We start from the raw sequence: 115,343 nt of genomic DNA, 5'->3' as shown, positions 1-115,343 counted from the left end.
ATGGTGGATAAAGGAATGACCCGCTGTTGTTGCTAACTCATATGTTTTTGCTATCTCATCTTTAGGGTAATATCCAACCGGTAAATCAGTTACAACAAGATCTACTTCTGGAAGAGCGATCGATTCCACACTATCTTGGTGAAAAAGCTGAAGCTCATGCTTTTGTAAGTTCGCACTTACAAAAGCCAATTTTAATAACGTCTCATCTACCTCAAAGCCACTAGCCTGAAGGGGAGATGTAGCGTGGTTTAATAGAGCCGAAATTAAATTGCCTGATCCAGCAGCTAAGTCTAGAAGGCTCATATGTTCTTTTTGCTGTCCAACTACTTTATTCACTAAGTAGCTAATAAATAAACAAACGGCATCAGGCGTCATAGAATGATGAGGTTGAACTGCACCTTTCATTCCTTTTAAAACGACTAATTGAAAGGATTTACGAATTTCTTCAGCTGTAAAACCTTCCTTTCTTATGAAATCTAGCTTTTCATTAAGCATATTGGCTTGTTCTAAAGTTAACGTTTGGCACAATTCTTCTCGAAATAAGTTTTCGCCAGCCTCAGCAACACCTTCTAAATAAGTAACCGACCAATGTTCCTCTAAGAAATGGGCCGTTTCATCTAAGTATGTAAATAAGGCTTCTGTCTTTGTTATTGTCATGCCTCTTCCCCTCTCCTAAGTAGTACATCCCAACATTGTAGCAAATCAAGAGCTGAATAGCTACTTGAACAACTAGTATTTTGTTTTATTATAAACTCTGCCAATGTATCCCTATTCTATAGCAGTATCGCCTGTAACGTCCTTAATCATGCCTACCAAACAGTTTAAATCTGAATATCTACACTGAAAGAGAAAAACTATACAGTCTCACACACTTAAAGACTAAAATGGCCTTTTGTCGACAACACTGTTATTAATCGGTTATACCGCAAATAACAAAACTAAAGAGGTGGTTGAATGCAACAAATATTTGAAATTGCTTATGCCAATTTATTGTCTCCGATGGTTTTGTTTTTTTTGATTGGAATCATCGCTGTTCTTGTTAACTCTGATTTAAAGGTCCCGACTGCTTTTTATACTGGTTATACAATGATTATCCTTTTCACAATCGGAATAAAGGGTGGAGTCGAGCTTAGAAATGTTTCTCTTCTAGAAATGCTTCCTGCTATATTTGCAGCTGTTTTCTTAAGTTTAGCCATGCTTTTTATTACTTATTTTCTCGTCTGTAAATTATGGAAGTTTTCCATTGAAGAGTCCTGGGCTATTTCTGCTCATTATGGATCGGTAAGTGCCGTTACATTCATTGCTGGACTAGCGTTTCTAGATAAAATCGAGATCACTTACGAATCTTATATGTCTGCCATCCTTGTCATCATGGAAGGTCCTGCAATAATTCTGGCGATTATTCTCTATAAATTTTATATTCAAAAACAAGGAGAAAAAACTAATAATCCAAATGCTAGTTTGAAGCATGTAGTGAAGGAAGCTTTTTTTGGAAAAAGTATTTTCTTATTACTCGGTGGGATTTTCATTGGTTTTGTTGCTCATGCTGATGGATTGTTATTAATCAAACCACTGTTCGGAGATTTATTTTATGGTATATTATGTATCTTCCTATTACATATGGGTATGATTGCCACTCAAAGTCTTAAGCAAATAGAAAAGTTAACACCGTTTTCTTTTCTATTTGCGTTTATTCTACCATTGATTGGAGGCAGCTTAGGAATCTTTATCGGGCAGTTTATTGGTTTATCTCTTGGGGGTGCTTTTATTCTAGCAGTGTTAACTGGTAGCGCATCTTACATTGCAGCTCCTGCCGCCATTGCTCAAGCCATACCAAAAGCAAATTCTGGTATTTATTTAGGTTCGGCACTTGGTTTAACTTTACCGTTTAATTTAATTTTGGGCATTCCCTATTATTACTGGATTGCTACTCTTTACTATTAACTAATTGAAACATTCCATAAAAAAAACCACGGAGCCAAACAAAATGGATTCCGTGGTTTTGTCTTGCACCTATAGAGTCAAATCATTTATTTTGCTGCTTTTGCCGCTTCAATCGCTGCTTCATAGTTCGGATGGTTGGTTGCTTCTGATACATATTCAGCATAGGTAACCACATCGTTAGAATCAATGACAAACACAGCACGAGCAAGGAGACGAAGTTCTTTAATCGCCACTCCGAATGCTTCTCCAAAAGAAAGGTCACGATGATCAGAAACCGTTTGAACGTTTTCGATCCCAGCAGCAGCGCACCAACGCTTTTGAGCAAATGGTAAATCGACACTTACCGTCAGCACTTCCACATTAGAAAGTGTAGCTGCTTCTTCATTAAAACGGCGAGTTTGTTGATCGCAAACTCCAGTATCAATCGAAGGAACAACACTAATTAAACGAACTTTCCCTTTTGTATCATCTAACGTTACGGCCGATAAATCATTTGCAAGAACGGTAAAATTAGGCGCTTTTTCCCCTACCTTTACTTCTGAACCAAGCAATGTTACTGGATTGTTTTTAAACGTAATCGTTGCCATTTATAATTCCTCCTATAATATAGTATGTACATACACCATCTTACATTAATTTGTGAATTTATGCCAAAAAAAAGAATGGGGAGGCCCCATTCTTTTATAGTGGTGGTTGATTATTAGGTGTTGGTGTTGTATTTGTTGGTGTAGTAGCTTGTGTTGAGGATCCACCGCTATTAGACAACATTTGCTGAATCTTTTCAACAACTTGTGGAGCAAAATCAAGTAATTTTTCATATAAGTGAGTATTGCTATCTAAGTGCACCATCTTAACACCTTCACTGTTTACAACTAAAAATGCGATTGGCGTAATAGAAACCCCGCCACCACTACCTCCACCAAATGGGTGAACGTGTGCTTCATCACCTTGACGTTGTTGTTCAACAACAAATTCACTACCACCAGCTGCGAAACCAAAGCCAACCTTAGATACTGGCATAATCACACTTCCGTCAGGTGTTTCTACTGGGTCACCAACGATTGTGTTTACATCGACCATTTCCTTTAAATTTTCCATTGCTGTCTTCATTAATCCCTGAATAGGATGGTCTGTCATAATCGTTTCCTCCTTGGACTACATATTTTTTTGAACCGAAGAACTTGGTCTTTCAAACTTCGGTCTTCTTTTCCAATGCCTGAGTAGCATTAGACCTGCAACGATAGCATGTCCTATTCTGAAAGAAAATATGCATGAAAAATATGTATGAGATACAACTGCTTGAAATTGAGGAGTGATCGATAGTTTCGGCATTAATTTTATTCTCATAGTATTACCAATCATGCCGATGATGCTTCCTTTTAATGTCCAAACTGCACCAGCTAATTGTGCCGTATAAGCTGCATCCCCAACTCCAATATCGGTATGCCATGTGAACTTGTTGACACTTACTTTTTTTAGAAAGCGTCTAACAATTTTATGCAAACCGATTACATGATCTATAAAGTCTCTCAACCATCTTAATTTTCCTAAAATAAGTTCAGGTGTAATTGGTAATTTTTTCTTTGATTGCACACCAGCTATTTCCTGTTCTTCTTCTACAAGTATTGTGGCTGAATCAGAGTCAATTTTGATAATTGGAGCAGAAAAAGTATAAACTTTTATTTTCCAAATCGTGACGATAACCTCTAGTAAGTCATCATCTTGATTATGTCGATATTGACAATTTATTTTTACTTTTGTAATTGCTATAACAATAAAAAGTAGAATTAATCCAACTATTACTATTGTCCAAACCATACATTTCTCCCTTTACAATATCGATTATAACTAGTTTCTCCGTTTTCATACGAAATAAACCTACCAATATTGGTAGGTTTATACTTGGTTATTCAAGTCGGTCGTAAATGACAAATGTATCAGCAATGACATCATGCAGTCCTTGCTTCTTTTCTGTGAAAGCAACCATGACATAAATCGCATATAAAAGAAAAAATGCCTGATGCAAAAAGCGTCCTATTCCTTCACGAAAAACAATCTGTGTCCATTTTAATTCATCATCGTTTGCAGAAATTACTCTAATACCCATTACCATCTTCCCAATTGTTTGCCCATTAAGTTTTGTCATAATAGCAAAATACAAGAAAAAAACAACCGCTCCTAAAAAGGTTTCAAAACTGTATCGACCTAATGATAGAAGCCCATTTATATTGGTTAAACGTACTAATGGTGAAACCAGCAGTAAATTCAAGGAGAAAACGGTAATCAAATCTAATAAAAATGCCCAAAGTCTCATCCAAAAGCCTGCATAATAAAAAGTCGGAGAAAACACTTCTTCTGATACAGGTAAAGCGTTAGATGCATCAGCAATCTGTGTTTTTTTTACACGATTTCTCAGTCGGCTATTGACGACTCTTTTTCTTTGCTCCAATACTTCACTCACAGTGCTTCCTCCTTCCTTAATCTGTAAACATATACTTTAAAGTCGGTGAACGGTGGGTTGATAATATACGTTCAAGGCTTGCTAACTGTTCATCCCCTTTTATTAACTGTTGCACAGACATCGAAAAAAACTGTGGAAAACCTATATGGGCCTCGTATTTGACGGCATCGTAATGACCCACAAGTTCTCTCATCATTGTAATGGTGTCGTCCAAGCCTCCCAATTCATCAATCAAGTCAAGTTCTAGAGCTTGTTTCCCTGTGTAAATTCGCCCATCTCCTATCGAGCGAACTTGCTCTTCTGTCATGTTACGCCCTTCTGCAATGATTCGCACAAATTCATCATATGATTCATCAATGATTGATTGAAGAATAGCTCGCTCTTCCTCTGTCATTTCTCTTGTTGTAGACATAATATCTTTATAGGGGCCACTTTTAATTGTATTGATTTTAACCCCGTAATTTTCTGCGAGTTCAGCGACATTTATCGATTCCATAATAACCCCAATTGACCCAGTAATGGTTTGAGGAGTAGCGACAATCTTATCAGCAGGGGCAGCTATATAATATCCACCAGAAGCAGCTGTATTCCCCATTGAAACGTAAATTGGCTTATCATATTCCATTTGTGCCTTTACGATCTTCTCATGAATTTCGGCACTCTCTACGACGCCACCACCAGGGGTATTAATCCTTAATATGATTCCTTCCACATTCGGATCCTTTGCAGCATGTTCAATTTGTGAAAGGAACATTTCATGCCTATAACCTGTTGTCTGGAATAATCCACCATCACCGGTGTCTTGAATAACTCCATTTAATTCTAAGACGACGATGGAGCTACCCATTTCCTCTCCAGGGTCTATTATTTCTTGCGTCCATTGGTTGCTAGTAGGATCTAATAAAGAATTGGCATTAGTAAATACATTAGATGTTGCTAAGTTCACAATGACAGAAACAACAAAAATCATCGCAACTGCAATTAAGGCTAACCATCGTTTACGACTCATACCTTACCCTCCAACTTCATTTCTGGTTCTTTTCCCAACCATTGGTTATGATACCATATAACAAGAGTTATGGACATTTTCTTGAAAGGATGGGCCGATACGAAATAATCTTTATTTGTTTTACAAACGTACAGAAGAAATCAAAAAACGAGTACAACCATTAAAGGAACTTGCAGAACAAAATGGATTCCAACTTGTTTTTAACATAGATGAAAAGAACATCATCGCTAGTATTGGTGGAGACAATACGTTCCTTCAAGCAACAAGAAAAACTGGTTTTTAAACAAGCTCTTATAGAGATTATTATAAAAGGGATGGTTTTCTCCTTTTGGAAAATCAGCAATGAGTGAAGCCGCTGCATCTTTTAAGCCTGTTTTCTATTTAATCCAATTAAATGCGGTAGTCTTACTGACCTTCACTTGCCATAATAAGATTATAAAAGGCTCAAAAGGAGACGTACTTCCCCCTTTTGGGCCTTTTATTTATTCACCACTTTTTCTATACATAATTGAATTATCGACTATTGTCATTTCTACATTTGTCTTTATAATCTCATCAGGATCAACTGCAAATAAGTTTTTATCGAGAACGGTAAAATCAGCTTTAAATCCCTCTTTAATTTTTCCTCGCTCATGCTCTTTTTCTATCGCATATGCACTTCCACTTGTGAAAAGCTGTACTGCTTCAAATGGAGTTAATTTTTGTTCTGGAACGTAACCTTGATGATCTTCACCGACTTTTTTTCTTGTAATAGCCGCATGAATTCCAAGCAAAGGATCAACCGGCTCAATTGGCGCATCTGAACCACCCGCACAATGTAAACCAGCTTGTAGTAAGGTTTTCCAAGCGAAAGAGAATTGAATCCTTTCTTCTCCTAATCTTTCCATTACCCAAGGGAAGTCGGATGCAACAAATCTAGGTTGTAAGTCTAGAGTCACTGGTAGCTTTTTCATTCTTTCAATCAATGACTGATCAGTTACTTGAACATGAATCAAACGATCTCTTCCCTCGCTTAGCGGATAACGTTCTAAAGCTGTTAAAGTCATTTCAAGAGCTCCATTACCAATTGTATGAATGGCAACAGGTCTATTTTTCTCTCGTGCATCTTTTACAAGCTGTTGCAAACTTGCTTCTGTATGTATGGCTACACCTGAAGTCGAAGGGTCATCTGTGTAAGGTTTGCTTAAATAAGCCGTTCTTCCACCTAGCGCGCCGTCTGCGAAAATTTTCACAGCACCAAGTTCAAGAAAAGGTGTGACCTCTCCTTTTTCATAACCCCCTTCTTCCATTTCAGCAACGGCTTCATGGTGAACGAGAAGATGAGCTCTAAACTTTCTCTCTTTTCCATCAATGACTTTACGAAACTGATCAAACGTTTGTTTAAATCCACCATAATAATGTAAATCCTCCGTATGACCGCCAACTAAACCGACTCGAAATAAATCATCAACTGCTACTTTTAGCGCTCGTTCTACATATTCATCTGAAACCTTAGGCATGATTCCCCTAACTAACTCTGCTGCTGTATCAAGTAAATAACCTGTTGGTTCACCAGAATTATCTCGAACGATCACCCCACCTTCTGGATCTTCAGTGTCCCTTGTAACTCCAGCAAGAGCAAGCGCTTTACTGTTAACAAGCGCTGCATGGCGACAGATTCTTGTTAAAAACATAGGCCGATCTTGAGAAATGTCATCTAACTCTTGTATATGAAAAATCTTTCTATCTGGAAAGTTATTCTCATTCCAACCTTCTCCAAAAATCCAATCCTTTCCATTAGTCTTAGCAGCTGCTTGAACTAGGTGCGTTTTCATTTCTTCAGCAGTTTGAACATTCGATAAGTCCAATTGGATTAATTTCTCCCCATGTTTAATCATATGTAAATGGCTATCTACAAAACCTGGGTAAATAAATAATTGGTTCATATCCTGTCGTTCCGTGATAGCTTGGGCAAATTTCTTTTCCAATGTTTCTTTTTTTCCAGTCCCTTTTATGATTCCGTTTTCTACGAATACTGCCTCAACTGTTTCGTTTACAGTCTGCATCGTAAAAAAGGATCCATTAAACCAAAGTGTTCCCATACCGCTTCCTCCTTGATTATAAATAACTTCTTGATATCGTCCCAGATTAATGAAAAACATGCAACTAATATTTAAAGAATGTATGTATCAAATAAAGGAAAACGAATCATAATAGTCTCAGCGCATCAAAAAGGAGGGTGACAAATCACCCTCCTTACAGCCATCATATACAATTATTGTTGGGTACCACCCATTTGTTGTTCAGCCATTTGTACTAAACGCTTAGTGATTTCTCCACCAACTGATCCGTTAGCACGAGAAGTTGCATCAGCACCAAGTTGAACACCAAATTCAGAAGCAATTTCATACTTCATTTGATCTAAAGCTTGTTGTACACCAGGTACAAGAAGTTGATTTGAATTGTTGTTGTTGTTATTTGCCATGTTAATCACCTCCTTCTGTACTCATAGAATGAGTTTTTAGAGAGAAAAACATGCACTAAGTTTACTGGTAATTGTTGAGAATCCTAGAGTAAGCTTCGGAAAAATCCTTCACATCAGTTCTGAAATGTATTTTACCATATAAAATATTGGTTAAAAAAGATTATCTACCTCTTTATTAACTGGTGCACTACTTGTAAGAACCATTTTTTCTGTTCGTGCTACGGCATCATCTATATATTTATCCATTTCAAGATATTGTTCGTACTTATTCGCATGTTCACGTTTCGGTCTTGTTTTTGAATCTGGCGGCAGAAAAATCGTACAGCAATCTTCAAAAGGAAGAATCGATGTTTCGTACGTATCAATCTTTTGGGCAATTTTAATGACTTCTAACTTGTCCATTGTAACTAATGGACGAATGATTGGCAAGTTCGTTACTTCATTAATGGTGTTCATACTATGGAGCGTTTGACTTGCTACTTGACCAAGACTTTCTCCAGTGCCTAAAGCTAAAATTCCCCGGTCTAGAGCAATTCTTTCACTAATTCGCAACATGATTCTTCTCATAATCGTCATTTGCATATTACTTGGTATTTCTGAATGTATATGCTTTTGAACGTCAGTAAATGGAACTAAATGTAGGACAACGCTATTACCAAATTTAGTTAACGTTTTGGCGAGATCGATAACCTTCTGTTTAGCTCGTTCATTTGTATATGGGGGGCTATGGAAGTGAACAGCTTCAATTTTAGCTCCACGTTTCATTGTCAAATACCCAGCAACCGGACTATCTATCCCGCCTGATAATAATAATAATACCTTCCCACTTGTTCCAACCGGTAATCCACCTGCTCCTTGATAAGAAGCGGAAGTTATATATGTGGCTGTTTCACGTACTTCAACGCGAATATCTACATCAGGATTATGAACGTCAACGGTAACCCCTGGTGTATTCTCTAAAACATAACCACCTACTTCGCGATTTAACTGCATCGTATCAAGAGGGAAAGGCTTATAGGCTCTTCTTGCTGTTATTTTAAATGTGTTGGCGTTCTCATAACTACGAAGGACTTTCAAGGCACCTTTTTGCATCGCTTCTAATTCATTTTCTACTTTAAACGCTAAACTAAATGAATGAATTCCAAAAATATCTTTTAATTTCCCCACTACAGGTTCATGATTTTCTCCATTTAATTCAATCATAATTCTTCCAAACGTTCGCTTTATCTGTAAATTAGGAACCGACTTTAAGCTCATTTTAATGTTTTCTAACAAACGTTTTTCAAAAACAGAGCGGTTCTTCCCTTTTAAAGCAAGCTCTCCAAACCTGATTAAAATATGATCATAGATCATGTGTGAACGACCTCCAATAATTCAGGAATAATAATTTCTAATTCAGTAATTAACTGATTAATTTCTTCTGCAGTCGTATCAAAAGACAAACTAACACGAATTCCAGAACTCGCCCGATCATTCGTGAACCCCATTGCTAATAACACCCGACTTGGGGCTGATAATTTAGATGAACAAGCAGATTTCGTAGATACATAGATCTCTTTCGCTGTTAATGATTGGACGATGACTTCTGGTTTCGTACCAGGAATTGAAAAATTCACAATGTGAGGAGCAGAAAACTCGGCTGGACTGTTTATCCAAACACCCTCAACATTTTGTAATTGACTGATAAACTGCTCTTTAAGCGTAACAAGATAGTTAATATTATTTTCTTGTTCCTTCGTCATTCGTAATGCCTTTGCCATCCCAACGATTCCAGCAACGTTTTCGGTTCCTGCTCGTAATCCATTTTCTTGATCACCGCCCTGAAATAAGGATTCAACTTGAATTCCTTCTCTCACAAACAAAATGCCATTTCCCTTCATTCCATGAAACTTATGAGCTGAACATGTACAAAGGTCAATTCGTGATTGCCTGAAATTTAACGGTACCTTTGAAATTCCTTGAACATGATCAACATGAAAGTAAATTTGCGGATAGCGGTTTAACATCTTGCCGATTTCTTCTATTGGTTGAATCGTTCCGGTCTCATTATTAACATGTATGATGGAGATGAGCGTAGTATCGGAGCGAATTTCTGCTTCAACTTGCTCGGTACTCACTCTACCGAACTGATCTACCGGTAGATAAGATACTTCATATCCCTCTTGTTCAAGCTGGCCAAATGCTTCTTCAACAGAGGCATGTTCAACCTGAGTGGTAATAAGGTGCTTACCTCGTTTTTGTTTTGCACGAGCTGCTCCTTTTATAGCTATATTATTACCTTCTGTCCCACCAGAAGTGAAAATAATCTCTATACCTTTAACATTAAGTAAATCCGCTATGCGATTTCTCGATTCTGTCATTAGCCCCTCTGCCTTCATCCCAAGAGAGTGTAGAGACGATGGGTTTCCAAAAAAATTGGATGCAACAGCTGCGTATACGTCAACCACTTCTTTATATGGTTTTGTGGTTGCACTATTGTCTAAATAAATCATTTTTATCCCCCCACTCGAACTCTTTGCATTCATATATGTTAGCATAAAATATTTGAATATCAAGATGATCTCTTGATATTTCCAGTTATTCACAAAGGCAACGGCTAAAAAGGTGCTAATTCAATCCGCTGATAAGTCATATTCGTCTGCGCAAGAAATAGATGCATAACTCGTTCCTCCCGCTCTCTTCATAAAAAAAAGAGTGACTCTGCTTCAAGAGCCACTTCTCTTTCTTGTTTAGGCAGTTACGTAGCCTTTAACAATATCCATTACATTTGGTTCATACTTTTCAATAACTTGAACAGCACATTCAACAGCCTCTACATACTCATATTGTCTAAATAGCAATTCTGCTTCAAGCAATCCCGCCGCAACTGACTGTGATCTGCTCCGATAACGATTCCCATACTGAATGACGTTCTCAGCTAAATGAGCCAGTTCTATTGTTTCTTCAATAACCTCTTTATTTTGGAGAACTGTTTCTTCAGCTTCTTTTACAAGAACATTAATTCTCCCGATTTCTATTGGCGTCTGATCTAGATGATTGGATGCAACAATTAATTTTTCTTCTACATCTTTCAACTGATCTAACGCTCTTTCAGGTAATCCAGGAATATTGCTTTTCTTGAGTGTACGATGCAATTCCATCATCGTTTCCCGGAGCGTTAGTAACGTTTCCTTTGCTTTTCTTTCATCTTCCCTTAAAGCAAATAACGTTTCTTTTTCATGTTCAATAAGAAGATCCATTTTCTCTAATTCCGCTTGCCATTCATCCACCATTTCTCGAATGGACGTATATGTTTGCTTTTGCTTTTCAGATAAATCGAATAAAACATATAAGTCATTTGTTAAATCAACTACATTTTCATTTATCTGTTTTTGAGAATCCAATTGCTGTTTGGAAATAAAATAACTCTGCTGAACGTCTATTGTCTCACTAATTAACGTATCAATTTTCCATTTTAGCTGTACTGCTTTTTCGTTTAACTCTTGAAGTTTGGTTTCAACATATAGTTTTGAATCTACCTCTAGTTCCAATGTGTCGTATAACTGTTCAATTTGATAAGAAAACTCAATAAGCTTATCACTAGCCTCTTCACAATTAAGCTCAGCTAAATCTATTTTTACTTTATTCAGTTCTGATTCAATCTGTTCAAGTCTCGAGTCCAAAGAAAACGCATCAAGTTGATAACCAGCTTCTTTCATTTCCAAGATGCCGATGCGAATTTCTTTTAGTTCTGTGGGTATTTTGGTTTCTGCTTGAACTAAAAGTTTAGGGTACCTTTCAACCAGATCTTTTAAGTCTTCGATTAATGTATTTGCTTCAATAAGGTGTTCTCTCGCTTGAAGATAACTTCCATCTTCTGTTGCTTGATCAAATAATTCAAGTAATTCATTAACCCGGTCTAACTTTTTATCAATGGAAGGAATACTTGCTCCTAGAGATCCTCTTTTTTTCATGACTATTGCATAAATATCTTGATATGCAACACGTACCTCGTCAATCTCCGTACGATTTTGTTCCTCACTTTGAACAAGCTGGTCTACTTCTTCTAATAATTGTTTGATCTGTTCCTCAATTCCAGTTAATCGCTTTTCGCTTACATCTATGAGTTGTTTCGCTTTTTTAAATCGGTTTTTTGCTGCATAATCCTCGATATCAAAAAGACGTTCTTCTATGTCCGGCAAAATTCCACCGACGATCTCATCCCACTCATTCCGCCATGACTCGAACTTCTCTTCTGTTTGCCCTGACATATGTAGTCTCTTTACTTTACCAATCTCTTCGGGGACATCCCTATTTAAAACTCCATTTTTCCATACCTCAAGCCGATCGACTTCTTTGTATATACGTTTGCGTATCATCGAGCTAATTAATATAAAAATAGCAATAATCACTATTAATGAATAAATCAAATACATCTAGAGGACTCCCTTCTTCTGCTCTTATAGTTGTGAGGTCCTGTGCCTTAACATTTTTGAGCTTCTTGTTGTTTCTGCAAAAGAAAACAAAAAACCTCTATTTTTGACAAATTAATTTAATTTTTTTTACGATTTTAATAAATATTATGATACCATGAAAATACTAGTTTGTATGCTTTTTTTCCAGGTTTTAAGCATAAAGATAAGCATTCAATTTGATAAATAGTTTCATTTAAAAATCCTCAATGTCATTTTAAAAAGGGGCGATCGTATAATGATACATGATGGACACATCCATACTCCCTTTTGTCCGCACGGGACAAAAGATTCTCTACATAAATATTGTGAAGCTGCTATTAAACATAAATTAACAGGGATCACCTTTACCGAGCATGCTCCCCTTCCTTATTCGTTTGTTGATCCAACTCCAGAACAGGATAGCGGAATGAGATGGGATGACTTAGAGATTTATTTAAAAGAAGTAAACAAATTGAAAAAGGAATACAAAGGCGATCTTGAAATTTTGGTTGGATTAGAAGTCGATTATATTGAAGGATTTGAAAAAGAGACAACCATTTTTCTAGATGAATTTGGTCCAGAGCTCGATGACAGTATACTATCGGTTCATTTCTTAAAAATCAATTCTGAGTATGTATGCATAGATTACAGTCCTGACGTTTTTGAACAGGCTTCAGACTTACTTGGTTCGATTGACTCTGTTTATAAGCTTTATTATCAGACTGTACTAAAATCTGTTCAAAAAGATCTAGGGAGAAACAAACCCCATCGCATTGGCCATATTACCTTAGCACGAAAATTCCATAAGAAATTTCCTGCTTCAAATCCTTTTACGGGGGAGCTATCAACTCTTTTAGTTGAAGTGAAGAAAAAAGGATATGAGCTCGATTACAATGGCGCAGGGACGGTAAAACCACTTTGTAAGGAACCCTATCCTTTCAATGATGTAATACAAGATGCCATTAATCTAAACATCCCACTTGTCTATGGTTCAGATGCGCACCAAGCTGCTAGTTTATTGTGCGGTTATAGTGAGCTATCACCACAGGCAACATTTGTAAAGCCTGCTAAGTTAAGAAATTGATCTGGGCATTAAAAAAGAAGGAGTTGAACTAAATTCTTCGACACACAACCAAAGATCAATCCAACTTCTAACATGTCTCATGTATTTTTCAATGAAGTATGGTTCTGTAGTCGTGATTTGATATAGTTCACTTAAGTAATGAGGAGATAAGTAAGGCATCGTAATCATCGTTCTCAAATGAATGACTACAAGATCGATTGGTTGCTTGCGAAACTCTCCTCTTCTCATTCCACTTCGAATGATTTCCTCAAGGTCATGTTTTTCTTTTCTTAAATAAGTAGACATTAGCTCACGTACTAGCATCGAATCGAATGTCATTTCTCTATGAGCCATTCTAGCGACATAATGTTGGGAAGACTGATATTCAATAAGCGATTTCACGATTTCAAGTAATTGCTCTTTAACGGTACTAAACGATCTCTCTAATTCCCCCTTTATCACTAGGAGATAACCTTCAAGAAATTGAGTCATTAATTCTTCATACAATCCTTTTTTACCACCAAAATGATAGGAGACAAGGGCAACATTAACTTTTGCTTTATTGGCGATATCTCTAACAGATGTCCCATCAAAGCCTTGAGTGTGAAACAATCGGACAGCAGCATCAAGTATTTTTTCTTTTTTCGTTTCCTTCATTATGGTACTCCCCCTTTTTTCCTCTTACATACCGTTTCGTGTCTATCGGTCAATTTCCTCTAATTATCGCTCGACAAATCCCTTCTTTATTTAGACAATTTTTTCATAAACTCTTTTTCCACCTTTATTACTCATTTATCCTTTCAGATTTGTCGTTTGCAACGTCAATCGTGTAAAATGACGTTAAAAGATTTATTCTGATAAGAGAGGGATAACAAAAATGTTTCAAACCGAGCTATATAAAGGATCACTTGAAGAAAAGTACAAAATGGTAACCAAACAATTAGATGCCTTGCTAAAAGATGAAAATGATTTAATAGCGAATTTAGCCAATGCTAGTGCTTTATTATCGCGATTCCTAGATAATGTGAATTGGGTTGGGTTCTATCTATTAAAAGAGGACGAGTTAGTTCTTGGTCCTTTTCAAGGTTTGCCTGCTTGCGTGCGTATTCCTATTGGTAAAGGGGTATGTGGAACTGCTGTTAAGAAAAACGAAACGATGCTCGTTCCGGATGTTCATCAATTTCCAGGACATATTGCTTGTGATGCCGCATCAAGATCTGAGATTGTGATTCCGGTTCGCACGGATGGTATTATTGTTGCGATCTTAGATATTGATAGCCCTATCCTTGCTCGCTTCACCCCTGAAGAACAATTTCATTTAGAAAAGTTTGTTCAAGTTCTCGAACAGCATATTTAAGAAAAATAGGCTGACTCAAAGGGTTCATTCCACCTGAGAGTCAGCCTATTTTCATTATGTTATAACCACTACTTGATTCTTACCGGATTCTTTAGCCTGATATAACCCTTGATCTGCTTTTTTAAACAAACTTTGTAAGGACGTCTCTTGATCAGTTCTTTTCCAAGATGAGACACCGATGGAAACCGTAACGCGAGGACTTGTTTCTAATTCAACCGCTTGTAAGATCCTTTCGGCAATTCGACTTCCTATATCAACTGACATCCTTGGTAAATAAATGGCTAATTCCTCACCACCCCATCTCCCAGCGATATCCAAGTCCCGAATGTTTCTCTTTAACACATTAGCTACTTGAATAATAATGTCATCCCCTACTTGATGACCAAATGTATCATTTACTTTTTTAAAATTATCTATGTCAAGAAGCAAAAAGGTCCCCAATAAATCATTCATTAACGATTCCTGTATGCATTCATCAAGATAATTCCGCGAAAATAAACGAGTTAAGTGATCCGTAATCACAATTTTCTCAAGTTCCTCATGCAACATAGAATTGGTCAAAGCAAGTGTTGAGTGATGAATGAGCGACTGTAGCAATTTAAAGTGATCAAACGTAAAATGATACGGTTGATGATGTACAGCAACTGCCATTCCCTTTAACTTCTTACTATGAATCATAGGGACTGCAAGAATCGAGTGATAGGTTTGCAAATTAATATCCTTCTGTAAATCGGCATCTCCGATAAAAACAGGTTCTTTTTCTTTTTTCATCTTACGTATAAACCCATCTAGTAGTTGGATTGTGCTTTCTTTACGAAAGAATTTAGAACTCCCATCTAACCCTACAGATTCACCGTTGGCTTGAAAAATGATAAATCCAACTTCCTCTGCACCAAAAGATTCTTTGATTTGGTGTGTCATATAATCAATCGTATCGGTTAAACGTAAATTCAAATTAAGCTGATGCGAAGTTTCATTAATTAATTGAAGATCATTAATTAATTTCCTCGATTGTTGATACATTTCAGCATTTTCCAAGGCAATTCCACCTGTATCAGCAAGCATTTCGATGAAGTCAATTTCCTGCTTTGACAAATAGGAATTAGCCTCCGTCTCGATTTCCATCACTCCATAGACTCCTTGTTTTCCTCTAAGTGGCGCAAAAAGAAACATGCTGTCTGCTTCGACAACTTTATCCATTAGAATCTGCCCAGTAACATAGGCATTTTCCGCCATTCTATTGCTACTATCGGAGCCGTATTTAAAAGGCTTAATTGGCAAGGTCTCTTCCACTTTCCATTCCTGCGAGAGCAACAAATGTACACGGAAGCAGGGATTAGCAAGACTTAACGCTTCAATAATCTCTCCTAGGACCTCACCTATATCCATTGTCGAATGAAATTTCTTTGTTACTTGCATCAGAATATTTCTTCGATTCTCATCTTTCATGGCAATTTCAAATGTATAGCCCTTTTTAAAAATCGGAATTAATGAGCATATCCATTCTTCTAGCTCTGCTTTTTTCTGATTCGCATCTTCTTTTGTTAGAAAAGAAAACATAAATAAAGAAATAACTTCATCTTCTACCTGAATAGGGAATATAAGATAGGTGTTCCCATCCTGTTCAAACAGAGTATTTCCAGCTAATATGAACCCTTCTTCCTCATTTCCCTTAACATGTGTTAATTCAATCGAACCGCCTTTATTTAATTCTTTCTGAGTTGAACAGAGAAGTACAAATCTTTCGCCCTTCTTTTCTAATACGAGAAGTGGATGGGGGAAATTTCTTTCTAATACTCCATTTACGAGGGCCTCTACTAATTTCTTGAATTCGATTTGGTAATTTGCTGTATATAGTAATTCGTCTAACTGAATAAATTGGTTTTCTTTCCTACTTGACTTAATAGATAAGCCAAGAGCTATCCCTTCAATCAACAGTTGAACATCCTTGATGTTTTCAGTTTGAGAAATAACAACCCCTAAAAACAATTGCTTATCGCCAAACTCTTCTTTTGTATATGATGTTATGAATTGAACACAATCTTTGTAATATTTAATCGCTGCTGAGGATGTAAATTCTCTCTTTAAGTGAGTCACTACATCTAATAATGTTTTTGGCAAATAACCTACTTTATAAAAGGAAAGAATTTTATCGTTTGATGCAATAAAAAATAGGGCTGGCTTAAATAAATTTGATCTTGTCAGTACATTCGCAACGACTTCATCTAACAACTTTTGATATTCGACATTGTTATACTCATCACTTAAGAACTTGTTCAATTCAATCACCACCAATCATATTCACGATAGGTACAAATATCTATTTAATTTTAATATTTTAGTAGACACTATCAAGTACAACCTTTATATTAAAGTCTTTTTTCTTACAATTCATTTAAAAAGCCCTACAAATTCAAATTTCTTTAGTCTATTATAGGACTATATACACCTTATTATAAATCAATTTTATTCATATTACTATGACAATAGGAAAAATTATGAAATCAGATAATTACTATTTTCGAGTTTGTTCAAAAAGGTAAAGATCGACCTTTTTGTCGTATTGTCATTTCTTCATTTCAAAATCTGCATGGCTTCTCTCGCTACGCGTCTACTATGAGAAACCCACTCATAGTAGACTTAAAAACCTGTAGCGGTTTCGCTCATGCTTCGAGTTTGTTCAAAAAGGTAAAGGTCGACCTTTTTGAACAAACTCTATCATTGACTTTTCCTTATAAAGTTTATATAATGTTCTTTGTGTGAAATAAGACAGCCAAGGTAAACATATATGAAATTATTTTGTTCCTCTGTGCGGCTGCATATTTGAGGTGCATCGTGTAACTTCTAGCTGTCGAAGCGAAGATGCATGAAAGCAAAATGAATCTTGTGTGAGATTACCAATCGGTTGTTATTTTGCAACATCAAAATAACAAGGAGGAGTCAATTATGGCTCGTTATACAGGTCCATCTTGGAAATTATCTCGTCGTTTAGGATTATCACTAAGCGGTACGGGTAAAGAATTAGCAAAACGTCCGTATGCTCCAGGGCAACACGGTCCAACGCAACGTAAGAAACTTTCTGAATACGGTTTACAACTTCAAGAAAAGCAAAAACTTCGTCACATGTACGGGGTAAATGAGCGTCAATTCCGTCGTATCTTTGATGATGCTGGTAAAATGCCTGGTATCCACGGTGAGAACTTCATGACACTTCTTGAGTCTCGTCTTGATAACCTAGTTTACCGCATGGGTCTTGCTCGCACGCGTCGTGCAGCTCGTCAATTAGTAAACCACGGTCACATCGTTGTAGACGGTGGACGCGTAGATATTCCTTCTTACCGCGTTAAGCCAGGTCAAACGATCAACGTTCGTGAAAAATCACGTAATTTTGACGTGATTAAAGAATCTTTAGAAGGAAATGACTTTGTTCCTGCATATGTAACTTTCGATGCTGATAGCTTACAAGGAACTTACACTCGTCTTCCTGAACGTTCTGAACTTCCTGCTGAAATTACAGAAGCACTTATCGTTGAGTTCTACTCTCGTTAAGTAGTTTACCTCCGCTATGAATTCATAGCGGAGGTTTTTCGTATTGCAATCATCTAAGAGTTGTAGGTGCTTTTACGGTCCCCATAAATTCCTGAGTGGTTTGGCATAGTAAGCTCTGATTGTTCGGACCATAATCAGAAGTTTTGTATTTCCGAAAAAAAGTATCTAACTGAATCTACACTTTAGATTTATCTCCTTTTACGTTTAGCTAATCTTTGTTAATGTAATCAACTTTCTTGTTCCGGAATTAATCTCGAGTAGTTTATCCACAACTTTTATTACGGCAATTATTATATCCGTAAAGTAAAGAGATGAGAGCATCACACCACACAAAGGTGAAGAACTCTCAAATGGTTCTTCACCTTAGATTAGGAGAAACTCCTATTATTTTCTATTCAGTTTCATGAATTTACGTTTTCCAACTTGAAGCACGAGACCATCCTCAACCTCAACTTGCAATTGGACATCTTCTACTTTCTCTTCATTGATTTTAACTCCGCCATTTTGAATCATTCTTCTTGCTTCTCCTTTTGAACTTAATATTTTCAATTCAACGAGTAAGTCAACAATCCAAATTGGTGAGTCTCCTGTCCAATCTGTTTGAGGTATGTCTGTAGGTAGAGATCTCTTTTGAAAAACAGTTTGAAAGTAGTTCTTCGCCTCATCGGCTGCTTCTTTACTATGGTACATCTCTACGAATTTAGCACCTAAGTCCATTTTTGCATCGCGAGGGTGAATGCCCCCATTTGTAATTCCCGCTTCCAACTTCTCAATTTCACCCATTGGTAAGTCAGTAGCTAACTTATAATACTTTATCATTAACTCATCTGGAATAGACATCGATTTACCAAATATCTCATTTGGCGATTCATCAATACCAATATAGTTATTTAAGGACTTAGACATCTTACGTTCGCCGTCAAGTCCTTCAATTAAAGGTAACGTCATGGCAACTTGCTTTTCTTTTCCGTATGCATCTTGTAACTGACGCCCCATTAATAGATTAAATTTCTGATCGGTTCCTCCTACCTCAATATCAGATTCTAATGCTACTGAATCATAACCTTGCATGAGGGGATAGAAAAATTCATGGATCGAGATCGGTTGACCTGACTTATAACGTTTCTCGAAATCATCGCGTTCAAGCATACGAGCAACGGTCATGTTCCCCGCAAGTAGAACGACATCTTCAAATGTTAATGGTTTAAGCCACTCGGAGTTATAGTAGATCTTCGCTTTATCCATATCTAAGATTTTTCCGTATTGCTCTACATAGGTTTCTGCATTTCGCTTCACTTCGTCATCCGTCAATTGCTTACGCGTTTCCGACTTACCTGTTGGATCACCAATTCTTCCAGTAAAGTCTCCAATTAGCATTTGAATTTCATGACCAAGTTCCTGGAACTGTCTTAATTTATGAAGAACAACCGTATGCCCGATATGAACATCTGGTGCAGAAGGATCCATACCTAATTTAATTTTAAGCGGTTTGCCCGTCACAACGGATTGTTCAACTTTTTTCCTGAATGCATCTTCTGGTACAATTTCTACAACACCACGTTGTAAGTGAGCTATTTGTCTTTCCACTTCTGCCTGCTGATCTGCGCTTAATATAAGTTCCTTTTCCATGATCCAACCTCCATAATAAAATAAAAAAAGACCTCTCCCCTAAAAAAGGGACGAGGTCTTCGCGTTACCACCCTTGTTGAAGAAAAAAGTTCTTTTCTTCCACTTCATTTTATAACGGTATACCCGTTCTTTGCTTATCACAAAGAAAAGCTCCTGATTGTAATTCATCCCTAACCTTTATACTAATTCGCACCACCATTAGCTCTCTGAAACAGGGAAGCAGGGACTACTTCGATCATTCTTCGCTTCATATTTAATTACAATGATTCTTTTTTACCATATCAATCACAAATTGTCAATTGCACTTAAATCATACCTACATTCGACACCTTATGATATAATATTTCTGATATATAGGAGGTTTGCTATGAATCAAAATGAATCAACATTTACAAAAAGATTTAAAGCTTTATCAAAAAAAGTACACGAATTAAAGATATTTAGACGAATCGGCATTACATACCAAGTATTTTGGAACTTATTTCTTATTTTCCTTATAGTAAGTTGTATGTCCCTTTTCTTTTTAGGCGGAACAGCTGCTGGTTATTTTGCTTCCTTAGTCAAAGATGAACCACTGCGAACAGCAGATGATATGAGGGAAAGAATCTATGATTATGAACAAACTAGTCAGGTCTTCTTTACTGATAATCAACCTTTAGGAGAATTACCGACAGACGTTGAAAGACATCAAATTGCGTTGAATGATATCTCTAAACATGTGAAAAATGCCATTATTGCAACAGAGGATGAATATTTTTACGAGCATGATGGGATCGTTCCAAAGGCAATTATGCGAGCAACATTTCAAGAATTTACAAACTCCTCTCTTCAAACAGGGGGAAGTACGCTAACACAACAATTAATTAAAAATCAGATTTTAACAAGTGAAGTTTCGTTTGACAGAAAAGCAACAGAAATCCTACTTGCAATGCGTCTTGAGCACTTTCTTGAAAAAGATGAAATTATAGAAGCTTACCTTAACATCGTTCCATTTGGTCGCAATGCATCTGGTAGACAAATCGCTGGAGTACAAGCGGCAGCAAGAGGAATTTTTGGAGTTGAAGCAAGTGATCTATCAATTCCACAAGCTGCTTATATTGCAGGTTTGCCACAAAGCCCATTTGGATACACGCCCTTTTCACCAAATGGTACAGTAAAGGAAAACATCGAACCTAGCATAAATCGAATGAAAACTGTTTTAACTAGAATGCATGAAAGTGGATTTATTACTACAGAAGAATTCAATAAAGCGCTGACATATGATGTGACTGAGCATTTCGCTAGCTCTACAGCTACTCCAATTGAGGAATTTCCTTATCTAACAAATGAGGTGTTACGTCGGGCTGCGGATGTTCTAGCCGAGCAAATAATCAAAGAAAATTATCCCAACTATGATGAACTAAACGAAGAAGAACGTTTGGAAATATCTACTCAAGCGTTGCAAGAAGCCAAGGCTGACCTTCGTAGTGAAGGCTATCGCATTCATACAACCATTGATAAAGATGTTTATCTCGCCATGCAAGAAGCTGTTCAGAATGATAATCTATTTGGACCAAATAAAAAGTGGGTTAACTCTGAAGGCGAAGAAATAGATGGTCAAGAAGAAGTAGGTTCTGTTTTAATCGAAAACCATACAGGTGCGATTAAAGGATTTATTGGCGGTCGCGATGAGGTTTATGGAAATTCATTCAATCGTGCTACTCAATCTTTCCGTCCGAACGGTTCGACGATGAAACCTCTTCTTGCTTATGCTCCAGCAATGGAAATTGGAGCGATTCAACCAGGGATTGTTGTACCTGATACGTATGCAACGTATCGTACTGGTAAAGAAATTCGCAACTTTGATCGAGGGCATCTTGGTCTTATTTCAGTACGAGAATCTTTAGCACGGTCAAGAAATGTACCTGCTGTTCGCTCATTTAATATGGTTCCATATGATCAAGCACGTAGTACGTTATTAAATTTTGGCTTTTCTATTCCGAGCGACGCTCCGTATGAATCTTCTCCATTAGGAGCAATTGATGTGACGGTTGAACAAAATACGAATGCCTTTTCAACATTTGCAAATGGAGGGAAATTTATTCAATCTTATATGATTGAAAAGATTGAAACAGCAAGTGGCGATCTTATTTACGAACACAAAAAGATTGAAAAGGAAGTATTCTCTCCACAAACAGCCTATCTCACACTAGATATGTTGAGAGACGTGCTAAAAAGTGGTGGTACAGCAAGTTCCCTTCCGAATAGGTTGGCGTTTTCTTCTGACTGGGCTGGAAAAACAGGAACAACTACCGACACTCAAGATTCTTGGTTTGTAGCGACCAATCCGAATGTCACTTTAGGAGTATGGATTGGTTACGATAAAAATCATCCAATTCAACAAAGAGTAGGTGGACTCAGGTATGGGGCTAGAACTCAACAAATTTGGGCGAATATAGCGAACGCTGCTTACCGTACTGAGCCAGATCTTATGGCTGTAGGCCAACGTTTTTCTAGACCTGATGGAATTGTTTCAAGAAGTATTTGCAGCTTAACAGGTTTACTACCATCCCCTATGTGTCAAGCAGCTGGTCTAGTAAAAACCGATTTATTTAACGCGAAATTTGTACCAACAAAAGCTGATGACAGTCTTGAAGGCGCTCGTTATGTCACAATTAACGGTTCAAATTATATGGCTTTATCATCAACTCCTGCTGAATTTACTGAGGAAGGGTTTATGATCTCAGATAGTTTTGGCGATTTAGATAACATTTCTCGTTATTTACCAGACAATATGCAAAATTTAATTCCAGACCGCGAAGCACCAAATAACGGACGAAATCCTGGAGTAGTGAACGGAGTCAACTTAAGTGGAAACACACTATCTTGGTTTAAACATCCTGATAAGGATATTGTTGGCTATCGTATTTATAGAGCGGCAAATGAAAGTACTAACTTTAGTTTATTTAATCAAGTTCGTGGGAATGAGACAACAAGCTTCAATGTAAATGGAGAGTCTTATTCTTATTATGTAACAGCCGTTGATTCCGCCGGTCGTGAATCATCCGCATCTTCTTTCGTAGAAGGTTCTAATTATAGGTCGGAACCTGAGTCGGAACCGGAACCTAAACCAGATCCTAAACCGGAACCTAAGCCTGAACCTAAACCTGAACCTAAGCCTGAACCTAAGCCTGAACCTAAGCCTGAACCTAAGCCTGAACCTAAGCCTGAACCTAAGCCTGAACCTAAGCCTGAACCTAAGCCTGAACCTAAGCCTGAACCTAAGCCTGATCCTAAACCGGAAAAGCCTGATGGAGAAGGAAATGGGGACGGAAATTAAAAAGCAAAGCGGTTAAAATTAGCCGCTTTGCTTTTTTCTATTCATCAAACCGAACAGTCAGTCTGTTAAAAAAGTTACATTATTGACGTACTTCCACTAAATAAATTCTTATTTAATCTTCCATCGTGGACAAATCGCCTGTTGGTAGATCAAGTTCCCAAGCTTTTAATACACGTCTCATAATTTTACCACTACGTGTCTTCGGAAGCTTATCTCTGAATTCAATCTCCCTCGGAGCAGCATGCGCAGCTAGGCCTTTCTTTACGAAGTTACGGATATCTTCTTGCAATTCTTCCGTTACTTCATAGCCCTCACGTAATGCAACAAATGCCTTGATAATTTCTCCTCTTACAGGATCTGGTTTACCGATTACACCAGCCTCCGCTACTGCTGGATGTTCAACAAGCTTGCTTTCCACTTCAAATGGTCCAACACGTTCACCAGACGTCATGATAACATCATCAATTCTTCCTTGGAACCAGAAGTACCCATCCTCATCCATGTAAGCTGAATCCCCTGATACATACCATCCATCAATTTCAAAATAACTATTGAATTTTTGCTCATTGTTCCAGACTGCGCGCATCATTGAAGGCCAACCTTTTTTAATAGCAAGATTACCCATTCTATTTGGAGGAAGCTCGTTTCCTTTATCATCAATGATTGCTGCTTTCACACCAGGAATTGGTTTCCCCATTGATCCTGGACGTACTTCCATAGAAGGATAGTTACAAATAACTTGTGCACCTGTTTCTGTCATCCACCACGTATCATGAATTCGTAGGTCAAATACTTTCATACCCCAACGAACTACTTCAGGATTCAATGGTTCACCAACACTTAATAAATGACGAAGATTCGATAGATCATATTTCTTAACTAACTCATCTCCAGCACTCATGAGCATCCGGAACGCAGTTGGAGCACTATACCAGACTGTTACTTGATAACGCTCTAAAGTCTCATACCAATCTTGTGGGCTAAATCGTCCTCCACGGATGACATTCGTAACACCAACTAACCATGGACCGAAGATTCCATAAGAAGTACCAGTTACCCAACCCGGATCAGCTGTGCACCAATAAACATCATCGTCTTTTAAGTCTAACACCCATTTTGCGGTTTGATAGTGTTGAAGCATCGCATTGTGTACATGAAGAACACCTTTGGGTTTACCTGTTGAACCAGACGTATAATGAAGAATTAATCCATCTTCACGATCCACCCATTCAATTTCAAGTTCGTCACTTGCAGCATGTAGGCGAGTAAGTAAATTTAAATATAAGTTATTTTCTTCAAAATTCTCATCTACAATAAAAACAGTTTCAAGACTAGGTAAGTCATCAACCGGAACACGTTCAAGAAGAGCAGGCGTTGTAATTAAAACTTTCGCTTCACTATCTTCGAGACGATCACGTACAGCACCTTCCATAAACGCTTCGAATAAAGGACCTACAATTGCTCCAATTTTTATCGCACCTAATACAGAGAAATAAAGTTCCGGAGAGCGAGGCATAAAGATAAATACGCGGTCCCCTTTTTCAACTCCAGCTTTTCTTAATACATTCCCTGCTTGGTTTGAGTATTTTTTCATATCATTAAAGGTATATTGTTCCACACGATTTATGTCACTATAATATAAAGCTACTTTATCTTTCTTTTCACCTTCAGCGTGACGATCAATTGCTTCATAGGCAAGATTGACTTTCCCTGTTTCCCCCCATGAAAAATCAGATTCTACGGATTTCCAATCAAATGTTTGAATTGCCTCTTCGTGGCTAGGTAAATTGTGATTTCCTGCTTTGGATGGAAGCGCTTGCATGTTCATAGTTGATCATCCTCCCTTTTATGTATTTACATCTTATATTATAATACATACAGAATATTATATCAATTTTAAATTCAAAAAAAGGCATCCCTTGGAATTTTTCCAATATATTTACTTATTGACAAAATCATGAAGATTTTATAATACTGCTTTACTTCATGTATAATGACGGAATAAGGCTGTTCAAAGGTGGGAACGTATAAATGAATTATAAAAAAACTTATTATTCTATTAACCTTCCATTTGAAGATCGAACTCTTATTTTAGAAGGGCCTATTTCCGCTCAGGCACTACAAGATTTTGATTTTCATTCGGGTTTAGTTGCTTTCAGACCTCCTGCACAACAAAAGAAAGCTTTGGTTGGAATTGCAGACTTACCTGAAGGTAGAATAAACATTGTCCGTGATGGCAATATGATTGTCGGCTATGTTACTTTTGTTTATCCCGATCCAATGGAACGTTGGTCTGAAGGAAATATGAAAGATCTACTAGAACTTGGGGCCATTGAAATAGCAAAAGAATACCGAGGGGTACAAATCGGTAAAAACCTACTTCGCTTATCGATGATGGATGATGCCATGGAAGATTACATTATTATCACAACTGAATATTATTGGCACTGGGACTTAAAAAGCAGTGGTTTAGACGTCTGGGAATATCGAAAGATCATGGAAAAGATGATGAGTGCAGGTGGGTTAGAATGGTACGCAACCGATGATCCTGAAATATGTTCTCATCCAGCAAACTGTCTAATGGTACGTATTGGAAAAAGGATAAAGACCGAATCAATCCAGCAATTTGATCAATTACGTTTTCAAAATAGATTTATGTACTAATGAATAAGGTGGTGCTTTTCTAGTGATTATTGAACATATCATGAAAAAAAATGTAATTACGCTAAGAGATACTTCGACGATTAAAGAGGCTATGCAACTATTAGAACTACATCAAATTCGCCATATCCCTGTTATTAATGAAAATCAAATATTGGTTGGCATTGTATCTGATAGTGACATTAGAGACGCGAGCCCATCTATTTTTCATTTTACTGATCATCTTGAAGATTTCCTCAAGCCAATTTCTACGATCATGAAAAAAAACGTGATAACTGCTCACCCACTCGATTTCGTGGAAGAAGTGTCGAGCTTATTTTATGAGAACCATATTGGTTGTTTACCTATTTTAGATGATGATGAACTTGTTGGAATCGTAACTGAAACAGACATGCTTCATACTCTTGTTGAATTAATGGGGGCACATCAGCCAAGCTCACATATTGAAGTGAAGGTTGAAAACATTACAGGAAAGTTGTCTGACATTGCTGCCATATTTAAAGATCTAAAAGTGAGTATAACAAGTGTTCTCGTTTATCCACATCAGGATCCTGCTTTTAAAGTACTAGTCTTCCGCGTACAAACGATTGACCCGCGACGTGTTGTCAAAGTGATTGAGGATAATGGTTATGATGTCATGTGGCCAAGTGAACCGGGCTTATGAAAATGAAAAATGATTCCGTATTTGTTTTCTCTAATGAACAACTTTCCTATCGATTTAATGACGATCATCCATTTAACCATCTACGTCTCCAACTTACTTATGACCTATTAAATGAACTTCAAGTAATCAAGGGTGATCAAATTCTACCTCCTAGAATGGCAACAGATGAAGAAATAGCCTTAATACATGATGAAGCTTTTATTGAAGCAGTTAAATCTGCTGGAAAAGGTCAATTAAATGAGACTGTGGCTGCGAATTATGGATTAGGAACCGATGATACCCCCATCTTCCCACATATGCACGAGGCAGCATCACTACTTGTAGGAGGGACTTTAACCGCTGTAGACGAAGTCATGGAAGGGCGGTCCAACCATGCACTTCACCTAGGTGGTGGACTTCATCACGGATTTAAAGGAAAAGCTTCTGGATTTTGTATCTATAATGATAGTTCGATCGCTATCGAATATATGAAAAAGAAATATGGCGCGCGGGTGTTATATGTCGATACAGATGCTCATCATGGCGATGGAGTGCAGTGGGCCTTTTATGATGACCCTGATGTATGTACATTAAGTATTCATGAAACCGGACGTTATCTCTTCCCCGGTACTGGACAGGTTCATGAAAAAGGATCGGGTAAGGGCTATGGCTTTTCGATAAATGTACCTGTGGATGCTTTTACGGAAGATGAATCATTTATCGACATTTATAAAAACGCTTTCAGAGAAGTAACTGCTTTTTTTAAACCAGATGTCATCTTAACTCAGAATGGTGCAGATGCCCATCATTTTGATCCACTGACTCATCTCTGCTCAACCATTAAAACTTTTAAGGAAATTCCCAAACTCGCACATGAGTTAGCTCACGAATATTGCGATGGTCGTTGGATTGCGGTGGGTGGTGGTGGCTATGATATTTGGAGAGTCGTTCCACGCGCATGGTCTTATATTTGGCTAACGATGACCGGTCAAATAGACTCTTTGCAACAGGAAATCCCAGAAAGTTGGATAAGAAAGTGGGCAAAGCAAGCAGAAGCTGAATTACCTCTTTTATGGGAAGACTATCATATAGTGCCAACTATCCCTCGTAAACAGGAAATAACAGAAAAAAATTACAAGACACTTGAAAAGGCTCTCTACCATATCCGAAACGAAATGAAACGATGACGTGTTTTTTTAACACGTCATCGTTTTCATAAGTTGCTAACTAGTATTCTAATGGCTTTTCAAATTTGTCTCTGCAATAAGGAAAAATCTTAACATAGACTTTATATCAGACAATCCCAGAATTAAACATCCTTAAGAATCGTAGATACAAGTAAATGTGATTGCTCACTTGCAAGTTGAGTAAATTCTACAAAGTTCATTGAGGCTTCGCCATTTGCCTTATCTGACATCGATCGAATAATAACAAAGGGAACTGCATTCATCGCTGCCACTTGGGCAACTGCTGCCCCTTCCATTTCAACACAAACTGCTTGGAATTCACTCCTTAAAGTTTGCACGTACTTTGCATCTGCAACGAATTGGTCTCCACTCACGATTCTCCCTTGAACAATATGACGATCGGTGCTTTCTTTTGCTGCTTTTACAGCCAGCTTTACTAGCTCCTCATCTGCTTGAAAATCCGAAGATCCCTGAAAATAAGGGATCTCTCCTTTCTTAAATCCTAAAGCTGTAACATCTATATCGTGTTGCATTGCACTTGTTGAAATGACTAAATCTCCTACATCTAAACTTTCATCTATGGCCCCTGCAACACCTGTAAATAATAAATGAGTAATTGCAAATCGATCAATTAAGATCTGCGTCGTAAGTGCTGCATTTACTTTTCCAACTCCACATTTACAAAGAACAATCTCCTTCTCACTTAGTATTCCTTCATAAAACGTTACGGTTGCATACTGATAGGTTTCAGTTATCTTCATTTCTGTTTTCATACGTTCGATTTCCTCATTCATTGCTCCTATAATACCAATTTTCATATTTATAGACCTCCTACATTTTTAGTATACACAACTTTCTTTCGTCAAGAAAATATTCTTGATTTAAAACCACTATAAAACAAAAAACTCAAGGGAATCCCTTGAGTTAAAAATCTTGTCCATCATCATACGATGGATCTGATATAACAATCACAACTCGTCGATTGGTTTGAAGATTTTCCACAGTTGTATTCGGAACCACTGGTCTTGTTTCACCATATCCTGTCGCGATAAAACGATTCGCTTCTAGATCATGCGTACCAATTAAAAATCGAATCACGCTACTAGCACGTGCGCCTGACAATTCCCAGTTTGAAGGAAAACGAAAAGTTGAAATCGGGCGACTATCTGTGTGTCCCTCAACTTTTACTGTATTCGGAATAGCTTTGAGAAGTGTACCGACTTTTGTTAAGAATGGTTCTGCTGTAGGTAACAATTTCGCTTCACCTGATTCAAAAAGTGTTCGTTCCTGTAATACAAGAACGACTCCTCTATCATCTCGTGACGCTGATATTAATTCAGTCAGTTCATTGTCTTCAAGAAACTCATTTACTTCTTTGTGCAATTCATCCATATCAACATCAGATTCATCCTTACCAAAATCACCTTCGAAAGGATCTTTTCGCTCTTCCGCTCCTTCTTCAGCTGGATTTTCAAATTCAATCGCAGAGGGCATAAACTCAAAGACTTGCCGCTGATTAAAAGACTCAGCAATTGCTCTGAACTTTTGTGCGTCCACAACAGACATTGAAAAAAGTAAAATAAAGAATACTAGAATGAGAGTCATCATGTCAGAAAAGGTTACCATCCATTTAGGGGCACCTTTATCCTCAGGACGCCTTCTACGCTTCATATGCATCACCTATGTTTTCTTCAACGATTTTATCTTTGGTGCTTAAAAATGCACTTAACTTCTCTTGAAGAACTTTAGGATTTTGCCCTGATTGAACACCAATAACACCTTCGATAATAATTTGTTTTACAAAAACTTCTTCATCTGTTTTATTAGAAAGCTTTGATGCCATTGGAATAAATACTAAATTCGCAAGGACTGTACCATATAAAGTGGTTAAAAGGGCAACAGCCATATTAGGGCCAAGTGAAGCTGGATCATTTAAGTTTTGTAGCATAAGAACTAGTCCAACTAACGTTCCTATCATTCCCCACGCTGGCGCATACTCACCTGCTTTTTCAAGTACAGATCTACCTTTTCGATGTCTTTCTTCCATTGCAACGACTTCGGCCATCATAATATCTTTAATAACATCAGGCTCAATTCCATCTACAGCTAACAGTATTCCCTTTTTTATAAAAGGATCTTCTACTTCATCTAACCCAGCTTCTAGGGCTAGCAAACCTTCTCTTCTTGCTTTTCCAGACAAGTCGACAAATGTGTCAATTAACTTTCTTAAATCATAGTTTTCGTCACGAAATGACTCCATTAGCACCTTTGGAACTACTTTTAGCTCAGCCATGGAAAAGTTAATAACGATTCCAGCTATAAGTCCTCCCACAACAATTAAGGTAGAAGCAATTTGAATAAAGAAAATAAGGCCAGAAGCTCCAGAGTTAGAAAGTACTGCCAATAACAACACCATTATACCTATAACAATGCCTACTGGCGTCGTAATATCAAATTTTTTCATATTCCTCTCCCTAAGGCGATTCAGCTTGTTTCTACTGTAGCTTAGTTATGAATCACCTATGATTTCGTAGATTGTCTAAATTCAATTCTGTGTGGGAGCACTACAATTTGGTCAGTTACTTCTTCTTTATTCATGAGCTTTGTTAATAGACGCATGGATACAGCACCTATATCATAAATAGGTTGTACAACCGTTGTTAACGTTGGTCGTACCATCGTGGCAAGACGCGTATTATCAAACCCTATAACTTCAAAGTCATTTGGAATGGAATAACCCTGATCTTGCGCTCCATGAATCACACCAAGAGCCATTTCGTCTGTTGATGCAAAGATAGCTGTTGGTTTTTCTTCTAACTCAAGAAACGTTTGCATAGCATCGATACCAGAGTCATACGTGTAATCACCAATGGCAATTAACTCTTCTTCGAAAGAAATCCCTGCATTTTCTAGTGCATCCCGATAACCTATAAATTTTTGGTAGCCATTAACCAGATCATCAAGAGTACCTGAAAGCATACCAATACGTTTGTGACCAGCTTCAATTAAGTGTGTAATCGCATCATAAACAGCTTGTTTATAATCGATGTTGACAGATGGAATCTCCTTATTAGAATCAAGAGTGGCTGCTAAAACAACCGGAACAGGGGAACGCTTGAATTGTTCAACATGTTCGTCTGTTATATGACCGCCCATAAAAACAATACCATCCACTTGTTTTTCAAGTAAGGTATTGATAAGGTGAATCTCCTTGTCTTGATTTTGGTCAGAGTTACAAAGGATAATATTGTACTTATACATCGTAGCAATATCCTCGATCCCCCTTGCTAATTCAGCAAAGAAGATGCTGGAAATATCCGGAATGATCACTCCAACTGTTGTTGTTTTTTTACTTGCTAGTCCACGTGCCACTGCATTTGGACGATAACCTAACCGTTCAATTGCCTCAAGTACTTTTTTTCTAGTTGCAGGTTTCACGTTAGGGTTTCCGTTTACAACCCGTGAAACGGTCGCCATCGAGACACCTGCTTCTCTTGCTACATCATAAATTGTTGTGTTCACAAATGATCCTCCTCTATGTCATTCAAACATAATCGTAATTAGTAATATTGTTATCATACGATACTCTGAAGAGGTCCGCAATGTTCTACACTATATATATCGACACTCTTCGAGAAATCTTCATAGTATTTTCAAGAGATTTCACAAAAAGGTTGGTTTTTATCTTTTTGTGAAATCTCTAAAGAAAACAAATAAGGTTGACCTTAGTTTAGGTCAACCTTAACTTTTTATCCCTTTTATCCCTTATATAAACCAGAAGCCAAAAGCTCATCAATAAATTTGTTGAATTGTGGAATATCCATTTGTTGAGCTGAATCTGATAGAGCAACAGCTGGATCTGGGTGAACCTCTGCCATAACTGCATCTGCACCAATTGCAAAAGCTGCTTTGGCTGTTGGAAGTAATAAATCACGACGTCCAGTAGAATGCGTTACATCAACAAGTACTGGTAAATGCGTTTCTTGTTTTAAAATAGGAACAGCTGAAATATCTAATGTGTTTCTAGTAGCTGTTTCGTACGTTCTAATTCCACGCTCACAAAGCATAAGATCATTATTACCATTTGCTACTACATACTCAGCTGCATGAATAAACTCTGAAATCGTAGCTGATAATCCACGTTTTAATAGAACTGGTTTTTGAACAGATCCAACTGCCTTTAACAACTCAAAGTTGTGCATATTGCGTGCTCCAATTTGAATTACATCAAGGTATTCCACTGCTTTTTCAATATCAGCGGGATTAACAATTTCACTAATTACAACCATATCAAGTTCATCCGCAACTTTTTTAAGAATTTGCAGCCCTTCAAGACCTAGACCTTGGAAATCATATGGAGATGTACGAGGCTTAAATGCTCCTCCTCGAAGTAACCTAATACCGCGCTCTTTAAGTGCCTTAGCAACGGTTAGAACTTGTTCGTAACTTTCGACGGCACATGGGCCCATCACTAGACGTTGAACGCCATCGCCCATCATAACACCTTTCAGATCAACAACTGTATTTTCAGGGTGTTTTTTTCGTGAAACAAGCAATGCTTTGCTGTGATCTTCTTCTTGAAGCTCTAAGCTTGCTTTGAATATTTGTTTGAATAAATGCTGTAATGTTGCTGTTTCAAATGGCCCTTTATTATGTTCTGCAATATGGTCAAGCATACTCCGCTCTCGCACAGGATCAAATCGATTCACACCTTGTGTACTTTTCACTTTTCCAATTTCCTGTACAAGAAGAGCTCGCTCGTTAATCACTTCAAGAAGCTTAAGATTCACCTCGTCTAATTCGGTTCTCAACAAATCTAATTTTTCGTTACTCACTATACTCCACTCCCTTTTTTCATTGGCTTCTTTATTTTATATTATTATAAGCCATAATAAACACAATGTCACTAATTTTCTTTAATACTTAAAAGCTTTTACGCATTAATACTTTAACTAATTAAAGCGCAACGTAGATTTTTCTTACTTAAACCGGAAATCTTTAGTAAACTAAATTAACAGAGGGTAAATTTGAACTCATTGATTCCGTTGTAAAAGAACATGATGAAAGAGCTATGCTTGATGGTCAATTCACGATATTCCTTCTGTTGCAAAGGTGATTCAATTTATAAAGGGAAGCTTAGAAGAGCGCCATGGTTCACTAAAGAAGGTTTGTGTTGCAGCTGCAGGGCGATCCCTAAAAACAATGCGATCTCGCTATAACACAAATATTGAAACAAAGCCTATGCTTTCCCGAGATGATTTGCTGCACTTGGAATTAAGTGCCTTTCAAAATGCTCAATTCCTTTTAGCTAATGAATACGAAGGAAATGCACCCTTCGAATATTATTGTGTTGGGTACTCGGTTTTAAATTACTTACTTGATGAGGAACCAATCGGTAGCCTACTTGATCAAATGGGTAAGCAAGCATCCGTAGAAGTCATTGCGACATTTTTGCCTAAAGTAGTTGCCGAATCCTTATTAGCAGCTCTTACAAGGGCTGATTATTAGAAGCATTAACACTTGAACCGATAGCAGCAATTAATGTATTAATTCCTTCCTCGATGCGTAGATTGAATGCTGCATTAGTTGATATTGGAGCCGGTACATCCGACATTGCTATTACTGATGAAAACACAGTAATTGCTTACGGGATGGTGCCAGTTGCAGGGGATGAAATAACAGAAGCAATTAGTGATCATTTCCTCCTTGACTTTTCAGATGCTGAAAAAGTAAAAAGAGAACTCTCTATTCAAGAAACTGTTCAAATTACAGATATTTTGGGACTTGAGAACACGCATAAAAAATCTGAAGTCATCGACCCGATTATAGATACGATCCAAGACCTTGCTCTTTCTATAAGCAAGGAAATACTTAAGCTTAATGGAAAAGCACCGAAAGCTGTTATGTTAGTTGGTGGCGGCAGTATGACTCCACATCTACCTAAACTCATTGCAAAAGCTCTTGAACTACCCGAAAGTCGTGTCGCTATTCGTGGGGCTGACGCCATTAAGTTGTTAAAACTTAATGAAGCAAGTTTATATGGACCTGAACTAGTTACTCCAATTGGAATCGCAATTGCAGCAAAGCAAAATCCAATTTAGTACATTAGTGTCTTTGTCAACGGACGAACTCTTCGTTTATTTGATGTTAAAACGTTAACAGTAGGGGATGGCTTACTCGCTGCTGGAATTGATATTGCCAAACTATATGGGAAGCCAGGTCTTGCCATTATGGCTACAGTTCAAGACCAGTTAATCTCGATACCTGGAAAACATGGAGCCCCGCCTACTCTTTTAAAAAATGGGAAGGTCACAACTTTAGATTCACCATTAGAACCTGGTGATAACCTTAATGTAGAGCGCGGAACAAATGGAAAGGCAGCTACTGTTTCTATTCGAGAGTTAGTGGATGATCTCCCTGATTTAACCCTAATTATAAACGGCGTGGAAAAACATTTTAAAGCCAAGTTTTTTCTAAATGGAAAGATCAAGGCACCTGACACGCTTGTGAATGATCGAGATCATGTAACGATAAGTCAGAATGAAACCTTACAAGACCTTCTTATTGCTTTAAACATCTCAGAAAAATTTAAACCTTGCTACATTACAGTTAATAAAGAAACATGGGTGTATCAGAAGCATATACCAATCATTTATATAAACAACCAACAAAAAAATTTGAGCGACAAGATAAACTACAAAGACACTATTGACTGGAATGTAAATCCACCTAAACAGCAGATTATTGATTTACTTTCATCTCGACAAATAAAAGTACGTACAAATATAACTGTTTTCTTCAATGAAAAACCATTAACATTAGAAAAGCCTTTAGTAGAAGTTTATCAAGATAACCAGCTACTTCAATTAGATGACGAATTATTAACACATGATCACCTAACATTAATTACCCATAAAGCACAGCCTTTCATTCTACAAGATGCATTCCTTCTAGTGGATCTGACCATAGATTCTTTATCAGGAAAACAACTTATTATCAACAAAAACGGAGAACAAGCCACCTTCAGCAGCCCCCTCAACAACGGAGATAAAATTGAACTAGCCATACAATAAAAAGGCCGGTTTTGCCTTTTTATTGTATGGCTAAGCAATGAGCGAAGCCGATGCTTTCTCTCTGATTCAATAATAAAAAACTGAGCAAGGAAGTTTCCCCCCCTAGCTCAGTCTCATCAAAAATAGTATGGATTGAAATTTATTATTTCTCTGCTTCCACTTTTGCTTGAACATCATCTACTTCTTTTTTTACATTTTCAACAATTTCTTCACTAGCATCTTCAACATCTCCAGCTAAATCATCAACAATTTCTTCAGTAGTTGCTTTAGTTTCTTCTGCCTCAGACTTTAAATTAGATGTTGCTTCTTTTACTTTATCGACTACTTGAGTAGATTGTTCAGAAACTACCTTTGCAATCGAATTCGATTTATCTTTAGCATAACTCGCCCATTCATTACCTTTTTCATATGCCGTCGAAGTAAACTGATTTGTTTTATCCTTGGCAACTTGCGCTTGCTCAGAAAGATCGCTTCGTAATTCTTTCCCTGATTTTGGAGCTAGGAATAAGGCTGCAGATGCACCTACAATTCCTCCAATTAGTGATCCAATTAAAAAATCCTTTGTGTTCATTTCACTCATTATTTTTCTCCTCCTTGGGTTTCTTTTTGTTCTTTTTTTTGCTTGAATTTCCCATATAAATCAATAGCGACATTGCCCCATTGAACGGCTTTTGCAATTTGATCTGATTGCTTAACAACCTGAGTTGACACCGTATTGGAGACATGCCTAATTGATTGATTCACTTGTCCTACTGACTCGCCTAATTCCTTAACTGAAGAAAAGACAGTATTTAATGATTCCGATTTTTCTTGAATATCATCAGCTAAGCGATTCGTACGATGTAGGAGTTCTTCTGTTTCTTTCGTAATCCCATTGATCTGCTTTTCTAAACCCGCCATCGTATTGGCCACATGATCTAATGTTCGATTTGCTGATTTTAATGTACGAACAAGGAAAATTACTAACACCGCAAAAGCAATTGCGGCGACTAAAGCACTTATGTATAGTAAGACCTCCATTAAGCCTTCACCTCCCTTTACACCTCATCTAGATATGTATATCTTAATACCCACTCTTTATGTCATTTAAACCTTTCTTTGATAAGATATTCGATAAAAACTTCAGATCTCCTGCAATTATTTAAAATTACAGTTACTGTTATGTTCTTCTGAAATCGTATACAATAGTAAAAATGAACGTTAAGGAGGTAAGTCAATGAAAGATCCTAGAATTCAATTATTAGCAAAAAATTTAATTACGTATTCTGTCGAATTAAAAAAGGGAGAAAAAGTTTTAATTGAAAATTTCGGTTTACAACGTGAGCTAGTAACTGCTCTTGTACAAGAGGCTTATGAGGCAGGCGGATACCCTTTTGTCCTATTAAAAGATCACCAAGTAGATCGGTCATTACTGTTTGGGGCACAAGAAGAGCAGCTTAATATGATGGCTACTTTTGAAGCACAAGTAATGAGTGAAATGGACGCCTATATAGGATTGCGTGCCGGTGATAACATCTCTGAACTATCTGATGTCCCAAGTGATAAGATGGCTTTACACAGTAAAACAATTGGAACAAAGGTTCATCGTGAAATACGTGTCCCGAAAACGAAATGGGTGGTATTGCGTTACCCAAGTTCATCTATGGCCCAATTAGCTAACACAAGTACAGAAGCATTTGAAGATTTTTACTTTAATGTCTGTAATCTTGATTACAGCAAGATGAACGATGCGATGGGTGCGTTAGTAGCCTTGATGGATAGAACCGATAAAGTTCAGTTAAAAGGACCGGGAACAGATTTAACTTTCTCTATTAAAGACGTTCCAGCTATTAAATGTGCGGGAAAACGCAATATTCCAGATGGAGAAGTGTATACCGCTCCTGTTCGCAACTCTATTAATGGTACGATTACATACAATACACCTTCTCCGTACCAAGGATTCACTTTTGAGAACATTTCATTCACTTTCGAGAGCGGTAAAATTATTGAAGCGACTGCGAATGACAGCGATCGTATTAATACCATTTTAAATACAGATGATGGCGCTCGTTTCATTGGCGAATTTGCGATTGGAGTCAATCCATATATCCAGCATCCAATGAAGGATATTCTTTTTGATGAAAAGATTGATGGCAGTTTCCACTTTACACCTGGACAATGCTATGAAGAAGCTTCAAATGGCAATGATTCAAGTATTCACTGGGATATTGTGATGATCCAGCGTCCTGAATACGGTGGTGGAGAAATTTACTTTGATGATATCCTTATACGAAAAGATGGTCGATTTGTGCTGCCTGAACTGGAAGCTTTGAATCCAGAGAATTTAAAATAATTTTCTTTATAAAAATAGCTAATTAACCTCCTCTATAGAGGAGGTTTTCTGTTTGCAAAGCTGACACACATAGAATCGATTTTTGATTCATGACATTCTAAACTTTAACGCTATTCCTCATAAAAAAAAGCAAACCAAGCTATAATTAACCTAGTTTGCTTCATTCATATAAATTACAAAGTATTCTCATATGCTTGTTGAAACTTTTGAATATCGCCTGCACCCATAAATAACAAAACACTATTCTCATGGTTTTTTAATATGGCAATCGATTCTTCTGTAATTAATTTGGCACCACTTATTAGGTCTTTCAAATCATCAATTGTTAGTGTACTTGCTTGCTCCCTTGCTGAACCAAAAATATCACACAGATATACAAAATCCGCCTTTGATAAAGATTCAGCGAACTCCTTTAAAAATGTTTTCGTTCTTGTAAACGTATGTGGTTGAAAAATAGCGACCACATTGTGATTTGGATATTTTTGCTTCGTCGCTTCAATCGTAGCAGCAATTTCAGTTGGATGATGTGCATAATCATCAATTAAAATTTGCTTCTCTACTATCTTTTCACTAAAACGACGTTTAACACCTTGGAACGTTTTTAAGTGCTCGCCCACAACTTCGGCTGATACATTTTCATAATGACAAAGAGCAATAACAGCTAAGGCATTCAATACGTTATGTTTACCATATCCAGGTATAATAAAACCACCGTATAAGCTATTACGCACGTATACATCGAATTTCGTACCTTCTGTAGTCGTTTCCACTCCCCTGGCTTGAAAATCATTATCTTCATTAAAACCATAATAAACGACAGGCACATTTGCATGGATTCCTTGTAAATGTTCATCATCACCACAAGCAACAATGGCCTTTTTTACTTGCATCGCCATTTGTTGAAAAGCAGAAAATACGTCTTGAACATCTTTAAAATAATCAGGATGATCAAAATCAACATTCGTCATAATACAATAATCTGGTTTGTAATTTAAAAAGTGTCTTCGATATTCACATGCTTCAAAAGCAAAATACTTTGAGTCCTCTTCTCCTTTTCCTGTTCCATCTCCGATTAAATAAGAAGTTGGAAAAGCAGAACCAAGTACATGTGCTAATAAACCTGTAGTCGACGTTTTACCATGTGAACCTGTTACAGCTATGCTTGTAAACTGTTGAATAAACTCTCCTAGGAAGATCGGATATTTTTTCACTTCAAGACCTAACTCATGTGCCCGTTGTACTTCTTCATGATCGTCCCCGTACGCCGCTGAAACGACAATTTGTTGATCATTTTTAATATTATTACGTTCAAAGGGGAATAAATGAATTCCTTTTTGCTCAAGGGGCCTCTGTGTGAAAAATTGTTTCTCTACATCAGAACCTTGCACAGGAAAGTTCATATCGTGCAGCACTTGAGCTAATGCACTCATTCCAGACCCCTTTATTCCAATAAAATGAAAATTTGTCATAGTTGGACCTCCAAAATTCACATCGTTTTTTTTGCGTCCAATGAAGTCAATCTTTATTCTTGCTTAAACTTTTTCATTGACCCATTATATCAGAAAACGACGCTTTCACCAATTTGAGCCGTTCTTAATATCCACACCCAATAGTATATGATATAACATGAAAAAAAGACCCACTGAAGCCAGTAGGTCTTCAACATTATAACTCGACAATTTGTAATCTAGGATTTTCTCTGAAGCGTCGCCCTGCTTTTGCTTCGTGTTCTCCATTTAGAAGAACATTATCTCCAGTAAATGCAATATGTAGTTTCAATAAACTGCCACCCACTCCATAAATGTCGACTGGCACACCGACTTCTTCATATTCTTTAATTCTTGAAGCATTAAACCCTCCAGTAGCAACAATTTTCACATAATTGAAACCTTCATGATCTAATGCTTCTCGAAGAGCAAACAACAAAGTCGGATTCGCGCCTCGAGGATCAAAGGAACCCATAATTTCTGGATTTCTGCAGAAAAACTGATCGATCATCGTCCTCGATGTATCAATCCGAACACCCTTTAAATCAGTTCCAAATTCACGAGCTACTTTTAATGAATCTGTGATCACATCATTGTTGTAATCGACGAGTGCCATTAATTCATCTTCGGGATAGGTTTCTTTATATGCCCTTGTTGCTTCGACAACGTCACCGCGGAACAACTGAATCAGCGCGTGTGGCATCGTACCCATCCCTTGTTTCCCCCACCATTCGCTCATTGCATGTGTCGCCTGCGCTTTGGATCCTCCAATAAAAGCTGCATATCCATCACCGGCTTGTTGGGTAAAATGGTCATCGCGATCTCCCATAAAAATAATTGGTTTTTGAACTCCAGACTGTCTAGCTGCTTTTGCTACATTATAGACATTCGTGGCAACTGATGTTCTTCGAGCAAGAATACCATCGATGAGCCCTTCTAAATAACCAAAGTCCTCATATTTACCTGTTATCGTGAATACTGTTTCAAATGGTTTAATTTTATCTCCATCTTCCAAAGACCTGAGTTCTAGATGTTTGGCATCCTTGGCAAAGGTATGAATCAATGCAATAACTTCGTCTGTCCCACAAAGAACAGCATGCTCTTTTTGAAAAAACTGCATCGTCACCATATTATTCGGACGGTATTTTTCTACTATTTCCCTTGTTTTTAGAAAATAGACCGCAGAAAACCAACCTTCTTTAACCCGTCTATCAAACTTAAATGTCTCGTTGGTTAAACGTTTGATTTCCCCGTTTAATTTCCGTGTAATTTCTTTCATCGTTTAAACTCCTTGTATCCGACCCTTTAAACTCAAGAATGGGTAAAGTTTTATCTTCACTATCATATAAGACCTTTTCTATTAAGACAAGGCTTAAATGCTTATTATCCCTCTTGATAGTGCAAGATTTCTTCGAGCTCAATTGTATCTACAAGAACATGTCTCGGCTTACTCCCCATTGCTTGAGAGACAATTCCACGTTCCTCCATCAAATCAATTAATCTAGCAGCTCGGTTATACCCTACTCGAAACTTTCTTTGAAGACTCGATGCCGAAGCTGAACCCTGTTCAATCACAAAGTAGCACGCCTCTTCAAAATGCTCATCATCTACTTCTTCTGACACATGTTTAAGCTGCTCGGTTTCAAGTAAATATTCCGGTTCCCTTTGCTTCTTAACATGTGCTACCACATCTTCTATTTCCTGGTCAGATACGAAAGTTCCTTGTACCCGGACGGGCTTAGGTGTGCCATTTTCATGAAACAACATATCTCCCCGGCCAAGTAACCTTTCTGCCCCTCCCATATCTAAAATCGTACGTGAATCGGTTTGAGAGGAAACAGAAAAAGCAATACGAGTTGGAATATTGGCTTTGATTAAACCTGTTATTACATCTACAGATGGCCGTTGAGTCGCTAGTAATAAGTGAATTCCACACGCTCTTGCCTTCTGTGCAATTCGACAAATCGAATCTTCGACTTCTTGTGGAGAAACCATCATCAAATCAGCTAATTCATCGATTACGACTAAAATAAATGGCAAAGCTGGTTTATCCGGTGTTTCTGAATATATATCATTGTATCTTCCCACATCTCTAACACCTTTTTGACTAAACAGTTCGTATCTTCTTTCCATTTCTAATACAACCCATTTAAGAGCAGCTGTTGCTTGTTTAGCATCGGTAATAACAGGTGTTACCAAATGAGGGAGACCATTGTACGGGGCTAGTTCCACCATTTTAGGATCAATGAGCATCAACTTCACTTCATCCGGGTTTGCTTTAAACAAAAGACTAATTAAGACGGAATTGATGCAAACGCTTTTCCCAGAACCTGTAGCCCCAGCCACGAGTCCATGAGGCATCTTCTTTAAGTCGGTTACAATAGGTTGTCCTGAAATATCTAAGCCTAGCGCTACCGTTAAGGATGACTCTGATCGAACAAACGAATTTCTTCGCAAAATCTCTCGTAAAAAAACGGGAGTAGAACTTCGATTTGGCACTTCGATTCCAATCGTGTTTTTACCAGGGATTGGAGCTTCTATCCGGATATCTTTGGCAGCTAATGCCAATTTCATGTCATCTGTTAGCCCAGTAATTTTTGTTACCTTTACGCCACGACCAGGTTGAACCTCAAATCTTGTGACAGAAGGACCTTTCGTTGAATGCACTACTTTTGCATCTACCTGAAAGCTTTGAAGGGTTTCCTCCAAAATGTCTCCTTGTTCCCTAAGCCACTCAGAGTCATCTTCCTTCTGTACTTCAGGATAATTTAGTAGCTGAATGCTAGGATAAGCATAGTTCGATTCGAGAACTTCCTTTTCAGGTTTCGGTTTGGGTTTCTTGTCTTGCGGGAGCATCATAACATTAAAAGGAATAGCAGGCTTTTTAGGCTGGTTTGATTCACTCTTTTTACCAGCCTTAACAACTTCCTTTTCCACTGTGTCAATCTTCTCTTCTTTTTCTGCAATAACAGGTGCAGCTACTTTTTCTGTAGAAGCATTAACTTCTTCCTCATGGCTAGTATTAGTTGAATCAATTGATGTGTCCATGCTCATCGATAAGATTTCCCCTGCACGATCTTCTGCTTCCACTTCTTCTACTACCTCTGAAAAGCGAGTTTCTACTAATTTGGATATCGAACCAATTTGTTGAGACTTCTCCACCAGTTTCATTTCTTCTTTTTCAATTTCACTGTCCTTCACCGTCTCGTCTACCTTATGTTCAATCAATGGCATAGACGCCTCGGCTAATGGTGATATCAATTCTCTGTTTTGTTCAGGTAGTATATCAGAATCTCGTCTATTCAAATCTTCGCTTAACTGTAGTTTTTCTGGAAAGACCGGTTCAAGCTTGTCTTCTTCTGCTCGTTCCAACACTCTTTCTAATAGGTCAGCCTGTGTATTAAATTGAACTTCTTTTTTCTCAAAAGGTAATACCGAAATACTATCTCCCATTATGCTTTTGGTTGTTTCACGTTCTCCGAAACCGTAAACAGGCGATGGAATTAAAGTCCGCTTAAATTCTGTTTTAGCCTTCGACGTTTCTTGCTTTTGTGGACGAACTTTTTCCTCATTCTGTGAAACTTTTCTTGACTGTTGCTTCTCTTCCTTATACTGTTGCTTCTCTTCCTTATACTGTTGCTTCTCTTCCTTATACTGTTGCTTCTCTTCCTTATGATGATGTTTTCGAACAGGACCATCTTCAATTAAAGGAAAACGAAATTGACCTGACTTCGGATATTGATAAATTACCTTAGATTCGCTTTTCCGCTTTTCTGATTCAACTCTCCCGTATGTATAGACTTTCTTATCACTTGATTTTATTTCTTGCTTAGGTTCGGAATCTTCTCCTCCTATCAATTGCTGGAGCCTCCTCATCCACTGATATAGCTTCTCCATGCGAAAACCACTCACTTTCTCCTTATTCTTCAACTAGTGATTAAAAAAGGTTGACTCGTAGTCCTGATTCAACTCACACTAATTCATCAAGCTGAATCGTGCACAATAAGAATCAAAAACGTTCAGTCAACCTCTTTCATTCAACTTTATTTTAACGTTGCACCTATCTGATAAGAATCATCAAGCACCTGTATGCCTTTTTCTTCAGGAGCATCTGATAAAGTAAGCTCTTTTGCTGAGCAAAGCATTGCACTTGACTCAATCCCACGTAAAGCTGCTTCCTTAATGACTATTCGAAGCACGTCACCTGTTCTTTCAAAGTCTCGACGTTCCAATTCGATATCTTTTATTTTTTCATTAGCGTATTGCCAAATCTTTTATGATTATAAAAAAGTCTCACCTTTCATTCACGAGTTTATTGAAAGGTGACCCTCTAATTCCCCACTATTTCAAGACTATTCATACACCAATCCTTTTCATTGTACCATAATAATTCTTTGAAAAATGGGGCATTTCGTCCCAAATTCTATTTGGGTTTTCTCTGTGCCAAAATGAAAGTTGGCTCTAATTCTCCATTTTCATAAATAAATGGTAAAGCGGTAACAGGAACTCTACCCTCCCCGAAAAACTGTAGGGCAATCTGAGCAAGCACATCATAGCCTCTTTCATTGACGATGTCCGCGAAAATTAATACGTCTTGATGAGGAATTGCAACTGTGAGTTGACCCGTTGCCAACTTCTCCATTTTCTCTAATAAGGATTGATCTAAAACGCGACTTGCATCGTATCCATCTTTCGCTCGTAAAAAGAAGAACCGATTTCCAGCTACTTGATCTTCGTTTAAAGGCTGTGGAAGCGAACGGACGTTAAACATGGATACTTCTCTTATTTTTTCTTTTGTATATGAGGTTCCTTCAAGCATTGCTTCTTTTATTAACGTATAGGACTCACCTTGATCAACGACATAATAGATGCGTGTTTCAGCCGTATGTTCATCAAACAATAAAGTATGTCCATCATTTGATTCAGTTGGAAAGGAAGTCGACCTAATGACTGGGAAAATCTTTTTTTCATTGCCCTCAATCTTAGGAGTCTTTTTCATCGCTTCTACCCCTACTTCAACATAACGAACGACCTCTTCGATTGAACCGAATTCTTTTCGTTCCCATTTTGCTAAAAGCGGTTTAAGAGCAAGTGTCACTCCTTTTTTAATTTCCTTATCTTCTATTCGTAAAGTAGCTTCCTTATGATCATAAACAATGGACCATCCATCTCTTGTTAGACGCTGTTCAATTTCTTTGCGAAATTGTCTCATTTCCATAATTAATCCTCTCCTTTGTTAACCCTATTAGTTTAGCAGAAATTCGTCTATGATCCAAAAGAAGCTGCCTCAATCAGTCGTTGACCAATTGCGACAGCTCTTTCATACATCTTTGCTTCGAGTTAGTTTAAAAAGGTAAAGTTCGACCTTTTTAACTCTTTACTTTCTGCTTAGGCTAGAGTGGCAATGGCTACACACGCTACGCGCCTTCTATGAGAAGGCCATTCATAGAACGCTTAAAACCTTGCAGCGGCTTCGCTCATTGCTTCGAGTTAGTTTAAAAAGGTAAAGTTCGACCTTTTTAACTCTTTACTTTCTGCTTAGGCTAGAGTGGCAATGGCTACACACGCTGCGCGCCTTCTATGAGAAGACCACTCATAGAACGCTTAAAACCTTGCAGCGGCTTCGCTCATTGCTTCGAGTTAGTTTAAAAAGGTAAAGTTCGACCTTTTTAAACTAACTCTCAAATATGTGATTCTGCCTTAGTAAGGAAGGCTTCGATCTCTTCTTGGTTTTTTCGGTTTTTGCTTACAAACCGTTCTACTTCTTGTCCGTTAACATAAGCAAGAAAACTAGGGATTCCAAAGATCTCAAGTTCTCCGCATAGGTCAATAAATTCATCACGGTCTACATAATAAAAGGAAAAGCTTGGGAAGTCTGCTTCAATCCTAGGTAGAACTGGTTCAATCACTCGACAGTCTGGGCACCAGTCCGCCGAAAACATAAAAATGGCTGCTTCTTTGCTAGCTATTTCTCTAAACTCATCAATATTTTTTAATTTTTCCATTTTAGAAACACTCCTTTGTTATATGTCTATCTTCATATCACCAAATTTTATTTTACCATGTTTTCTCATCCATTCTGAAACAACAAGACTAATAATTGCCGGACCCATAAAATGTAGCAGTCCAATCGCAATCCAAACTTGAGCGGAAAATCCCATATCCGTTAACGTCATAATTGGACCAACTAAACCACTTGTTCCCATTCCAGCCCCTGCAGGTAGATTTGTCATTCCAAACCCTACAGTAGCAAATGGCGCCAAAATCGCACCTGCAACTGTTGGAGGAATTAAAATAAGGGGATTCCTAACAATGTTCGGTACTTGAAGCATCGAAGTCCCAATTCCTAATGAAACAAGACCTGACCAGCCATTTTCCCTGTAACTACTTACAGCAAAGCCGACCATTTGTGCAGCACAGCCAACAGTTGCAGCACCTGCTGCCACCCCTTCAAGCTCCAATATAATAGCTAAAGCAGCACTTGAAATAGGTGCAGTTAAAGCAAGTCCCATTAAAGTAGCTACTACAATTCCCATTATAATAGGCTGTTGTTCAGTTCCCCACATAATAAGAGTTCCGAATTGCTGCATACCACTTTGAATCCAAGGTCCAATTAAGGACGCTGATAGAAAGCCAGTTAAGATCGTGACTAGAGGAGTTACAATAATATCAAGCTTCGTCTCTCCAGAAACCAGTTTACCTAATTCCGCCGAGATCACAGCTGCCACAAATGCACCTGCTGGCCCTCCAAGCTGAGCTCCTGCCGCTCCACTGATAATCGTTGAAAAGACAACAAGTTTAGGTGCTTTCAATCCATAAGCAACAGCAACCCCGATAGCAGGTCCCATTAAACTCATAGCTAAGCCACCGACTTCTTGCAACCAAACACCTATATTTTCTATACCTAAACTAAAAATTTGCTCTCCTATCGTTCGGAGAATAAGTCCAATGATAAGCGTTGCAAATAACCCTAATGCCATATGACTTAACGCCGTAATAAAATATGTACGCCAAGACAATTCAATACCTTTTTTATTCAGAAATATTTTCAACAAATTATCCTCCTAGCCTTACTCTGTAATTGCTTGATACGAAAGAACGATTTCTGTCATAGCATCGATATCGTCTTCTAAACGTTTATAGGTTGACAGAGTAGAAATTTTGGCTCCTCCCACAGCTGTCTTAACAAGTAATAAACCTTCTTCTTGTCCTTTCTCAACAATAAGATAAGAGACCTTTTCGTCTGTTTCAAGAACCTCATAAATAATTGCTTTTTCGGCACTCTCCATATCTTCTTTTAGACGAATCTTACTTGTTAACGGCTCTGATGGCTGATGAAATAAAACGAATAGTTGATCATCCTTTTGAAGAACTACGTTATATTCTTGCTCTTCTAAGACTTCAAAACCACGTGGTAAATGGAATTCGACTTTATCATTTTCTACTTTTACATTCGGTTGTTCCGGTTCCTCATCTATGCTATCTATGTATGCTTGACGACCAAGTTCTAATACTTCTTCCTCTGATACGGAACATCCTATCAATACGAATATTACACTAAATAGAATTCCGATACGCCAATCCTTCAAGATCAAACTAGACACTCCTTTTTATTCGCTTACATAACTATTTTCTATCATAACCTTAAGGCTACTAGCTGACAAGACAACATTCCTTATAACTGGTACAATTGAATCAGTATTTATTAATCAAGGCAACCCAAGTAAGGGCTATTATAAAAAGCCTTGGTGCTAACTAAAACAAATAGGAGTGATTAACATGCAATTATACGTTTATTTAGCTGGTGAAATTCACAATCCTTGGCGTGAACAATTGCGCAATCAAGCGAAAGAGCTCTCGCTACCCATTACGTTTACAGGTCCGATGGAGAACCATGACCGTTCAGATGACATTGGAGAAGAAATTTTAGGTAAGCAGTCAAGTAAAGTAGCGAAAGATGAAGCTGCCTCTAGCATCAATAATTTACGTACTCAAATTCTGATAGCCAAATCAGACATTATGATTGCCTATTTTGGTGAACAATACAAACAGTGGAACAGTGCAATGGATGCTGCAACTGCGATCACTTTGTCAAAACCTGTTATTATTATACGCGATCCAAAGCTCCATCATCCTTTAAAAGAGTTAGCAAACAAAGCACAAGTCGTTGTTGAAACTCCTGAACAGGCGTTGAAAGCTTTGGCTTATATATTTGAATAATATAATTCAAACAATTGACATCAATTTCATTTCTAATAAAGGTTAAACAGGAGTTGCTATTACGTTTGTGATGTCGCTTTCAATTCATGAAATTCTTTTTCTAAGACCCCGTTTAAAAGGGATTTGTTTTTGCACCTCTTGTTGCTGACTGAGTGAACACACGAAAAAATGACGCAAAGATGCATGAAATGCGAATTCTTTGCGTCACCTTTAACTTAAGAAAACTACTTAGAGTAGGGCTTAAAAACCTTCACAGGGGCTCGCTCTTTCTTTAGTGTTGGACATCGCCTCTTGAAGAGATGTATTGCCCGTATAAGAGCTTTACTAAATGGGAGAAAAGTTCTTTCCTGGTTACCCAACCTGCTGTATAAATCCCGATTGCGCCTTCTTTCTTTCGAACATCTGCTTGGCCTGTTAAACTAGCCATAACGTCCGCTAGTTCTTCACCTGCATAGAGCCTTTGCACAACCAAATCTGGAAGAGGTAATTTAGCGCCTCCTGCATACCATTTAGCCCCATCCTCATGTACCAATACGCCCCAATTACAAAGCATCAGCCCATTTTTGGTTTCTTGTACACCGCCTTCTAGACCAAAAGCAAGTGTAGCATTTGTAATAGCCAATGCTCCTTCTGCTCTGTTCTTGGCCCCTGCTAACGTTTCTTCATCTGAAAAAGGTTGATCCGCTACACCTGAGTCGACTTTTACTGGAACAAACGAGAGTCGTTCTCTAATAAGCGTGTCTTGAACCGCATGTACTTTCGCCGGATTCTTCGTTCCAATTGCAACAATCATAATGTCCCTCCTGAATCTATGTAAAAAAATATTTAAAGAGCTTGTTCAAAGCAATGAGCGAAGCCACTGCAATGTTTTAAGTCGATACGAGTGGTTTTCTCGGATCGACGCGCAGTGAGTGAAGCCATTGCAACTCCGCATTAGGAGAGAGGATACTAAAGGTTCAAAAATGGCGGTCTTCCCTTTTGAACAAGTTCTTAAACTAGATTATTAATTTTTTTTCGAAATCATACTTAAAACGAGGTTAACCACCTAAACAATAACGTCACGGTTAACCTCGCTTCACTCTAGTAGATATTGACTATGTAAACCAGTTCTACTAGCTTTTAAGCTTGTTCTTTAATTGATCTCACTGTGCTAGCGTCTGCTGACTTCACTAATTTAACGATCAATTCTTTAGCCGCTGCGTAATCATCAATATGAACAATGGAAGCCGCTGTATGGATGTAACGGGAACAGATGCCTACAACTGCAGAAGGCACACCATCCCCAGACATATGTATTCTCCCTGCATCGGTTCCTCCTTGTGAAATAAAATATTGATAAGGAATTTGATTCGTTTCAGCTGTATCTAGAACAAAATCCTTCATACCGCGGTGGGTAATCATCGAACGGTCATAAATTCGGAGTAAAGCTCCTTTTCCTAATTGACCAAATGCATCCTTTCCTCCAGTTGCATCATTAGCAGGACTGGCATCGAGGGCAAAGAAGATATCTGGTTTGATCATATTGGCAGCGGTTTGAGCTCCTCTTAGACCAACCTCCTCTTGCACGGTTGCACCTGAATACAACACATTTGGTGTTTTTTCATTTTTTAATTCTTTTAAAAGTTCAACTGAAAGACCGACACCATAACGATTATCCCAAGCTTTTGCGAGAATTTTCTTTTGATTGGCCATCGGTGTAAAAGGACAGATTGGCACAATTTGTTGACCTGGTTTGATTCCAATTGCTACTGCATCAGCTTTGTCATCCGCCCCTATATCAATATACATGTGTTTAATGTCCATCGGTTTTTTACGTTGTGCTTCCTCTAGTAAGTGTGGAGGAGTTGAACCGATAACCCCGATGATAGGTCCGTAATCCGTCATAATTTGTACGCGCTGAGCAAGCAATACTTGACTCCACCAGCCTCCTAGTGGTTGAAAGCGAATAAGACCTTGCTTATTAACGGAAGTTACCATAAAACCGACTTCATCCATGTGGCCAGCTACCATAACAGTTGGGCCGTTTTCATCTCCTCGCTTAATCCCAAAAATACTCCCTAACCGATCTTGGACGATTTCATCCGAGTACTTCTCAAGTTCCGAACGAACAAACGTCCGAACATCGTGTTCAAATCCAGGTGCGCCTTGAAGCTCTGTTAATGTTTTAAATAATTGCATCGTTTCTTGATTCACTTTAACAAACTCCTTTCGGTAGTCGTAATAAATATGTATCCTTTTTATTCTATCTGAATCATACTTTCTTTTCCACCACCGTTATCTTTTAAAAGATTATTCCTGCTCACAATTGAAACCTTCTTCTTATTTTGGATATACTATAAAGAAAGTATTGACCAAGAAAGGAAGATGTAAAATGTTGAAACGCTTTGTTGCCGGATTAGGACTTGGATTAGCTGCCGGATACTTTCTTAGTCCATCCCTTAAAAGTGGAAAGATTTCTCCTGAGAAAGCTTTAAAAGAAATTAAGAAAACCGTTTCACGAACCTATGCAATTTCTGGTTCTTGGATACATATGATTCCTGAAACTGTTGAATTGAATCAAATTTCTTATTCCGTCTATCGTGGTGGTATATCTACAACGAACGAAGTGGGCACAACACAATATGAATTTTTAGCAGACACAAAAACAGGTGCACTGTTAGACCTTCAAGCTACTTAAGAAAAACGGCGTTAGCCGTCTTTCTGCAATGAGCGGAACCGCTGCTTTTTTTAAGCCAAAAGACAAGCGAGGTTCTTGTCGTTCGGCGCGCAGCGTGTGGAGCCATCGCCACCCTCGATTAGGCTTTCATACTTCATTGAATAGCACCCTGTGCTCACTCAAAATGTCAAACTGCCAATCCTTTTAAAAGCAAAGGGGTGATTCGACCATAAAGGTCTCGATCACCCCTTCTTTTTATTATAATCTAACGTTTGCGTTCAATGGATTCTGTTATTTCACCTTGTTCATTCCATTTTAACGCGCGGTATTTGAAGTCATGGTAAAACAAAAAGTGAGCTTCTCGCTCTTTAGCATAAGCAAACCATTTTTCTTTTTCTTTTATAGAAGTCATCGGATAATCATCATAAGCTAGCACCCATAGTACGTTTGCATGAGCATGGGTAGGCATAATATCGGCTAAATGAATGAACGTCTCTTCTTGATGTTCTATCACAAGGATCGCATGGCCATCGCTATGTCCGCCCGTATGGATCAAACGGATCCCTGGTAGCACTTCTATTTGCTCTGTAAAAGTTTTAATTTGATTTTGAATCGGTTTCCAGTTTTGCTCCCAGTATGTATTTCTTGATCGAATGTTTGGCTGTTGCATTTCCTTCCATTCAACATCAGAAGTGTAAATAATAGCGTTATTAAAAGTTGAAACATATTTTCCACTATCCTCTTTTACAAGTCCTGTTGCATGATCAAAATGAAGATGAGTCATTAAGACCATATCAATATCTTGCGGAGTCAAGCCCAACTCTGCTAAATCCTTTTCAACAGAAGATTCTTCTAATACTCCATAATTCCGTTTTTGTTTCTCATCGAGCCGCCCATTGCCCATTCCAGCTTCAACTAAGATTCGGTACCCATCTTTTTCAATCAGCATGGGATCTGTGCGAAGTTCAATTTGATTCTGTTCATTATGTGGATACTTTTTACTCCATAATGGTTTCGGAACGACACCAAACATTGCTCCACCATCCATATGGGTAACTCCACCATTTAACCACGTAATCGTTAATCCATTTCTTTCTAAACGTTCCACTTTTATCGCCTCCTTTACCTTACTATACCTTATTCGGCAGCTTTCATTAATATCCTGTCATGCTTAAACTAGTTTTTCCGTTTTTAAATTTTAACATAATATTTTCAGCTGCTTTTTCTTTTAGACATCCACCTACTCATTGAACAAAAAAAGCACCGATACTCGGTGCCATAACATGCCTTAAAGGTTTCTGTGAGTTTTAAATTCAAACTGCGCTTCACAACGATAAATCCGCATCCCTTTTCGTGAAAATCTCTCTTCATACTCAGTCATAACATTTCCTGCAATCCCACTCTTATGAAGATCCAGGCTTATGTTATGCAGAGACATTCCGTAACCAGAGAAACTCTCTAATGAATACTCAAATAACCCTTGATTGTCCGTTTTTAAATGAATGTCTCCATTTTCGTTTAAGATTTGTTGATAAAGTTCTAAAAATCCCTTATGGGTTAGACGCCTTTTTTCATGACGGTTTTTAGGCCAAGGGTCCGTAAAGTTTATAAATACACGATCGATTTCTCCTGGCTCAAAAAATTCCAAGATATTCCCGACATCTTCATTTAAAAACTTAACATTTTCCTGTTCCGAATCTTTTGTTCGTTCCAACGCCCTTAGTAAAACACTTTCGTATTTTTCAATGCCAATGTAATTCACCTCAGGATGAAGCATGCTCATCCCAATAAGAAATTGACCTTTTCCCGTCCCAACTTCGATATGAATCGGATGATCATTGTTAAATAGTTTGCTCCAATTTCCTTTATGTTGACTCGGGTTACCAATTACAATGTCGGGGTTTTGATTCATCTCTTCTTTCGCCCCAGGTATATTTCGTAAACGCACAACTCCACCTCTTTTTCTTTTATTCACAGGCATTCATTAAGAATAGCTTTAACTTGTATAGCGCAAAATAGTAATTAAGAAGCTCAATTTAAGGAGTGTAAAAATGCCAATTTCACATGAAAATAAACTACAACTACTACGTGACATCATTCAAAACCAAGCCGCTGAAAATCACATGACAACAGATGAAGCTGCACAAATTGAACGTCTCGTTTCATCGCTCGCAACGGATCCCACTTTACAACCTAAAGTACAACAAACACTCGATCTAATTCAACAAAAACATCAGCTTAATCACGATCCGTTTGAACAGAATGATGTCGAACAATGGTTAAATGTTCTTTCACTTGAATAATTCGACGAAAACCTACTTTATTCCTCAGGAAATATCTCTCTTTTTTTCAACATCCTAAACGTGGCAAAATCAAAAGACTCACCGATAGTATGAACTGGTGAGTCCCTATTCCTTCAGGAGGCTTTTAATATAAACTTTCAATTGTTCAACTTGTTCAAACTGCTGTCTTCCATAATGCCAAAGTAATACTGAAATCGATTGAGAAACGACGTACCAATGCATCCTTTCACGAAGCGCTGGTTCGAGTTTAACTCCATATTGTTCTAACCAAGATTCCCACTCATGCCGAGGAATATAAGAATAAAGTAGCAATCCAAGATCTAGTGCTGGGTCAGAGACCGTTGCCCCGTCCCAATCTATTAAATACAAGTGATCTTCCTCATCAAGCATCCAATTATTATGGTTGATATCACAGTGACATACAACAAAATGCTCTGGCGTGACCATTTCTAACATACCAAACAAATAACTCATACCTAATTCAATTGTTTCATCATCAATATGAAACGACTGTAATTGCCTGCGTAGATTCTCAACAATTACATATGGGGTTAAAGGTTCATTGCCAATTCGTTTAAACATATCTAGCAATTCACTCGATCGATGTATTTTGGAAAGAAGTGCTGCTACACGTCTTTCTTTCATCTCGAAAGCCTTAAGTTCTCTTCCATCTATTAGCTTTTGTGCCGTTACGACATCGCCATTCTCTAAACGCTTTGTCCAGAGTAGTTTTGGAACAATTCCCTCTGCTGAAAGGACAGCAAGAAATGGTGACGAATTACGTTTTAAGAAAACCGTCTGTTCACCATGCTGGGCTATATATGCTTCTCCTGTTGCACCACCAGCCGGATGTACCTTCCAGCCATCTCCTAAAAATTGTTCCACCCATTTCACCCTCAATTTCATCAACTATCCCTCACCAAAATTCGGGAGCTCAAGAATATAGTATACCTTATTTTGAAACAATCTGTCATTTTCAACTTCTGTATTTCCCAATAAAATGTTCTAACATATTCTTCCCTATAAACTTACACATATAAATGTTGATAATGCAGAAACACGAGCACAGTCTTCCCCTATTTTGTATAATGGTATCAGAGAAGCGATGTCACCGTCAACGAATACTTGCCATTTCTTATCTTTTGGAAGAAAAATTATTTCCTCTTTTAGTCCAGCATTATGAATAACCAAAATATCATTCCACTCATCAACTTTCTCAAGTCCTCTTAAATGGTATGCTATACATTTAGATTCAGCTTTTATAACCTTGAAATGATTTCTAATCATTTCATAAGATTCTAATCTAAAGCCAGCATGCATACGACGCATTTGAATTAATGTGCGAATATATTGAACGGATGAATCAAAATGAGCACGTTGCTTCCAATTGTAGACATTGATCCAATCAGGAGAATTATAGCTGTTTTCTACACCATGCTTTGTTCTAAACCATTCTTGTCCTGCATGAATAAAAGGCACTCCTTGAGACATCAAGACGATGGCTGTTGCGAGTTTATGTCGTTTTTGTAGAGTGAATTGCCTTTCTATCGGATGAACGAGTTTTAATTTATCCCATAATGTATGGTTATCATGTGATTCAACATAGTTGATTGCTTGGATAGGCATATCAAATTTATTCATGCTTCCTTGCATTCCACTGATAATCTCATTTAACCCTTGTTTAGAACCACTGACGAATCCTGGCTGCGTTACTTCAAATGTACTTCCTTTTAACCCATCACGGAACTTATCTTGAAAAAAACCTATTCCTACTAGGGATTTAGCTTGATCGATAATTGCTCTTTTTTCTCGCGGGTAAGCAGTGGGTAAATCCCATCCTTCTCCAAAAAGAAGAATGTCTTTATTTTTCTTTTTAGCTGCCTCTTTAACTTGTTTCATCGTTTCTATATCTAATATTCCCATTAAGTCAAAGCGAAAGCCATCAATATGATACTCTTCTACCCAATAACTTATAGCATCAATGATGATTTTTCGAGCCATCTTTCTTTCGGAAGCAAAGTCATTACCTACTCCCGTTCCATCGCTTATTTTATTGTCCGTCGTGTAACGAAAAAAATAACCCGGTACAAGCATGTCTAATGCGGACTCTTCCCAAATATAAAGATGGTTAAAAACAACATCCATGATCACTCTAATTTGCCTATCATGTAGAGCTGCTACCAATTGTTTGAATTCTAGGTTACGACAATAGCCATCGTAGGGATCAGTTGCATAGCTACCTTCTGGCACAAAAAAGTGAGTCGTATCATAACCCCAGTTATAGTCAGTTTCTCTGTTACTCTCATCGACGCTTCCATAGTCCTGTACCGGAAGCAACTCAACATGTGTAATTCCTAAATAGCTTAGATAATCCATACCTGTTACCCGCATATCGTTGTCCACTGTTCCTTGTTCGGTTAAACCGAGATATTTCCCTTTGTGATTAATGCCATTATCTAGACTTATCGTGTAATCTCTAATATGTAATTCATAAATAATACAGTCATTGGCGGACTCTTGTGGTCTTAGGACAGGCCACACTTCCGGTTCGGTTCGTTTTGGATCTCCAATCATTGCCTTTTCACCATTCACACCTAGAAATTTGGCATACGGATCGACCACTCGTCTCCAAGTTTGATTGACATACACTTCAAAGAGATACCAAACCCCCTCATAATTTCCTACTAATTCAATACGCCAAACTCCCTTTTCATCGCGGCGACATGGATAGGTGTCTCCTTTTTCATCATGCCATGTCTTATAACAAATAACATTCATCCTCGTTGCAGTGGGAGCCCATACAGCTAAAGATGTTTGATTTTCGTTATAACATACACCTAAATCATCTCCATCATAAAAAAATAACTGCTCAAATTCCTTCGTTCTAACAACTTCAGTTGGCTCGATATAACAGGTTAATCCCTTGTATACAATATAACTATCTTCTTCAAACTTAAAAGGTTTAGGCAAACGTAATAAAACTATTTGATCATTCACGGTTACGTCTTTCAAGGGGCATTCGCCTTTACTATTTATCATCGACCAACAGTTCCGGTCTATAGGATGATCATTTTCAACTGCAACTCGAACCATGTCAACGGTTATAAGTTCAGCAGACTTCAATCGATAATTGACAAATGACTGCTTCTTTTGCTTCAATGATGAAAGCCCCCTTTCCTTTTTGTAAAACTATATTTATTATTACTATAGTATGAGCGATTTTTATTTACCATTCGTTCACTTAGCTGAAGGTAAGGTAATGACCTGAATTTTTTGGAGGAAGAAAATGAATACAAACACAAACATTCGTGCTAAATTATTAATCTCTTGCCTGGACCGTCCAGGAATTGTTTCGACCGTATCAACCTTTTTACATCAGTATAAAGCAAATATCGTTCAATCAGATCAATATTCAACAGATCCTTCTGGCGGTATGTTCTTTATGAGAATTGAGTTTGATTTATTTGAAGATAGTTATGAATTCAATATTGTCCGTCAAGCATTTAGCGAAATCGCTTCATCTTTTGACATGGACTGGAGTATGGAACTCGCTTCTAGAAGAAAAAAAATGGCTATCTTTGTTTCTAAAGAGGATCATTGTTTGCTTGAATTATTATGGAAATGGCGAGCGGGTGAATTAATGGTAGACATCCCACTCGTTATTAGTAATCATATTAATTTAAAAGACGATGTTGAAGCGTATGGAATACCCTTTTTCCACATTCCTGTAAACAAAGCCAATAAAGAAGAGGCTGAACGTGAAGCAATTTCAATGCTTCATAAATATGACGTAGATTTTATCGTCTTAGCTAGGTATATGCAAATACTATCTCCTGACTTTGTTGGAACATTCCCCAAAAAAGTTATCAACATCCACCATTCCTTTTTACCTGCGTTTATAGGGGCCAACCCCTATGCAAAAGCATTTGAACGAGGTGTAAAGCTGATTGGTGCTACAGCTCATTACGTTACAAACGATTTGGATGAAGGACCAATCATCGAGCAAGACATCTTGCGGGTGAATCACCGCTATACGACTGAACAACTAAGAGTAGCCGGACGCAATGTCGAACGCATTGCTTTGTCTCGAGCTGTGACTTGGCACGCAAACGATCAAATTATCGTACATGGGAACAAGACAGTGATATTTTAATGAACACAAACGTAAGGCCAGCTACTTATTAATCAAATGATAGCTGGCTTTTCGTGTTCGTGTTGAACTTTCACTTTATCTTCTATATTATGTCATAAAAAAGTCCGTCATCCTCTCTAAATTCGTTTTAGTTCTTTATTTATGTAATCAAATTCACTCTCATCCATTGGCGGGTCTAAGTAAACAATGTGTGCACCATCTCTGATATCAGGTAATAACTGTTCACCTTGATATTGAATCCAATGTCTTAATGCTATAGCTAAATCCACCTTCGCCTCTTTTATATTTCTCCCAAAACTTACACAACCATCGAGTTCATTTATTTCTATCATCATTTCAAAGTCACCGTTCCAGTTGAAAACTTTGCGTACTCTCCACGTAAAATCATCTAGTTGATAACGTTCTAACCTATTAGACACTTTGTCTTGCATAATTCTCCTCCATCATGTAAAAATAGTCTTTGCACTTTTCCTTAAATAGGATCATTCTCATCTTCATCTTCCAAATCCTCAGAAGCAGTATCGCAAAAATCGAGTAATAATGATGTAACTTTTAATTGTTGATGTTTGATCGGGGAAGGGTGTTTCCTTATTTTTTCAGCCCAAGTTGCAAAAGTCCGTTTATCAATAAATTCAACATTTGTTCCTTGCATCTTATTATCAATGATACTAGTAGGACTAAGGACAATTTTCTTCAATGGGAAAACAATTTGTTCATCTTGTAAGATCGGTTTGATAATTCCTGACATCCTTGATAAAGATACAAGAGGACTAATCTTCTTCTTCCGAGTTTCATCAATAAATTCCGTCCAAAATCGATCAGAGCTAGCTTCAAACACGCTGTGTTCATGGCCATTTAATAAAGTGATGCAATGAATTTCTGTTGGGCTTATCAAAATAATATCCAACTCAATTGGCGCTCTCTTAATAAAAAAAACAGGCTTATACAGTAAAAAGAAGTTATCTGGTACTTGTTGAGCGAAAAATTTTAACCATTTGTCTCTTTTATACTGTGGATGCAAAGAGGATTCTTCTAATAAAGATGAACTTGCCCACCTTAATTGTGAATAATACAATTCTTGTAAAAACTCTTCTCTTACTTGTTCAAGAGACATTCTTGCCAATCTATTATCACCTTTTAAGCATTCTTCTGGTTCTTTCCGGTTTCCTTTCATCCATTGCCTCAATCGTTTTAAAAAACTTTGAGACTCTTCCACCATAAATTCGGTTACTTCTTTCTCATTTATGTTTAAAGAATCGTATTGCAACTGTTCCCATTCTGATTTTAAATAATACCATTTTTCCTTTTTCATGCGAGTATATTGACTCGGATAACGATTCAAATCAAATTGGTAACGAGAGATGTAATCTTCAAGCTTGATTAAATGAGCCACACTCGTCCCTCCCCAATTATATCTATTTGTGTATAACAACGCCTAATCAATCATTTTAGATCGTACCATGTTTATCAGTAAAAAAGATAGACGAGAATGGGACCAATTATCGAGACAATAATGGCACTTAAAGTCATAGATACTGAACTAGTTGCACCTTCTTTTTCACTCGTTTCTAGTGCTTTTGCCGTACCAATAGCATGTGTGGCGCAACCCGTACCAATTCCCTTGCCAATCTCACTGTTTATGTTTAACCATTTATATAGATAAGGTGCTAAGACCACGCCGCCTATCCCCGCAACCATGACTAGTACTGCAGCTAACGCTGGAATTCCTCCAATTGTTGAAGCAATCTCCATGGCCACTGGTGTTGTCACTGATTTGGGAATAAGAGAGAAAACCAATGCTTCTTCTATGCCAAACACCATTGAGAGCCCTATTCCACTCACGATTCCAATCACTGCTCCTATGCTCACACTCGCAATGATCGGGAAGAAATGAGACTTTAACATTTCTAGCTGCCGATATAATGGATAAGCTAACGCAACTACCGCTGGCCCCAATAGTAACTCTAACCAACGCCCTCCGATATAATAGGTGTTATAAGGAATATCAAATACAAGTAAAACAACAACGATAATAAATGTTGCAATTAATAATGGCAGAGTAAAGGGATGAGGAAAACGTTGATAAAATACTTTTGCCCCCAAATAAATAAGAACTGTACTAATAATAGCAATAAACCCAATGATAGTCATTCCTTTTGAACCTCGCTTCTTTTAACTAACTTTTGACCGATCAACCCTGAAACGACCATTACCATAATCGTACTAATAAGAGTAATGAAGATTAATAGAATTCCATTACCAGAAAACAAATCTAAAAATTGTAAAATCCCAACGGTTACTGGTAAAAAGAGCAACGGCATATGTTTTAGAATGAAAGTCGATCCCATGTCTATAAGTCGAACAGGTAACACGTTTGTCGTTAATGCAAAAAAGAGAAGCAGCATTCCAATAATACTGCCCGGTATCGGTAAGGCCAACCATTTTTGAATTCCAAGTCCAGCCATATAAAAAGTCGATAATATGAAGAACTGAGACACTATTAAAACGATCTTCATTGTTCTATCCCATTTAGTGAAAAGACACCTATTTCTTTATATTTTGGTTCTTCAGATAGAACACTTTTATACAAAATGACCTTATCCACTTTCCACTTTTTATTTAACTTTATATCTTTCACGAATTCTTCTTGATAACGTTCAACACCAACCCATTTTCTAGCAACGGTAATGTGAGGAGAGAATGGTCTTTTTTCTTGTTTAAACCCTACCTCTTCACAAATGGCACTTACCTTTTTTCTTAAAACGTGCAACAAGGGCTGGTCCTTAACTCCGAGCCAAAATATTCTAGGTTCTTCTTTTTTTCCATAAGTACCCAAAGTAGAAAATTCAAGTGAAAACGATTCCGACTTTGCTAGCTCGATTGAACATTTTCTTTGAATCTTTTCTAATTGTTCTTCTGTACATGCCCCTAAGAAAACAAGCGTTATATGATAATCCTCTTCATGTACCCAACGTTTAAATGATAGTGTTTCATCCTCAATTGTTCTTTTGATTTCTTTCTTTAATTCAATAGGTAACGGAACAGCTAAAAAATAATGTGACTGCATCTCAAACACCTTCCCTAATAATTTCTTTTCATGTGTTTTACTTTCCTGCTTGTTTTAGTCAATTGCCCTCTTAATATGATAAAATGAAACATACTATAAATGAAAGAGGAAGTGTATGAATGAGAGTCGTTAATAATATTGCAGAATTAATTGGACAAACCCCCCTTGTACGTTTAAATCGCATAACAGATCCTAAGGGAGCAACTGTTTACTTGAAGATGGAAATGCAAAATCCAAGTGGCAGCGTCAAAGATCGAGCTGCTTATAACATGATGATTCAAGCTGAAAAGGAAGGTCTATTAAAACCAGGAGCAACGATTATTGAACCAACTAGTGGGAACACAGGAATAGGCATTGCCATGAACGCAGCAGCTCGTGGATATCGGTCGATCCTTGTTATGCCGGATACAATGTCTCTTGAACGTATTAATCTATTAAAGGCATACGGTGCAGAAGTCGTCCTGACACCTGGTGATGAAAAGATGCCTGGATCGATTGAAAAAGCGAAACAATTGGTAAAAGAAATTCCTAATAGTTACATGCCCATGCAATTTGAAAACGAAGCAAACCCTGGTGCTCACCGTCATACAACCGCACTAGAAATTAAACAAGCGCTTGATCAAGTGGGAAAAACTTTGTCTGCTTTTGTAGCCGCTTCCGGAACAGGCGGTACCATAACAGGTACAGGCGAAGAATTGCAAAAGTTCTACCCTCAAGCAACGATTCATGTTGTAGAACCAGCAGGGTCACCTGTTTTATCCGGTGGTAAACCAGGTCCCCATAAGCTTGTTGGAACAAGCCCTGGATTTATTCCACCGATTTTAAATGAAAAGGTTTATCAAGAAATCTTTAAAATTGAAGACGAAGACGCTTACCGAGTAACAAGAGACCTAGCTAGACGTGAAGCGATTTTAGTAGGCCCTTCTTCTGGAGCTGCCTGCTTTGCAGCTATGGAAGTCGCCAAAAGGCTTGGCCCAGATGACGTTGTCGTCGCAATCGCTTGTGACACCGGTGAACGCTACCTCTCAACTGACTTGTTTGAGTAACCAAGCGTACTTTGCTTGGTTACAATATGCGTACTTTGCTTGGTTACAATTTGCGTACTTTGCTTGGTTACAATATGCGTACTTTGCTTGGTTACAATATGCGTACTTTGCTTGGTTACAATTGCGTACTTTGCTTGGTTACAATTGCGTACTTTGCTTGGTTACAATTTGCGTACTTTACTTGGTTACATAATAGCTCTCTTTTCTTCGTTATAATAAGCAAGAGATGTCTTGGTGACTTGAAAACGTATTTAAGAGAACTCCCTTATTAAAAATACGGGTTTGAAAGGCTAACTTGTGTAGTTAGCCTTTTGCTAATTCATAAATGGCTTCCGCATATAATGCAGTCATTTTTAAAAGATCATCGATGTCGATATACTCATCTTTTTTATGCGCTACATCCTCACGTCCAGGAAACATCGGTCCGAACGCGACTCCCGTTGTAAGTGAACGAGCATACGTCCCGCCACCAATTGCTAGTAGAGTTGGATCCTCCCCTGTCTGACGTCGGTAAACGCCTTGTAATGTTTGAATGAGCGGATGATCTTTTTCTACATAATTGGGTTCCATATGATCCTGGACTTCAAAATCAGTATTCCATTCCTCGGCAAGTTGCCTTAGTCTACTTAGGCATGCTTCTCCAGATGCCGTCACAGGATAACGTATATTTAAACCAATCTTCGCTTCTCCACCTGCTTTAAATTGAAGGAGTCCTGCATTCATCGATAAAGCTCCTGAAACATCATCACTTACCGCAATCTGCAAAGCCTCACCTGTAAAATCACAATACTGGTTGATCAACTGAACAAACTCATTGGCCGATTGTTGGAAAGAGAACTTCAAAAGAAATTGGGCAAGGTATACACCTGCATTCAACCCATTTTCTGGGGTGGAGCCATGAGCAGAAATTCCGTCGTATGATAGAATTAAACAATGATCCTTAAATTCAGCCTGTCCATTATGCTGATGCTCTAACAGGTAAGATTGATATTCAACTTCTATTTCATCTAACTGTTGGCGATGTCCCTTTATAACAACTTTCGCCCTGCCAGGGACCATATTAAAGCGTTCCCCAGCATCAAACCTTTCAACCTTTATAGCGGAAACGGTTGGATCCTTTCTCTCTTTCCAATTAAATGTAACATCCATAATGCCCTTCTCCGCATGAATAATCGGAAAATCAGCATCCGGAGCAAAACCCATTGTCGGCATCTCTTCATGTTTAAAATAATGATCGACACAACGCCAATTGCTTTCTTCATCTGTACCAATAATCATTCGCACACGTTTATGTATAGGTAGTTGAAGTTCTTTTACAATCGCCAATGCCCAAAAAGCAGCTATGGTTGGACCTTTATTATCAATTGCACCTCGGGCATAGATCTGGTTATTACGAACTTCCGCAGAAAACGGAGGAGATATCCAACCATCACCTGCAGGTACAACATCAATATGACATAAAACCCCCACACTCTCTGCTCCCTGGCCGTATTCAATGACCCCGGCAAAACCATCGATGTTTTTTACAAAGAAATTATGTTTTTCACCTTTTGTTAATAAATGCTCTAATGCAGTTGCAATTCCTTCACCAAACGGACGCGACTCACTAACTGTCGATTCGTCTAAAACGCTATCAATCCGCAGAAATTCTTGGGTTTCTATCACGATTTGTTCACTTCTTTTTTTAACTTCATCTAACCAATTTATTTTCAACATTCTTTACCACCTCTTATAATTACGAAATATAATCGTACAACATTTTGCATAGTTGAACGAATTATTGTAAAATGGAAACATTAAGGGAATGATGATTCATTTGCCACAGGGACCCTTTTCAACTTTACAGTGACTATTTTTAAAAAGCAAACACGAAGGCACTGTAACGGTCATCTCCCCTATAGCTCATTAGTCAGAATTTTCCAAAACATCAGTGATGTCATGCATCATTAAACATGTCATTACATAGACTCTACTAATCAAGTCATGATTATGAATAAGGAGTGGTTTTTTGAAAACTTCAACTGATCGTATGCTGACTCGTATCAAGTCTATCTACCTTTACATTAAACAAAGGGGGACCGTCACCACGAATGAGTTAGTTGAAGAATTCGGCATCACCCAACGGACCATTCAACGTGACCTTAATGTATTGGAATACAACAATCTCGTTGCAAGTCCCGCACGTGGCAAGTGGAGCGTAACGAAGAAGAAAACTCGAGTATCTTAACGAATCTATATTAAAAGAAAAAGGTGACTAAGAGCTATCTCACTTTTGAGATATTCCTAAGTCACCTTTTTTTAAAAGATGATGCCTAATTTCCCGTTTAAAACTATAATGAATTTTTCAACTTTTTTGAGATACGAGATTAGATCTATTAGCTACTTGAACTGGCACTTTTGATTTTATTTCTGACTTCAATGAGTAATTTCCTTATTAAAGTTTAAAGTGGTCTTCGTTCAACAATGATTCATGAGGATTCAAACAATTCACTAATTACTTTAAGCCTCATTCCCCTTACTTTGCTAGAAGTAATTCTATTTCCTTTGCTGTTAATTCCCTGTATGTTCCTAATTCAAGCTCGGGATCTAGAGTTAAATTGCCTATTTTTGTTCTCTTTAACGTTAGAACTTTTTTATCCACGGCTTCAAACATACGTTTCACTTGATGATATTTCCCCTCTGTAATAGTAAGTTCTATCTCAGATATCTCACCTTGTTTTAATATAATTAACTGAGCAGGCTTCGTTTCATATCCATCGTCTAACGTCACTCCACGCTTGAACATTTCTACGTCTTCTTCTATCACCTTTCCTCTTACTGTTGCAACATATGTTTTCGGTACATGCCTCTTAGGAGACATAAGAGCATGTGAAAATTGACCATCATTTGTAATGAGCAAAAAACCTTCTGTATCTTTGTCTAGTCGACCGACTGGAAATGGTTCATACATCGCATGCTCATAAAGAATGAGATCAATAACCGTCTCATGCTCACTATCTTCTGTTGCCGAAATGACTCCTTGTGGTTTATTCATCATTAAATAAATATGAGATTTATATTTTACTTCTTCTCCAAAAACAGTTACTAAATCTTGATCAGGATCAACATGAACCTTGCCCTCTTTAACAATTTCTCCATTTACGTGAACCCCACCAGATTTCATTAGTTTCTTTACATCTTTTCTTGTACCAAAACCCATATTGGCTAATAGCTTATCCATCCTCATTAGACTTGTCACCTTTCTCTTTCAACTGCTCTACTATTTTTTTAGCAAATTCACCTAAATCATTTGTTTGATAACCTGTGATCACACCTTGTACGGTTTGATTGATAGTCTGTTTTGCAATTAGTGGTGAAATATCATGCTGTTTTAATGTTTCTTTAAGATTTAACACCATAGTAATGGCAGCTTCTGTCCCTAACTGATTTGCGAGAAGTACGTCCTCTTCAGGTGCAACCTCAACATTCATAGTAGGAAACCATTTTATAATGTTTTCTCGCTCATGTCGAACATGTTCCGGAATGACAAACACTCCTTTTCGCTCTTTTTTTACAACTGCAGCATGACCTGCCAATTTTAAAGGAATAACTCGTTTGCCCCCAACAATCTCTTTTACATCCTTTTCTTGAAACGCAGTAGCCATGTGAAAAAAGGTAACGTCGCTAGAAAAAAGGTTCTTATTAGACGTTAGGAATGACTCATATGCACCAGGGGGCAAACACAGAAACACATCTTTAACTTGAGAAAATACTTCTTTATCTCCTCTTTTAACATAAGGAAATTCTTCCAGTAATTTAGTAACCGTCTCTTGATTTCTACCGTATAAGAATATCTGATTATTTTTTCTCAATAACGCCAACAACATACTAGCAAGTCGTCCAGACCCTACAATCAACTTCATATATCGGCCTCCTCTATTGTAGTCAAGCCCAAAAGAGAAAAAAGAGCTGATAATCATTGATTAGCAACTCTTACATACTTGATTCTTTGGTCTCAAACATATAATGTCTTGTTCGTATATTTACATTTAATACGATGCCAATCGCAATCATATTCGTTAAAAGCGCGCTTCCCCCATAGCTAATGAATGGAAGAGCTAAACCTGTTATCGGCATTAATCCAATGGTCATTGCGACATTTTGAAACACTTGGAACACAAGCAATCCAATCACACCTGAAACCAAATAGGTTCCAAATAAATTATTGCAAGTCAAAGCAATAATGACCATTCGGTAAAATAATAGAAAGTAGGTTACGATTAAAATCGTTGCTCCGAGGAAACCGAACTCTTCCCCAATCACTGTAAATATAAAATCAGTATGAATTTCAGGAATCCGATCACTTTGTGTCTGAATTCCATTCATAAATCCACTGCCATATAATTGACCTGATCCAATTCCTCTCATTGCATTAACTAGCTGATACCCGTACGTCCCTTGATGCTCATAAGGATCTAGCCACCCATAAATTCGCTCAAGCTGATGCGGTTCAATAAATAGTGTGAATAATTTAAAATTGTAGTTATGAAAATAAATAAGTGTCAAGATTCCACCAACTGCACCCAAACCTAGAACAGTAAGGATCCTCCAAGCGACACCTGACATTAACAACATCGTTGCCATAATACTCGCAATAACAAGCGCTGTTCCTAAATCTGGTTGTGTCAAAATTAAGAAAAACGGTGGTAACCCAATGGCACAAACCTTTGCGACAATGATCAAATCAGACTTGAGGTCTTTTGTGCCTTTGTTAACCGTTACTCGATATAACATATGAGCTAAAGCTACAATTAAGAATATTTTCATAAATTCAGATGGTTGGATCTCCATAGATCCCACATCAAGCCACCGTTGTGATCCATTGCGAAACACCCCTAATGGAGAATACGCAACAAGCAATAACAGCGTAACTCCCATTCCGTAAAAAGGAATGGAGAAGTTTTTAAACAGATCATAATCAAGTATCATGATACTCACCATTACGATAATACCGACAACAAACCAGACAATTTGCCGCTTTACATAGTAAGTTGGGTCATCACTAAAATATTGACCAGACCCACTATAAATTGCTAATAAGCTAAAGCACATGAGCACAAACAACAGAAAGAGTAACGTGTAATCAATCTGTTGAAAGCCCGTTTTTCGTTCTTCCATTGTGGCCTCCATCTATATTTACGTGTTTTCTCTTATTCTTCAAGCAGTGGCAATGGCTTCGCACGCTACGCGCCTACTATGAGAAGACCGCTCATAGTTGGCTTAAAACATTGCAGCGGCTCCGCTCATTGCTTAGAGGTAGTTCAAAAAGGTAAAAGCCAACCTTTTTGAACTACCTCTTTTATGAAGCGGAAAGCTGTTTGTTTTCCTTGTATGCTGATTGTCTTTTCTGTCGAATGTTATTTCGAGATATATTCGTTAAGATCGCTAGCGAAATAAGTGTGATTAACAAAGATGATCCTCCATTACTAATCAACGGAAGTGGAATTCCTGTAATTGGAAGTAAACCAGTGACAGCCCCAACGTTAAAAATAATTTGAATGGAGATTTGAAAAACGATCCCAAAGGCAAGCAAGCTTCCAAATGGATCTTTACATTTCGTTCCAATCATAACTCCCCGTGTTAGAATAAGAGCATGAGCACCTAAAACAAACAAGACACCTAAAAGACCTAACTCTTCTGCCACAACAGCTAAAATAAAATCTGTATGTGCCTCTGGTAAATAAAATAACTTCTGAACACTTTGGCCGAGACCCGTACCACCTAAACCACCATGAGCAATCGCAATATATGATTGAATGACTTGGTGTCCTGTATCAGTTGGATCAGCGAACGGATCTTGAAATGAAGTCAATCGCTTAACACGGTATGGTGCTGATAAAGCAAATACGATAAATAAAGATACGCCAACAGCCGCTAAGCCTATTAAATGCCTCCATTTCGCTCCAGAGAAAAACACCAGCAATAATGTAACTAAAAGTATGGACGTAGCTGTCCCTAAATCAGGTTGCATCATAATTAAGCCAAAAACAAAACCGACTACAACTAAAGGCGGCATAACTCCTTTAATGAATTGATCTATATAAGCTTGTTTATGAGAATAGACTTGAGCTAAATAAATAATTATCCCAAGTTTCACAAATTCAGATGGCTGAATTCTTAAAGGACCAAGATCTACCCAACGCTCTGCACCGTTAATATTAGCTCCAAGTCCAGGCACTTTCACAAGTATAAGTGCTATAAGTGACATAACGATGATTATAGGTGACATTTTTCTATATAATCGATAAGGAAAATGCATAATAACAAAATAAGCAAAGGTCGCTAACCCAAACCATAAAAATTGTCTGTGTATAAAAGCATATGGATCCGGGTTTTCCCTTACAATTCCTAGTGCATAACTTGAGCTAAATACCATCACTAACCCAAACGCAGCCAAAAGGAACGTCGTGATGATTAGCAACCAATCGTTATCTTTTCGAAATGAATACTTCATCGCGCCCCCCTTGCTTTTTTGGAACAACGTTACACTAAATCTTATTTTAATGGTTAACTAGTAAATGGCGAATACAAACTTCTTTAAAGTCAATTTAAAATGACTCTCCCATTTTATCTACCTTATTATATCAAACGACATATGTAAGCAAAAGGGGCATTCAGTGCCAACCCTTGTCGAACTTACAAAGTATTTCCTCTTTAGTCGTAGTCACAAACCAGTTAAGAAAAACATCGAGCGGTCTTTTCTTAGAAGCAATGAGCCGACCTGCTGATTCTTTCAAGTCATCTCTTCAAGTTAGGCTTTCACCATTCATCGAAACCCATATCACTCGACTCTAACTCTTTTGACGGTGTTTCTTTTTATTAAGAAACCTAAATCTAGCTCCTAGAACTTGCCCTGCCAAATTAGAACGATAGCCGAGGTATAAATAGATAACTGCACCAACTGCGATCCCAAGAAATAAATTTGGAAACGCACGTAGCTGCGAAGTGATTGGTAGGAACGTTTGCATACCGGCATTCACAACACTTACACCAACAGCCATGATTGCGGCAAAGATGCTAATTAAGAGGGCTCGCTTAGCAATCAATGTGTAATTAAATTCAGCAAACTTTCCAATCGCCCAAACCGTAATCACGATTGATGAGAGATAACCAATATAGGTAGCTAGCACGCCTCCAACTGGACCTAGTACTGAAAGTAACCAACTGTTTGTAATAAACTTTAAACCAAGGCCTACACTAAGAGCAATAATAGCGAATTTTTGTTTGTTCATTCCTTGCAATATCGAGGCAGTTACAGCAAAAAGCGAAAAGAATAACGTGATTGGTGCGTAATAACGTAAGATATATCCGCCAATCTCAAAGTCGTCCATGCCATAAAGAGCAGCAAATGCCGGATAGGCTAAAACTGACATTCCAACGGCTGCTGGAATCGTTAGAAATAAAATAAGTTGATACGTTTGATCAATTTGCTTTTGCAATAAAAGCTTATCATTTGTTGTATACGATTTTGTAATAGTTGGTAAAAGAGTAATCGATAAAGCTGTTGCAAGCGCCATTGGAATAAGAATGATCTTATGTGCAGTATTTGAAAAGACAGCAAAAGCAACTTCAGATTCTTTTTGACTTAACATGGAACCTATTAACGTCTTGTTAAACGTAAACAAATCAATGAGCTGATAAAGAGGGATCGCTAGCCCAACAAAAGAAAGGGGTAACGCATATTTAATTAATTCCCGATAAATAGACTTTAATGGTAATTGATGATCGACCTTACTTTGTTCAATTTGCTCATGGATATATTTTTTCCGTTTAAACCAGTATGTTAACAACACGACCAGCCCACCAATAGCCCCTACAAAAGCTGCAAATGTAGCAAAACCTACAGCTATACCAATCGTTCCATTCATCACTTCTACAATCGAATACGTAATGGCAAGAATGAAAACAATCCGAACAATTTGTTCAACTACTTGTGAGACGGCCGTCGGACCCATTGATTGATACCCTTGAAAATATCCACGTATGATCGACATTACCGGAACAATGATTAAAGCTACACTCACCATCCGAATCGTAAAAACAATATCCTCAAACGTATTACCTTCTTCGGTTGGATTTTCAATGATGAGAGGAACTAGGTACGGTGCTGCAAAATACAAAAGCAAAAAAGCAATAAATCCTGAGATCGACATAACAATAAGGCCTGATTTAAACAAACGGTGCCCCGTGCGATAATCGCCTAAAGCATTGTATTTTGATACAAATTTAGATACAGCTAGTGGTACGCCAAGCGTTGCTAAACTCAGTAAAAAGGTGTACGGTAAATATCCATATGTATATAGAGCTATTCCTGTTTGACCAACAATTGCTGTAAATGGAAATATATAGATAAGACCTAGTATTTTCGAAGCGAAAGTGGCTGCGGTTAACACCATCGTTCCGCGCATTAACTTTGAATCAGACATTCCATGATACCTTCTTTCAATAGATACTTGACTAATGAATAAAAAAAAGGTGCAAGCTGAAAATAAGCATCCTTAATCCGTTAGAACTCCTTTTGCATTTTACCATAGTATGATGCTCGTTGCTCGTTTTATCAAATTCCTTTTTACATTCAAACATGCTACTCTTGTACCATACGTCCCAAAACTGATTTCCTCTTTTTTAATATATTTCAAAGCAAAATCAAGCCGTTCTAGGCTATTAAAAGTTAATACATCGCGTTTTGCTTTTTAAAGCACACATACTGTTTCGAGGTGAAAATGATGAAAAAATATGACGTCATCGTAATTGGTGGTGGCCCTTCTGGATTAATGGCTTCGATCGCAGCAGCCGAGCATGGAGCGACTGTGCTTCTTGTTGATAAAGGAAATAAACTCGGTCGAAAGCTAGCCATTTCTGGTGGTGGACGTTGTAATGTAACCAATCGCATGGAAATTCAAGATTTAATCGCTCACATTCCAGGAAATGGTCGCTTCATGCATAGTCCTTTCTCTGTTTTCAATAACGAAAATATCATTCAATTTTTCGAAGGGTTAGGTATTCAGCTTAAAGAAGAAGATCGGGGACGCATGTTTCCCGTGAATGACAAAGCAACCACGGTCGTTGAAACGTTACTAAACCAAGTCCGGAAACTAGGAGTTGACATTCGTATAAATACCGCGGTTAAAACAATTAACTATGATCAAGAAGCAGTGTCCGAAGTCGTTTTACAAAGCGGTGAACGTCTCCCAACTACTAGTGTTATTGTCGCAACTGGTGGGAAATCAGTGCCGCACACCGGCAGCACAGGCGATGGTTATCCATGGGCAGAAAAAGCCGGTCATACGATTACAGAGCTTTATCCAACTGAGGTGCCTATCACATCAAACGAGACATTTATCCGTGAGAAAACACTGCAAGGCTTATCATTACGAGACATTGAACTTTCCGTCTTTGATCCAAAGGGGAAAAAAATAAAAACTCATGATGGGGATATGATCTTTACTCACTTTGGTATTTCTGGTCCGGCTGCTCTTCGCTGTAGTCAATATGTGGTAAAAGCTTTAAAGAAATTCAAAACCAAAACCATTAAAATGGAAATAGACCTCTTCCCATCATTAACAGAAGAAGCTCTATTTCAACAATTATTAGCTAAAATAAAAGCTGAACCAAAAAAATCTTTAAAAAATCTTTTAAAAGGTTTTGCTACAGAACGTTTTTTACTTTTTGCTTATGACAAGCTTTCTATAGATAGCCAGGCTCAGGCATCAACGGTTACGCATGAGGTTCTACGTTCAATTGCTAATCTATGTAAGCATTTCTCTCTAGAGGCGAATGGCACGTTATCAATTGAAAAGGCTTTTGTAACAGGGGGAGGCATTTCGATTAAAGAGATAGAACCGAAAAGGATGCACTCAAAAAAGAAACAAGGACTGTTTTTCTGTGGAGAAGTTCTTGATATTCATGGCTATACAGGTGGGTATAACATTACAGTTGCTTTTTCCACAGGTTATACCGCCGGAAAATCAGCAGCAGAACAAGTCATCCACAATTAATATCCACATTATCCACAGATTTTGAGTTTATTTATATCTTTTCTGTCCAAATATCAAAATCATTGCAAATTCACTGTTTTATTCTGTGGATAGTTTTTTTATCCACAATGTTATACACAATATGAACAGGTAAAAAGGACCTGTGTACGGAGTCCTTTTTACAGTTTATTTCGACAATTCAGTATCATTAAGTACTTTATTAACGCATCCTGGTCTTCTTCTGTAAAACCAGTAGTTCGATCGACCCGAAATTCATGACCGACGCCTTCTGTGTAAACATCCTTTAATTCAGGAACGGCAAGATTTGTTTGAATCACTTTTTGTCTAAGGTCTTTATCAATAAGCGCTTTTAGACTGTTATAAGGATCTGGTAGCTTTCCTTTCATTAACGTGCCCGGAATTCAAGTTATTTCTCTTGATCTTTTCCAACCGCAACTCCCCGTCGTGAAGATATGGGGCCGTTATTTCAAGACCAATTAAGCCTTTTACTTTATAACCACCATTTGTTCGAATGGAATAAGCGGGATTTTGTGCTTCAACTTCTTCAGGAGAAAGATAAATCCCCATTAAGTCATAGGCAATCTGCTCCTCAAAATCTGTTCTATACTCATTCACAATTTGATAATCATAAGACACATAAGCGTAATCAGATTTAATTAGTTTCCAACTAAAGAACAAGATCACAATAATGGCTAGACTTATAAAAAGTATTTTTAATTTCCTCACGGGTAAAACCTTCTTTTCCTGCACGTAAACCATTAGGATAAAAAGAATGTTAAAAACATCAAGAATCCATTTTTAAGTACATGGAAATAGTAAAGGCCAATTAAGCAAACATGTTAGAGTATCTAATTTGCTTATTACTTGTGATAAAGTCAGAAATATTATAGGAGCCTCTGCATCTTATCAGGAACCTTTTTTACAACCAATAGAAAAAAAGCAGACCCATTCTCACGAGAATGAATCTGCTACATTTACCTTATCCCACCACGATATTCACTAGCTTGCCCGGAACCGCGATAACTTTACGAATCGTCTTTTCACCAATCGCACTTAATACTTTCTCGTCTTGCTTTGCAATCTTTTCCATTTGCTCACGAGTGGCATCTGTTGGGATCACTAATTTGGCTTTTACTTTTCCGTTGATTTGAACAACCACTTCTACTTCATTTTCCACTAGTAAAGCTTCATCAAAGGTAGGCCAAGCCTCATAACTAATTGTTCCTGAGCGCCCTAACTTTTCCCATAACTCCTCAGCCAAATGTGGAGCAATCGGGGCAAGCATTTTAACAAATCCTTCCATCAATTCCTTTGGTAACACTTCTTGCTTATAGCCCTCGTTAATGAACACCATCATTTGTGAAATCGCAACATTAAAGCGAAGCTCTGTCATATCGTCCGTTATTTTTTTCACTGATTGATGATAGACACGTGTAAAGCCTTCTGAACCGGCTTTATCTTGGATTTGTGAGTTCAATTGACCTGTTGCTTCATCAACAAATAACCTCCATACACGATCAAGGAAACGACGAGCTCCATCTAAACCACCCGTCGACCAAGCGATTGAACCGTCTAACGGGCCCATAAACATTTCATATAACCGCAATGTATCAGCACCATGGCTTTCTACAACATCGTCAGGGTTAACAACATTCCCTTTCGACTTACTCATTTTTTCGTTGTTTTCTCCAAGAATCATTCCTTGGTTAAATAATTTTTGGAATGGTTCTTTTGTTGGGACAACACCGATATCATAAAGAAACTTATGCCAGAAACGAGCATATAACAAGTGAAGAACTGCATGCTCCGCCCCGCCGATATAAATATCAACAGGAAGCCATTTTTTAATTTTTTCTGGATCAGCAAGTGCTTTTGTATTTCTAGGATCAATAAAACGAAGGTAATACCAGCAACTGCCAGCCCATTGCGGCATTGTATTCGTTTCACGACGTCCTTTTTTTCCTGTTTCAGAATCAACGACTTCTACCCAACTTTTTTCATTGGCTAGCGGAGACTCTCCTGTGCCAGATGGTCTGATTTCCTGCATTTTTGGCAATGCAAGTGGAAGCTCACTCTCTGGCACGGTTGTCATCGTACCATCTTCCCAATGAATAACAGGGATCGGTTCCCCCCAGTAACGTTGACGGCTAAACAACCAATCACGAAGGCGATATGTCACTTGCTTCTTCCCGTAGTGATTTGCTTCGAGCCAATCAATCATATTACGAATAGCTGTATCTTTATCAAGCCCGTTTAAAAAATCGGAGTTCACATGCTCTCCATCACCCGTATAAGCCTCTGTTTCGATATCCCCGCCTGCCACAACTTCTTGTATCTTTAAGTCAAATACTTTAGCAAATTCATAGTCACGCTCATCATGAGCAGGAACAGCCATAATCGCTCCAGTTCCGTAACTAACTAGAACGTAATCGGCAATCCAGATTGGAATACGTTCTCCATTTACAGGGTTAACCGCAAAAGCTCCGGTAAAGATGCCTGTTTTTTCTTTAGATAATTCAGTACGCTCTAAATCACTTTTAGCGGCAACCTTCGCTTTGTATGTATCTACTTGCTCTTGCTGCTCAGCTGTCGTGATCACGTCCACAAGTTTATGTTCAGGAGCTATTACCAGGTAGGTCGCACCAAAAAGCGTATCTGGGCGTGTTGTAAACACTTTTACATCTTCTTGATCATGTCCGTCTACCTTAAACGTAACTTCTGCTCCTTCAGATTTCCCAATCCAGTTACGTTGCATATCTTTAATGCTTTCAGGCCAATCAAGATCTTCAAGATCTTCTAGCAAACGATCGGCATACGCTGTAATTTTCAACATCCATTGCTTCATTGGACGGCGTTCTACTGGATGGCCGCCACGCTCACTCTTGCCATCAATTACTTCTTCATTGGCCAGAACCGTTCCAAGTGCTGGACACCAGTTAACAGCAACCTCATCAATGTAAGCTAAATCCTTTTCAAAAAGCTTGGTGAAAATCCATTGCGTCCATTTGTAGTACTCCGGATCAGTCGTATTAATTTCACGGTCCCAATCATAAGAAAAGCCTAGATCTTTAATTTGTCGGCGAAACGTATTGATATTCTTTTCCGTAAATTCAGCTGGGTCATTTCCTGTATCGAGTGCATATTGCTCAGCAGGTAATCCAAATGCATCCCACCCCATCGGATGCAGCACATTATACCCTTGCATTCTTTTCATACGTGATAAAATATCAGTTGCTGTATAGCCTTCTGGATGACCAACATGAAGACCGGCCCCAGAAGGATACGGGAACATATCTAGCGCGTAAAACTTCGGTTTATTTTCGTCCTCAGTCGTACGGAACGTTTTATTTTCTTCCCAATACTGTTGCCACTTTTTTTCGACTTGTACATGTGAAAATGACATCTTTTCCATCCTCCTATAGTTAACCCTTTGTTCAAATGGTGATTTAATAGAGCTAGTCCTGAAGAAAAGATAAAAACAACCTATCCTTTTATCTTCTCGGTCATACAAAAAGACTCCCACCCCTAACAAGATTGTTAGGGACGAGAGTCATCTATACTTCCCGCGGTACCACCCACATTAATGAATTTAATCATTCGCTCTTCACGTGTAACGTTCGTGACCCGTTGAAAGATAATTCTCTCAAAACTCCAAGGCGAGTTCGTCATAGTTGTTCGACTGACTTGCACCAACCGTCAGCTCTCTAGTTTCCCAAATATGAGTACTACTCCTTTTCTACGTCAGCATATGAACTTACTTGTTATTTTAGGGATTCAAACCCTCACTGTCAAGCAGGCTAACCACCAACTGATACTTCTTCTTCTTTTCGGTTGAATTGTTTTAACCGTTTAGTCGTAGATAAATAAAACAGCAATAGTAAATCCAAACAAAATTATTAGCAGCAAATCAAAAGCTCTCAGCCATTGCAATGTTTTAAGTCGATCCGAGTGGTTTTCTCGGATCGACGCGCAGTGAGTGAAGCCATTGCAACTCCGCATTAGTATCAATCAACCAATAATTCACGTTAACAGCCGAAGACGTCTTAGAAGATCTCTCACTATTTGCAATCTCTTTCTTTCGTAACACCTTAATAAAGTACTTTTTTGAAGATTCTTTTTCAGACGTGCTACAATAAAAGTAGATCAATGACAGAAGTTAAGATAGAAAGGCGAGATCAATGAGCATAGCTAATTTCGGAGAAAAACGTTATTATTCTTGGAATCATTATTTGAAAAATCATTTTGGCGAAAAAGTATTTAAGGTACCTCTTGATGCTGGTTTTGATTGTCCAAATCGTGACGGCAATGTCGCACATGGTGGATGTACATTTTGTAGTGAAAGAGGATCAGGAGATTTTGCTGGAGATCGACGGGATGATCTTGTTACACAATTTAATACGATTAAAGAACGTATGCATAAAAAATGGAAAACTGGAAAATATATCGGTTACTTTCAAGCCTATTCAAATACGTATGCACCTGTCGAAACATTACGAGAATATTTTGAAGTGATCTTACAGCAAGAAGGGGTTGTTGGTCTTTCGATTGCAACGAGACCTGACTGCCTTCCAGACGACGTCATTGACTATTTAGCTGAACTTAACAAACGAACGTTCTTATGGGTTGAACTTGGTTTGCAAACGGTCCATGAGAGAACAGCTCTACTCATCAATCGCGCTCATGATTATCAATGCTATAAGGAAGGTGTAGAAAAGCTTAGAAAACATGGTATTAATGTTTGTGCCCATATTATTAATGGCCTCCCACTTGAGGACCATAAGATGATGATGGAAACCACTCAAGAAGTCGTGAAGTTGGATGTTCAAGGAATTAAAATCCACCTTCTTCATTTATTAAAAAAAACGCCAATGGTGAAACAGTTTGAAAAAGGACTGGTTGAATTGATGAGTCAAGAAACTTATATTAGTCTTGTTGTTGATCAATTAGAAGTGTTACCCCCAGAAATGGTCATTCACCGCTTAACCGGAGATGGGCCTGCTGATATTATGATTGGTCCGATGTGGAGCATGAATAAGTGGAGTGTTCTTAATGGAATTGAATCTGAACTTTTGAGGCGCGATAGTTGGCAAGGAAAATTCTATATAAAGGAGCCATTAAACCAATGAAAATATACGGTGTTTTACCTTTTGCCCGTTTCCTATTAGAACAAGCCATTCAAGCTGGTGATATTGCTGTCGATTGTACGGTAGGAAATGGTCATGACACTCTTTTTCTCGCAAATCTAGTAGGGGAAGACGGATTGGTTTATGGATTTGATATTCAAGAACAAGCGATAGCAGCTACAACTAGTCGATTACAGGAGCATCATGTTTTATCAAGAGTAGAACTTATCCAAAGAGGACACGAGAACGTACGTCAGGTGATTTCAAAACTGGATTACAGGCGCTTAAAAGGAGCCATTTTTAATTTGGGCTTTTTGCCAGGAGGAGATAAATCCATTGTCACAACATACACCTCCACATTGGCCGCTGTTAGTGCCTTACTTGAAATGATGGCTCCTAGCGGTATCATCGTTCTTGTCATTTATCATGGACATGACGAGGGAAAGGAAGAGAAAAATCAGGTACTTTCTTTTGTTGAGCAAATTGATCAACGTCATGCACACGTACTCAAATATGAGTTTATTAATCAAGCAAACGATCCTCCTTTCATCATCGCAATTGAAAAGCGCTAATTTTTGACAAATCAAAAAAAAGCGTCGAAAATATAGAAAAATTAATTTATTAAGGGGAATAACTATGACTTTGCTAGATAATGTATTGGCTCACAACCAAAAGTTTGTGAATGATAAACAATATGAGGGCTTCCAAACAACCAAGTATCCTGACAAGAAAGTAGTCATCTTTACCTGTATGGACACACGGCTCTCTCAGCTACTTCGATCTGCTATGGATATCAATCACGGCGATGCCAAATTCATTAAAAATGCCGGGGCTGTTATCTCACATCCATTTGGAAGTGTTATGCGTAGCATTCTTTTGGCTGTCTATGAACTAAAAGCAGAGGAAGTTATGGTTGTGGGACATCACAACTGTGGAATGGCTGGATTGGAATCAGATGGCATTGTCAAAAAGGCGAAAGAAAGAGGAGTTAGTTTAAAAACCATTGAAACACTAGAGTTCGCAGGAATTGATATTAAATCATTTCTGACTGGCTTTAATAATGTCGAAGAAAGTGTTAGAAATAGTGTGAAATTGATAAAAAACCACCCCCTACTCCCAGATACGATTCCAGTCCATGGACTCGTAATCTCTCCTGATACTGGATCTTTAGATCTAATTGTTGATGGATATGGTACAAAAAGCACCGTGAATGATGTTAAGTAGTTCCGTTTTTGTGGAGAAACACAAGAAATAACATCTCATGAAAATAGCCAGTTTTACAAAAATAACGGATTGTATGTCCGCTAACCATCAGTCAACGCCCTTTATTTAATAGGGGGCGTATCTTAAATATGATATATGAGCTTGGATTAAAATAATAATCCAAGCGCTTTTGTCTGCTAATTGTTTTGTTATTTCACTCGTTATTTATACTTTTCTTTTACTTTTTCTCCACATTATCGGAACTACTTAGAATGATGTTAGGTTACTTTTTTGCGATTTCTTCTAAACATCCACCTATTTAAAAAGAAAAGAAGGGTTGGCAATCCGCCCATCTTGATCATTTGTTTTGATTTCTTTTTTAAATCCTTATCACCTTGCACTTTTTCATCGGCAATATAGATGGCAATGATCCCACGAATAATCATCCGGTGAAACTGTGGGTCAGGCAATTTTGCAATATATTCTTCTGCTTTTTCGACAAAGAATCGAAAACGCTCAATCATATGTTCTTCATTTTCATAATAAAATAAAAAGTTCAATTCATCATCTGCAATGTCTTCTTCTTGATCAATGAAATAATCGAGTAAAATATGTACGCCTTGAAGCCAAGGATAATAACCATCCTTCAATACTTTTGCTGTTTCCTCTGTTAAATTTGCTTTGGTTGCGTAAGTCGCTTGTGCGTAAATTCCTAAAGTCGATGCGGTACAAGCTGAAAACTCAAACCATGTCATCTCAGGAACTTTATGCTGATGTTTGGCAAACCATTTTTCTAACCGCGGGATACGTTCTTCTTTTATTACATGTTTATGTACTTGTAAATCGCCATAGTAACCACTTAATTCAAGCATTCCTGTCTGTACTTTTTCAAAAGATGGGAAGGTGATCAGAATATCTTGACATGTTTTTACTAAAGCATGTAAATACCCGCCATCTTCTTGCTCTTTTCGATATTGATAATAATTTTTCAAACTTGCTCCTGGAGTTAACGCATCAATCAATGCTTGATGCAGTGATCTGAAATCATTTGGATCTAGAGACGGACTCTGATCACAGAGATTATCAAGATAATCACATGTAATCTGATAAGCAATAATGAATTGAATGAGATCATCAAAGCGGTCTCTTGCAACTAAGCCAAACACACCTCCACCCTCACAATGAAACTTCTTTTTTTGAATGGCATCAAGAGCCTGTGAACGTAATTCAAGGTCTGGAATCGTTTGAGCTAATTGATCCCATCGATTAAAATAACGATGAACCGTCGGGATCACCTCACGATAAATATTATACAATAAAGGGATTGGCTTGGTCGGGACAGTCAACATTTCTCCTCCTCCGTACTTCCATCATTATACCTTAGCACAATCATTATTTGCAGACAATCAAAGATACAGCTCTTCATGCACACTTTCCAAGGTGAAATGAACCTAAGGCACTAGTAAGTTAACAAAACCAATCGCATAACGGAAAACATCCTCACGCTCCGGTTCATTAAACACTTCATGGAACAACCCATCCCATTCTTTATAAAACTTTTCCGTTGACGCGATATCATCAAACCATGTTCGAACCTCAAGTTTATCGACTAAATGATCGTCACCCGCTTGCAAAACAAGGATAGGAAGGTTTGGAAACTTCTCTGGATACCTTAGTGCGATTCTCATTGCTTTTGTTAACTCCTGATACCATCTTGCTGACACTTTCGTCACCCGTAACTCATCTCTTAAATAGAGTTCACGTATTTCTTCATTACGTGTAGACAGCTCAGAGCGTATCCCAGTGTTTGAACTAAAAGTAGGGACGATACGATGAATTAATTTTGATGCTAAGTCTTTTGATTTTGCAGGTGGTTGACTGAGTCCTAAACAAGGCGATGATAAAATCACTCCTTTTATTAAAGCTGCATTTCTTTCCATTAACATTCGAATGACCACTAGCCCTCCCATACTATGTCCAAGTAAAAATACTGGTAATCCTTTTGTACGAGCTTCTTCTAGCCATTCTTCAACTTGATCTAAGTACTGACTAAATGAATGGATATGTCCTCTTCTTCCCCTCGTCTTTCCTTGACCAGGTAGATCTCCCATCACAACATCAAACCCATGCTCATTCCATTTCTCAGCAAGCCATTGGTACCTCAAGTGATGCTCTCCTGCGCCATGAACAACGACAATGACTCCTCTTGGTTCAGCTACTTCCCATTTCCACATACAGCAACTCCCCTTTGATGAAAATTTTAAAAGAGAACACGACTAGCAATTTTTACGTTAAAATAAGTATAGCGATTTTTTGATCAAACGAAAAGGATGTGGACTTTATGATTTATCGATATCTAGACAAATTTCCAACAATTGCTGAAAGTGCCTTTATTGCCGATGGAGTAACTATAACTGGGGATGTGAAAATTGGGGAAGAATCAAGCATTTGGTTTCAAACTGTCATCCGTGGAGATGTATCTCCTACTCTTATCGGAAACCGCGTAAACATTCAAGATCAATCGATGCTACATCAAAGTCCAAAATATCCTTTGATAATTGAGGATGATGTAACTGTAGGCCATCAAGTCATGCTCCATAGCTGCACAATTCGAAAACAGGCGTTAATTGGAATGGGTTCGATTGTTCTTGATGGAGCAGAAGTTGGAGAAGGTGCCTTTATTGGCGCCGGCAGTCTTGTCCCACCAGGGAAAAAGATCCCGCCAAATACTTTAGCCTTTGGTCGACCAGCAAAAGTGGTTCGAGAATTGAATGAAGAGGACCTGCTCGACATGGCCCGCGTTCGTCGAGAGTATGTAGAGAAGGGCCAGCATTATAAACAGATAATGCAAGAAGCGAAGAAAAAAAGTTAATTACTTTGAATAACATTGATTATTATTATCAATAATAAAAATAAAAGTACGAGAGATTGTGGTAGCAACCTCTCGACTTTTCAAATTAATGTTGTGGTTCAAACGTTTTACAATCAGTTTCTTCTTGGTTGTCCGCTTCTTTACCCGTATGGCTAACTACGTAAATTTTATCAGCTTCACATTGATTACCATTTGCCCAATATACACAGTTATTTACTTCACATAATACATCTTGTGCCATTTGAGTCACCTCCTCTTCCTTTTATTTTGACCAAATGGAGATAAAACCATACAAAAAATGAACCTACATTGGAGGGCACTGAAAAAAAGACGATTTCCACCTTTTTCAATGCCCTTTCTACATGGGCCCTTTTTTGTATGGATTTTATTAACAGATATATTCGGACGGTACCGTTCTGAAATCTATGCGTCACTGACTCTCTACGTCAGATCGAAATTTTATATATCACTTATTTTACCCTTTTTTCACCAGCAATCGTAAACCTCATTTCGATCCCATCTAAATAAACACCATATCGAACACAATCTATTTCCGAGAACTCGCATATAACGACGAAATACGAAAGAAGCAGACTCATCGATGAGTCTGCTTCTTTATATTAATTATTGACCTGCTTGCTCTTTTAATGCAGCTGCCTTATCTGTTTGTTCCCAAGGCAGTTCAACATCTGTACGACCAAAGTGTCCATAAGCAGCTGTTTGCTTGTAAATAGGACGACGAAGGTCAAGCATTTTGATGATACCAGCTGGACGTAGATCAAAATTGTCACGTACTAATGTAACTAATGACTCTTCTGATACTTTCCCCGTTCCAAACGTATCAACAGAAATCGAGACAGGACGAGCTACACCAATGGCATAAGCTAATTGAACCTCACACTTATCAGCAAGACCTGCAGCAACGATATTTTTAGCCACATAACGAGCTGCGTATGCACCAGAGCGATCCACTTTCGTTGCATCTTTACCTGAGAATGCCCCTCCACCGTGACGAGCGTAACCACCGTATGTATCTACGATAATTTTACGTCCAGTAAGACCCGCATCTCCTTGAGGTCCACCAATTACAAACCGACCTGTTGGATTAATAAAATACTTGGTATCTTCGTCAATCAACTCTTTAGGTACAACTGGGTTGATGACGTACTCTTTTAAGTTGCGTTGAATTTGCTCAAGTGCTACTTCTGGGTGATGTTGCGTTGAGATAACAATTGTATCTACACGCAATGGTTTTCCATTCTCATCATATTCAACTGTTACTTGTGTTTTGCCGTCAGGACGTAAGTATGGAAGGATTTCCTCTTTACGAACTTCCGTTAAACGACGCGCAATCTTATGGCTTAATGAAATCGGAAGAGGCATAAGCTCTTTTGTTTCATTATTTGCATAACCAAACATTAACCCTTGGTCTCCTGCACCAATTGCATCAATCTGTTCATCTGTCATTTGACCTTCTCGCGCTTCTAATGCTTGGTCAACACCTTGAGCGATATCAGCAGACTGCTCATCAATCGATGTTAACACAGCGCACGTTTCATAGTCGAAACCATATTTAGCACGAGTGTAGCCAATTCCCTTGATTGTTTCACGAACAATTTTAGGGATATCGACATAAGTACTTGTTGAAATTTCACCAGCTACTAATACTAAACCTGTTGTTACTGATGTTTCACACGCCACACGCGCATTTGGATCATTTGTTAAAATCGCATCAAGGATTGCATCTGAGATTTGATCACAAATTTTATCAGGATGCCCTTCTGTCACAGACTCTGACGTAAACAAACGACGGCTTTTAAATTCTGTCATTCTACAATTTCCTCCTTTAAACACTACTACATTCTTAGCATGTGTCTTTCTTTGAGACGGCACTCATGTCCCACCGAATGGGAAATACCTTCCTGTACAGCGTATAAACGATAAAAACCCTAATCCATTAGAGGAAAAGGGTTGAATGTTTACCTTTAGCCTCTTATCGTTCAAGGCAAATGCCTTGCAGGTTAGCACCTTTTCACTCATGGCTACGAGTGTTGGTTGCTGGGCTTCTTCGGGCCTGTCCCTCCGCCTACTCAGGATAAGAGTATCCGTTCGACGCATATCATAACGCACATGTCGATTACTGTCAACCTGTTCACCCTAACAAGTGCCAAATTATCACAGTTTAATTTCTAAAAATCACTAACCCTATAACGGATAAAGAGATATCTTGCTTTATTGATTAGGATCATCAAAAGATTTAAATACATGTGATGATCCACTCGCTTTGTTTAAACCTAACTTGAACATTGTAAATTTAGTATCTCTAACAAAAACACTTTTCATTCTATATTAATAGGGCGTATCATTTCTTTGAGTGGGCGGGTTGTCTTGATTCCGGCGACGCTCTTCTTCTTTACGTAAACGTTTCTGTTCTTCTTCCTGTTCTAACCGGGCTTCTTCTCTTATCTGCATTCTCATTAATTCATTTTGGTTGTCTCTAGGCTTTACTTGGCTATACACCCCACTTGCCATTAAACCAATAATAAGTGCCATTAAGACCTGTTCCCCCCACTCTCTAGGAATAAACCAAAGAATACCAGCTATACCTAATGCTAAAAGAGCTCGATACTTTTTTTCTACATCAAATGCATTCCCAATCACGGTAACTAAAGCTGCTACTACAGCTGAAACGGTCGCAAGATCTAGCATTGATACTTGATCCACACAGAACGCCTCCTTATTCCTTTTACCTACATCGTATGCAAGAAGTCGATTTGAGGAACAAAACACAATATAAGGGTAAGTTGAAGACTTAAAAAACATAGGTTACGATTCCATTCTTTACCGATTGATGTCCCTATGAAATCTACTTTTTCCCTATTTCAACTAAACAAATTGTATAATTTACTTATTATCTGCACTACTTTCTGCATGACTTATGATTTTTTCATCTTTCTCCACGAACTTTTTGTCACTTTATGCATCTGTCTAAAAATCATTGAGTCACTTTCGTAAACTTCCGCATCACTTCCATGAATAAAGCGTCTCTCTTAGAAGAAACTCTTAGGTAAACGTATTTTTTCAAAAGAACATGTCACCATTAAAAAAGTTCAACAATAGTATAGACTATTAAAGTTAATGTGTTATACTAATAAACAAGAATTATAAATTATTGATAACTAATACATGTTAATGGAAAGGGTTTTGCGACAATGAAAACGATTAGCCTACAATCGGAGTTAGAGAATTTAGTGTTAGAGGATAACGTTCAACTTAATTTACCCATCTCTTCTCTCATCGAAAAAGCTTTAATGCGAGGAGAAGGAAACCTAACGTCAACAGGTGCACTAAATGTTGAAACAGGTGCCTATACAGGACGTTCCCCTAAAGACAAATTCATTGTCAATGAATCTAGTATTACCGACAAAATTGAATGGGGTCCTGTTAATCAACCGATTGAAAAAGATGTATTTACTGCGCTTTACCAAAAAGTGATAGGGCATTTAGGAACAAAAGAGGAACTTTTCGTTTCAGATGGCTTTGCTGGTGCTGACCAATCATACCGTTTGCCATTAAAAGTCATAAACGAATTTGCTTGGCATCAAATCTTTGCTCGTCAATTGTTTATTCGTCCAACTGGATTAGAAGATAAAAAGCAAGATAACGCCTTCACGATTATTTCTGCACCTACATTTAAAGCAGATCCTATCATTGACGGCACACGTTCAGAGGCATTTGTCATTATTTCTTTTGAAGAAAGAGTCGTTTTAATTGGTGGTACAGAATATGCAGGTGAAATGAAGAAATCAATCTTTTCAGTGATGAACTTCTTATTACCGGAACAAGATGTCCTTTCTATGCACTGCTCTGCTAATGTTGGAAGCGAAGGTGATGTTGCTCTATTCTTTGGCTTGTCTGGAACTGGAAAAACAACACTATCAGCTGATCCAAACCGCTCTTTGATTGGAGATGACGAACATGGTTGGTCAGGTAACGGCGTTTTCAATATTGAAGGCGGTTGCTATGCTAAATGCGTCAATCTTTCCGAAGAAAAAGAACCACAAATTTGGAATGCCATTCGCTTTGGTTCTGTTTTAGAAAATGTTGTTGTGAATCAGCAAACGGGGCAACCTGATTTTGATGATATTTCATTAACTGAAAATACGCGTGCAGCTTATCCAATTGAGTTAATCCCGAATGCACTAACACCAAGTGTCTCAGGACATCCAAATACGATTATCTTCCTTACAGCAGATGCATTTGGAGTATTACCTCCTATTAGCAAGCTGACAAAAGAACAAGCTATGTACCACTTTTTATCTGGTTACACAAGTAAGCTTGCGGGAACGGAGCGTGGCGTTACCTCTCCAGAGGCGACTTTCTCCACTTGCTTCGGTGCACCTTTCCTTCCTCTGCCAGCAGCACGTTATGCTGAAATGTTAGGAGAAAAAATCGACCAGCATGATGTTAATGTTTACCTTGTAAACACTGGTTGGTCTGGTGGTGCTTATGGGGTTGGAAACCGGATGAATTTAAAATATACTCGTGCTATGGTTCAAGCCGCTTTAACAGGTGAGTTACGTTCCGTAGAAACGGTTACAGATGATATATTCGGTCTACACATTCCTGTTCATTGCCCTGGTGTTCCTGACCATGTATTACAACCTCGTGATACGTGGGAAGATAAAAATGCATACGATGTCAAGGCTAAAGAGTTAGCAACTAATTTCAAAGATAACTTTTTGAAATTTGACGTTGTCAGTGAGCAAATTAAGAATGCAGGTCCAAAATGATTTAGGTCATTATTAAGAGAAAGCTAGCCGCTGCGTAAAAGCAGTAGCTAGCTTTTTTTAGCAAGACATAAGCGCGGTGTATAACCCTCTCCTATTAATAACTAAAGACTTCATCCCATGACTGTGTTAGAGTTTGATGATCTTGTTTAACATAAGGAAAACGCATTTTGCAATTTTCTAATCAAAACCCGCGATCTAAAGGAAAAGTTGGAACAGCCCTTTCATATTAGGGCCAATATATGATTTGTAAATTGACTTTTCGCTAAAAAATGAGCAAGTCTTTGTAACATTCTGCTTTTTTTTTCGTGAAGTTGTTCTAGTGAACTTACGAAAGAGAATGATCATCTTATAGAGCTTGTTCAAAAAGGGCGGTCTTCCCTTTTTGAACAAGCTCGAAGCAATGAGCGAAGCCACTGCAATGTTTTAAGTCGATTCGAGTGGTTTTCTCGGATCGACGCGCAGTGAGTGAAGCCATTGCAACGCCGCATTAGGAAGAGAGGATACTAAAGGTTTAAAAAGAGCGGTCTTTTTGAATAAGCTCTTATAATGTTTTATAAAAAAATACTTTGATCAGACCAAAACCTTTAAAGAAATGTATTATAATAAACCTACATTTGGGCTAATAGTGAAAAGGAGTGTTTGTCATAAACCGCTTTGTGAATTGGCTTACTGTCTGCGATAATCGCATGTTTCTAATCGTAAACAAGCAGTGGCGATGCCGCCTTTTTGATTTTTCCTTACCGAAAATCACACATCTTGGGGGAGCTCCTTTTTGTTTAACGTTGCTTTTTCTTCTCATGATCTTATTTTCGAATTCTTTACGTTATTCAGCTTTTGTTGCACTGCTATCCATTGTGGCAAGTCAAGTTACGGTTCAACTCATTAAAAAGTTTTCTTGTCGCAAACGACCTTATATAATTCTACCTGATGTTTATACATGCTCAAACCCGCTAAAAGATTATTCTTTTCCCTCTGGTCATACAACTGCCGCCTTTTCTATAGCCATTGTTTTTGCATACTATTACCCATGGCTATTACCTACTCTACTACCACTTGCTATACTTGTTGGCTTGTCTAGAATGTATCTAGGTTTACATTACCCAACAGATTGCATCATTGGTGCACTCATAGGATCGATTAGTTCCCTTGTAGCCATACTAATATTTTCTCACTAAAAACTTCCTGTCCCACACTATGAAGTGTAGGACAGGATCTGGCTGTTGTTCTACTGTCATCTAATGGGATGTTTTTTATGTAACTAATCGTGCTTCCAGTCATATCTTGCAACTGCAAAGTTAACTATCGCTAGTATGTCTCCCAAACCCACAGCCCCAACTAGCTTCAACATTTCTCTTATTTTTCATCCAATGTGCTGCTTCTGCAAGAATTCTTCGTTGCTCTGATACCGGAAAATGGTGTGAAAATTCATCAAAATACCAACACTCTACCTCACGTTCTGCAAGCTTACATCCCTGCTCTAACAAATAAGCATGCTGGAGTGAAACATGCTCATCTTTACCACCATGAATAATTAAGACGTTTGCCTGCATTACCTTCAGGTAATGCAACGGAGTTCTCCATCTATACCGATTCGGATACTTAGCAGGTGTTCCCCCAATCACGCGCTTCATCATCCTTCTTAAATCCACTCTTTCTTCATAAGTAAGAATCATATCAGTTACTCCATTCCAGCAAGTCACCGTTGCCGTTTCAGGTCTCGCTTGAGCTGTTAAAAGGGCCATTACCCCACCTCTTGAGAAACCAAGAACATGCATAGAACTTCGATCCACTTTTTCAAGGCTAGCTAGCACATCAAAAGCTGAAAAAGCATCTTCTCTATCATCCCCACAAAAATCTTCCCGGCCTTGTCCACCCTTGTTACCTCGATAAAAAGGTGCAACTACAACCATTCCTTCTGCCGCCCATTGTATCACCCGCTGAATCCGAACCATTCCAACATTTTTTATACCACCACGTAAATACAGCAGCCCTGGTAACTTCTCTTCCCATTCTGGGATTGCCATATATGCTTTCACCTTTAACCCGTCACTTAAATATGTAATTAAATAAAGATGAATTCGTGGATGGGGGGATGGAATTCTTTGTTTTTCAATTAAGCTTTTCATTCAATACTATCCTTTCATCATTGTTTCATAAAATACCTCCAGCATTTGATGTGTGAGCCTTTCTACCTGTTTGTTACCGAATCGATTAACATGATTAATAGGCAAACAAATTGGGCAAACACACATTTTCCTATCTTTACATACACTATCACAAAACATTATTAAAATTTAGGAGATGAATACTTTGAAAGTTGTAAAGAAAGCTTTTCTTATGCTCTTATCACTCATTGTCATACTTGCCATTAGTGCTTGTTCATTTGGAGGAAGCGCCAAAGAAACCATTCGCGTTTCCGAAGTGACACGGTCCATTTTTTACGCTCCCTTTTACGCAGCTATTTCACAGGGTTTCTTTGAAGAAGAAGGAATTGACCTTGAGTTAACAACCACTTGGGGTGGCGATAATACAATGACTTCGCTGTTATCTGGAGGAGCTGATGTCGCTTTAGTAGGCGCAGAAACATCCATTTATGTTTATGCGCAAAAAGCTACAGATCCCCCGATTAATTTTGCGCAATTAACACAAACAGATGGTACGTTTCTTGTCTCACGTGAAAAACTCGATTCTTTTGACTGGGAAGATCTAAAAGATAGCACATTCCTTGGACAGCGCACAGGTGGGATGCCACAGATGGTGGGTGAACATGTAATCAAACAACATGGTATTGATCCACATCTAGATTTAAACCTGATCCAGAATATTGATTTCGGAAACATTCCAAGCGCATTTGCTTCAGGAACTGGCGATTTTGTTCAACTGTTTGAACCGCAAGCTTCTTTATTTGAAAACGAAGGGATCGGTCACATCGTTGCTTCTTTTGGAACTGAATCTGGTACCGTCCCTTACACGGTCTTTATGGCAAAACAAAGTTACATCAATGAAGAAGCAGAAAAACTAATGGCATTCACTCGGGCTTTAACGAAAGCACAACTATGGGTGGATGAACAGCCAGTAGAAGTAGTTGCAGAAGCAATCGTTGACTTTTTTGAGGACACGGATGTCGAACTGGTTGCTCAAGTAATTGAACGTTATAAGTCTCAAGGCTCATATGCTACTTCTCCGCTTCTTCAGCCTGATGCTTGGGAGAATTTACAGCTCATTATGGATGAGGCTGGTGAGCTTCCTCAGCAAGTTGATTACAGCGAATTAGTGAATACGTCTATTGCTGAGAGTGTACTAAAATAGGAGGCAGAAAGCTATGTCCACATTAACATTAACGAATGTCTCAATGGGATACGTCACAAAACGTGAAGCTACCTTAGCATTGGATTCAATCTCACTTACAGTTGAAGATGGAGAGTTTGTATCCATCCTCGGTCCAAGTGGCTGCGGAAAAACGACGTTACTTTCAATCATTGCCGGTCTTCTTACTCCAACATCTGGTCATATTACCATTGGAGACCAAGAAATTAAAAAAACCAACACGTCGATGGGTTATATGCTCCAACAAGATTATCTATTCCCTTGGAGAACAATTGAGGATAATTTAATGCTTGGTCTAAACATAAGGAGATCGTATAGTGAATCGACAAAACGCGAAGCTTTAAACTGGTTGCAGCAACTCGGGCTTGGAGACAAAAAAGATTTATATCCGAATCAATTGTCTGGAGGGATGCGACAACGAGTTGCTCTTGTTCGTATGCTTGCCACTAATCCTTCCCTTATGTTGCTAGATGAACCATTTTCAGCTCTCGATTACCAGACAAAATTAAAATTAGAAGATCTTGTTTTTCAAACGTTAAAATCCGAGAAAAAAACAGCGGTACTAGTAACTCATGATATTGGTGAAGCCATTGCCATGTCTGACCGCGTCGTCTTGCTGTCACCAAGGCCTGGACGGATTTACAAAGTATTTGAAATTCCAAAAGACATAGCGAATATTTTACCATTCGAAGCCAGACAGCATCAACATTTTAATGAACAATTTCAGATTATTTGGAAGGAGATGGAGAGCCTTGCAACAGCAACTTGAATCGTTACATCAAGAATATATCACCGCACTTAAGCGAGAACGAAGACGTGTTCTGACTGTTCAGCTTGGAATCTTACTCTCCTTCTTTTCTTTTTGGGAGCTTGCAGCCAGGCAACATTGGATTGACCCTCTTTTATTTAGTATGCCGTCTAGAGTATGGGACCTTTTGTATACACGAATAAGTGACGGTTCTTTATTTACACATGCTTCTGTCACCTTATTTGAAACCTTGCTTGGCTTCATGCTAGGGACTGGAATCGGAACCGTTCTTGCCGCTGTGTTATGGTGGTCTCGCTTCATTTCAAAAGTACTTGACCCCTATTTAGTTGTGCTAAATTCTATGCCAAAAGTGGCACTCGGGCCCATTCTAATCGTTGGACTGGGACCAGGCTTTACTTCGATCATTGCAATGGGGGCTCTGATATCCATTGTCATTACAACAATGGTTGTTTATACGGCCTTTCGCGAAGTAGACCCAAACTACCTAACCGTCATGAATACATTCGGCGCTTCAAAAAATCAATCGTTTCGCTATGTAATTTTTCCCGCATCATTACCAACCATCATTTCCACTTTAAAGGTAAATGTCGGGTTAGCCTGGGTAGGTGTCATTGTTGGTGAATTCCTCGTCTCAAAACAAGGGCTTGGTTACTTAATTATCTACGGATTCCAAGTATTCAATTTCACATTAGTTATTATGAGTTTACTCATCATCGCAATCCTAGCAACATTTATGTATAAAGCTGTAGAACAAATGGAAAAACGCTTACTGAAACGATTTTAGAGATTTTTTAAAAAGGTTGCTCTTCACCTTTTTAAAAAGTCTCTAAGCACTAAAGCGGAGCCGCTGCCTTCTTTTAAGCCCACTCTAAGTGCACTTCTTAGAGTGGGCTTGCTGCGTGCAGAGCCAGTGCCAACTTCTTCCGAAAAACAATATCAAAAAACGGCTCTTCACCTTTTCAAAAAATCTCTAAGCCAATTACTAACTAAAGTAGTTGTTGTTTGGCTATCTGTTTTAGTGTATGAGGAAGTACCTCATCTTTCATCATAAAACTAAATGAGGGGTTCTCCTTTATATTAGCTGGTAATTCATCAAGTAAGATAGGTCCATCTGTTTCAAAATAAGTTGCTTTTTGTAATAAGGAGTTGATTTCAGCAAAAAAAATAGCTTTTTGAAAGAAGGGAGAACGATCACATTTCACTTCATACTGACCAATAAAGTGCAACGATTTGATAGTTGCTCCTGTTTCTTCCCAAACTTCACGTTCAGCTGCTTCTGTAATAGATTCTCCTTCTTCTACTTTTCCACCTGGGAATTCCCATCCTCTTGTAGAGTGGTTGGTTAACAACCACTTATCTAAATAACGACACACGACCCAGACATGCTTTGTCTCTAACAACCCTTCCTTTTTTTCAAATGTTAATCGTACTTCGCAGTTGTGAAAATCCTTAAATACATACATATCCTCAGCCTCTCCCCTAATTCCTTATCATCAGTATACCGATGAATTAAGAGAAACAAAACTCTTTAACCCCAAGTTGGTTTAATCGGATCCTCTGGTTTTATGGACAGCAGAACAATAAAAACAGCAATTACACACAAAATCGAATTTGAAAAAAACATAAGAAAATGAGAAGTTTTCATTAATACAGCAAAAATAGGTGGTCCCACAGCAACACCGAGAAAGCGCATGCTACTATACAAAGAAGAAATCGTTCCACGTTGTTCCATTTCAATTCCTTCTGTAACAAGTGCATCTAAACAAGGAAGAGCGATACCAATACCAACTCCACTTATGAAAATACACGTTAACAGTAAATAAATATCCTTTGAAAAAGATACGGTGAAAATGGCTAACGAAAGTATCGCTAAGCCAGTGACGGTAAACCACTTCATTTTTTGCTTATCTTGACCAATCACTTTCCCTGTAGCAAAGGAGGAAAAGCATAATGCGGCAAGAGGAATCGCTAAAATAATTCCTTTTTTTATTCCATCTATTTGATACTCATCTTCAAGCATCGTCGATAAATAAAAAAGAACACCGAATATGACAAGCATTAAGATTCCACCAATCGCAAAAACGGCATACAACCATCGACCCTCACGCCTAAAAATGACTTTGGTAGTTTTAATAAACTGATGAAATCCCACTACTTTACCACTCATTGGTGGAACTTTCACTAATAGAAGCATCGCAACAATTGAAATTAAGCATAAAATTGGAATCGAAAGAAGCGGCATATACCAAGCAATTAAAGCAAGAGCTGCACCTAAAATAGGACTTAACACTTTCCCCAACGTGTTGGCTGTCTCAATCATCCCTAAACCTTTACTCACTTCTTGTTGATTGGTATACATATCCCCAACCAATGGCAATACAATTGGCATCGCTCCAGCTGCTCCAACCCCCTGCAAAACACGACCCAGAATCATAATTCCATATGGATTTTCGATTTGCCAACCTGCAAAACCTGAAATAAACCCACCCAAACCGGCAATAATCAAAGATGGGATAATAACTTTTTTTCTGCCAATGTGGTCTGAAATATAACCAGCAATTGGAATGCAAAGAATGGCCACAATCGAGTAGACGGTTATAAGCATACTTACTTGAAATGAACTAATCCCAAGTTCCCTTTCAATTTTAGGTAACACCGGTATTAGCATTGAATTTCCTAATGTCATCACCAACGGTATTGAGGAAATCGAGAATATCGCCCACTTATCTTTTCCTTGCATGTAAGGCTCCCCCGTTCCTAACATAGAAATAATTACTCTGTTAGTATGATAAAGACTTTACGGAATATACCCTAAGAAAAGCGACGTTAGCTGTTTTTCTTAAAAGCATTGCGCAGAACTTCTGCTTTCTTTTAAGTCTAACGACAAGTGGGTTTCTTGTCCCTCAACGCGTAGCGTAAGGAGCCATTGCCCTTTTTCGAGTAGGCATTCACCCTTCATTAACCCATTCTGTATTTAATCGAATTTCAAAAAAACATCCACATAAATGGATGTTTTTCTATTACTGTAATTTATACAGTCCACTCTCTTGAATTGATCGATATATCGTTCCTAAAGCGGATTTAGGATGAGAGGCTAACGTTTCCATTTCATTTTTAAATTCTTGGATTAGCGCTTCACTAGAAAATCCTCGACTGACCAAGTCCTTTAACACATCTTCAATAATATCATCTTTCTTTAAAGCGAGCTTTGCTTCCAACAAAACGCTTATATTTTGTTCAGCTAACTCTGTTATATTTTGAACACTTGAAATCATAGCAGCCGGATGGTTATCTTTACTTGTAATGACAACATCGACTAATATATGTCCCTTTTGATTTTTAACGTCTTCGAAATACTTGAGATAATCTTGACTAATAACAGCCTCTATATACCACATCTTTTTGTCATTCTCCATGTTGATGATAAGACCGTCATCAATCGGAATCATTTTCTGATGAACGTTTCCGTTTTTTCCTTCAAGCAAACTGAGAGAATAGAGCTTAAAAGTTTTCATAATTAAACGCTCCTTTCCTTTTAATTCATTATAATCATATCCATGCCCAAATCACAAAAAAAAAAGATTTTCTAAAAAGCTCCATTATAAAAAAGCTTTCTTAGAAAATCTACAATGATTATTTATGAACTTTTAACCCTTCCGAAAAAAGATTCATAATGCTTTTCCTGAATCCATTTAATGAGTTCCACTTCTTCTATTACTAATTCTCTCCCAAGCTTACATTTACATTCATTGACAAGTTCCTCAAAAAGGTTTTCAATCTGCATAAAGTAAATGTCTCCTTTGTCGATTATTTCTATGTGTTTGATTGTGTGACTCAAACGGACTTTTCAAATGGTATGAACTTTTTTACGATCTAAGGTAATTCCTTCAACCACGTTATTTAAATTAGGAATTTTTTCCTTCTTATCCTTTAGCACATTATTCTTTTGGCGAACCTGTATTTCCTTTTTTAATAATTGTATAAAGTCAGTCTCAAGGTTTAGTACTACCGCATGTTCATAAGCTTCTATTAAAACCGTATACTCTAGCCTGTCCATTTCCTACTTTCACCGCACTTATTAAAAATTTAAAAACCACGCTTAATATAAGCTTTTCTTATTCGCTCAAGTCCTTCTTGTAATGTTGCTCTCGGACAGGCTAAATTAATTCTTTCAAAACTCTTTCCTTCTTCACCGAAAATCGAACCAGGATTTAAAGCCACTTCAGCTTCCTCAATCAGCCATTTTTTACGCTCGGTTGGTGTTAAAGGCAACTTAGAACACTCTAACCATAAAAGATATGTCCCTTCAGAATCCATTACTCGTAATTCAGGCATGTGCTCCTTAATATAATTCTGAACAAAATTAAAGTTGTCCTCTACATAGACCATTAACTCGTCTAACCACTCTTCTCCATAGTTATAAGCTGCTTCAGTCGCTATTTCCGCAAATGAGTTTGTCATGTTAGCGAATGAATTTGCCAAATGACTTCTTAGCTTCGTACGAAACTGTTCATTTTCAACTACCACATATGAGGTTTGAATCCCAGCTAGATTGAACGTTTTACTTGGCGCTAAACATGTGAATGTCCGTGCAGATGCATCATCACTCACAGATGCAAAAGGAATATGCTTTTGGCCTTTAAAAAGAAGATCTGCATGAATTTCATCTGAAACGACTAACAAGTCATGCTTCTTGCAAACTTCAGCTAGCGCTTCTAGTTCGTTTTGTTTCCATACTCGTCCAACAGGATTATGAGGGTGACAGAGCACAATCATTTTTGTTTTTTCTGTAATGGCTGACTCAAGATGCTCAAGATCCATGTCATAATGATCCCCATCAAATGCTAAAGGATTTCTAATTAATTCACGATTATTTTTATTTACAACATCATAAAACGGGTAATAGACAGGTGTTTGGATTATCACCTGATCACCTGGCTCAGTAAATGCTTGAATAATATAACTAATGGAAGGCACAATTCCAGCGGTATAAATAAGAGAATTTGTATTTATCCTCCAATTGTATCGTCGTGTTAACCAACTTTGAACTGCTAGATCAACCGTTTCAGAATGGGCAGGATAGCCAAAAATCCCATGCTCGACTTTTTCATGTAAGGCATCAAGTACTTCTTGCGGTGCTCGAAAATCCATATCCGCTACCCACATCGGCAAAAGATTTTCACCACCGAAACGCTGCTTGGTCATATCCCACTTCATTGAATCTGTTCCACGTCTTTCAATTACTTCGTTAAATCGTTCACTCACTATCGACACTTCCTTCCTAATTACACCTACATCCATTTAATTCTTTTTCTGCCTTTAGGTCAATACTTACTATTCTACAGTTTCACCATTGATTCCTTTGCTTTTAAAAATTACTTTAATAAACATTTTAAAAAACAAACCAATGACGGCAACTTAACAGGAAGATGATCATGAAAATTCCAAACACAAATTCCGATCATTGCTTCGAGCGCGATGTAGACTATTTTGTGTAAACATATCAACTTTGCGGCGGTAAAAAAGACTGGAGGCAATGATAAAAACATGACTAATAACGCTAAAAGGGCATTAATAAAAATGATCAAAAAATTAATTGGACCAAAGGTTGAAAAATTACACATTAAAGAGCAAAAGAATATGAATGATAACGAGTTCGTTTCTTCTTCATCTATCCCATGACAAAACCACACTGAAATAACCTTACCATATTCCATAGATAAAGTGGTTAATGCAGGATTTTTTCTCAATTTTTAAATGCTTTTCCTAACAGACATGTTCCCATTCTTATGATAAGATGAGAAAAGCAAAAAAGTACCCACTTTATTAGAGGATAGGTGTTTTAAATGAGTGTGTTAACGGTGAAAAACTTAAGTCACGGCTTTGGAGATCGAGCTATCTTTCATGATGTCTCTTTCCGGTTACTAAAAGGAGAACATATCGGCTTAATTGGAGCCAATGGCGAAGGAAAGTCGACTTTTATGAATATTATTACTGGTAAATTAATGCCAGATGAAGGAAAAGTAGAATGGTCCAAGAAGGTCCGTATTGGTTATTTGGATCAACATACGGTTCTTGTACGAGGAATGACGATGCGCGATGTGTTAAAAAGCGCCTTCCAATATATGTTTGATCTAGAAGCGGATATGACAGCAATGTACGACAAAATGGGTGACGCTTCTCCTGAACAACTTGAGAAAATGCTTGAAGAAGTCGGGATAATTCAAGATACTCTAACGAACAACGACTTTTATACAATTGATGCGAAAGTGGAAGAAACCGCACGAGGACTTGGTCTAGATGATGTTGGACTTGACCGTGATGTAACTGATTTAAGTGGTGGGCAGCGAACGAAAGTATTACTCGCCAAATTACTTTTAGAAAAGCCGGATATTCTTCTTTTGGACGAGCCCACTAACTATCTAGATGAACAACATATTGAATGGTTAAAACGATATCTACAAGAATATGAAAATGCCTTTATTTTAATTTCTCATGATATTCCATTTCTAAATAGCGTCATTAACTTGATTTATCACATGGAAAACCAAGAGCTCAATCGCTACGTCGGCGATTATGAGCATTTTCAAGAAGTTCATCAAATGAAAAAACAACAGCTTGAAGCTGCATATAAGAGACAACAGCAAGAAGTTGCACAACTTAAAGATTTTGTTGCCCGCAATAAAGCTCGTGTTTCAACTAGAAATATGGCGATGTCACGGCAAAAAAAGCTAGATAAAATGGATATGATTGAGCTAGCGCATGAGAAACCAAAACCTCAGTTTAATTTTAAAGAAGCTAGGACAACGAGCAAGCTTCTTTTTGAAACAAAGGAACTTGTCATTGGGTACGATGAACCTTTATCTCGTCCTCTTAACTTAAAAATGGAGCGCGGTCAAAAAATAGCGCTTGTCGGTGCGAATGGAATTGGAAAAACCACGTTGCTTAAGAGTATCCTTGGGATGATTCAACCTGTTTCAGGAACAGTAGAACGTGGAGATTATCAAGAGATTGGTTATTTTGAACAGGAAGCAAAGGCCCTCGACAGAACGTGTATTGAAGAAGTGTGGCAAGAGTTTCCTTCTCTTACTCAAGCTGAAGTCAGATCTGCGTTAGCAAAGTGCGGGTTAACAACAAAGCACATCGAAAGTAAAATTGTCGTTTTAAGTGGTGGCGAAAAGTCAAAAGTACGACTGTGTAAACTGATTAATCGTGAAACCAATATTCTTGTTCTAGATGAGCCAACAAACCATCTAGATGTTGATGCTAAAGAAGAGCTCAAGCGTGCTCTTAACGCTTTTAAAGGGAGTATCATTTTGATCAGCCACGAACCTGAATTTTACCAAGACGTTGTAACAGAAGTTTGGAACTGTGAATCCTGGACAACCAAACTCGTCTAATAAACCCATGCGGCTAGAGACCCCTCTTTACGAAAGAGGGGCCTTATTCATTATATCGATTATTCGGATTAATGGTGATGAATTTGATTTTGTTAGAAGTACTGAAGATTTGCATACCATCCTTTGTAAGTTAGATCATGAATAATTTAACGATTCTTTTGAAGATTCGAAAAAGGACTAAAAATAAACTATATAAATAGCAAATGCTAATACTATTCGATAAATAGCAAATGGAACAAGCTTAATTCGATTTATAAGTTTCAAGAAAAAACGGATTGATATTAATGCAAATACAAACGCGCTAATAAAACCTACAATAAAAAAAGGTAGTGCTTCGAAGGTAAAATACTGCCAATTTTTCAACAGGGATAGACCACTGGCTCCTACCATTATTGGGACAGCCATAATAAATGTGAAATCAGCAGCTGCACGGTGGCTCATTCCAAGTAATACCCCTCCAGATATTGTAGAACCAGATCTCGAGAAGCCCGGCCAAAGCGATAGGCATTGAAAGAACCCAATGAACAGTGCCTGTTTAAAAGTGATTTGATCAACTGTCTGTATCATAGGATCTTTAGAGCTAAATCGGTCGGCTAAAATCATTAAGATTGCCCCTACTACTAATCCTATTAATACTGTAGTAATGGAAAATAAATATTTATCAATGTAATCCTCAAACAAAACTCCCAACACTGCGGCTGGAATAAGCCCAACAATAACTTGAGATAACTTAAGTCGTTTTTCGCTTTCAATCGTTTCTTTTTTCAATTTATTTAAACCTAATAAATCAATAAAACGATCTTTAAAGACTACTACGACAGCTAAAATGGATCCAAGCTGAATAACAATTTTAAATGTATTAGCTACATACTTTGTTAGAAATTGTTCCGATTGTAACCACATATCATCGACAATAATCATATGTCCAGTTGATGAAACAGGAGCAAATTCTGTTAAACCCTCAACTATTCCAAGAATAATTGCTTTTACTATCATAATAATATCCATGGCTTAACCCCTTGATTAAAATAAAATCTTTTTTCACTGTTAATAATATAACAGTTTATTAAGTTACGATATATCTTTTATTAACCTGTCCCTTCGTATGATAAGGTCAACAGATTTGCTGGTTGACCTTTTGTTATTTATGGTGTCATTAACATATCAACCACTTCGATTTCTTGTAAAACATAGCTGGTAACAGTAAATCATTGAAGGAGTACCGATAAATTGATAATTTCAGGAAGAATTATATAAAGTTGGAGCAGTTCATAAGCCACGATAGGACTAAAAAAGGGAAGGGAAATTAATATAGTTTGGTTTAGAGCTTGTTCAAAAATAGAAGTTACTTAATTATTTTTTCTGTTCAGATTAATTTAGAGAGGCTATAATAAAGAAAAAATTTTACTTCTGTTACTGGGGGTAACCACTTGAGGATTTTTAAAGTATTCGTTATTTTCTTTTTACTATTTATCTTTCTTAGTGAAAACACAGCCAAAATCAATAACAATGAACCTTTTAAAGACGAGATACTTACTTCTTCCATATCAAAAGAAAGACTTTTCCTTCAACATCAATCATTTGAACCAGTCCTTATTAAACGAAAACAAGTTCTGTCCCTTAAAACTTCTGTAGGAATTAATTTATTACTATTTAGACCTTTCTTTTTTAGTTCAGAATCTAAAAGAAAATATCTTTATAATTTACTTTCCATTAAAAGGGGAAATATCTTATCGACCATCCTTTATTTTGAATAGTAAAATTCAAAGGAGGATTAAACATGGCTCACGACCCAGAGTATCTAGCATTAAAAGAAGCTCTAGTTGGTTTAGGAGTAGGAATAGGGATGATGATAGTTGTCTTCTTATTTGCACACTTCGTTTTAGGTCTACCATTTTTCCCATAAAAATTGCTTATCAATTGTCCCTTATTTTGGACGATTGATAAGCTTCTTTACTCTGGATGTGTATGGGTTTGATTTTAATATATTTTTTCACTATGTCTTATTTCCTAGAAATTAATATATAATTTTCGGCGACTTTATTCTTTTTGGTCAAAGTGTAACTATTCGCACTTATGTTTTACATACACCGATCTGCTAATTTATCATTGCACTTAATCATTTTATATATAAAAACAACCGAACCTTAGGCGGCTCGGTCATCATCATCTTCATCTACCTGTTTCTCTTCAAAATAATGAATTCGTGGTAAATGCTGAAAACGAAGGTACTCTTGCAGTAATGATCCTCCAACAAATGCGACCATTTGCCAATCGATTGCTTTTAGCATAGCACACCTCCATATCCAAGCTTATGTAGATAGAAAGCTGTCCTATTCCGCTCTAGTACTCTTCTTTGCACTCGATGTCTTTTTATAAAAATATTCACCAGCATGTACAAGCCCTCTTTTTGGTTCGATTGTTTCAATACTATCTTCTGCTTTAAAATCTACCCATTCAAACATCTCTTCAACTAGTTCTTTTACTTCTTCAAACCGACCACGCTTAAATTGTTTAACGATTTCACTTAAGTGTTCGCGATCGATAATCTTCACCTTCGTTGCGGCTGCTAGTTTACGACATGGATCGGAGGCTTGTTCGGCAGAAGTAATGATCAGTGCCTTATCTGCTAGATAATAGGCCTGTGCCGTATAGATTTGTTGAACTGAATCAAGCCCAAGCTTGTCCGAAAGACGTTTTGCTTGAACAACCGTTAACTGATCAGCTTGATCGCGAAACAGCAAGTCAGCACCGAAATCTCGACTTTTTTTTGTCAAATAGGTTTCATAGCCCAACACTTTGATTAACACATACAAATACTCTTCAAATTCATGTCCTGTCATTTGATCAATATCAGATAGATTTATTTTTGCGACATCAAATCTTTTCTTCCTTTTTATTTTTAGGATAACCCCAACTACTATCATCGCGATAATGAAACTCAAAAACACGACCACTAAGAAAAAACTATCAAACAAATTATTTCACCTCTCTATGATATTTAGTTTTACACCAACAACCACCTTCCACAGTGGTTTATTTTCTCATAAGTTTAATCTAAGAGGAAATCCGTAAGAAGCTGTTAATGTGAAGTTTCCGTCATCATCATGAGAAAACCACAACCTCACTCAAGGTTATTACTTCAAGAACGTATTGTAGCATTCCTCCAACTTCATTCCTTTAGTTTAGCATTTTTATTTTTCTAGGAAGGCGGAATTAGAAGTAATCTTCCTCTCCCTTAATTCTATATGGCTATCTACATCGTACCTTAGAAAAAGTACACCCAAAAGCTAAATTACATATATATACTGTATTGTGGACATACTAGATGCAAAACACTGTAAAGGGGTTTGTTCTTATGTCAAAAGCGACTTCTAAACCAAAGGGAAAACTCATTCCAATCTTTCTATTTTTAACAACATACATTCTAGTCCAATTATATAATTACGATTTTACCATTTTCGGTTTTACCTTAGCGGCGCTCTTAACATTTACAGGAATGTGGTATTTGTTTAAGGAATACAAATTAACCTCACGTCATTTATCAGCCAATTTTTTAAATATAGATGATCTTCCAGACCGAGAATTTCAACAACTGCTCGTTCCGATTTTTCAACGACAAGGCTATTCTGTTAATAAAATGAAAGAGAACTACAAATCAAAAGCAGATTTGGTTCTTCGTAAAAAAGGACTAAAAGCCATTGTTTTTGTCAAACGTCAAACGAGCAATGTCGGATCCAATTTGATTAAAGATGCACTTGCAAGTAAATCTCTCTACCAAGCATCTAAAGTAATCGTTGTGACCAATCGTCACTTTACAAAAGCTGCTAAACAAGTGGGACGAGCAAACAAAGTTATCCTAATTGATCGTGACTCTCTAGACGCTTATCTTGATGCCTACCTAAAAAATAAAAGAAGCCATCGCTTTATTCAACGTGTACGAACTTTATTTTTTAATGAAGAAATTAAAAATGGGTCTTAAAGACGCATCAGAAATAGAGCTTAGAGATGATTCTAAGCTCTTTAACTTTTTATGCTAATTTTCATAATAGCATCCGTTCTAATAGGTTAGCGAGAAAGGTCTTTTGATAACAGCGTTCATTAAAACGGTGCACCCCAACTAGATCTTCTTTTTCACCTCATCTCTGATTGATTCAATCAAAGAATCTGATAAATTGGCTGGCAACGATGTACCATCCTTCAAAATCCACGTGTTAATGATTTCAAGGTCTGCTTTATGAAAAGTAACACTGTAATCATTATGGTTGTGACTAAATTCAGCTGTCACTGATTCTTCTCCATCAAAATGGTCATCAATAATCATCTCTCTTATTTGATATCGCTCCACTATGAAGTCTCCTTTTTGTTCATTAGAATGGACCTTATTTGCGATGAATATTCAGGTTTTTCTAATTTAGCAGTTTTTGAAAGATATATGAGGTTGGGCTTTTGTGCAATAAAGGAGAATCTCGTGCATATATGGTCGGATCTTGTGCAATTAATCTCAACCTCGCGCATATATGGTCGGATCTTGTGCAATTAATCTCAACCTCGCGCATATATGGTCGGATCTTGTGCAATTAATCTCAATTTCGTGCATAGGAGCTGGTCTCGTGCAATTAATCGCATCCTCGTGCATATACGATACGATCTCGTGCAATTAATCACCAACTCGCACATAACACTAATTCTACGTACGCCGGGGTTTTAATAATAGCAGAGCGCATTGGATTCGTTAAATCCAATGCGCTTCTATGTTAAGTTTCGGTTGGTATTTTCGGCCCTGCGGCTTCTATATAAAAAGCTTCAATATCCTCTATTTTGACATGGATGGTTCCTTTTTGAACCTCACTTAATCGGTTAGCTTGGATATCTATTAATAGAAAATCATGTTTAACAGCCACAATTGATCCAAAAACTACAAAAGGATACGGCTGAATGAGTAGGAAAACTTTTTGCCCAGTACTTCTCTTTAACGTATCTATTATGACTTTGTGACGGACAGTACCACTCGTTAAAATTGGTTTATTTTTCATTTCCGTGTTCCTCCGTAATGAAATTAGAAATGCGGTCAATTGGAAAATGAAGAGGTGTTTGAAATGTATATTGGTTTAGTTCCGATAAAGACACAGCGACAGGATCTAATGTAATATATCCATTCGTCACTTGAACAACCTTGCCACTAAATAGCGGTCGAATTTGTTTATTTAAAAAAGTTATTTCATTTGCTCTAAGGGTTAGCTGTATTTCTTTTCCGACTATATGTTGAAACATCGTATTATTGGCGAGAATAGCTTCTCCGGCTCTAATTTTATATTGCTGAAACATATTTTTTCCTTGTCCTACCTTAGAAACATTTGACCAAAACAATTCTTGCATATTGCTCTTGCCTGCAGTTGGTTTAAACACTAGACTTTCATTATTCGTCCTCACTTTTCCACCACACTCCACTCTAAAAACATATTCGTGACAGTTTATGGTTAAACTACCTAAAAGGTTATCTTTTTAGGCGGTTTCATTAGGAAGAAATCCAAAAAAACATAAACATAGCCCTATCCTGAAATGGTTTCAGAATTAGGGCTATGTTTGATCATCTATTTTAACTAACTACATCGTCTGCTAGATCTAGATACTGCTTTGTGACATTGACATCTGAATGACCAGATAGTTGAGCAACAATCGATAAATCTACACCTTTACGAACTAAATCATGACAAAACGTATGACGTAGCTTATGAGGGTGTACATTGTATTCTTCTTTTAACATATGCTGAACCGTTCTTGTGGCAATTCGTTTTTGGTAATTAGATACAAACAGCGCATCATGATCATCCGTACGTGACGTAAGATAGTCATTAAGTTTAGCTACAAGCTCTTTTGAAAGCGGGATCATCCGCTCATTGCCATTGTCAGATCTAACAACTACCTGTCCTGTCTGACTTTTTGCATTTAATTTAATATCTGTTTTGTTTAACATACAAAGCTCAGAAACCCGAACACCTGTGTATAACAAGGTAAAGACAATCGCCACATTTCGTTTACTCTGGTCTTTTTTTGATCGATTTAAAAGTTCTTGAACTTCTGTTTCTTTTAAATAGTCCGGGGCGACATAATCAATCCTTTTATTCGTTCTTTGAACCGTATCCGTTAATTCCGGTAATGAAATCGACCTAGCAAACGTATTAATTGTATTGAATATTTTGTTAATAGTAGATATACTTCGTTTTTCAGCTTCGAGAAAATGAATGTAAGCTTGAATATCTTCCTTACTAAGATGTGTAATCATTTTCTCCCGCGACTCTAACCAACTGCAAAATGAATGAATTACACCACAATAAGTCTTAATTGTATTCTCAGATCTTCCTTTTTCAGAGAGATAGACGGCAAAAGAATCAATCACATCTTTTGTGGTTCCAGCGCATTTCTTATCCAAAATGATTCCCCCTAACTATTCAAACTATAAACCCTGGCAAGTATAAAGTCAAGTTCTGCGCAATATTTTATATGTTAATTTCACCCTTTTACAAATTTTTTTAGATTGTGCTTGTCTTATATACCTATGATATAGTTAACAGGTAGTAACCTATTAGGGAGGAATAAAAGATGACCACTAATTTCATAGCCTATATTGGTACCTATACGAATGGTGCTAGTAAAGGCATTTATCGAATGACGATAAATGCCTCGACAGGAGTTATTGATCAAGCTGAAGTTGCAGCAGAATTAGATAACCCTACATACCTAACGATAAGTAATGACAACAAGCATTTATTTTCTGTCATAAAAGAAGGTAGTGAAGGCGGAGTTGCCGCTTATCTGATCAATGAATCCGATCAATTAGAATTCTTAAATTCACAATTAGCAGCTGGTAGCCCCCCCTGTCATGTTAGTTTAAATACAAATAACGAGTATCTATTCTCAGCTAACTATCATCTCGGTACTGGCGTTACCTATAAAATCACAGGTAATGGTGAAGTTTCTCCAGCTACCTCAACTGTAACCCATGAAGGTACTGGTCCTCATGAAAGACAAGAAAAGCCTCATGCTCACTATGCTGGCTTAATGCCTGATGAAAAGCACCTATGTGTCGTTGATTTGGGTACAGACAAGATGGCTATTTATCAGTTCGAAGCTGGACAACTTACCCCACATAGTGAATTTACATTTAGACCCGGAACAGGCCCGAGACATATTCAGTTCCATCCAAATGGTAAATTTGCTTATGTAAATGGAGAATTAAGCTCAGAAGTTATTGCTTTGAGCTACGACACCGAAACAAGTTCATTTAATGACATTCAATACATTACATCTCTTCCTTCTGGCTTTGTAGGGGAAAGTATTGGCGGTGCTTTGAAAATCTCTCCTGATGGAAAATTTGTTTATGCGTCTAATCGAGGTGATGACAGCATCGCTGTATTTAGTATTGATATAGAAACAGGAGCACTTTCTTTAGTTGATCATATATCCTCTGGAGGCGAGTTCCCGAGAGATTTTACGATCGACCCATCTGGAACATACTTACTTGCTGCCAATCAAAATACAAGTAACATTGTTCAATTTTCTATTGATAAAACCAGTGGACAACTTACAAAAACGGGTGTTGAAATTTCTGTACCAAATCCGGTTTGCATTGCTTTTCTACATGTTTAAACGTTCAATGAGAGATCTGTCCTAAGGGAAAATTTGGGACAGATCTTTTTCTGTCTTATGGCGGCAAATCTACGAGAAACTTCTTAGTAACCCCTTAAATACATTTTATCTTCAAGTGTTGCTGCAGGGGGAAGAACCAGTCTAACAAGTGAACAGGTTGACTTTAGGAAAAAACATCTTAAAAGCTTACATAAAACCAGGGCTTATTCCTAGAGAATATCCCTGGTTTTTATAATTCTAATAATATCTTATCGCCTTTTAAAATCGTTTAAGCAATTAACCTTCTACATTCTGCTGCACAATTCATACAAGCAATCGCACACTGTTGGCAATGATCATGGTCATGTTTCTTACATTCGTTTCCACATGCTTCACAAATTTTTGCACATACTTCTGCCAATTCAGACACAAAAGGTGTTCCTCTACCTATTGCTTGTTCCAAATAAGCACATATATCTGAACATTCTCGATCTAAACGAATACACGCGGCCATCATATTGACGTTTTCTTCTTGTAAACAAGCGTCATAACAATGATTGCATGCCACCATACATTCATGCAGTGTTTCCAGTAGAGATTGATATGTTTCATGTTTCTCCATTTTAAATACCCTCCTCGAAAAAATGGCTCTTTATTTAGGAGATTACTAAAAAAGGGTCGTTTTCGGCCATTGAAAAAGGTACGATTTTTACCTTTTTCAATGGCCTTTAAGCAATGAGTCGGGTTCTCATAGCAGGCGCGCAACGTGTGGAACCATTGCTGCTTCCTCGAATTTGCTAATAGGAACTTTTTCAGCGGCCTCCGAATTACACCTTTTTCAGTACTCTCTTATTTAGATTACCTATTTCCCTCTTAACTAAACTTCATAATGTCAACATACTAACAAACCTCGAGAAAAAAATGACAAATAAAGAATGGATGAGTGATCATTCAGTTAGAGAAATTCACATCCATATGGCTCTACAACAATCAATGTTGCAACAACGATACAATCATTATATTAAAGAAAACACACCTGACGTCGAGAGACATTTCAATGCAAGAGCAAAGAGATACACTGCAATCCTTTTAAAAAATGTTTAATTTCCAAGATTAACATCGCTATCAAAGAAATCTGCTGCTACAAGACCTGCTAGATTTCTTTGCTTTCACTAAATCAACAACACGAATTCCTTTTTCCCGCGAGCGTCTTTACTAATCTTGCCACTGAACCAATAATCGTCATACTTTGCTAACATAAGAATCGTGAAAATATACCATACTAATAAAAACATAACCACTCAAATTAGCTTTTTTTCAATGACAAATAAATAAACAGATTGGTGATGAACATGAACAAAAAAGTGATCCGTTTTACAAATCAAGAACTTGATCCCAAAATAAAAAAGGAAATTGAGAAATTATCTTTCACTAAAAATTTTCGCTCGGCTACAGCAGAAGAGTGGTATGTCTTTTTACACCAGTTTCATGATCCCGAAACCGGAGGAGCTGCAGGAAAGGCCATTATTCACTATGAACTTCAAGGTAACAGAGATGTTTTTATTAATACGACGGTTATCTATGATGATCCAAAACTTCATGATCAAATAAACCATGAGTTGGTTTATGCAATATCTGACGAAGTAGTTAATCGCCTTGTAGGATATGCAAATACATTGCTTGCTGTTCACGCTGGTGCTAACTCCTACCAAGCTGAGTATATTCATTAGACTACCCAAAAGCAAAACCATTCTTTATTCAACAAGAAAATGACGTATGCCAATTCATACGTCATTAACGTCTTAACACGGAATCCCTTATTGTTAAATCTAGACATCTTTTGTTGCTAATATAGGTATTATTTTCACTCCAGAATGACGGTCAAACGGTCTGTTAAATAAGTTGTTAATTCTATTTTTCTCCCTCTCAACCGAACGGCTTATGCTCAGTGCACTGCATCTTTTTATTTTTATATCAACGTTCTTTCCTTTTATTAATACTAACTTAATCTAATAATACTCTTCCATTGTTCCTTTCGTCACATCTACCTTGTACCAACCAATTGTTGCCGTATGAGATCCCTTTTCTCTTTCGACAACATCATAAACATGTATAACATAGTTCCCATTATCATTAAGATGATCAATAACCACTTTTGTCTCTTCTTTAATTCTAAGACTTTTGTCTATCTGTTGCAATTGCCTCTTCTTCTGTCATTTTGTCCTCACTACTTATAGGATTTGAAGCACGATTTAGCTTCTCCGACTGAATTTCGTCAACAATCCACTTTTCGTCTTGAAGTAAAAGAACATAAATCATATTTAGATGACCTATAAACTCATTATCTCGTTCCTGTATGACTTTATATTGTTGATCATTTACTTTTTTTAACTTAAATTCACTCTCATTATCTAACCATGTAGGTGCATCCATTGCTTTAATATATAATTCATCATTCTTCTCAACGAAATACGTATCAGCAAACCAGCGGGCCAATTCTTGTGACATAATCGACGTAAAATAAGTTAAAAGTTCTTCTTTTGAGTGATAGTTAGCAACCTTGCCTTGTTGATCTGCATTTTCGGCAACTTCCATAAATGTACTCTTATAATCATTCATAACTTCCTCAGCTTCTGCTTTATTCAATGACCGTTTCTCTTCTTGATCATTTCCCTCTGCTCTTTCGCTTCCCGCTTCCTCTGAGTTACTATTTCCTTCAGGGGATTGTTCTTGTGAAAAACTCTCCTCACGATCCTCTTCCCTTGGACCTTCTACTTCAGATGAACAAGCTATCAATATGAACGAAGCAATAAGTAATAGCCCTCCTACTTTTTTCATGCCGTCATCTCCTTTCTCTGTATAACATGGTAATTCCCTTCGCCTAAGAATCATAAACAGGCATCTATATTTCCGTTTAGATGAGGATGTTCAAAAGAGTTTTTTATTAAGGCTAGTTCAGAAAAATCATGTGTTATACAAACGACAGACGATGAATCAGGAAAGTGAACGTTTTACACGTTGGGATAAATGAAGAAACACATGGCTACTTTCAATAAATGCCATGTGTCCTGTTTAATGTATACCTTTATCGAAAGTAATTGTACGTTTTTAACTTTAAAGATGGCTAATGCTTCTTATAGGCTCTGAATTGTGCATACATTCTATTTTTCTCATCTTTAAACCTATAAATGCTGTCATCATTAATATACAGATCGTTCCAAGTACAATCCCCTTCCAATGTAAAAAATTCCAAAAGGGCTCTAAATACAAAGGACCAATACTCCCCCCAATATAATAGAAAATTAAATATAATCCTGATGCACTAGCTTTAGCTGTTTGCGCCCTGCTACTCACCCAAGAGCTAGCGGTTGAATGGGCAAAAAAGAAGCCAAAACAATTTAGCAAGAGTCCTGTAATAATGGCTGGTATACTACTTGCTAACGTAATCATAAAACCAATTACCATTATGAGAATTCCAATCTCAATACAAATAGATTTAGACAGCTTCGTTGCAAGTTTCCCTGAAAGAGGAGAACTAATCGTCCCAGCAATATAAGTTAAAAACAAGAGGCCAATTAAACTAGAAGGCATTTGATAAGGCGGACTGCTTAAAAGAAAGGTAACATAACTAAAGTGACCAACAAATATACCAAAATGAAGGCCTCCAATCAGGTAAGCTAACCTTAATTCTCTATTCACAAGGTGAGAGCGATAGTCTTTCAGGGTCCCTTGCCAATTAAATCTTTTACTAACAAATTGTTTAGAAGGTCGAAGTAATACGATAAAAAAAATCAAGCATATCAAACTAACAATTCCCATTGCGATAAAGGCAAACCGCCAGCTGATCATGTCTGTTAAAATCCCACTAAAAGCGCGGCCAAACATTCCACCAATCGTATTACCACTAATATAAATGCCAATGGCAAGTGAAAGCGCACTCTGCGAATACTCCTCGCCAATATAAGCAACAGCAAGAGAAGGCAGCCCCGCTAGAAACATTCCTTGTAATATGCGAACAACAATAAACCATTCAAACGTTGGCACGAATGCAGCTAAGAACGTCGTTACAGTGGCAAGTGCCATTGTTACAATCATAATCCCACGTCGTCCAACACTATCAGAAAAAGGACCGTAGAAGACCAAGGACAAACCTAATGCTAATATAACGAGAGAAACAGTCATGTTTGCAGCAAGAGTTGATACATTAAATTCCTCAGATAAAATCGGTAAAATAGGCTGTGTAAAGTAAACATTTGCAAAAATCAATAGAGAACCAATACTAAGGGCAATCGTTGTCTGCCAAAATTCCTTTGTCCGTAATTCGATCACTTGAACCCTTCCTTTACTGTGAGATAGACGTATTTAAAAGCAAATAGGATCGGTAGAACCCCCGATCCTTCTTTCTACTTCGAAAAAGACAACAGTTTAGAAATGGTATGATCAATCACTTCTTGTGTATTAGCCGTACCACCGAGATCTCTCGTTTTTATTCCCTCTCCAATCGTCTCTTTAATCGCCCGGATTAATAACGAACCTAACTCTCCTAATCCAAGATGATCCAACATCATCTTAGCAGTCCATAATTGGCCTACTGGATTAGCAATATTTTTCCCAATAATATCTGGTGCTGAACCATGGACCGGCTCAAACATCGAAGGATAGTTACCGTTAATATTTATATTCGCAGCTGGAGCAATCCCTATACTACCCATTATCGCAGCGCCTAAATCTGTCAGAATATCTCCAAATAAATTACTTGCGACAATAACATCGAATTGGTCTGGTTTTGAAACTAAAAATGCACATAGCGCATCAATGTGGTTACTCTCTGTTTTAATATTTGGATAGTCTCGCCCGACCTCTTTAAACACTTGGTCCCAAAACGGCATGCTATGTACAATCCCATTTGATTTCGTCGCACTCGTCACCCGCCCGTTTCGTTTTTGTGCCAATTCAAATGCATAACGAATCGTTCGCTCTGTCGCTTTTCTTGTGAATACAGCGTTTTGTATCGCAATCTCATCGTCACCACTATGAATTCTTCCACCTACTTCACTGTATTCGCCTTCACTATTTTCACGGACGACAATAAAGTCAAATTCATTCGGTTCAGCAAGAGGAGACTTAACCCCTTTTATGTATTGAGCTGGTCTGATGTTGATCACTTGCTCACATTCACGCCGAATTTTAATAAGCAGGCCCCAAAGAGAGATATGATCCGGTACCAACTTTGGATTCCCAACCGCACCTAAATAAATGGCATCCGTCTGATGGATTTTTTCCATTCCATCCGTTGGCATCATCACTCCATGCTCTAAATAATACTCACAACTCCACGGGTGGCTTTCGTATTCAAATTTTACCCCTCCATGAATATCGGCTAAAATATCAAGTACCTTTAACGTTTCAGGAACAACCTCCAGTCCTATTCCGTCTCCGGGTATGACTGACAATTTAATTTTTTCCATTAATGATCTCTCCTAACATCTACTGTAAATTAAAAATAGAGCTCACCACTCTAAACTCTCAAACATTGACTTTGATAGGAATATGATAAAAACATTGATACGTATTCTCCTAAAACATAAAAAAGATAGGCTCTAGTTTAATACGTACATATCGTATTAATTAAACCAGATCCTATCCCCCTTTTAAATAATAATTGTTTGCCCTTTAAGATCTAAACTCAGATGGAAAAACAGTTAAATCAACTCCCCAGAAGAGTGGTAGTAAAATGTAAACAGCAAACGTAATCAAGATTACAGCTAAAATGTTAATCCAGAACCCGTTTTTAACCATCTCAATGATTTTTATTTTTCCAGTTGCAAAAATAATCGCATTTGGCGGTGTTCCTACCGGAAGCATGAATGCACAGTTAGCTGCCATTGCTGCAGGTACCATTAACGCAAACGGATGAATGTTTAAAGCAAGACCAAGTGCTGCTAAAACAGGTAAGATCATCGTTGCAGTTGCTGTATTAGACGTAATTTCAGTTAAGAATAAAACTAATGTTGTTGTGAGTACGATAATAAGAATGAAATTAACACCTTCTAGAACTGTTAGCTGGCCACCAATCCAATCGGCTAATCCTGATTCACGAAAACCAGCTGCAATCGCTAATCCACCACCGAATAACAACAGAATCCCCCACGGTACATCTTTAGACACTTCCCAGTCTAAAATACGACTTCCCTTATTAATAGAAGGAATTAAAAATAATAGAACAGCAGCAAAGATCGCAATCATCGTGTCATTAAGACCTGGTATCGCAATAATTTGCCCTTCCCATAAGAACGTTCTCGTAATCCACATAAAAGCTGCAAATAGAAACACGGCTAAAACCGCTTGCTCTTCAAAACTAATTTTTCCTAACTTATTCTTTTCGTTGTCAATGAGTGCTTTTCCTCCTGGTAGCTCCTTTAATTTAATTGGATGTGCAACCTTCGTTAAAAACAACCAACTACTAATTAGTAAAATAACAACGACAGGAGCAGAAAAAAATAACCAATCAGCGAAAGAGATTTGCACTCCGAATAACTCCTGAATCGTCGCTGCTAGAATGATATTGGGGGGCGTACCAATTAATGTTCCAAGCCCCCCAATTGTACCAGCATATCCAATCCCAAAAATAAGCACCTTTGAAAACTTTTCTTCTTCAGCGGCTAAATTTTCTTTGTTGTTTTTTAGAGCTTGAGCTACTTGATACGTGATTGCCGTCCCGATCGGAAGCATCATCATAACAGCCGCTGTGTTTGAAACCCACATCGACAGGAAACCAGTTGCTGCCATAAAACCAAAAACAATTCGTGATGGACTTGTACCAATAACAGATATGATATTCAAGGCAATACGTTTATGCAGATTCCACTTTTCCATTGCTAGTGCAATAAGGAAACCACCTAAAAACAAGAAAATAATCGGATTACCATAAGCCGCCGTAACCATATCTCCATTTACAGCCCCAGTAATCGGTAAAAGAATGATCGGTAGTAGTGACGTCACTGGAATTGGAATTGCTTCTGTGATCCACCATGTTGCCACCCACAAAGTGGTTGCTAGTACCATTCGTCCCTCATAGCTTAGTCCTTCTGGAAAAAAGAATAACAATACCGCCATAAATAAAAGTGGTCCAAGAAACAACCCTACCTTTTGTGGCGTTTTATAACTTGGTTGTTTAGGAGTTTCTTGTTTTGAATTTTCATTCTCCATTGTATCCAACTTTTGTTTCGATCTCATTGGTAAAGAAAACAAGAGTAGTTTTTTTGATTGATTATGTGAACTCCATAATTGATTCCACACAGAAGTAATACTTGCTTTCATTTTAATTCCCCCCTATTTCTGCGCTCAATTCATTGCGGTTACAGCGCCATTTAACCTGCTTCACATTCTAATTAAGCAGAGTTTAATTATTCTGATTATAAAGCGCTTTCAATATAACGACAATAATTAGAACATACTGCTCTTTTTGGTCTTTTTGGTCTTGAATTTGGTACTATTCCGATTCATGCGCTATTTCATTGAAATACATTGAATAACCACTTCTAAGTTGGGTTCACTGTGAATTCGATTCCGCTGTGAATGATCATTTTTACTATTATATTATTTAATAAGTCTTAAAAAAGGTTCACCCTGCTACCGACAGTCCTGGTTCCCTGCTCTACCCACTCAAAAAAATGTTGCATCTACTTACCCAGCAGTACAAAATGAACATTTTACTTTCCCACAATAAAAAATGAACGCCCCACTATCACATAAAATAGTGATGACTCGGGCGTCCTACACTTCCATACTTTACTTGTACTTGAATTTTTCCTGACTGTTCTAAATGGTCTAAGTACCTTCGTACAGTGACTCTTGCCATCCCTAACGATTTTGCTAATTCCTCTGCTGTTACGGGGTCAGTTTGATCAATCAGATTCAAAAGTATCTGTTTCATCGTCGTCTCGCTTAAGCCCTTAGGTACCGATTGATCACGTTGCTGAATTTGCTTCATTTCGTCGATGTCGGACTGATTAAGAGGGGCGGAATCACTTAGCTTTCTTCTCATTTTCTGATACGTTTCTAAAGCTGTCTTAAAACGATCAAACCGAAATGGTTTAACAAGGTAATCAACGGCTCCTAGTCTAAATACATTTTGGATCGTTTCGGTGTCTCTAGCCGCTGTTATCATAATCACATCGCACTTCATCTCATTATTTCGAATAGATTTTAATACATCTAATCCAGACATATCTGGTAGAAACATATCTAACAACACTAAATCAGGTTTATTTGCTTGAATTTCTGCTAAGGCATCAGTTCCATTTGTTGCCGTCCCACACAGTGTAAATAGTGAAACTTTTTCTAAAAAACCTCTATTCACTTCTAAAACCATTGGGTCATCTTCCACAATAAAAACATTAATCATATTTTTTACCCTCTTCTATTTGCTTTAATTGTAATCTCAGTTCCGACATTAACTTCAGACTCTACTGTTATTTCACCATGGTGAGCCGTTACAATTTGCTCGACAAGTGCTAATCCAATACCTCGCCCTTCTTTTGCTTTTGTACTAAAGCCATAGTCGAATATTTTCTCTTCATTTTCAGTCGTAATGCCCTTTCCATTATCTTTCACCTTAATATGAAGATGATTTTCATCTCCTTGTATTAGACATTCAACTACCCTTCTTTCAGCTTGAGTTCCAAACGCCTCAAAAGCATTTTCAATAAGATTTCCGGTAATCGTCACAAGATCTCCTGAACTTAAACGATGAAAAATTCCTTTCAAATAACTAGCTTGATTAATATTGAACGTAATCCCTAACTCACGCGCTCTTGATCGTTTCCCTAATAAAAGGCCTGAAAGAGAATAATCTTTAAAGCGTTCTTTTAAAAATAAAATCATATTTTCTTCATTTTCCGTTTCATCAAGAATGACGTCTAAAGCCTCATCGGTTCTTTCTAATTGAATCAATCCAGCAATGCTGTGCAACTTGTTCATATACTCGTGATTTTGAGCTCTAAGTGCGTCAACTAGGGCTTTCACTCCGGTTAGTTCTTCAGCCATACGATTCGCCTCTGTCCTATCGATCATCGTTAATAACGTACCAACTAATGTTCCTTTAACTTGAATAGGGTACAAAGAAAGAAGATAGGTTTTATCGAAAAGAACAACATTCTGATTGATCAACTGTTCTTTGCGTTCCTTTTTCAATTGATCAACCATATGTTCCCATGAGTTTGGAAAAATATCGTGTACGTGTAAAGAGCCTTTATTCTTCCCTCCTTGAAAGTATTGCTTAGCTAAACGATTCATAAAAGTAATTTGACTTTTTTCATCTAAAGCGATAATTCCGATGTCCATCGCTTGCATAACGGCTGATCTTTCCTCAACTAGTTTAGCAATCTCATGTGGTTCTAATCCAAACGTTTGCTTTTTTATATGATGAGCTAAAAGAAAGGAACCGATCAAGCCAATAAATAACCCCCATATAAGTGAGAAGAGCAGATCGTTACTGTAAGCAGCAATTAATGATTGAAAGGTTGGAGTTAATATGCCGACAACCGCAACTCCAACTTGTTCGCCTCCACCTTCGCTTATGATCGGCACAAAAGCTCTAATAGAGTTTCCTAAAGTACCTTGAGCTCTTGATACATATTCCTTTTCAGCCATTGCTTCTCGTTCATCGCCGCCAACGAAGGCTTTCCCTATTAACTCTTCAGAAGGATGAGAATAGCGTATACTATTCATATCAATGATGACAATATAATCAACATTGGTTGCTTGACGTGTACTTTCCGCAATTGGTTGAATTTCCATTTCTCCGCCCTGCACCCCAACATATTTGCGAATATCTGGCATTTGTGCCACAGTTCTTGCGATCGCAACTGCACGCTCTTCAATCTCTTTTTCAAACGCATCGGTAATATTGTTAACCATGATCCAGCCACTTGTCATGACTGAAACGACCACAACCACAAAAGACATGACTAATATTTTTAGACGTAAACTGATTTTCATTTATTTCATCCTTTAGAGAGCTTCTCTTAATTATGACATGATTGCCTTTGTTTCAGCGATTGTACATAAGGTTCATCTATCAATAGTTTTCGATAATAGTTGCTTTGCAAGTGACATGAATTCCTTGTTAATTTCCTTAAGTGTTGCTTACTTTAATCTCGTAGTTGGCTTCTTGTTTTGACATTTCTTCTATAGAATAGGTGTTAGAGAGCAGATTCGGATTTAAAATAGCTGAAATGAGTTCTGGTTACCCCACCAACCTTCGTTGCTTGCATAATTGAATAGTTATTTTTCATAAGATCTACCTTGTCATTTTAACCGCTTTATTTAATCATAAAGCATCTATTCCTTTACTAAAAGCATGCTTCTATCTAAATATGATCAACTTTCTATTAATTATGCTTTATTCTAGAGTAAACGAGGGCTGATTTATGAAAGCAGGAATGAAATGAACAGCAAGAATTGTTATACAGAACAGCCAGGGCAAACAAGTTGTTTATGAAGTAAGAGCTAGGCAAATCCTTTATAATATTCATCAACTTGATTAAGACTGTCGCTTCAAAAAATTATAAACCAACGACCGAACGATATTGCGCCGTGACAACACGGTAACAAGCTAGAGTACTCCTACAAGAATAGTTTGCGTTATCAAAAGAATAGAAAAACCAAGAAAGAGACTAACTAGCTGAAAAGACCAACTGCAATAAGTAAAGTAATCCGAGTTAAAGGTGAAAAAGTAAAAAGGCGCACGTATCAGCAGGGTTGCTATACGTGTGCCTTTTTTAATTTGACTAAAGAAGTCCAACCATCTTTAATCCGTGCTCGATTCCATTTTCGTTTACATGTTTTGTAATGTGTTTAGCTGCATTTTTCACTTCACCATGCGCATTTCCCATCGCTACACTGTTTACCACAAATTGCAACATTTCTATATCATTTAAACCGTCGCCAAATGCATACACGTCTTCTTTAGAGAAACCAAGATGATTTATAGCCGTTTCAACACCTTTTGCCTTTGAGCCGCCAACAGGTAGCACATCAACAGACAGGGGATGCCATCTAACAAAATCAAATTTTGCAAATGAATTCACATACTGTGCTTCCTCACCCTCTGAACAAAACAGTAGGGTCTGCATGATCTCTCTATTTACATAATAGCTAGCATCGTGCCCTGGTTGATAACATTTTAATGTACCCATGCTCTCCTCAACATGAGGGTGTGCTTCAATGTTTGTTTTCATATCGTCTGGATCCATAAAGACTAAAGGATGTTGCCTGTTTGATGAGAAATCAATCAGTTTATCTAATGAATCTTTATCTAATAACGTCTTTGAAACCACTTCATTATCAATCACAACAAGTGAACCGTTAAAACAAACATATGTATCAATGCCTAATTCGTCACGTAAATCTTTAAAGAGAAATGGGGCTCGTCCTGTTGCAATAGCAACATAGTGTCCTTTTGTTTTTAAGTCTTGGATTGCTTTTTTTGTCGAGTCTGGTAATTGTTTATTTTCATTGTAAAGAGTGCCGTCTATATCAAAAAAGACTATTTTTTTCTCAGACATCTTAATCCCTCCTGAAGCTTCAAAGTCCCTCACACTTTATTAAAGGTGTGTGAGGGACTTGATATTGGTCTATTATATCATAATAAAGTTTCTCACCAAAATGACTTCTTTAGACAATGGTTGATTAAGGTCCGAATAGTTTTATTTATAATCGGAAAAATTCATTATGAATAAAAAAAGCACAACCCATTGGATTGTACTTTATCAGCCTGGCAACGTCCTACTCTCACAGGGGGAAGCCCCCAACTACCATCGGCGCAAAAGAGCTTAACGACCGTGTTCGGCATGGGAACGGGTGTGACCTCTTCGCTATCGCCACCAGACTATTATAAGGTATTTTTTATAAAATACCATTGAAAGAATCAAGGTTCTCTCAAAACTAGATAATGCAAAATAGAAACATTTTCATATTTATTCAAAATATGACGTAAAGAAAGTATTGGATAAGTCCTCGACCGATTAGTATCTGTCAGCTCCACGTGTCGCCACGCTTCCACACCAGACCTATCAACCTCATCATCTCTAAGGGGTCTTACTGGATTAATCCATGGGAAATCTCATCTT

Annotated in this window: 113 protein-coding genes, 2 rRNA genes, 1 pseudogene, 1 riboswitch and 2 other annotated features (1 of these 119 running past the window's edge); of the genes and pseudogenes, 36 read left to right on the top strand and 80 right to left on the bottom strand. The window is 37.7% G+C overall.

Annotated elements, in window-relative coordinates; all coding sequences use genetic code 11:
- Nucleotides 1–657 carry the 5' portion of a class I SAM-dependent methyltransferase gene (locus LDX58_RS09470; protein ID WP_227936595.1) on the bottom strand. 336 nt of this gene lie to the left of the window's left edge, so the window shows 657 of its 993 coding nt (coding positions 1–657); the start codon lies at nucleotides 655–657; its stop codon lies off the left edge, out of view.
- 297 nt (nucleotides 658–954) lie between these two features.
- Here LDX58_RS09470 and LDX58_RS09465 point away from each other — a divergent pair, with 297 nt between their 5' ends.
- Nucleotides 955–1,944, top strand: coding sequence for a sodium-dependent bicarbonate transport family permease (locus LDX58_RS09465; protein WP_227936594.1), 990 nt, complete (start codon nucleotides 955–957; stop codon nucleotides 1,942–1,944).
- An 86-nt stretch (nucleotides 1,945–2,030) separates the two neighbouring features.
- On the opposite strand, the gene tpx is transcribed toward LDX58_RS09465, so the two are convergent.
- From tpx to sppA, 5 genes are all read right to left on the bottom strand, one after another.
- Nucleotides 2,031–2,531, bottom strand: a complete 501-nt coding sequence (gene tpx, locus LDX58_RS09460) for a thiol peroxidase (RefSeq protein WP_227936593.1) — start codon at nucleotides 2,529–2,531, stop codon at nucleotides 2,031–2,033.
- A gap of 94 nt (nucleotides 2,532–2,625) precedes the next feature.
- On the bottom strand, nucleotides 2,626–3,081 hold the full coding sequence (gene ytfJ / locus LDX58_RS09455; RefSeq protein WP_227936592.1) for a GerW family sporulation protein: 456 nt from the start codon (nucleotides 3,079–3,081) through the stop codon (nucleotides 2,626–2,628).
- Nucleotides 3,082–3,099: 18 nt separating this feature from the next.
- The gene (locus LDX58_RS09450; RefSeq protein ID WP_227936591.1) at nucleotides 3,100–3,762 is read right to left on the bottom strand and encodes a DUF2953 domain-containing protein; all 663 of its coding nucleotides are present in this window, start codon (nucleotides 3,760–3,762) and stop codon (nucleotides 3,100–3,102) included.
- 88 nt (nucleotides 3,763–3,850) lie between these two features.
- The gene (locus LDX58_RS09445; protein ID WP_227936590.1) at nucleotides 3,851–4,405 is read right to left on the bottom strand and encodes an RDD family protein; all 555 of its coding nucleotides are present in this window, start codon (nucleotides 4,403–4,405) and stop codon (nucleotides 3,851–3,853) included.
- A gap of 16 nt (nucleotides 4,406–4,421) precedes the next feature.
- Nucleotides 4,422–5,414: a signal peptide peptidase SppA gene (gene sppA / locus LDX58_RS09440; protein WP_227936589.1), complete on the bottom strand. Its 993-nt coding sequence runs from the start codon at nucleotides 5,412–5,414 to the stop codon at nucleotides 4,422–4,424.
- A gap of 115 nt (nucleotides 5,415–5,529) precedes the next feature.
- Here sppA and LDX58_RS09435 point away from each other — a divergent pair, with 115 nt between their 5' ends.
- On the top strand, nucleotides 5,530–5,697 hold the full coding sequence (locus tag LDX58_RS09435; protein ID WP_227936588.1) for a diacylglycerol kinase catalytic domain-containing protein: 168 nt from the start codon (nucleotides 5,530–5,532) through the stop codon (nucleotides 5,695–5,697).
- Nucleotides 5,698–5,896: 199 nt separating this feature from the next.
- Here the strand turns inward: LDX58_RS09435 and LDX58_RS09430 are convergent, their stop codons facing one another.
- The 5 genes from LDX58_RS09430 to ezrA all read right to left on the bottom strand — a co-directional run bounded on the left by LDX58_RS09430 (nucleotide 5,897) and on the right by ezrA (nucleotide 12,293).
- On the bottom strand, nucleotides 5,897–7,495 hold the full coding sequence (locus LDX58_RS09430) for an amidohydrolase (protein WP_227936587.1): 1,599 nt from the start codon (nucleotides 7,493–7,495) through the stop codon (nucleotides 5,897–5,899).
- Nucleotides 7,496–7,668: 173 nt separating this feature from the next.
- A complete protein-coding gene (locus LDX58_RS09425) occupies nucleotides 7,669–7,878 on the bottom strand; it encodes an alpha/beta-type small acid-soluble spore protein (protein ID WP_227936586.1) in 210 nt (69 codons plus the stop codon).
- Between the two features lie 150 nt (nucleotides 7,879–8,028).
- Nucleotides 8,029–9,231: a tRNA uracil 4-sulfurtransferase ThiI gene (thiI, locus tag LDX58_RS09420; RefSeq protein ID WP_227936585.1), complete on the bottom strand. Its 1,203-nt coding sequence runs from the start codon at nucleotides 9,229–9,231 to the stop codon at nucleotides 8,029–8,031.
- Entirely contained in the window at nucleotides 9,228–10,370 is a 1,143-nt protein-coding gene (locus LDX58_RS09415; RefSeq protein ID WP_227936584.1) for a cysteine desulfurase family protein, read from the bottom strand. Before LDX58_RS09415 ends, thiI begins: the two co-directional genes overlap by 4 nt.
- A gap of 237 nt (nucleotides 10,371–10,607) precedes the next feature.
- The gene (gene ezrA / locus LDX58_RS09410; protein WP_227936583.1) at nucleotides 10,608–12,293 is read right to left on the bottom strand and encodes a septation ring formation regulator EzrA; all 1,686 of its coding nucleotides are present in this window, start codon (nucleotides 12,291–12,293) and stop codon (nucleotides 10,608–10,610) included.
- Between the two features lie 274 nt (nucleotides 12,294–12,567).
- Between ezrA and hisJ the strand changes: the two genes are divergently transcribed.
- The gene (hisJ, locus tag LDX58_RS09405; protein WP_227936582.1) at nucleotides 12,568–13,395 is read left to right on the top strand and encodes a histidinol-phosphatase HisJ; all 828 of its coding nucleotides are present in this window, start codon (nucleotides 12,568–12,570) and stop codon (nucleotides 13,393–13,395) included.
- Here hisJ and refZ read toward each other — a convergent pair.
- Nucleotides 13,384–14,031 (bottom strand): forespore capture DNA-binding protein RefZ, encoded by a 648-nt coding sequence (gene refZ, locus LDX58_RS09400; protein ID WP_227936581.1) that lies wholly within the window; start codon nucleotides 14,029–14,031, stop codon nucleotides 13,384–13,386. The two genes, hisJ and refZ, sit on opposite strands and share 12 nt — an antisense overlap.
- Before the next feature lie 220 nt (nucleotides 14,032–14,251).
- On the opposite strand from refZ, the gene msrC reads away from it, so the two are divergent.
- Nucleotides 14,252–14,731, top strand: a complete 480-nt coding sequence (gene msrC, locus LDX58_RS09395) for a free L-methionine (R)-S-oxide reductase MsrC (RefSeq protein ID WP_289623472.1) — start codon at nucleotides 14,252–14,254, stop codon at nucleotides 14,729–14,731.
- Between the two features lie 54 nt (nucleotides 14,732–14,785).
- On the opposite strand, the gene LDX58_RS09390 is transcribed toward msrC, so the two are convergent.
- Nucleotides 14,786–17,011: a sensor domain-containing diguanylate cyclase gene (locus LDX58_RS09390; protein ID WP_227936580.1), complete on the bottom strand. Its 2,226-nt coding sequence runs from the start codon at nucleotides 17,009–17,011 to the stop codon at nucleotides 14,786–14,788.
- Between the two features lie 666 nt (nucleotides 17,012–17,677).
- Between LDX58_RS09390 and rpsD the strand changes: the two genes are divergently transcribed.
- Nucleotides 17,678–18,280 (top strand): 30S ribosomal protein S4, encoded by a 603-nt coding sequence (rpsD, locus tag LDX58_RS09385; protein WP_227936579.1) that lies wholly within the window; start codon nucleotides 17,678–17,680, stop codon nucleotides 18,278–18,280.
- A gap of 384 nt (nucleotides 18,281–18,664) precedes the next feature.
- On the opposite strand, the gene tyrS is transcribed toward rpsD, so the two are convergent.
- Nucleotides 18,665–19,909: a tyrosine--tRNA ligase gene (gene tyrS / locus LDX58_RS09380; RefSeq protein ID WP_227936578.1), complete on the bottom strand. Its 1,245-nt coding sequence runs from the start codon at nucleotides 19,907–19,909 to the stop codon at nucleotides 18,665–18,667.
- Between the two features lie 43 nt (nucleotides 19,910–19,952).
- Nucleotides 19,953–20,161 (bottom strand) — a binding site (T-box leader).
- A 115-nt stretch (nucleotides 20,162–20,276) separates the two neighbouring features.
- Here tyrS and LDX58_RS09375 point away from each other — a divergent pair.
- Nucleotides 20,277–23,228: a transglycosylase domain-containing protein gene (locus LDX58_RS09375; protein WP_227936577.1), complete on the top strand. Its 2,952-nt coding sequence runs from the start codon at nucleotides 20,277–20,279 to the stop codon at nucleotides 23,226–23,228.
- A gap of 112 nt (nucleotides 23,229–23,340) precedes the next feature.
- Here the strand turns inward: LDX58_RS09375 and acsA are convergent, their stop codons facing one another.
- Nucleotides 23,341–25,056 carry an acetate--CoA ligase gene (gene acsA / locus LDX58_RS09370; protein WP_227936576.1) on the bottom strand — a complete coding sequence of 572 codons (1,716 nt, stop codon included), beginning with the start codon at nucleotides 25,054–25,056 and terminating at the stop codon, nucleotides 23,341–23,343.
- Between the two features lie 203 nt (nucleotides 25,057–25,259).
- Here acsA and LDX58_RS09365 point away from each other — a divergent pair, with 203 nt between their 5' ends.
- From LDX58_RS09365 to LDX58_RS09355, 3 genes are read left to right on the top strand one after another with little or no spacing between them, the layout of a single operon-like run.
- Nucleotides 25,260–25,892, top strand: a complete 633-nt coding sequence (locus LDX58_RS09365) for a GNAT family N-acetyltransferase (protein ID WP_227936575.1) — start codon at nucleotides 25,260–25,262, stop codon at nucleotides 25,890–25,892.
- Between the two features lie 22 nt (nucleotides 25,893–25,914).
- Complete coding sequence (locus LDX58_RS09360; protein ID WP_227936574.1) at nucleotides 25,915–26,553, top strand: acetoin utilization AcuB family protein; 639 nt, start codon at nucleotides 25,915–25,917, stop codon at nucleotides 26,551–26,553.
- Between the two features lie 2 nt (nucleotides 26,554–26,555).
- Nucleotides 26,556–27,719: an acetoin utilization protein AcuC gene (locus LDX58_RS09355; protein ID WP_227936871.1), complete on the top strand. Its 1,164-nt coding sequence runs from the start codon at nucleotides 26,556–26,558 to the stop codon at nucleotides 27,717–27,719.
- Between the two features lie 122 nt (nucleotides 27,720–27,841).
- On the opposite strand, the gene LDX58_RS09350 is transcribed toward LDX58_RS09355, so the two are convergent.
- From LDX58_RS09350 to LDX58_RS09330, 5 genes are all read right to left on the bottom strand, one after another.
- Complete coding sequence (locus tag LDX58_RS09350; protein ID WP_227936573.1) at nucleotides 27,842–28,537, bottom strand: 5'-methylthioadenosine/adenosylhomocysteine nucleosidase; 696 nt, start codon at nucleotides 28,535–28,537, stop codon at nucleotides 27,842–27,844.
- A gap of 106 nt (nucleotides 28,538–28,643) precedes the next feature.
- Nucleotides 28,644–29,390: a flagellar motor protein MotS gene (gene motS, locus LDX58_RS09345; RefSeq protein ID WP_227936572.1), complete on the bottom strand. Its 747-nt coding sequence runs from the start codon at nucleotides 29,388–29,390 to the stop codon at nucleotides 28,644–28,646.
- Nucleotides 29,380–30,183, bottom strand: coding sequence for a flagellar motor protein MotP (gene motP, locus LDX58_RS09340; RefSeq protein ID WP_227936571.1), 804 nt, complete (start codon nucleotides 30,181–30,183; stop codon nucleotides 29,380–29,382). Before motP ends, motS begins: the two co-directional genes overlap by 11 nt.
- A 56-nt stretch (nucleotides 30,184–30,239) precedes the next feature.
- The gene (gene ccpA / locus LDX58_RS09335) at nucleotides 30,240–31,241 is read right to left on the bottom strand and encodes a catabolite control protein A (RefSeq protein WP_227936570.1); all 1,002 of its coding nucleotides are present in this window, start codon (nucleotides 31,239–31,241) and stop codon (nucleotides 30,240–30,242) included.
- A 236-nt stretch (nucleotides 31,242–31,477) separates the two neighbouring features.
- Nucleotides 31,478–32,554 (bottom strand): bifunctional 3-deoxy-7-phosphoheptulonate synthase/chorismate mutase, encoded by a 1,077-nt coding sequence (locus LDX58_RS09330; protein ID WP_227936569.1) that lies wholly within the window; start codon nucleotides 32,552–32,554, stop codon nucleotides 31,478–31,480.
- 277 nt (nucleotides 32,555–32,831) lie between these two features.
- Between LDX58_RS09330 and LDX58_RS09325 the strand changes: the two genes are divergently transcribed.
- The 3 genes from LDX58_RS09325 to LDX58_RS09315 all read left to right on the top strand — a co-directional run bounded on the left by LDX58_RS09325 (nucleotide 32,832) and on the right by LDX58_RS09315 (nucleotide 34,792).
- Nucleotides 32,832–33,227 (top strand): cell division protein FtsA, encoded by a 396-nt coding sequence (locus LDX58_RS09325; protein WP_227936568.1) that lies wholly within the window; start codon nucleotides 32,832–32,834, stop codon nucleotides 33,225–33,227.
- Nucleotides 33,228–33,289: 62 nt separating this feature from the next.
- Nucleotides 33,290–33,820 (top strand): cell division FtsA domain-containing protein, encoded by a 531-nt coding sequence (locus LDX58_RS09320; protein WP_265416620.1) that lies wholly within the window; start codon nucleotides 33,290–33,292, stop codon nucleotides 33,818–33,820.
- 129 nt (nucleotides 33,821–33,949) lie between these two features.
- Entirely contained in the window at nucleotides 33,950–34,792 is an 843-nt protein-coding gene (locus tag LDX58_RS09315; RefSeq protein ID WP_227936567.1) for a hypothetical protein, read from the top strand.
- 142 nt (nucleotides 34,793–34,934) lie between these two features.
- Here the strand turns inward: LDX58_RS09315 and LDX58_RS09310 are convergent, their stop codons facing one another.
- On the bottom strand, nucleotides 34,935–35,372 hold the full coding sequence (locus LDX58_RS09310) for a YtxH domain-containing protein (RefSeq protein WP_227936566.1): 438 nt from the start codon (nucleotides 35,370–35,372) through the stop codon (nucleotides 34,935–34,937).
- On the bottom strand, nucleotides 35,372–35,812 hold the full coding sequence (locus tag LDX58_RS09305) for a DUF948 domain-containing protein (protein WP_227936565.1): 441 nt from the start codon (nucleotides 35,810–35,812) through the stop codon (nucleotides 35,372–35,374). Before LDX58_RS09305 ends, LDX58_RS09310 begins: the two co-directional genes overlap by 1 nt.
- Before the next feature lie 196 nt (nucleotides 35,813–36,008).
- On the opposite strand from LDX58_RS09305, the gene LDX58_RS09300 reads away from it, so the two are divergent.
- The gene (locus LDX58_RS09300; RefSeq protein ID WP_227936564.1) at nucleotides 36,009–37,124 is read left to right on the top strand and encodes an aminopeptidase; all 1,116 of its coding nucleotides are present in this window, start codon (nucleotides 36,009–36,011) and stop codon (nucleotides 37,122–37,124) included.
- Nucleotides 37,125–37,297: 173 nt separating this feature from the next.
- Here the strand turns inward: LDX58_RS09300 and murC are convergent, their stop codons facing one another.
- The 8 genes and pseudogenes from murC to LDX58_RS09260 all read right to left on the bottom strand — a co-directional run bounded on the left by murC (nucleotide 37,298) and on the right by LDX58_RS09260 (nucleotide 46,206).
- Nucleotides 37,298–38,593, bottom strand: a complete 1,296-nt coding sequence (gene murC, locus LDX58_RS09295; protein ID WP_227936563.1) for a UDP-N-acetylmuramate--L-alanine ligase — start codon at nucleotides 38,591–38,593, stop codon at nucleotides 37,298–37,300.
- Between the two features lie 196 nt (nucleotides 38,594–38,789).
- Nucleotides 38,790–39,890 (bottom strand): nicotinate phosphoribosyltransferase, encoded by a 1,101-nt coding sequence (locus LDX58_RS09290; protein ID WP_227936562.1) that lies wholly within the window; start codon nucleotides 39,888–39,890, stop codon nucleotides 38,790–38,792.
- Nucleotides 39,891–39,994: 104 nt separating this feature from the next.
- Entirely contained in the window at nucleotides 39,995–42,508 is a 2,514-nt protein-coding gene (locus LDX58_RS09285) for a DNA translocase FtsK (protein ID WP_227936561.1), read from the bottom strand.
- A gap of 146 nt (nucleotides 42,509–42,654) precedes the next feature.
- Nucleotides 42,655–42,801 (bottom strand): annotated as a pseudogene (locus LDX58_RS09280) (YtpR family tRNA-binding protein); the annotation flags it as partial.
- A 233-nt stretch (nucleotides 42,802–43,034) separates the two neighbouring features.
- Nucleotides 43,035–43,829 (bottom strand): DUF1444 domain-containing protein, encoded by a 795-nt coding sequence (locus tag LDX58_RS09275; protein WP_227936560.1) that lies wholly within the window; start codon nucleotides 43,827–43,829, stop codon nucleotides 43,035–43,037.
- A 463-nt stretch (nucleotides 43,830–44,292) separates the two neighbouring features.
- Complete coding sequence (locus tag LDX58_RS09270) at nucleotides 44,293–44,616, bottom strand: thioredoxin family protein (RefSeq protein WP_227936559.1); 324 nt, start codon at nucleotides 44,614–44,616, stop codon at nucleotides 44,293–44,295.
- A gap of 18 nt (nucleotides 44,617–44,634) precedes the next feature.
- The gene (locus LDX58_RS09265; protein WP_227936558.1) at nucleotides 44,635–45,663 is read right to left on the bottom strand and encodes a PTS sugar transporter subunit IIC; all 1,029 of its coding nucleotides are present in this window, start codon (nucleotides 45,661–45,663) and stop codon (nucleotides 44,635–44,637) included.
- Between the two features lie 18 nt (nucleotides 45,664–45,681).
- Nucleotides 45,682–46,206, bottom strand: coding sequence for a hypothetical protein (locus tag LDX58_RS09260; RefSeq protein WP_227936557.1), 525 nt, complete (start codon nucleotides 46,204–46,206; stop codon nucleotides 45,682–45,684).
- A 184-nt stretch (nucleotides 46,207–46,390) separates the two neighbouring features.
- Between LDX58_RS09260 and LDX58_RS09255 the strand changes: the two genes are divergently transcribed.
- A complete protein-coding gene (locus LDX58_RS09255; RefSeq protein ID WP_227936556.1) occupies nucleotides 46,391–46,831 on the top strand; it encodes a YtoQ family protein in 441 nt (146 codons plus the stop codon).
- Nucleotides 46,832–47,102: 271 nt separating this feature from the next.
- Here LDX58_RS09255 and LDX58_RS09250 read toward each other — a convergent pair whose 3' ends face one another.
- Nucleotides 47,103–47,624, bottom strand: a complete 522-nt coding sequence (locus LDX58_RS09250) for a DUF84 family protein (RefSeq protein ID WP_227936555.1) — start codon at nucleotides 47,622–47,624, stop codon at nucleotides 47,103–47,105.
- Between the two features lie 326 nt (nucleotides 47,625–47,950).
- A complete protein-coding gene (locus tag LDX58_RS09245; RefSeq protein ID WP_308017489.1) occupies nucleotides 47,951–49,024 on the bottom strand; it encodes a M42 family metallopeptidase in 1,074 nt (357 codons plus the stop codon).
- A 178-nt stretch (nucleotides 49,025–49,202) separates the two neighbouring features.
- Between LDX58_RS09245 and LDX58_RS09240 the strand changes: the two genes are divergently transcribed.
- On the top strand, nucleotides 49,203–49,508 hold the full coding sequence (locus tag LDX58_RS09240; RefSeq protein WP_227936554.1) for a PepSY domain-containing protein: 306 nt from the start codon (nucleotides 49,203–49,205) through the stop codon (nucleotides 49,506–49,508).
- 244 nt (nucleotides 49,509–49,752) lie between these two features.
- Here the strand turns inward: LDX58_RS09240 and LDX58_RS09235 are convergent, their stop codons facing one another.
- Together LDX58_RS09235 and trmB are read right to left on the bottom strand one after the other, a co-directional pair.
- Entirely contained in the window at nucleotides 49,753–50,595 is an 843-nt protein-coding gene (locus tag LDX58_RS09235; RefSeq protein ID WP_227936553.1) for a YtnP family quorum-quenching lactonase, read from the bottom strand.
- Between the two features lie 180 nt (nucleotides 50,596–50,775).
- Nucleotides 50,776–51,435 (bottom strand): tRNA (guanosine(46)-N7)-methyltransferase TrmB, encoded by a 660-nt coding sequence (gene trmB, locus LDX58_RS09230; RefSeq protein ID WP_227936552.1) that lies wholly within the window; start codon nucleotides 51,433–51,435, stop codon nucleotides 50,776–50,778.
- Nucleotides 51,436–51,538: 103 nt separating this feature from the next.
- On the opposite strand from trmB, the gene LDX58_RS09225 reads away from it, so the two are divergent.
- The gene (locus tag LDX58_RS09225) at nucleotides 51,539–51,790 is read left to right on the top strand and encodes a YtzH-like family protein (RefSeq protein WP_227936551.1); all 252 of its coding nucleotides are present in this window, start codon (nucleotides 51,539–51,541) and stop codon (nucleotides 51,788–51,790) included.
- Nucleotides 51,791–51,895: 105 nt separating this feature from the next.
- On the opposite strand, the gene LDX58_RS09220 is transcribed toward LDX58_RS09225, so the two are convergent.
- Together LDX58_RS09220 and pulA are read right to left on the bottom strand one after the other, a co-directional pair.
- On the bottom strand, nucleotides 51,896–52,690 hold the full coding sequence (locus LDX58_RS09220; protein ID WP_227936868.1) for a phosphotransferase family protein: 795 nt from the start codon (nucleotides 52,688–52,690) through the stop codon (nucleotides 51,896–51,898).
- Nucleotides 52,691–52,810: 120 nt separating this feature from the next.
- Nucleotides 52,811–54,949: a type I pullulanase gene (gene pulA / locus LDX58_RS09215; protein WP_227936550.1), complete on the bottom strand. Its 2,139-nt coding sequence runs from the start codon at nucleotides 54,947–54,949 to the stop codon at nucleotides 52,811–52,813.
- Nucleotides 54,950–55,076: 127 nt separating this feature from the next.
- Between pulA and purU the strand changes: the two genes are divergently transcribed.
- Entirely contained in the window at nucleotides 55,077–55,943 is an 867-nt protein-coding gene (gene purU, locus LDX58_RS09210) for a formyltetrahydrofolate deformylase (RefSeq protein WP_227936549.1), read from the top strand.
- A gap of 116 nt (nucleotides 55,944–56,059) precedes the next feature.
- Here the strand turns inward: purU and LDX58_RS09205 are convergent, their stop codons facing one another.
- From LDX58_RS09205 to thpR, 5 genes are all read right to left on the bottom strand, one after another.
- On the bottom strand, nucleotides 56,060–56,374 hold the full coding sequence (locus LDX58_RS09205; RefSeq protein ID WP_227936548.1) for a type II toxin-antitoxin system HicB family antitoxin: 315 nt from the start codon (nucleotides 56,372–56,374) through the stop codon (nucleotides 56,060–56,062).
- A gap of 41 nt (nucleotides 56,375–56,415) precedes the next feature.
- The gene (locus LDX58_RS09200; RefSeq protein WP_227936547.1) at nucleotides 56,416–57,336 is read right to left on the bottom strand and encodes an NERD domain-containing protein; all 921 of its coding nucleotides are present in this window, start codon (nucleotides 57,334–57,336) and stop codon (nucleotides 56,416–56,418) included.
- A gap of 74 nt (nucleotides 57,337–57,410) precedes the next feature.
- On the bottom strand, nucleotides 57,411–58,094 hold the full coding sequence (locus LDX58_RS09195; RefSeq protein ID WP_227936546.1) for an LrgB family protein: 684 nt from the start codon (nucleotides 58,092–58,094) through the stop codon (nucleotides 57,411–57,413).
- Entirely contained in the window at nucleotides 58,091–58,459 is a 369-nt protein-coding gene (locus LDX58_RS09190) for a CidA/LrgA family protein (protein ID WP_227936545.1), read from the bottom strand. The genes LDX58_RS09195 and LDX58_RS09190 overlap by 4 nt, the downstream gene beginning before the upstream one ends.
- Entirely contained in the window at nucleotides 58,456–59,010 is a 555-nt protein-coding gene (thpR, locus tag LDX58_RS09185) for an RNA 2',3'-cyclic phosphodiesterase (RefSeq protein WP_227936544.1), read from the bottom strand. Before thpR ends, LDX58_RS09190 begins: the two co-directional genes overlap by 4 nt.
- A 119-nt stretch (nucleotides 59,011–59,129) precedes the next feature.
- On the opposite strand from thpR, the gene cysK reads away from it, so the two are divergent.
- Nucleotides 59,130–60,056, top strand: a complete 927-nt coding sequence (gene cysK / locus LDX58_RS09180) for a cysteine synthase A (RefSeq protein WP_227936543.1) — start codon at nucleotides 59,130–59,132, stop codon at nucleotides 60,054–60,056.
- A 303-nt stretch (nucleotides 60,057–60,359) separates the two neighbouring features.
- Here the strand turns inward: cysK and pepV are convergent, their stop codons facing one another.
- Nucleotides 60,360–61,763: a dipeptidase PepV gene (gene pepV, locus LDX58_RS09175; RefSeq protein ID WP_227936867.1), complete on the bottom strand. Its 1,404-nt coding sequence runs from the start codon at nucleotides 61,761–61,763 to the stop codon at nucleotides 60,360–60,362.
- A 301-nt stretch (nucleotides 61,764–62,064) separates the two neighbouring features.
- Here pepV and LDX58_RS09170 point away from each other — a divergent pair, with 301 nt between their 5' ends.
- The gene (locus LDX58_RS09170) at nucleotides 62,065–62,283 is read left to right on the top strand and encodes a DeoR family transcriptional regulator (RefSeq protein WP_227936542.1); all 219 of its coding nucleotides are present in this window, start codon (nucleotides 62,065–62,067) and stop codon (nucleotides 62,281–62,283) included.
- Between the two features lie 288 nt (nucleotides 62,284–62,571).
- Here the strand turns inward: LDX58_RS09170 and LDX58_RS09165 are convergent, their stop codons facing one another.
- The 5 genes from LDX58_RS09165 to LDX58_RS09145 form a co-directional block, all read right to left on the bottom strand.
- On the bottom strand, nucleotides 62,572–63,282 hold the full coding sequence (locus LDX58_RS09165; protein ID WP_227936541.1) for a pseudouridine synthase: 711 nt from the start codon (nucleotides 63,280–63,282) through the stop codon (nucleotides 62,572–62,574).
- Nucleotides 63,269–63,958: an NAD(P)-binding domain-containing protein gene (locus tag LDX58_RS09160; protein ID WP_227936540.1), complete on the bottom strand. Its 690-nt coding sequence runs from the start codon at nucleotides 63,956–63,958 to the stop codon at nucleotides 63,269–63,271. Before LDX58_RS09160 ends, LDX58_RS09165 begins: the two co-directional genes overlap by 14 nt.
- Before the next feature lie 70 nt (nucleotides 63,959–64,028).
- On the bottom strand, nucleotides 64,029–65,213 hold the full coding sequence (gene rodA / locus LDX58_RS09155; protein ID WP_227936539.1) for a rod shape-determining protein RodA: 1,185 nt from the start codon (nucleotides 65,211–65,213) through the stop codon (nucleotides 64,029–64,031).
- A gap of 181 nt (nucleotides 65,214–65,394) precedes the next feature.
- Nucleotides 65,395–66,549 (bottom strand): putative lipid II flippase FtsW, encoded by a 1,155-nt coding sequence (ftsW, locus tag LDX58_RS09150; RefSeq protein WP_227936538.1) that lies wholly within the window; start codon nucleotides 66,547–66,549, stop codon nucleotides 65,395–65,397.
- 337 nt (nucleotides 66,550–66,886) lie between these two features.
- The gene (locus LDX58_RS09145; protein ID WP_227936537.1) at nucleotides 66,887–68,521 is read right to left on the bottom strand and encodes a putative polysaccharide biosynthesis protein; all 1,635 of its coding nucleotides are present in this window, start codon (nucleotides 68,519–68,521) and stop codon (nucleotides 66,887–66,889) included.
- A gap of 300 nt (nucleotides 68,522–68,821) precedes the next feature.
- On the opposite strand from LDX58_RS09145, the gene LDX58_RS09140 reads away from it, so the two are divergent.
- Entirely contained in the window at nucleotides 68,822–70,093 is a 1,272-nt protein-coding gene (locus tag LDX58_RS09140; protein WP_227936536.1) for a BaiN/RdsA family NAD(P)/FAD-dependent oxidoreductase, read from the top strand.
- Nucleotides 70,094–70,251: 158 nt separating this feature from the next.
- Here LDX58_RS09140 and LDX58_RS09135 read toward each other — a convergent pair whose 3' ends face one another.
- From LDX58_RS09135 to leuS, 3 genes are all read right to left on the bottom strand, one after another.
- A complete protein-coding gene (locus tag LDX58_RS09135) occupies nucleotides 70,252–70,479 on the bottom strand; it encodes a hypothetical protein (protein WP_227936535.1) in 228 nt (75 codons plus the stop codon).
- Nucleotides 70,451–70,819, bottom strand: a complete 369-nt coding sequence (locus tag LDX58_RS09130; protein ID WP_227936534.1) for a hypothetical protein — start codon at nucleotides 70,817–70,819, stop codon at nucleotides 70,451–70,453. Before LDX58_RS09130 ends, LDX58_RS09135 begins: the two co-directional genes overlap by 29 nt.
- A 253-nt stretch (nucleotides 70,820–71,072) precedes the next feature.
- The gene (leuS, locus tag LDX58_RS09125) at nucleotides 71,073–73,496 is read right to left on the bottom strand and encodes a leucine--tRNA ligase (RefSeq protein ID WP_227936533.1); all 2,424 of its coding nucleotides are present in this window, start codon (nucleotides 73,494–73,496) and stop codon (nucleotides 71,073–71,075) included.
- A 133-nt stretch (nucleotides 73,497–73,629) separates the two neighbouring features.
- Nucleotides 73,630–73,841, bottom strand: a binding site (T-box leader).
- 430 nt (nucleotides 73,842–74,271) lie between these two features.
- Between leuS and mnmL the strand changes: the two genes are divergently transcribed.
- The 3 genes from mnmL to LDX58_RS09110 all read left to right on the top strand — a co-directional run bounded on the left by mnmL (nucleotide 74,272) and on the right by LDX58_RS09110 (nucleotide 76,440).
- Nucleotides 74,272–75,219 carry a tRNA modification radical SAM protein MnmL/YtqA gene (gene mnmL, locus LDX58_RS09120; RefSeq protein ID WP_227936532.1) on the top strand — a complete coding sequence of 316 codons (948 nt, stop codon included), beginning with the start codon at nucleotides 74,272–74,274 and terminating at the stop codon, nucleotides 75,217–75,219.
- On the top strand, nucleotides 75,216–75,788 hold the full coding sequence (gene mnmM, locus LDX58_RS09115) for a tRNA 5-(aminomethyl)-2-thiouridylate-methyltransferase MnmM (RefSeq protein ID WP_227936531.1): 573 nt from the start codon (nucleotides 75,216–75,218) through the stop codon (nucleotides 75,786–75,788). The genes mnmL and mnmM overlap by 4 nt, the downstream gene beginning before the upstream one ends.
- A 64-nt stretch (nucleotides 75,789–75,852) precedes the next feature.
- Nucleotides 75,853–76,440: a beta-class carbonic anhydrase gene (locus tag LDX58_RS09110; protein ID WP_227936530.1), complete on the top strand. Its 588-nt coding sequence runs from the start codon at nucleotides 75,853–75,855 to the stop codon at nucleotides 76,438–76,440.
- A gap of 257 nt (nucleotides 76,441–76,697) precedes the next feature.
- On the opposite strand, the gene LDX58_RS09105 is transcribed toward LDX58_RS09110, so the two are convergent.
- Nucleotides 76,698–77,765, bottom strand: a complete 1,068-nt coding sequence (locus tag LDX58_RS09105; RefSeq protein WP_227936529.1) for a tetraprenyl-beta-curcumene synthase family protein — start codon at nucleotides 77,763–77,765, stop codon at nucleotides 76,698–76,700.
- 105 nt (nucleotides 77,766–77,870) lie between these two features.
- Nucleotides 77,871–78,653 (bottom strand): alpha/beta hydrolase, encoded by a 783-nt coding sequence (locus LDX58_RS09100; protein ID WP_227936528.1) that lies wholly within the window; start codon nucleotides 78,651–78,653, stop codon nucleotides 77,871–77,873.
- A 107-nt stretch (nucleotides 78,654–78,760) separates the two neighbouring features.
- Between LDX58_RS09100 and LDX58_RS09095 the strand changes: the two genes are divergently transcribed.
- The gene (locus tag LDX58_RS09095; protein ID WP_227936527.1) at nucleotides 78,761–79,291 is read left to right on the top strand and encodes a gamma carbonic anhydrase; all 531 of its coding nucleotides are present in this window, start codon (nucleotides 78,761–78,763) and stop codon (nucleotides 79,289–79,291) included.
- 85 nt (nucleotides 79,292–79,376) lie between these two features.
- On the opposite strand, the gene LDX58_RS09090 is transcribed toward LDX58_RS09095, so the two are convergent.
- The 3 genes from LDX58_RS09090 to LDX58_RS09080 all read right to left on the bottom strand — a co-directional run bounded on the left by LDX58_RS09090 (nucleotide 79,377) and on the right by LDX58_RS09080 (nucleotide 82,015).
- The gene (locus tag LDX58_RS09090; RefSeq protein WP_227936526.1) at nucleotides 79,377–79,532 is read right to left on the bottom strand and encodes a DUF1540 domain-containing protein; all 156 of its coding nucleotides are present in this window, start codon (nucleotides 79,530–79,532) and stop codon (nucleotides 79,377–79,379) included.
- Between the two features lie 383 nt (nucleotides 79,533–79,915).
- Nucleotides 79,916–81,121, bottom strand: a complete 1,206-nt coding sequence (gene metK / locus LDX58_RS09085; RefSeq protein ID WP_227936525.1) for a methionine adenosyltransferase — start codon at nucleotides 81,119–81,121, stop codon at nucleotides 79,916–79,918.
- 160 nt (nucleotides 81,122–81,281) lie between these two features.
- Nucleotides 81,282–81,393, bottom strand: a riboswitch (SAM riboswitch).
- 247 nt (nucleotides 81,394–81,640) lie between these two features.
- Nucleotides 81,641–82,015, bottom strand: a complete 375-nt coding sequence (locus LDX58_RS09080; RefSeq protein WP_227936524.1) for a hypothetical protein — start codon at nucleotides 82,013–82,015, stop codon at nucleotides 81,641–81,643.
- Nucleotides 82,016–82,503: 488 nt separating this feature from the next.
- On the opposite strand from LDX58_RS09080, the gene pckA reads away from it, so the two are divergent.
- Nucleotides 82,504–84,084 carry a phosphoenolpyruvate carboxykinase (ATP) gene (gene pckA, locus LDX58_RS09075; protein ID WP_227936523.1) on the top strand — a complete coding sequence of 527 codons (1,581 nt, stop codon included), beginning with the start codon at nucleotides 82,504–82,506 and terminating at the stop codon, nucleotides 84,082–84,084.
- Between the two features lie 635 nt (nucleotides 84,085–84,719).
- Entirely contained in the window at nucleotides 84,720–85,259 is a 540-nt protein-coding gene (locus LDX58_RS09070; RefSeq protein WP_227936522.1) for a phosphatase PAP2 family protein, read from the top strand.
- A gap of 120 nt (nucleotides 85,260–85,379) precedes the next feature.
- On the opposite strand, the gene LDX58_RS09065 is transcribed toward LDX58_RS09070, so the two are convergent.
- The gene (locus LDX58_RS09065) at nucleotides 85,380–86,210 is read right to left on the bottom strand and encodes an alpha/beta hydrolase family protein (protein WP_227936521.1); all 831 of its coding nucleotides are present in this window, start codon (nucleotides 86,208–86,210) and stop codon (nucleotides 85,380–85,382) included.
- Nucleotides 86,211–86,421: 211 nt separating this feature from the next.
- Here LDX58_RS09065 and LDX58_RS09060 point away from each other — a divergent pair, with 211 nt between their 5' ends.
- The 3 genes from LDX58_RS09060 to LDX58_RS09050 are packed head-to-tail and all read left to right on the top strand — an operon-like array spanning nucleotide 86,422 to nucleotide 88,964.
- The gene (locus tag LDX58_RS09060) at nucleotides 86,422–87,393 is read left to right on the top strand and encodes an ABC transporter substrate-binding protein (RefSeq protein WP_372459155.1); all 972 of its coding nucleotides are present in this window, start codon (nucleotides 86,422–86,424) and stop codon (nucleotides 87,391–87,393) included.
- A 13-nt stretch (nucleotides 87,394–87,406) separates the two neighbouring features.
- Entirely contained in the window at nucleotides 87,407–88,180 is a 774-nt protein-coding gene (locus LDX58_RS09055) for an ABC transporter ATP-binding protein (RefSeq protein ID WP_227936519.1), read from the top strand.
- Entirely contained in the window at nucleotides 88,164–88,964 is an 801-nt protein-coding gene (locus LDX58_RS09050; RefSeq protein ID WP_227936518.1) for an ABC transporter permease, read from the top strand. Before LDX58_RS09055 ends, LDX58_RS09050 begins: the two co-directional genes overlap by 17 nt.
- Nucleotides 88,965–89,166: 202 nt before the next feature.
- Here the strand turns inward: LDX58_RS09050 and ytkD are convergent, their stop codons facing one another.
- From ytkD to LDX58_RS09020, 6 genes are all read right to left on the bottom strand, one after another.
- Complete coding sequence (ytkD, locus tag LDX58_RS09045; protein ID WP_227936517.1) at nucleotides 89,167–89,643, bottom strand: RNA deprotection pyrophosphohydrolase; 477 nt, start codon at nucleotides 89,641–89,643, stop codon at nucleotides 89,167–89,169.
- A gap of 65 nt (nucleotides 89,644–89,708) precedes the next feature.
- Complete coding sequence (bcbE, locus tag LDX58_RS09040; RefSeq protein WP_227936516.1) at nucleotides 89,709–90,920, bottom strand: bacillibactin exporter BcbE; 1,212 nt, start codon at nucleotides 90,918–90,920, stop codon at nucleotides 89,709–89,711.
- A 280-nt stretch (nucleotides 90,921–91,200) separates the two neighbouring features.
- On the bottom strand, nucleotides 91,201–91,695 hold the full coding sequence (locus LDX58_RS09035; RefSeq protein ID WP_227936515.1) for a YwpF-like family protein: 495 nt from the start codon (nucleotides 91,693–91,695) through the stop codon (nucleotides 91,201–91,203).
- A 122-nt stretch (nucleotides 91,696–91,817) separates the two neighbouring features.
- Complete coding sequence (locus LDX58_RS09030) at nucleotides 91,818–91,964, bottom strand: hypothetical protein (protein ID WP_227936514.1); 147 nt, start codon at nucleotides 91,962–91,964, stop codon at nucleotides 91,818–91,820.
- 63 nt (nucleotides 91,965–92,027) lie between these two features.
- Complete coding sequence (sda, locus tag LDX58_RS09025) at nucleotides 92,028–92,237, bottom strand: sporulation histidine kinase inhibitor Sda (RefSeq protein WP_227936513.1); 210 nt, start codon at nucleotides 92,235–92,237, stop codon at nucleotides 92,028–92,030.
- A 29-nt stretch (nucleotides 92,238–92,266) separates the two neighbouring features.
- Nucleotides 92,267–93,445, bottom strand: coding sequence for a MalY/PatB family protein (locus LDX58_RS09020; RefSeq protein WP_227936512.1), 1,179 nt, complete (start codon nucleotides 93,443–93,445; stop codon nucleotides 92,267–92,269).
- 282 nt (nucleotides 93,446–93,727) lie between these two features.
- On the opposite strand from LDX58_RS09020, the gene LDX58_RS25905 reads away from it, so the two are divergent.
- Nucleotides 93,728–93,862 carry a hypothetical protein gene (locus tag LDX58_RS25905; RefSeq protein ID WP_265416617.1) on the top strand — a complete coding sequence of 45 codons (135 nt, stop codon included), beginning with the start codon at nucleotides 93,728–93,730 and terminating at the stop codon, nucleotides 93,860–93,862.
- Between the two features lie 164 nt (nucleotides 93,863–94,026).
- Complete coding sequence (locus LDX58_RS09015) at nucleotides 94,027–95,580, top strand: ABC-F family ATP-binding cassette domain-containing protein (protein WP_227936511.1); 1,554 nt, start codon at nucleotides 94,027–94,029, stop codon at nucleotides 95,578–95,580.
- A 177-nt stretch (nucleotides 95,581–95,757) separates the two neighbouring features.
- On the opposite strand, the gene LDX58_RS09010 is transcribed toward LDX58_RS09015, so the two are convergent.
- Entirely contained in the window at nucleotides 95,758–96,588 is an 831-nt protein-coding gene (locus LDX58_RS09010) for an undecaprenyl-diphosphate phosphatase (RefSeq protein WP_227936510.1), read from the bottom strand.
- A gap of 772 nt (nucleotides 96,589–97,360) precedes the next feature.
- On the opposite strand from LDX58_RS09010, the gene LDX58_RS25900 reads away from it, so the two are divergent.
- A complete protein-coding gene (locus tag LDX58_RS25900; protein ID WP_265416616.1) occupies nucleotides 97,361–97,486 on the top strand; it encodes a hypothetical protein in 126 nt (41 codons plus the stop codon).
- Between the two features lie 241 nt (nucleotides 97,487–97,727).
- On the opposite strand, the gene LDX58_RS09005 is transcribed toward LDX58_RS25900, so the two are convergent.
- Nucleotides 97,728–97,871, bottom strand: coding sequence for a hypothetical protein (locus tag LDX58_RS09005; RefSeq protein WP_227936509.1), 144 nt, complete (start codon nucleotides 97,869–97,871; stop codon nucleotides 97,728–97,730).
- 42 nt (nucleotides 97,872–97,913) lie between these two features.
- Nucleotides 97,914–98,558, bottom strand: a complete 645-nt coding sequence (locus LDX58_RS09000) for a restriction endonuclease (RefSeq protein ID WP_227936508.1) — start codon at nucleotides 98,556–98,558, stop codon at nucleotides 97,914–97,916.
- Nucleotides 98,559–98,938: 380 nt separating this feature from the next.
- Between LDX58_RS09000 and LDX58_RS08995 the strand changes: the two genes are divergently transcribed.
- On the top strand, nucleotides 98,939–99,562 hold the full coding sequence (locus LDX58_RS08995; RefSeq protein ID WP_227936507.1) for a restriction endonuclease: 624 nt from the start codon (nucleotides 98,939–98,941) through the stop codon (nucleotides 99,560–99,562).
- A 138-nt stretch (nucleotides 99,563–99,700) separates the two neighbouring features.
- Here LDX58_RS08995 and LDX58_RS08990 read toward each other — a convergent pair whose 3' ends face one another.
- From LDX58_RS08990 to LDX58_RS08975, 4 genes are all read right to left on the bottom strand, one after another.
- On the bottom strand, nucleotides 99,701–99,928 hold the full coding sequence (locus LDX58_RS08990) for a hypothetical protein (RefSeq protein ID WP_227936506.1): 228 nt from the start codon (nucleotides 99,926–99,928) through the stop codon (nucleotides 99,701–99,703).
- A gap of 409 nt (nucleotides 99,929–100,337) precedes the next feature.
- On the bottom strand, nucleotides 100,338–100,616 hold the full coding sequence (locus LDX58_RS08985) for a hypothetical protein (RefSeq protein WP_227936505.1): 279 nt from the start codon (nucleotides 100,614–100,616) through the stop codon (nucleotides 100,338–100,340).
- Nucleotides 100,606–101,013 carry a hypothetical protein gene (locus LDX58_RS08980; protein ID WP_227936504.1) on the bottom strand — a complete coding sequence of 136 codons (408 nt, stop codon included), beginning with the start codon at nucleotides 101,011–101,013 and terminating at the stop codon, nucleotides 100,606–100,608. Before LDX58_RS08980 ends, LDX58_RS08985 begins: the two co-directional genes overlap by 11 nt.
- A 166-nt stretch (nucleotides 101,014–101,179) precedes the next feature.
- Nucleotides 101,180–102,013 (bottom strand): tyrosine-type recombinase/integrase, encoded by an 834-nt coding sequence (locus LDX58_RS08975; RefSeq protein ID WP_227936503.1) that lies wholly within the window; start codon nucleotides 102,011–102,013, stop codon nucleotides 101,180–101,182.
- Nucleotides 102,014–102,183: 170 nt separating this feature from the next.
- Here LDX58_RS08975 and LDX58_RS08970 point away from each other — a divergent pair, with 170 nt between their 5' ends.
- Nucleotides 102,184–103,230 carry a lactonase family protein gene (locus LDX58_RS08970; protein ID WP_227936502.1) on the top strand — a complete coding sequence of 349 codons (1,047 nt, stop codon included), beginning with the start codon at nucleotides 102,184–102,186 and terminating at the stop codon, nucleotides 103,228–103,230.
- 268 nt (nucleotides 103,231–103,498) lie between these two features.
- Here the strand turns inward: LDX58_RS08970 and LDX58_RS08965 are convergent, their stop codons facing one another.
- Nucleotides 103,499–103,831, bottom strand: a complete 333-nt coding sequence (locus tag LDX58_RS08965; protein ID WP_227936501.1) for a four-helix bundle copper-binding protein — start codon at nucleotides 103,829–103,831, stop codon at nucleotides 103,499–103,501.
- A 299-nt stretch (nucleotides 103,832–104,130) separates the two neighbouring features.
- On the opposite strand from LDX58_RS08965, the gene LDX58_RS08960 reads away from it, so the two are divergent.
- Together LDX58_RS08960 and LDX58_RS08955 are read left to right on the top strand one after the other, a co-directional pair.
- Complete coding sequence (locus tag LDX58_RS08960; protein ID WP_227936500.1) at nucleotides 104,131–104,313, top strand: hypothetical protein; 183 nt, start codon at nucleotides 104,131–104,133, stop codon at nucleotides 104,311–104,313.
- A 248-nt stretch (nucleotides 104,314–104,561) separates the two neighbouring features.
- Nucleotides 104,562–104,939 (top strand): hypothetical protein, encoded by a 378-nt coding sequence (locus LDX58_RS08955; RefSeq protein ID WP_227936499.1) that lies wholly within the window; start codon nucleotides 104,562–104,564, stop codon nucleotides 104,937–104,939.
- A gap of 279 nt (nucleotides 104,940–105,218) precedes the next feature.
- Here the strand turns inward: LDX58_RS08955 and LDX58_RS08950 are convergent, their stop codons facing one another.
- The 10 genes from LDX58_RS08950 to LDX58_RS08905 form a co-directional block, all read right to left on the bottom strand.
- On the bottom strand, nucleotides 105,219–105,407 hold the full coding sequence (locus tag LDX58_RS08950) for a hypothetical protein (RefSeq protein WP_227936498.1): 189 nt from the start codon (nucleotides 105,405–105,407) through the stop codon (nucleotides 105,219–105,221).
- Nucleotides 105,382–106,047, bottom strand: a complete 666-nt coding sequence (locus LDX58_RS08945; RefSeq protein ID WP_227936497.1) for a hypothetical protein — start codon at nucleotides 106,045–106,047, stop codon at nucleotides 105,382–105,384. Before LDX58_RS08945 ends, LDX58_RS08950 begins: the two co-directional genes overlap by 26 nt.
- A 276-nt stretch (nucleotides 106,048–106,323) precedes the next feature.
- Nucleotides 106,324–107,538, bottom strand: coding sequence for an MFS transporter (locus tag LDX58_RS08940; RefSeq protein ID WP_227936496.1), 1,215 nt, complete (start codon nucleotides 107,536–107,538; stop codon nucleotides 106,324–106,326).
- A gap of 74 nt (nucleotides 107,539–107,612) precedes the next feature.
- Entirely contained in the window at nucleotides 107,613–108,677 is a 1,065-nt protein-coding gene (locus LDX58_RS08935) for a tartrate dehydrogenase (RefSeq protein ID WP_227936495.1), read from the bottom strand.
- Between the two features lie 205 nt (nucleotides 108,678–108,882).
- A complete protein-coding gene (locus LDX58_RS08930; RefSeq protein WP_227936494.1) occupies nucleotides 108,883–110,529 on the bottom strand; it encodes an SLC13 family permease in 1,647 nt (548 codons plus the stop codon).
- Nucleotides 110,530–110,956: 427 nt separating this feature from the next.
- Nucleotides 110,957–111,616, bottom strand: a complete 660-nt coding sequence (locus LDX58_RS08925; RefSeq protein ID WP_227936493.1) for a response regulator — start codon at nucleotides 111,614–111,616, stop codon at nucleotides 110,957–110,959.
- Nucleotides 111,617–111,621: 5 nt separating this feature from the next.
- Nucleotides 111,622–113,211, bottom strand: a complete 1,590-nt coding sequence (locus LDX58_RS08920; protein WP_227936492.1) for an ATP-binding protein — start codon at nucleotides 113,209–113,211, stop codon at nucleotides 111,622–111,624.
- 791 nt (nucleotides 113,212–114,002) lie between these two features.
- Complete coding sequence (locus LDX58_RS08915) at nucleotides 114,003–114,779, bottom strand: Cof-type HAD-IIB family hydrolase (RefSeq protein WP_227936491.1); 777 nt, start codon at nucleotides 114,777–114,779, stop codon at nucleotides 114,003–114,005.
- Between the two features lie 207 nt (nucleotides 114,780–114,986).
- A 5S ribosomal RNA gene (rrf, locus tag LDX58_RS08910) occupies nucleotides 114,987–115,102 on the bottom strand.
- Between the two features lie 116 nt (nucleotides 115,103–115,218).
- Nucleotides 115,219–115,343 (bottom strand): 23S ribosomal RNA (locus tag LDX58_RS08905); the annotation flags it as partial.

Origin of the sequence: Alkalihalobacillus deserti (assembly GCF_020734105.1) — a bacterium.
GTDB classification, from domain to species: domain Bacteria; phylum Bacillota; class Bacilli; order Bacillales; family Bacillaceae_D; genus Halalkalibacter; species Halalkalibacter deserti.
Note: the sequence above shows the minus strand (reverse complement) of the source record. Positions and strands in the feature narration are given on the sequence as shown.

What these genes read in the sequence shown, in the direction of transcription:
- LDX58_RS09465 (WP_227936594.1), top strand. Translation starts at nt 955, where the DNA reads ATGCAACAAATATTTGAAATTGCTTATGCCAATTTATTGTCTCCGATG.
- tpx (WP_227936593.1), bottom strand. Translation starts at nt 2,531, where the DNA reads ATGGCAACGATTACGTTTAAAAACAATCCAGTAACATTGCTTGGTTCA.
- ytfJ (WP_227936592.1), bottom strand. Translation starts at nt 3,081, where the DNA reads ATGACAGACCATCCTATTCAGGGATTAATGAAGACAGCAATGGAAAAT.
- LDX58_RS09450 (WP_227936591.1), bottom strand. Translation starts at nt 3,762, where the DNA reads ATGGTTTGGACAATAGTAATAGTTGGATTAATTCTACTTTTTATTGTT.
- sppA (WP_227936589.1), bottom strand. Translation starts at nt 5,414, where the DNA reads ATGAGTCGTAAACGATGGTTAGCCTTAATTGCAGTTGCGATGATTTTT.
- LDX58_RS09430 (WP_227936587.1), bottom strand. Translation starts at nt 7,495, where the DNA reads ATGGGAACACTTTGGTTTAATGGATCCTTTTTTACGATGCAGACTGTA.
- LDX58_RS09425 (WP_227936586.1), bottom strand. Translation starts at nt 7,878, where the DNA reads ATGGCAAATAACAACAACAACAATTCAAATCAACTTCTTGTACCTGGT.
- thiI (WP_227936585.1), bottom strand. Translation starts at nt 9,231, where the DNA reads ATGATCTATGATCATATTTTAATCAGGTTTGGAGAGCTTGCTTTAAAA.
- LDX58_RS09415 (WP_227936584.1), bottom strand. Translation starts at nt 10,370, where the DNA reads ATGATTTATTTAGACAATAGTGCAACCACAAAACCATATAAAGAAGTG.
- ezrA (WP_227936583.1), bottom strand. Translation starts at nt 12,293, where the DNA reads ATGTATTTGATTTATTCATTAATAGTGATTATTGCTATTTTTATATTA.
- hisJ (WP_227936582.1), top strand. Translation starts at nt 12,568, where the DNA reads ATGATACATGATGGACACATCCATACTCCCTTTTGTCCGCACGGGACA.
- refZ (WP_227936581.1), bottom strand. Translation starts at nt 14,031, where the DNA reads ATGAAGGAAACGAAAAAAGAAAAAATACTTGATGCTGCTGTCCGATTG.
- msrC (WP_289623472.1), top strand. Translation starts at nt 14,252, where the DNA reads ATGTTTCAAACCGAGCTATATAAAGGATCACTTGAAGAAAAGTACAAA.
- rpsD (WP_227936579.1), top strand. Translation starts at nt 17,678, where the DNA reads ATGGCTCGTTATACAGGTCCATCTTGGAAATTATCTCGTCGTTTAGGA.
- tyrS (WP_227936578.1), bottom strand. Translation starts at nt 19,909, where the DNA reads ATGGAAAAGGAACTTATATTAAGCGCAGATCAGCAGGCAGAAGTGGAA.
- LDX58_RS09375 (WP_227936577.1), top strand. Translation starts at nt 20,277, where the DNA reads ATGAATCAAAATGAATCAACATTTACAAAAAGATTTAAAGCTTTATCA.
- acsA (WP_227936576.1), bottom strand. Translation starts at nt 25,056, where the DNA reads ATGAACATGCAAGCGCTTCCATCCAAAGCAGGAAATCACAATTTACCT.
- LDX58_RS09365 (WP_227936575.1), top strand. Translation starts at nt 25,260, where the DNA reads ATGAATTATAAAAAAACTTATTATTCTATTAACCTTCCATTTGAAGAT.
- LDX58_RS09355 (WP_227936871.1), top strand. Translation starts at nt 26,556, where the DNA reads ATGAAAAATGATTCCGTATTTGTTTTCTCTAATGAACAACTTTCCTAT.
- LDX58_RS09350 (WP_227936573.1), bottom strand. Translation starts at nt 28,537, where the DNA reads ATGAAAATTGGTATTATAGGAGCAATGAATGAGGAAATCGAACGTATG.
- motS (WP_227936572.1), bottom strand. Translation starts at nt 29,390, where the DNA reads ATGAAGCGTAGAAGGCGTCCTGAGGATAAAGGTGCCCCTAAATGGATG.
- motP (WP_227936571.1), bottom strand. Translation starts at nt 30,183, where the DNA reads ATGAAAAAATTTGATATTACGACGCCAGTAGGCATTGTTATAGGTATA.
- LDX58_RS09315 (WP_227936567.1), top strand. Translation starts at nt 33,950, where the DNA reads ATGGCTACAGTTCAAGACCAGTTAATCTCGATACCTGGAAAACATGGA.
- LDX58_RS09310 (WP_227936566.1), bottom strand. Translation starts at nt 35,372, where the DNA reads ATGAGTGAAATGAACACAAAGGATTTTTTAATTGGATCACTAATTGGA.
- LDX58_RS09305 (WP_227936565.1), bottom strand. Translation starts at nt 35,812, where the DNA reads ATGGAGGTCTTACTATACATAAGTGCTTTAGTCGCCGCAATTGCTTTT.
- LDX58_RS09300 (WP_227936564.1), top strand. Translation starts at nt 36,009, where the DNA reads ATGAAAGATCCTAGAATTCAATTATTAGCAAAAAATTTAATTACGTAT.
- murC (WP_227936563.1), bottom strand. Translation starts at nt 38,593, where the DNA reads ATGACAAATTTTCATTTTATTGGAATAAAGGGGTCTGGAATGAGTGCA.
- LDX58_RS09290 (WP_227936562.1), bottom strand. Translation starts at nt 39,890, where the DNA reads ATGAAAGAAATTACACGGAAATTAAACGGGGAAATCAAACGTTTAACC.
- LDX58_RS09285 (WP_227936561.1), bottom strand. Translation starts at nt 42,508, where the DNA reads ATGGAGAAGCTATATCAGTGGATGAGGAGGCTCCAGCAATTGATAGGA.
- LDX58_RS09275 (WP_227936560.1), bottom strand. Translation starts at nt 43,829, where the DNA reads ATGGAAATGAGACAATTTCGCAAAGAAATTGAACAGCGTCTAACAAGA.
- LDX58_RS09270 (WP_227936559.1), bottom strand. Translation starts at nt 44,616, where the DNA reads ATGGAAAAATTAAAAAATATTGATGAGTTTAGAGAAATAGCTAGCAAA.
- LDX58_RS09255 (WP_227936556.1), top strand. Translation starts at nt 46,391, where the DNA reads ATGCAATTATACGTTTATTTAGCTGGTGAAATTCACAATCCTTGGCGT.
- LDX58_RS09250 (WP_227936555.1), bottom strand. Translation starts at nt 47,624, where the DNA reads ATGATTGTTGCAATTGGAACGAAGAATCCGGCGAAAGTACATGCGGTT.
- LDX58_RS09240 (WP_227936554.1), top strand. Translation starts at nt 49,203, where the DNA reads ATGTTGAAACGCTTTGTTGCCGGATTAGGACTTGGATTAGCTGCCGGA.
- LDX58_RS09225 (WP_227936551.1), top strand. Translation starts at nt 51,539, where the DNA reads ATGCCAATTTCACATGAAAATAAACTACAACTACTACGTGACATCATT.
- purU (WP_227936549.1), top strand. Translation starts at nt 55,077, where the DNA reads ATGAATACAAACACAAACATTCGTGCTAAATTATTAATCTCTTGCCTG.
- LDX58_RS09205 (WP_227936548.1), bottom strand. Translation starts at nt 56,374, where the DNA reads ATGCAAGACAAAGTGTCTAATAGGTTAGAACGTTATCAACTAGATGAT.
- LDX58_RS09195 (WP_227936546.1), bottom strand. Translation starts at nt 58,094, where the DNA reads ATGACTATCATTGGGTTTATTGCTATTATTAGTACAGTTCTTATTTAT.
- LDX58_RS09190 (WP_227936545.1), bottom strand. Translation starts at nt 58,459, where the DNA reads ATGAAGATCGTTTTAATAGTGTCTCAGTTCTTCATATTATCGACTTTT.
- thpR (WP_227936544.1), bottom strand. Translation starts at nt 59,010, where the DNA reads ATGCAGTCACATTATTTTTTAGCTGTTCCGTTACCTATTGAATTAAAG.
- cysK (WP_227936543.1), top strand. Translation starts at nt 59,130, where the DNA reads ATGAGAGTCGTTAATAATATTGCAGAATTAATTGGACAAACCCCCCTT.
- LDX58_RS09165 (WP_227936541.1), bottom strand. Translation starts at nt 63,282, where the DNA reads ATGAGGATGGATAAGCTATTAGCCAATATGGGTTTTGGTACAAGAAAA.
- LDX58_RS09160 (WP_227936540.1), bottom strand. Translation starts at nt 63,958, where the DNA reads ATGAAGTTGATTGTAGGGTCTGGACGACTTGCTAGTATGTTGTTGGCG.
- rodA (WP_227936539.1), bottom strand. Translation starts at nt 65,213, where the DNA reads ATGGAAGAACGAAAAACGGGCTTTCAACAGATTGATTACACGTTACTC.
- ftsW (WP_227936538.1), bottom strand. Translation starts at nt 66,549, where the DNA reads ATGAAGTATTCATTTCGAAAAGATAACGATTGGTTGCTAATCATCACG.
- LDX58_RS09145 (WP_227936537.1), bottom strand. Translation starts at nt 68,521, where the DNA reads ATGTCTGATTCAAAGTTAATGCGCGGAACGATGGTGTTAACCGCAGCC.
- LDX58_RS09140 (WP_227936536.1), top strand. Translation starts at nt 68,822, where the DNA reads ATGAAAAAATATGACGTCATCGTAATTGGTGGTGGCCCTTCTGGATTA.
- LDX58_RS09135 (WP_227936535.1), bottom strand. Translation starts at nt 70,479, where the DNA reads ATGAAAGGAAAGCTACCAGATCCTTATAACAGTCTAAAAGCGCTTATT.
- leuS (WP_227936533.1), bottom strand. Translation starts at nt 73,496, where the DNA reads ATGTCATTTTCACATGTACAAGTCGAAAAAAAGTGGCAACAGTATTGG.
- mnmL (WP_227936532.1), top strand. Translation starts at nt 74,272, where the DNA reads ATGAGCATAGCTAATTTCGGAGAAAAACGTTATTATTCTTGGAATCAT.
- mnmM (WP_227936531.1), top strand. Translation starts at nt 75,216, where the DNA reads ATGAAAATATACGGTGTTTTACCTTTTGCCCGTTTCCTATTAGAACAA.
- LDX58_RS09110 (WP_227936530.1), top strand. Translation starts at nt 75,853, where the DNA reads ATGACTTTGCTAGATAATGTATTGGCTCACAACCAAAAGTTTGTGAAT.
- LDX58_RS09100 (WP_227936528.1), bottom strand. Translation starts at nt 78,653, where the DNA reads ATGTGGAAATGGGAAGTAGCTGAACCAAGAGGAGTCATTGTCGTTGTT.
- LDX58_RS09095 (WP_227936527.1), top strand. Translation starts at nt 78,761, where the DNA reads ATGATTTATCGATATCTAGACAAATTTCCAACAATTGCTGAAAGTGCC.
- LDX58_RS09090 (WP_227936526.1), bottom strand. Translation starts at nt 79,532, where the DNA reads ATGGCACAAGATGTATTATGTGAAGTAAATAACTGTGTATATTGGGCA.
- metK (WP_227936525.1), bottom strand. Translation starts at nt 81,121, where the DNA reads ATGACAGAATTTAAAAGCCGTCGTTTGTTTACGTCAGAGTCTGTGACA.
- pckA (WP_227936523.1), top strand. Translation starts at nt 82,504, where the DNA reads ATGAAAACGATTAGCCTACAATCGGAGTTAGAGAATTTAGTGTTAGAG.
- LDX58_RS09065 (WP_227936521.1), bottom strand. Translation starts at nt 86,210, where the DNA reads ATGAAAAGCTTAATTGAAAAACAAAGAATTCCATCCCCCCATCCACGA.
- LDX58_RS09060 (WP_372459155.1), top strand. Translation starts at nt 86,422, where the DNA reads ATGCTCTTATCACTCATTGTCATACTTGCCATTAGTGCTTGTTCATTT.
- LDX58_RS09055 (WP_227936519.1), top strand. Translation starts at nt 87,407, where the DNA reads ATGTCCACATTAACATTAACGAATGTCTCAATGGGATACGTCACAAAA.
- ytkD (WP_227936517.1), bottom strand. Translation starts at nt 89,643, where the DNA reads ATGTATGTATTTAAGGATTTTCACAACTGCGAAGTACGATTAACATTT.
- bcbE (WP_227936516.1), bottom strand. Translation starts at nt 90,920, where the DNA reads ATGCAAGGAAAAGATAAGTGGGCGATATTCTCGATTTCCTCAATACCG.
- LDX58_RS09035 (WP_227936515.1), bottom strand. Translation starts at nt 91,695, where the DNA reads ATGAAAACTTTTAAGCTCTATTCTCTCAGTTTGCTTGAAGGAAAAAAC.
- LDX58_RS09030 (WP_227936514.1), bottom strand. Translation starts at nt 91,964, where the DNA reads ATGCAGATTGAAAACCTTTTTGAGGAACTTGTCAATGAATGTAAATGT.
- sda (WP_227936513.1), bottom strand. Translation starts at nt 92,237, where the DNA reads ATGGACAGGCTAGAGTATACGGTTTTAATAGAAGCTTATGAACATGCG.
- LDX58_RS25905 (WP_265416617.1), top strand. Translation starts at nt 93,728, where the DNA reads ATGACTAATAACGCTAAAAGGGCATTAATAAAAATGATCAAAAAATTA.
- LDX58_RS09015 (WP_227936511.1), top strand. Translation starts at nt 94,027, where the DNA reads ATGAGTGTGTTAACGGTGAAAAACTTAAGTCACGGCTTTGGAGATCGA.
- LDX58_RS09010 (WP_227936510.1), bottom strand. Translation starts at nt 96,588, where the DNA reads ATGGATATTATTATGATAGTAAAAGCAATTATTCTTGGAATAGTTGAG.
- LDX58_RS25900 (WP_265416616.1), top strand. Translation starts at nt 97,361, where the DNA reads ATGGCTCACGACCCAGAGTATCTAGCATTAAAAGAAGCTCTAGTTGGT.
- LDX58_RS09005 (WP_227936509.1), bottom strand. Translation starts at nt 97,871, where the DNA reads ATGCTAAAAGCAATCGATTGGCAAATGGTCGCATTTGTTGGAGGATCA.
- LDX58_RS08995 (WP_227936507.1), top strand. Translation starts at nt 98,939, where the DNA reads ATGTCAAAAGCGACTTCTAAACCAAAGGGAAAACTCATTCCAATCTTT.
- LDX58_RS08985 (WP_227936505.1), bottom strand. Translation starts at nt 100,616, where the DNA reads ATGAAAAATAAACCAATTTTAACGAGTGGTACTGTCCGTCACAAAGTC.
- LDX58_RS08970 (WP_227936502.1), top strand. Translation starts at nt 102,184, where the DNA reads ATGACCACTAATTTCATAGCCTATATTGGTACCTATACGAATGGTGCT.
- LDX58_RS08965 (WP_227936501.1), bottom strand. Translation starts at nt 103,831, where the DNA reads ATGGAGAAACATGAAACATATCAATCTCTACTGGAAACACTGCATGAA.
- LDX58_RS08960 (WP_227936500.1), top strand. Translation starts at nt 104,131, where the DNA reads ATGACAAATAAAGAATGGATGAGTGATCATTCAGTTAGAGAAATTCAC.
- LDX58_RS08955 (WP_227936499.1), top strand. Translation starts at nt 104,562, where the DNA reads ATGAACAAAAAAGTGATCCGTTTTACAAATCAAGAACTTGATCCCAAA.
- LDX58_RS08945 (WP_227936497.1), bottom strand. Translation starts at nt 106,047, where the DNA reads ATGAAAAAAGTAGGAGGGCTATTACTTATTGCTTCGTTCATATTGATA.
- LDX58_RS08935 (WP_227936495.1), bottom strand. Translation starts at nt 108,677, where the DNA reads ATGGAAAAAATTAAATTGTCAGTCATACCCGGAGACGGAATAGGACTG.
- LDX58_RS08930 (WP_227936494.1), bottom strand. Translation starts at nt 110,529, where the DNA reads ATGAAAGCAAGTATTACTTCTGTGTGGAATCAATTATGGAGTTCACAT.
- LDX58_RS08925 (WP_227936493.1), bottom strand. Translation starts at nt 111,616, where the DNA reads ATGATTAATGTTTTTATTGTGGAAGATGACCCAATGGTTTTAGAAGTG.
- LDX58_RS08920 (WP_227936492.1), bottom strand. Translation starts at nt 113,211, where the DNA reads ATGAAAATCAGTTTACGTCTAAAAATATTAGTCATGTCTTTTGTGGTT.
- LDX58_RS08915 (WP_227936491.1), bottom strand. Translation starts at nt 114,779, where the DNA reads ATGTCTGAGAAAAAAATAGTCTTTTTTGATATAGACGGCACTCTTTAC.